Annotated in this window: 89 protein-coding genes, 6 tRNA genes, 3 rRNA genes and 9 pseudogenes (2 of these 107 cut by a window edge); 57 read left to right on the plus strand and 50 right to left on the minus strand. The window is 59.3% G+C overall.

Translation table 11 applies throughout. The annotated features are described in order from the left end of the window. From KUIN1_RS03510 to KUIN1_RS03520, 3 genes are all read left to right on the plus strand, one after another. Positions 1 to 1,182, plus strand: the 3' portion of a protein-coding gene (locus KUIN1_RS03510; RefSeq protein WP_152091830.1) for an acetyl-CoA C-acetyltransferase. 96 nt of this gene lie to the left of the window's left edge; the window shows 1,182 of its 1,278 coding nt (coding positions 97-1,278); the start codon falls outside the window, past its left edge; its stop codon occupies positions 1,180 to 1,182. 185 nt (positions 1,183 to 1,367) lie between these two features. Beyond that, positions 1,368 to 1,646: a hypothetical protein gene (locus tag KUIN1_RS03515; protein ID WP_011266537.1), complete on the plus strand. Its 279-nt coding sequence runs from the start codon at positions 1,368 to 1,370 to the stop codon at positions 1,644 to 1,646. A 32-nt stretch (positions 1,647 to 1,678) separates the two neighbouring features. Then, positions 1,679 to 3,076, plus strand: a complete 1,398-nt coding sequence (locus KUIN1_RS03520; protein ID WP_152091831.1) for a DUF726 domain-containing protein — start codon at positions 1,679 to 1,681, stop codon at positions 3,074 to 3,076. A 7-nt stretch (positions 3,077 to 3,083) separates the two neighbouring features. Here KUIN1_RS03520 and KUIN1_RS03525 read toward each other — a convergent pair whose 3' ends face one another. Next, positions 3,084 to 4,112 carry a bile acid:sodium symporter family protein gene (locus KUIN1_RS03525; RefSeq protein WP_152091832.1) on the minus strand — a complete coding sequence of 343 codons (1,029 nt, stop codon included), beginning with the start codon at positions 4,110 to 4,112 and terminating at the stop codon, positions 3,084 to 3,086. A gap of 84 nt (positions 4,113 to 4,196) precedes the next feature. On the opposite strand from KUIN1_RS03525, the gene KUIN1_RS03530 reads away from it, so the two are divergent. Continuing rightward, complete coding sequence (locus tag KUIN1_RS03530; RefSeq protein ID WP_011266540.1) at positions 4,197 to 5,000, plus strand: AraC family transcriptional regulator; 804 nt, start codon at positions 4,197 to 4,199, stop codon at positions 4,998 to 5,000. 244 nt (positions 5,001 to 5,244) lie between these two features. Then, on the plus strand, positions 5,245 to 6,141 hold the full coding sequence (locus KUIN1_RS03535; protein WP_003318655.1) for a PA4780 family RIO1-like protein kinase: 897 nt from the start codon (positions 5,245 to 5,247) through the stop codon (positions 6,139 to 6,141). A gap of 794 nt (positions 6,142 to 6,935) precedes the next feature. On the opposite strand, the gene cueR is transcribed toward KUIN1_RS03535, so the two are convergent. From cueR to KUIN1_RS03560, 3 genes are all read right to left on the minus strand, one after another. Beyond that, positions 6,936 to 7,334: a Cu(I)-responsive transcriptional regulator gene (gene cueR / locus KUIN1_RS03550; protein WP_024638250.1), complete on the minus strand. Its 399-nt coding sequence runs from the start codon at positions 7,332 to 7,334 to the stop codon at positions 6,936 to 6,938. Next, positions 7,331 to 9,529 (minus strand): heavy metal translocating P-type ATPase, encoded by a 2,199-nt coding sequence (locus KUIN1_RS03555; protein ID WP_152091834.1) that lies wholly within the window; start codon positions 9,527 to 9,529, stop codon positions 7,331 to 7,333. The genes cueR and KUIN1_RS03555 overlap by 4 nt, the downstream gene beginning before the upstream one ends. Positions 9,530 to 9,598: 69 nt before the next feature. Then, the gene (locus KUIN1_RS03560; RefSeq protein WP_003318651.1) at positions 9,599 to 9,979 is read right to left on the minus strand and encodes a hypothetical protein; all 381 of its coding nucleotides are present in this window, start codon (positions 9,977 to 9,979) and stop codon (positions 9,599 to 9,601) included. A 164-nt stretch (positions 9,980 to 10,143) separates the two neighbouring features. Between KUIN1_RS03560 and KUIN1_RS03565 the strand changes: the two genes are divergently transcribed. Together KUIN1_RS03565 and KUIN1_RS03570 are read left to right on the plus strand one after the other, a co-directional pair. Next, a complete protein-coding gene (locus tag KUIN1_RS03565; RefSeq protein WP_003366461.1) occupies positions 10,144 to 10,341 on the plus strand; it encodes a heavy-metal-associated domain-containing protein in 198 nt (65 codons plus the stop codon). Positions 10,342 to 10,478: 137 nt separating this feature from the next. Then, positions 10,479 to 11,675 (plus strand): multidrug effflux MFS transporter, encoded by a 1,197-nt coding sequence (locus KUIN1_RS03570; protein ID WP_011266545.1) that lies wholly within the window; start codon positions 10,479 to 10,481, stop codon positions 11,673 to 11,675. A 60-nt stretch (positions 11,676 to 11,735) separates the two neighbouring features. Here KUIN1_RS03570 and KUIN1_RS03575 read toward each other — a convergent pair whose 3' ends face one another. After that, positions 11,736 to 12,749, minus strand: coding sequence for a zinc-binding alcohol dehydrogenase family protein (locus KUIN1_RS03575; protein ID WP_003431856.1), 1,014 nt, complete (start codon positions 12,747 to 12,749; stop codon positions 11,736 to 11,738). 116 nt (positions 12,750 to 12,865) lie between these two features. Between KUIN1_RS03575 and KUIN1_RS03580 the strand changes: the two genes are divergently transcribed. Further along, entirely contained in the window at positions 12,866 to 13,789 is a 924-nt protein-coding gene (locus KUIN1_RS03580) for a LysR family transcriptional regulator (RefSeq protein ID WP_004407991.1), read from the plus strand. Positions 13,790 to 14,225: 436 nt separating this feature from the next. Then, a complete protein-coding gene (locus tag KUIN1_RS03585) occupies positions 14,226 to 14,918 on the plus strand; it encodes an ArsR/SmtB family transcription factor (RefSeq protein ID WP_116886417.1) in 693 nt (230 codons plus the stop codon). Positions 14,919 to 15,077: 159 nt separating this feature from the next. On the opposite strand, the gene KUIN1_RS03590 is transcribed toward KUIN1_RS03585, so the two are convergent. From KUIN1_RS03590 to KUIN1_RS03620, 7 genes are all read right to left on the minus strand, one after another. After that, complete coding sequence (locus KUIN1_RS03590) at positions 15,078 to 16,031, minus strand: adenosine deaminase (protein WP_116886416.1); 954 nt, start codon at positions 16,029 to 16,031, stop codon at positions 15,078 to 15,080. Between the two features lie 78 nt (positions 16,032 to 16,109). After that, positions 16,110 to 17,075 carry a 2-oxoglutarate and iron-dependent oxygenase domain-containing protein gene (locus KUIN1_RS03595; RefSeq protein ID WP_116886415.1) on the minus strand — a complete coding sequence of 322 codons (966 nt, stop codon included), beginning with the start codon at positions 17,073 to 17,075 and terminating at the stop codon, positions 16,110 to 16,112. A 77-nt stretch (positions 17,076 to 17,152) separates the two neighbouring features. Continuing rightward, positions 17,153 to 18,247, minus strand: a complete 1,095-nt coding sequence (locus KUIN1_RS03600) for a BMP family ABC transporter substrate-binding protein (protein WP_004407996.1) — start codon at positions 18,245 to 18,247, stop codon at positions 17,153 to 17,155. A 264-nt stretch (positions 18,248 to 18,511) separates the two neighbouring features. Then, entirely contained in the window at positions 18,512 to 19,303 is a 792-nt protein-coding gene (gene fecE / locus KUIN1_RS03605; protein WP_024652351.1) for a Fe(3+) dicitrate ABC transporter ATP-binding protein FecE, read from the minus strand. 4 nt (positions 19,304 to 19,307) lie between these two features. After that, the gene (locus KUIN1_RS03610; protein ID WP_096127005.1) at positions 19,308 to 20,276 is read right to left on the minus strand and encodes an iron chelate uptake ABC transporter family permease subunit; all 969 of its coding nucleotides are present in this window, start codon (positions 20,274 to 20,276) and stop codon (positions 19,308 to 19,310) included. Beyond that, a complete protein-coding gene (fecC, locus tag KUIN1_RS03615; protein WP_024652349.1) occupies positions 20,273 to 21,262 on the minus strand; it encodes an iron-dicitrate ABC transporter permease FecC in 990 nt (329 codons plus the stop codon). The genes KUIN1_RS03610 and fecC overlap by 4 nt, the downstream gene beginning before the upstream one ends. Then, on the minus strand, positions 21,263 to 22,183 hold the full coding sequence (locus KUIN1_RS03620) for a Fe(3+) dicitrate ABC transporter substrate-binding protein FecB (protein ID WP_152091835.1): 921 nt from the start codon (positions 22,181 to 22,183) through the stop codon (positions 21,263 to 21,265). A gap of 264 nt (positions 22,184 to 22,447) precedes the next feature. Between KUIN1_RS03620 and KUIN1_RS03625 the strand changes: the two genes are divergently transcribed. Next, positions 22,448 to 23,551: a calcium:proton antiporter gene (locus KUIN1_RS03625; protein ID WP_003414637.1), complete on the plus strand. Its 1,104-nt coding sequence runs from the start codon at positions 22,448 to 22,450 to the stop codon at positions 23,549 to 23,551. Positions 23,552 to 23,662: 111 nt separating this feature from the next. Here KUIN1_RS03625 and KUIN1_RS03630 read toward each other — a convergent pair whose 3' ends face one another. From KUIN1_RS03630 to KUIN1_RS03675, 9 genes are all read right to left on the minus strand, one after another. After that, complete coding sequence (locus tag KUIN1_RS03630) at positions 23,663 to 25,018, minus strand: 8-oxoguanine deaminase (RefSeq protein ID WP_024642390.1); 1,356 nt, start codon at positions 25,016 to 25,018, stop codon at positions 23,663 to 23,665. A gap of 123 nt (positions 25,019 to 25,141) precedes the next feature. Further along, positions 25,142 to 25,831: an SDR family oxidoreductase gene (locus KUIN1_RS03635; RefSeq protein WP_004408007.1), complete on the minus strand. Its 690-nt coding sequence runs from the start codon at positions 25,829 to 25,831 to the stop codon at positions 25,142 to 25,144. 321 nt (positions 25,832 to 26,152) lie between these two features. Further along, on the minus strand, positions 26,153 to 27,079 hold the full coding sequence (locus KUIN1_RS03645) for an ABC transporter permease (protein ID WP_003414641.1): 927 nt from the start codon (positions 27,077 to 27,079) through the stop codon (positions 26,153 to 26,155). Further along, complete coding sequence (locus tag KUIN1_RS03650; RefSeq protein WP_103378801.1) at positions 27,079 to 28,179, minus strand: ABC transporter permease; 1,101 nt, start codon at positions 28,177 to 28,179, stop codon at positions 27,079 to 27,081. The genes KUIN1_RS03645 and KUIN1_RS03650 overlap by 1 nt, the downstream gene beginning before the upstream one ends. An 11-nt stretch (positions 28,180 to 28,190) precedes the next feature. Next, positions 28,191 to 29,744: an ABC transporter ATP-binding protein gene (locus KUIN1_RS03655; protein WP_024659758.1), complete on the minus strand. Its 1,554-nt coding sequence runs from the start codon at positions 29,742 to 29,744 to the stop codon at positions 28,191 to 28,193. Positions 29,745 to 30,276: 532 nt separating this feature from the next. After that, positions 30,277 to 30,870: an IMPACT family protein gene (locus KUIN1_RS03660; protein WP_003422231.1), complete on the minus strand. Its 594-nt coding sequence runs from the start codon at positions 30,868 to 30,870 to the stop codon at positions 30,277 to 30,279. A 32-nt stretch (positions 30,871 to 30,902) separates the two neighbouring features. After that, positions 30,903 to 31,565 (minus strand): TetR/AcrR family transcriptional regulator, encoded by a 663-nt coding sequence (locus tag KUIN1_RS03665; RefSeq protein WP_003318629.1) that lies wholly within the window; start codon positions 31,563 to 31,565, stop codon positions 30,903 to 30,905. 94 nt (positions 31,566 to 31,659) lie between these two features. Then, on the minus strand, positions 31,660 to 33,057 hold the full coding sequence (locus tag KUIN1_RS03670; RefSeq protein ID WP_024650711.1) for a uracil-xanthine permease family protein: 1,398 nt from the start codon (positions 33,055 to 33,057) through the stop codon (positions 31,660 to 31,662). 186 nt (positions 33,058 to 33,243) lie between these two features. Then, a complete protein-coding gene (locus KUIN1_RS03675; RefSeq protein WP_024650710.1) occupies positions 33,244 to 34,164 on the minus strand; it encodes a LysR family transcriptional regulator in 921 nt (306 codons plus the stop codon). 111 nt (positions 34,165 to 34,275) lie between these two features. On the opposite strand from KUIN1_RS03675, the gene KUIN1_RS03680 reads away from it, so the two are divergent. From KUIN1_RS03680 to KUIN1_RS03735, 11 genes are all read left to right on the plus strand, one after another. Continuing rightward, positions 34,276 to 35,622: an aspartate aminotransferase family protein gene (locus tag KUIN1_RS03680; protein ID WP_024641336.1), complete on the plus strand. Its 1,347-nt coding sequence runs from the start codon at positions 34,276 to 34,278 to the stop codon at positions 35,620 to 35,622. A 90-nt stretch (positions 35,623 to 35,712) separates the two neighbouring features. Further along, positions 35,713 to 37,206 (plus strand): CoA-acylating methylmalonate-semialdehyde dehydrogenase, encoded by a 1,494-nt coding sequence (locus tag KUIN1_RS03685; RefSeq protein WP_152091836.1) that lies wholly within the window; start codon positions 35,713 to 35,715, stop codon positions 37,204 to 37,206. 592 nt (positions 37,207 to 37,798) lie between these two features. After that, positions 37,799 to 39,337, plus strand: a 16S ribosomal RNA gene (locus KUIN1_RS03695). A 123-nt stretch (positions 39,338 to 39,460) separates the two neighbouring features. After that, positions 39,461 to 39,537 (plus strand) — tRNA-Ile (locus KUIN1_RS03700). Between the two features lie 30 nt (positions 39,538 to 39,567). Next, positions 39,568 to 39,643 (plus strand) — tRNA-Ala (locus tag KUIN1_RS03705). A gap of 243 nt (positions 39,644 to 39,886) precedes the next feature. After that, positions 39,887 to 42,780, plus strand: a 23S ribosomal RNA gene (locus KUIN1_RS03710). 158 nt (positions 42,781 to 42,938) lie between these two features. Further along, positions 42,939 to 43,054: ribosomal RNA gene (gene rrf, locus KUIN1_RS03715) — 5S ribosomal RNA — on the plus strand. Together the 16S, 23S and 5S rRNA genes with 2 tRNA genes alongside form the textbook arrangement of a ribosomal RNA operon. A 194-nt stretch (positions 43,055 to 43,248) precedes the next feature. After that, a complete protein-coding gene (gene recC / locus KUIN1_RS03720) occupies positions 43,249 to 46,722 on the plus strand; it encodes an exodeoxyribonuclease V subunit gamma (RefSeq protein WP_103714270.1) in 3,474 nt (1,157 codons plus the stop codon). Further along, positions 46,719 to 50,411 (plus strand): exodeoxyribonuclease V subunit beta, encoded by a 3,693-nt coding sequence (gene recB, locus KUIN1_RS03725; protein WP_116886763.1) that lies wholly within the window; start codon positions 46,719 to 46,721, stop codon positions 50,409 to 50,411. The genes recC and recB overlap by 4 nt, the downstream gene beginning before the upstream one ends. Next, complete coding sequence (recD, locus tag KUIN1_RS03730) at positions 50,408 to 52,501, plus strand: exodeoxyribonuclease V subunit alpha (RefSeq protein WP_103754435.1); 2,094 nt, start codon at positions 50,408 to 50,410, stop codon at positions 52,499 to 52,501. Before recB ends, recD begins: the two co-directional genes overlap by 4 nt. Before the next feature lie 120 nt (positions 52,502 to 52,621). Then, on the plus strand, positions 52,622 to 53,026 hold the full coding sequence (locus KUIN1_RS03735; protein WP_003403563.1) for an NUDIX hydrolase: 405 nt from the start codon (positions 52,622 to 52,624) through the stop codon (positions 53,024 to 53,026). A 96-nt stretch (positions 53,027 to 53,122) separates the two neighbouring features. On the opposite strand, the gene KUIN1_RS03740 is transcribed toward KUIN1_RS03735, so the two are convergent. From KUIN1_RS03740 to KUIN1_RS03765, 6 genes and pseudogenes are all read right to left on the minus strand, one after another. Continuing rightward, on the minus strand, positions 53,123 to 53,542 hold the full coding sequence (locus tag KUIN1_RS03740) for a hypothetical protein (protein WP_003403562.1): 420 nt from the start codon (positions 53,540 to 53,542) through the stop codon (positions 53,123 to 53,125). After that, positions 53,529 to 53,633 (minus strand): annotated as a pseudogene (locus tag KUIN1_RS28465) (polymorphic toxin type 44 domain-containing protein); the annotation flags it as partial. The gene KUIN1_RS03740 and the pseudogene KUIN1_RS28465, both read right to left, overlap by 14 nt. Before the next feature lie 57 nt (positions 53,634 to 53,690). After that, positions 53,691 to 54,047 carry a hypothetical protein gene (locus tag KUIN1_RS27890; protein ID WP_024651282.1) on the minus strand — a complete coding sequence of 119 codons (357 nt, stop codon included), beginning with the start codon at positions 54,045 to 54,047 and terminating at the stop codon, positions 53,691 to 53,693. 46 nt (positions 54,048 to 54,093) lie between these two features. Beyond that, positions 54,094 to 54,846, minus strand: a pseudogene (locus KUIN1_RS03750) (polymorphic toxin type 44 domain-containing protein); the annotation flags it as partial. Positions 54,847 to 55,250: 404 nt separating this feature from the next. Beyond that, positions 55,251 to 56,411 (minus strand): polymorphic toxin type 44 domain-containing protein, encoded by a 1,161-nt coding sequence (locus KUIN1_RS03760; RefSeq protein ID WP_116886764.1) that lies wholly within the window; start codon positions 56,409 to 56,411, stop codon positions 55,251 to 55,253. 236 nt (positions 56,412 to 56,647) lie between these two features. Then, positions 56,648 to 57,595 carry a LysR family transcriptional regulator gene (locus tag KUIN1_RS03765; RefSeq protein WP_116886765.1) on the minus strand — a complete coding sequence of 316 codons (948 nt, stop codon included), beginning with the start codon at positions 57,593 to 57,595 and terminating at the stop codon, positions 56,648 to 56,650. A 158-nt stretch (positions 57,596 to 57,753) separates the two neighbouring features. Here KUIN1_RS03765 and KUIN1_RS03770 point away from each other — a divergent pair, with 158 nt between their 5' ends. The 3 genes from KUIN1_RS03770 to ggt all read left to right on the plus strand — a co-directional run bounded on the left by KUIN1_RS03770 (position 57,754) and on the right by ggt (position 62,133). Continuing rightward, positions 57,754 to 59,280: a CoA-acylating methylmalonate-semialdehyde dehydrogenase gene (locus tag KUIN1_RS03770; protein WP_103714261.1), complete on the plus strand. Its 1,527-nt coding sequence runs from the start codon at positions 57,754 to 57,756 to the stop codon at positions 59,278 to 59,280. A gap of 33 nt (positions 59,281 to 59,313) precedes the next feature. Continuing rightward, complete coding sequence (gene mmsB, locus KUIN1_RS03775) at positions 59,314 to 60,201, plus strand: 3-hydroxyisobutyrate dehydrogenase (RefSeq protein WP_003403556.1); 888 nt, start codon at positions 59,314 to 59,316, stop codon at positions 60,199 to 60,201. Between the two features lie 204 nt (positions 60,202 to 60,405). Continuing rightward, positions 60,406 to 62,133 (plus strand): gamma-glutamyltransferase, encoded by a 1,728-nt coding sequence (ggt, locus tag KUIN1_RS03780; protein WP_024651286.1) that lies wholly within the window; start codon positions 60,406 to 60,408, stop codon positions 62,131 to 62,133. A 67-nt stretch (positions 62,134 to 62,200) separates the two neighbouring features. Here ggt and phnE read toward each other — a convergent pair whose 3' ends face one another. The 4 genes from phnE to KUIN1_RS03800 are packed head-to-tail and all read right to left on the minus strand — an operon-like array spanning position 62,201 to position 65,431. Beyond that, positions 62,201 to 62,968, minus strand: coding sequence for a phosphonate ABC transporter, permease protein PhnE (phnE, locus tag KUIN1_RS03785; protein WP_116830677.1), 768 nt, complete (start codon positions 62,966 to 62,968; stop codon positions 62,201 to 62,203). Beyond that, positions 62,965 to 63,792, minus strand: coding sequence for a PhnE/PtxC family ABC transporter permease (locus tag KUIN1_RS03790; protein ID WP_096127241.1), 828 nt, complete (start codon positions 63,790 to 63,792; stop codon positions 62,965 to 62,967). Before KUIN1_RS03790 ends, phnE begins: the two co-directional genes overlap by 4 nt. Continuing rightward, positions 63,786 to 64,583 (minus strand): phosphonate ABC transporter ATP-binding protein, encoded by a 798-nt coding sequence (locus KUIN1_RS03795; RefSeq protein WP_116800309.1) that lies wholly within the window; start codon positions 64,581 to 64,583, stop codon positions 63,786 to 63,788. Before KUIN1_RS03795 ends, KUIN1_RS03790 begins: the two co-directional genes overlap by 7 nt. Next, positions 64,580 to 65,431, minus strand: coding sequence for a putative selenate ABC transporter substrate-binding protein (locus KUIN1_RS03800; RefSeq protein ID WP_003408408.1), 852 nt, complete (start codon positions 65,429 to 65,431; stop codon positions 64,580 to 64,582). The genes KUIN1_RS03795 and KUIN1_RS03800 overlap by 4 nt, the downstream gene beginning before the upstream one ends. Positions 65,432 to 65,666: 235 nt before the next feature. Here KUIN1_RS03800 and selD point away from each other — a divergent pair, with 235 nt between their 5' ends. Genes selD through KUIN1_RS03815 form a run of 3 tightly spaced genes read left to right on the plus strand, consistent with a single transcriptional unit; the run spans position 65,667 to position 68,599 of the window. Further along, on the plus strand, positions 65,667 to 66,701 hold the full coding sequence (selD, locus tag KUIN1_RS03805; RefSeq protein ID WP_003403546.1) for a selenide, water dikinase SelD: 1,035 nt from the start codon (positions 65,667 to 65,669) through the stop codon (positions 66,699 to 66,701). Further along, positions 66,701 to 67,801, plus strand: coding sequence for a tRNA 2-selenouridine(34) synthase MnmH (mnmH, locus tag KUIN1_RS03810; RefSeq protein ID WP_103378494.1), 1,101 nt, complete (start codon positions 66,701 to 66,703; stop codon positions 67,799 to 67,801). Before selD ends, mnmH begins: the two co-directional genes overlap by 1 nt. 33 nt (positions 67,802 to 67,834) lie before the next feature. Further along, a complete protein-coding gene (locus tag KUIN1_RS03815; RefSeq protein ID WP_024641665.1) occupies positions 67,835 to 68,599 on the plus strand; it encodes a sulfite exporter TauE/SafE family protein in 765 nt (254 codons plus the stop codon). Between the two features lie 146 nt (positions 68,600 to 68,745). Here KUIN1_RS03815 and KUIN1_RS03820 read toward each other — a convergent pair whose 3' ends face one another. Then, positions 68,746 to 69,714 carry a polyprenyl synthetase family protein gene (locus tag KUIN1_RS03820; protein WP_003344609.1) on the minus strand — a complete coding sequence of 323 codons (969 nt, stop codon included), beginning with the start codon at positions 69,712 to 69,714 and terminating at the stop codon, positions 68,746 to 68,748. Positions 69,715 to 69,953: 239 nt separating this feature from the next. Between KUIN1_RS03820 and rplU the strand changes: the two genes are divergently transcribed. The 6 genes from rplU to KUIN1_RS03850 all read left to right on the plus strand — a co-directional run bounded on the left by rplU (position 69,954) and on the right by KUIN1_RS03850 (position 75,259). Beyond that, the gene (rplU, locus tag KUIN1_RS03825) at positions 69,954 to 70,265 is read left to right on the plus strand and encodes a 50S ribosomal protein L21 (protein ID WP_002551971.1); all 312 of its coding nucleotides are present in this window, start codon (positions 69,954 to 69,956) and stop codon (positions 70,263 to 70,265) included. 32 nt (positions 70,266 to 70,297) lie between these two features. Next, the gene (gene rpmA, locus KUIN1_RS03830; RefSeq protein WP_002551972.1) at positions 70,298 to 70,573 is read left to right on the plus strand and encodes a 50S ribosomal protein L27; all 276 of its coding nucleotides are present in this window, start codon (positions 70,298 to 70,300) and stop codon (positions 70,571 to 70,573) included. A gap of 216 nt (positions 70,574 to 70,789) precedes the next feature. Further along, on the plus strand, positions 70,790 to 72,013 hold the full coding sequence (cgtA, locus tag KUIN1_RS03835) for an Obg family GTPase CgtA (RefSeq protein ID WP_002551973.1): 1,224 nt from the start codon (positions 70,790 to 70,792) through the stop codon (positions 72,011 to 72,013). Between the two features lie 89 nt (positions 72,014 to 72,102). Next, positions 72,103 to 73,221, plus strand: a complete 1,119-nt coding sequence (gene proB / locus KUIN1_RS03840; protein ID WP_003403542.1) for a glutamate 5-kinase — start codon at positions 72,103 to 72,105, stop codon at positions 73,219 to 73,221. 25 nt (positions 73,222 to 73,246) lie between these two features. Beyond that, positions 73,247 to 73,717: a CreA family protein gene (locus KUIN1_RS03845; RefSeq protein ID WP_103714249.1), complete on the plus strand. Its 471-nt coding sequence runs from the start codon at positions 73,247 to 73,249 to the stop codon at positions 73,715 to 73,717. Between the two features lie 480 nt (positions 73,718 to 74,197). Continuing rightward, positions 74,198 to 75,259 (plus strand): acyltransferase family protein, encoded by a 1,062-nt coding sequence (locus KUIN1_RS03850; RefSeq protein WP_003403540.1) that lies wholly within the window; start codon positions 74,198 to 74,200, stop codon positions 75,257 to 75,259. Between the two features lie 294 nt (positions 75,260 to 75,553). Here KUIN1_RS03850 and rpsT read toward each other — a convergent pair whose 3' ends face one another. Beyond that, the gene (gene rpsT, locus KUIN1_RS03855; protein WP_003344603.1) at positions 75,554 to 75,832 is read right to left on the minus strand and encodes a 30S ribosomal protein S20; all 279 of its coding nucleotides are present in this window, start codon (positions 75,830 to 75,832) and stop codon (positions 75,554 to 75,556) included. A gap of 250 nt (positions 75,833 to 76,082) precedes the next feature. Here rpsT and murJ point away from each other — a divergent pair, with 250 nt between their 5' ends. From murJ to ispH, 6 genes are all read left to right on the plus strand, one after another. Continuing rightward, positions 76,083 to 77,621, plus strand: a complete 1,539-nt coding sequence (gene murJ / locus KUIN1_RS03865; protein ID WP_003403539.1) for a murein biosynthesis integral membrane protein MurJ — start codon at positions 76,083 to 76,085, stop codon at positions 77,619 to 77,621. A gap of 132 nt (positions 77,622 to 77,753) precedes the next feature. Beyond that, complete coding sequence (gene ribF / locus KUIN1_RS03870) at positions 77,754 to 78,680, plus strand: bifunctional riboflavin kinase/FAD synthetase (protein WP_103714247.1); 927 nt, start codon at positions 77,754 to 77,756, stop codon at positions 78,678 to 78,680. A gap of 20 nt (positions 78,681 to 78,700) precedes the next feature. Next, positions 78,701 to 81,532, plus strand: coding sequence for an isoleucine--tRNA ligase (ileS, locus tag KUIN1_RS03875; RefSeq protein ID WP_024641661.1), 2,832 nt, complete (start codon positions 78,701 to 78,703; stop codon positions 81,530 to 81,532). Beyond that, a complete protein-coding gene (gene lspA / locus KUIN1_RS03880) occupies positions 81,525 to 82,031 on the plus strand; it encodes a signal peptidase II (protein WP_011266581.1) in 507 nt (168 codons plus the stop codon). The genes ileS and lspA overlap by 8 nt, the downstream gene beginning before the upstream one ends. Next, the gene (locus KUIN1_RS03885) at positions 82,024 to 82,500 is read left to right on the plus strand and encodes an FKBP-type peptidyl-prolyl cis-trans isomerase (RefSeq protein ID WP_003318786.1); all 477 of its coding nucleotides are present in this window, start codon (positions 82,024 to 82,026) and stop codon (positions 82,498 to 82,500) included. Before lspA ends, KUIN1_RS03885 begins: the two co-directional genes overlap by 8 nt. A 58-nt stretch (positions 82,501 to 82,558) precedes the next feature. After that, entirely contained in the window at positions 82,559 to 83,506 is a 948-nt protein-coding gene (gene ispH / locus KUIN1_RS03890) for a 4-hydroxy-3-methylbut-2-enyl diphosphate reductase (protein WP_003318785.1), read from the plus strand. A gap of 6 nt (positions 83,507 to 83,512) precedes the next feature. Here ispH and KUIN1_RS03895 read toward each other — a convergent pair whose 3' ends face one another. Further along, positions 83,513 to 84,013 carry a GspH/FimT family pseudopilin gene (locus KUIN1_RS03895; RefSeq protein ID WP_116886766.1) on the minus strand — a complete coding sequence of 167 codons (501 nt, stop codon included), beginning with the start codon at positions 84,011 to 84,013 and terminating at the stop codon, positions 83,513 to 83,515. 131 nt (positions 84,014 to 84,144) lie between these two features. Between KUIN1_RS03895 and KUIN1_RS03900 the strand changes: the two genes are divergently transcribed. Genes KUIN1_RS03900 through thiO form a run of 7 tightly spaced genes read left to right on the plus strand, consistent with a single transcriptional unit; the run spans position 84,145 to position 91,093 of the window. Continuing rightward, positions 84,145 to 84,618, plus strand: a complete 474-nt coding sequence (locus tag KUIN1_RS03900; protein ID WP_003403528.1) for a GspH/FimT family pseudopilin — start codon at positions 84,145 to 84,147, stop codon at positions 84,616 to 84,618. Beyond that, positions 84,618 to 85,133 carry a type IV pilus modification protein PilV gene (gene pilV / locus KUIN1_RS03905; protein ID WP_024651292.1) on the plus strand — a complete coding sequence of 172 codons (516 nt, stop codon included), beginning with the start codon at positions 84,618 to 84,620 and terminating at the stop codon, positions 85,131 to 85,133. Before KUIN1_RS03900 ends, pilV begins: the two co-directional genes overlap by 1 nt. After that, a complete protein-coding gene (locus KUIN1_RS03910; protein WP_011266584.1) occupies positions 85,130 to 85,837 on the plus strand; it encodes a PilW family protein in 708 nt (235 codons plus the stop codon). The genes pilV and KUIN1_RS03910 overlap by 4 nt, the downstream gene beginning before the upstream one ends. 11 nt (positions 85,838 to 85,848) lie before the next feature. Next, entirely contained in the window at positions 85,849 to 86,349 is a 501-nt protein-coding gene (locus KUIN1_RS03915) for a pilus assembly PilX family protein (RefSeq protein ID WP_003403523.1), read from the plus strand. Continuing rightward, positions 86,336 to 89,545 (plus strand): pilus assembly protein, encoded by a 3,210-nt coding sequence (locus KUIN1_RS03920; protein ID WP_152091838.1) that lies wholly within the window; start codon positions 86,336 to 86,338, stop codon positions 89,543 to 89,545. Before KUIN1_RS03915 ends, KUIN1_RS03920 begins: the two co-directional genes overlap by 14 nt. Positions 89,546 to 89,556: 11 nt before the next feature. Further along, on the plus strand, positions 89,557 to 89,964 hold the full coding sequence (locus KUIN1_RS03925) for a type IV pilin protein (protein ID WP_057456888.1): 408 nt from the start codon (positions 89,557 to 89,559) through the stop codon (positions 89,962 to 89,964). Positions 89,965 to 89,989: 25 nt separating this feature from the next. Beyond that, a complete protein-coding gene (gene thiO / locus KUIN1_RS03930) occupies positions 89,990 to 91,093 on the plus strand; it encodes a glycine oxidase ThiO (RefSeq protein ID WP_152091839.1) in 1,104 nt (367 codons plus the stop codon). A gap of 113 nt (positions 91,094 to 91,206) precedes the next feature. Here the strand turns inward: thiO and KUIN1_RS03940 are convergent, their stop codons facing one another. From KUIN1_RS03940 to KUIN1_RS03955, 4 genes are all read right to left on the minus strand, one after another. After that, positions 91,207 to 92,544: a sigma-54-dependent transcriptional regulator gene (locus tag KUIN1_RS03940; RefSeq protein ID WP_011266589.1), complete on the minus strand. Its 1,338-nt coding sequence runs from the start codon at positions 92,542 to 92,544 to the stop codon at positions 91,207 to 91,209. Positions 92,545 to 92,546: 2 nt separating this feature from the next. Beyond that, a complete protein-coding gene (locus KUIN1_RS03945; RefSeq protein WP_003403505.1) occupies positions 92,547 to 94,139 on the minus strand; it encodes a sensor histidine kinase in 1,593 nt (530 codons plus the stop codon). Beyond that, positions 94,129 to 94,368: a PP0621 family protein gene (locus tag KUIN1_RS03950; RefSeq protein WP_011266590.1), complete on the minus strand. Its 240-nt coding sequence runs from the start codon at positions 94,366 to 94,368 to the stop codon at positions 94,129 to 94,131. The genes KUIN1_RS03945 and KUIN1_RS03950 overlap by 11 nt, the downstream gene beginning before the upstream one ends. A gap of 119 nt (positions 94,369 to 94,487) precedes the next feature. Continuing rightward, positions 94,488 to 95,510 (minus strand): outer membrane protein assembly factor BamD, encoded by a 1,023-nt coding sequence (locus KUIN1_RS03955; protein WP_152091840.1) that lies wholly within the window; start codon positions 95,508 to 95,510, stop codon positions 94,488 to 94,490. A 149-nt stretch (positions 95,511 to 95,659) separates the two neighbouring features. Here KUIN1_RS03955 and rluD point away from each other — a divergent pair, with 149 nt between their 5' ends. The 7 genes from rluD (at position 95,660) to KUIN1_RS03990 (ending at position 100,812) form a co-directional block, all read left to right on the plus strand. After that, positions 95,660 to 96,622, plus strand: coding sequence for a 23S rRNA pseudouridine(1911/1915/1917) synthase RluD (rluD, locus tag KUIN1_RS03960; RefSeq protein WP_002551999.1), 963 nt, complete (start codon positions 95,660 to 95,662; stop codon positions 96,620 to 96,622). Beyond that, positions 96,619 to 97,347, plus strand: coding sequence for a peptidoglycan editing factor PgeF (gene pgeF / locus KUIN1_RS03965; protein WP_152091841.1), 729 nt, complete (start codon positions 96,619 to 96,621; stop codon positions 97,345 to 97,347). The genes rluD and pgeF overlap by 4 nt, the downstream gene beginning before the upstream one ends. Before the next feature lie 171 nt (positions 97,348 to 97,518). After that, positions 97,519 to 100,083 carry an ATP-dependent chaperone ClpB gene (gene clpB / locus KUIN1_RS03970; RefSeq protein ID WP_011266593.1) on the plus strand — a complete coding sequence of 855 codons (2,565 nt, stop codon included), beginning with the start codon at positions 97,519 to 97,521 and terminating at the stop codon, positions 100,081 to 100,083. 294 nt (positions 100,084 to 100,377) lie between these two features. Continuing rightward, positions 100,378 to 100,453: transfer RNA gene (locus KUIN1_RS03975), tRNA-Asn, on the plus strand. 29 nt (positions 100,454 to 100,482) lie between these two features. Further along, a tRNA-Pro gene (locus KUIN1_RS03980) sits at positions 100,483 to 100,559 on the plus strand. 5 nt (positions 100,560 to 100,564) lie between these two features. Then, positions 100,565 to 100,640 (plus strand) — tRNA-Lys (locus KUIN1_RS03985). A gap of 95 nt (positions 100,641 to 100,735) precedes the next feature. After that, positions 100,736 to 100,812, plus strand: a tRNA-Pro gene (locus KUIN1_RS03990). Between the two features lie 327 nt (positions 100,813 to 101,139). On the opposite strand, the pseudogene KUIN1_RS04000 reads toward KUIN1_RS03990, so the two are convergent. From KUIN1_RS04000 to KUIN1_RS04010, 3 genes and pseudogenes are all read right to left on the minus strand, one after another. Next, positions 101,140 to 102,397: pseudogene (locus KUIN1_RS04000) on the minus strand (site-specific integrase). Beyond that, positions 102,394 to 104,310 (minus strand): annotated as a pseudogene (mobH, locus tag KUIN1_RS04005) (MobH family relaxase). Before mobH ends, KUIN1_RS04000 begins: the two co-directional pseudogenes overlap by 4 nt. Positions 104,311 to 104,728: 418 nt before the next feature. Next, positions 104,729 to 105,352 (minus strand): SOS response-associated peptidase family protein, encoded by a 624-nt coding sequence (locus tag KUIN1_RS04010; RefSeq protein ID WP_116830988.1) that lies wholly within the window; start codon positions 105,350 to 105,352, stop codon positions 104,729 to 104,731. A gap of 249 nt (positions 105,353 to 105,601) precedes the next feature. On the opposite strand from KUIN1_RS04010, the gene KUIN1_RS04015 reads away from it, so the two are divergent. Beyond that, on the plus strand, positions 105,602 to 105,970 hold the full coding sequence (locus KUIN1_RS04015) for a LexA family protein (RefSeq protein ID WP_232060013.1): 369 nt from the start codon (positions 105,602 to 105,604) through the stop codon (positions 105,968 to 105,970). Beyond that, positions 105,957 to 106,199: pseudogene (locus KUIN1_RS04020) on the plus strand (Y-family DNA polymerase); the annotation flags it as partial. The gene KUIN1_RS04015 and the pseudogene KUIN1_RS04020, both read left to right, overlap by 14 nt. A gap of 216 nt (positions 106,200 to 106,415) precedes the next feature. Here KUIN1_RS04020 and KUIN1_RS04030 read toward each other — a convergent pair. Both KUIN1_RS04030 and KUIN1_RS27580 read right to left on the minus strand, forming a co-directional pair. Continuing rightward, complete coding sequence (locus KUIN1_RS04030) at positions 106,416 to 106,829, minus strand: DUF3757 domain-containing protein (RefSeq protein WP_003403416.1); 414 nt, start codon at positions 106,827 to 106,829, stop codon at positions 106,416 to 106,418. Between the two features lie 794 nt (positions 106,830 to 107,623). Then, positions 107,624 to 108,028 (minus strand): hypothetical protein, encoded by a 405-nt coding sequence (locus tag KUIN1_RS27580; protein WP_024638572.1) that lies wholly within the window; start codon positions 108,026 to 108,028, stop codon positions 107,624 to 107,626. A gap of 640 nt (positions 108,029 to 108,668) precedes the next feature. Here KUIN1_RS27580 and KUIN1_RS27900 point away from each other — a divergent pair. Then, positions 108,669 to 108,905: pseudogene (locus KUIN1_RS27900) on the plus strand (site-specific integrase); the annotation flags it as partial. Positions 108,906 to 109,154: 249 nt separating this feature from the next. Here the strand turns inward: KUIN1_RS27900 and KUIN1_RS04045 are convergent. Further along, positions 109,155 to 109,427: pseudogene (locus KUIN1_RS04045) on the minus strand (integrating conjugative element protein); the annotation flags it as partial. Positions 109,428 to 109,592: 165 nt separating this feature from the next. Between KUIN1_RS04045 and KUIN1_RS04050 the strand changes: the two are divergent. After that, positions 109,593 to 109,976, plus strand: a pseudogene (locus KUIN1_RS04050) (tyrosine-type recombinase/integrase); the annotation flags it as partial. 80 nt (positions 109,977 to 110,056) lie between these two features. Here the strand turns inward: KUIN1_RS04050 and KUIN1_RS04055 are convergent. The 6 genes and pseudogenes from KUIN1_RS04055 to KUIN1_RS04080 form a co-directional block, all read right to left on the minus strand. After that, the gene (locus tag KUIN1_RS04055; RefSeq protein ID WP_003403410.1) at positions 110,057 to 110,626 is read right to left on the minus strand and encodes a TetR/AcrR family transcriptional regulator; all 570 of its coding nucleotides are present in this window, start codon (positions 110,624 to 110,626) and stop codon (positions 110,057 to 110,059) included. Positions 110,627 to 110,744: 118 nt separating this feature from the next. Next, positions 110,745 to 111,578 carry an enoyl-CoA hydratase/isomerase family protein gene (locus tag KUIN1_RS04060; protein WP_003403407.1) on the minus strand — a complete coding sequence of 278 codons (834 nt, stop codon included), beginning with the start codon at positions 111,576 to 111,578 and terminating at the stop codon, positions 110,745 to 110,747. A 439-nt stretch (positions 111,579 to 112,017) separates the two neighbouring features. Beyond that, positions 112,018 to 113,618, minus strand: a pseudogene (gene tnpC, locus KUIN1_RS04065) (IS66 family transposase). 61 nt (positions 113,619 to 113,679) lie between these two features. Continuing rightward, positions 113,680 to 114,015 (minus strand): IS66 family insertion sequence element accessory protein TnpB, encoded by a 336-nt coding sequence (tnpB, locus tag KUIN1_RS27905; protein ID WP_053275766.1) that lies wholly within the window; start codon positions 114,013 to 114,015, stop codon positions 113,680 to 113,682. Positions 114,016 to 114,070: 55 nt separating this feature from the next. Further along, complete coding sequence (gene tnpA / locus KUIN1_RS28470; RefSeq protein WP_003403392.1) at positions 114,071 to 114,337, minus strand: IS66-like element accessory protein TnpA; 267 nt, start codon at positions 114,335 to 114,337, stop codon at positions 114,071 to 114,073. A 260-nt stretch (positions 114,338 to 114,597) separates the two neighbouring features. Then, positions 114,598 to 115,343, minus strand: partial view of an MFS transporter gene (locus tag KUIN1_RS04080; RefSeq protein ID WP_103360187.1) — the 3' portion only. It continues 697 nt past the right edge of the window; 746 of the gene's 1,443 nt are visible here — the last part of the coding sequence; its start codon lies off the right edge, out of view — the gene reads right to left on this strand; its stop codon occupies positions 114,598 to 114,600.

Consider the following 115,343-nt stretch of genomic DNA (forward strand, 5'->3'; position numbering starts at 1 on the left):
CTCACGGCTGCTCTGGAAGGGCTGATCGAGCGCTTCAATCTGCATGGGCTGCGCATGGGCGAGGTGGTGACGGGCGCGGTGCTCAAGCACTCCAGAGACTTCAACCTGACCCGCGAATGCGTGCTCGGCTCGCGGCTCTCGGCACAGACCCCGGCCTACGACATTCAGCAAGCGTGCGGTACGGGGCTGGAAGCGGCGTTGCTGGTGGCCAACAAGATCGCTCTGGGGCAGATCGAGTGCGGCATTGCCGGCGGCGTGGACACCACGTCCGATGCGCCGATCGGCGTCAACGAGGGGCTGCGCAAGATCCTGCTGCAGGTAAACCGCAGCAAGACGCCCGGTGACAAGCTCAAGGCCCTGATGCAGTTGCGTCCACACCACCTCAAACCGGAGCTGCCGCGTAACGGCGAGCCGCGTACGCGCTTGTCGATGGGCCAGCATTGCGAGCTGATGGCGCAGACCTGGGGCATAGAGCGCGGGCCGCAGGATCAACTGGCGCTCGAGAGCCATCTGAAAATGGCCGCGGCCTGTGCCGAGGGCTGGCAGGATGATTTGATGACGCCGTATCTGGGGCTGATCCGTGACAACAACCTGCGCCCGGACCTGACGCTTGAAAAACTGGCCAGCCTCAAGCCCGCGTTCGAGCGCAGCGCCAAGGGCACCTTGTCGGCGGGCAATTCGACACCGCTGACCGATGGCGCGTCGGTGGTGTTGCTGGCCAGCGAGGAGTGGGCTCGCGAGCGGGGCCTGCCGGTGCTGGCCTACTGGCGCGACGGCGAGGCCGCAGCGGTGGATTTCGTCAACGGTGCAGAAGGGCTGCTGATGGCGCCGGTCTACGCTGTTCCGCGTCTGCTGGCCCGCAATGGCCTGACCCTTCAGGACTTCGATTACTACGAAATCCATGAAGCCTTCGCCGCGCAGGTGCTGTGCACCCTCAAGGCCTGGGAAGACGCTGACTACTGCAAGACCCGTCTGGGGCTGGACGCGCCGCTGGGGTCGATTGATCGCAGCAGACTGAACGTCAAGGGCGGCTCACTGGCTGCCGGCCATCCGTTTGCGGCGACCGGAGGCCGCATCGTCGCCAATCTGGCCAAGCTGCTGGATGCGGCAGGCAGCGGACGTGGATTGATTTCCATCTGTGCCGCAGGCGGCCAAGGCGTGACGGCGATTCTGGAGCGTTAGGCAAATGCTGGGGTCATGGGCATAATCCACAACTGACTTACGCAGAGCATGGGCACTATCGCGGTCTACCTGACGACTATCGTTCCTCACGCTCCTGCGTGGGGATGCATGTCGTGGCGCTCCGTGTCACACCCGTGCGTGGGATGATCAATCAGCATTATTGGCCTGTAACGTTGAGGTAAGGCATGGGGTTCATTATTGGCGTATCGGTACTGCTGATTCTGATCGGCACCGTGTTCTATCTGTTCGACAAAGGCGCGCGTACTCGCTGGCTGAGGCCTTATATCGGGCTGATGCTGATCGGTTTGCTGATCGGCGGGATGGGCTTGCTGGTGGGGCTGGTCTCCGATGAAATAGAGGTTTATTTCCTGCTGGTGGCCAAATGGGTCATCGCGGTGACCGGTATCATGTTCTGCCTGCGACTGATCGTACTGATCGCCAAGCGCTTCATCGCCAGCAATTGAGCGTGCAATCCGCCCATGTGTGACAGGACAACGTGGAAAATCATTTCAAGTTTCTGACCCTGCCCAAGACCTCGGGCGAGGTCGCCAACGTCTTCATTCACGGCTACTCGTCAGGGCATGATCTGGATGACCGACGCCTGTTGGCCAACAGCATCCCCGGCGCCTTGCGCCAGAGTGTGAACATTCTGGCGTTCTGGCCATCCAGCCATTTCACCCAGATGGACAACCGTTCCCGTGGCCTGCTGATGGCGGCTGCCCGTGTGCACCCGCTCGCGGGCGCGGCGGCGCTGGCAGGGGACCGGGTCGTTCATTTTGCGCGTATCCGCAACCGTGCCCGCGACATGGGCAAGGTGCTGTTGGCGCAGCTGGATCGCTACCTGTTCGAACATCATCCCGACGTCAGGCAGGTCAATCTGATCGGCCATTCACTGGGCGGCCGGCTGCTGGTCAGCGCGCTCAAGGAGCTGCAGCAGACACCCGAACACGGGCTGGTGGTGGGCGACGTATTGCTGATGGCCGCTGCCGTACGCATTGATGCTGCCGAGGCCGAGCGGCTCAAGCAGAAAATCAGCGGACGGCTGATCAATGCGTACTCCACGGAAGATCATGTGCTGTTGCTGAATCTGGGCGAAAAGAGCCTGGGACGTACGCCGGTCGAACACTTCGAGAATGTGCGCATGCGAGGTTATCGCCATCACCATTACTGGCAGCGCTTGCAGGAAGTATTGATTGCCACTCGCTTCAGTGGCTGTGAAGGGCTGGAAACCGGCGTTGCGGTGCTACCGACAATGACTCGCGACCCGGTCCTGCAGGACGTCTGGCTGCACAGCGTTCTGGCCCGTTCGCCGGACTACGTGCTGGAGGCGGCCATCACGCATTTGCGTAGCAGCCGCTGGACGCGACTCAAGGCCACTGAAGCGGACCGCACTTACGCCTTCGTGCGCGAATTCCAGCTGGTCGCCGGGCACTTTCTGATCAATGCCGCCCGGCGTCGTGGCGTGCCCTATACGCGAGTGCTGGGCATGCTGGCGCGGCAATACGGTCTGGGCGATGCGCTGCACCAGTGCGCGACGGTGGTCGAAGTGGAAGAGCTGCTGCTCAGAACGTTCTTTCGCCATGCGTTCAACAGCGCGCACCCGCTGGTGCAGATGCCGCGTGCCAGTGTCCGCGCGATGAGCTGGGATATCTATGCCGCGCATGTCGATGCACTGGCCGAGCGCCTGACCGTGGCGGCGTTTTTCAAGACCGCGCAGCCCGACGAGGCGCCCGTCGCGGTCAAGGGCTTGCTCGGTGCAATTCGCCAGGCCCCGGTGCAACGCTTGTTGACGCACTTCGGCACTGCGCTGCGACCGGGTTATTCCGCACTGATCCCCACCGTGGCGATCGTCTTCTACGCGCGCGTCACGCTGGATGATGACGCGCTGATGTAAGCCGCAATCACGCGGCGCGAGCTTCTTCCAGGGCGGCGGCCGAAAGCTGCTGGCGATGACGACTGGCGTAGCTCTCGGCGATGATCGAGCACACGATCAGCTGCATCGGGTGGTAGATCATGATCGGCAACAGAATCAGGCCAAGCCCCGGATTGCTGCCGAAAATCAGCGCAGCCATCGGCGCGCCTGCAGCAAGGGACTTCTTGGTGGCGCAGAACACCGCCGCGACCTTGTCGGCATGATCGAACTTGAGCACCCGCGCCGTGCGGGTGGTCATCAACAGGATCACCGCCAGCAGCAGCGCGGTGCCGATGAACGCGGTCAGGATCACGCTGTTGCCCTGGCTTTGCCACATGCCGGAGATCATCGAGTTGCAGAACGCCGCATACACCAGCAGCAGAATCACCAGCTTGTCGATCAGGTTGGTGTATTTCTTGTGACGGGCGAAGAACTTGCCCAGCAGCGGCCGCATTAACTGGCCAAGCACCAGTGGCAGCAGGAGCATGGCGCACAGGTCGAGCAGCGTATCGCCCAGATCGATCCCGCCAGCGCCGGTGCCGACCACCAGGCTGACCAGCCACGGGGTGATGAAAATCCCGATGACACTGGACATGCTGGCATTGAGAATCGCTGCCGGGACATTGCCGCCTGCGCTGCCGGTCAGCGCCACAGAGGAGGAAATGGTCGAGGGCAGGGCGCACAGGTAGAGGAAGCCCAGCATCAGCGGCGCTGGCACCTGCGAGCCCAGCAGCTTGTTGCACGCCAGCCAGATCAGCGGGAACACCACGAAGGTGAAGACCTGGATCATCACGTGCAAGCGCCAGTTGGTCAGGCCTTTCTTGATCTGCTCGCTGGACAGATTCACGCCATGCAGAAAGAACACTACGAACACGCCGACCTTGATGACGTACTCAGCGTGCATGCTGCCGCCGGTAGCCCCGAAACGCGGGAAGAAATAGGCGAGTACCGTCGCCAGCACCATGCCCCAGAGGAACCAGTCGGTGGCGACGCGCTTGAAGTGTTTGAGTGATTGCATAGGGGGCCGGAGAATTTTTGTAAACAGAGAGGCGTGCAGGCTACTCTGTTGCTCCATAGCCGTCTTGCGACATAAGGCCATAAGATGCCGAGTAACGGACAGATCAATCAGCGACAGCTCACAGGCGAACGGCAGATACCGGCCTTGTCCGGCCTGCCGCGCCCGCTGTATGCCCGTGCCGAAAGCCTCAGCGCCGGTTCCTGGACGCCGCCCCATCGCCACGACTGGGTGCAGTTTTCCTACGCGATCAGCGGGGTTCTGGGTGTGCATACCGCCGAGGGCAGTTTCTTTGCGCCGCCGCAGTGGGGCGTCTGGGTGCCTGCCGGGCTCGAGCATGAGGTGGTGACCTCGATGCGCGCCGAAATGCGCAGCCTGTACATTCGCACGGCAGATTCGGGGTGGGCACCGCAGCGCTGCAGGGTACTGGAAGTCACGCCACTGGCCCGCGAGCTGATCAAGAGCTTCTGCCTGTTGCCCGTGGATTATCCCGAGCAGGACAGCCATGAGGCGCGGCTGGTGCAGGTGCTGCTGGATCAACTGGCGCAACTGCCCGAAGTGGGTTTTTCACTGCCGTTGCCACGTCATCCGCGTTTGCTGGGGCTGTGCAATGAGTTGATCGAAGAGCCGGGGCGCTTGATCACCCTGCACGACTGGGCCGCCCGCCTCGGGACCTCCGAGAAGACCCTGATGCGCCTGTTTCAGCGCGAAACCGGATTGAGCTTTCGTGGCTGGCGGCAGCGGGCACGGCTGCTGTCTTCGCTGTCTGCACTGGAAGAGGGCGCCAGTGTGACGCGGACCGCGCTGGCCTGCGGTTATGACTCGACGTCAGCGTTCATCGCAGCCTTCAAGGGTTTGTTCGGCCACACCCCCGGTGACTTGTTCAAGTAAGGCGTGGATGCCTTGTGCACTAACGAGTGCATCTAACGCTGTTTTTTCTGCTTTTACATGTTTTGTCCCGGAATATCTTTCACCGGCTGTACGGCACGAAAGGTGCTTTAAACCGGGGGATTGCGTGGTTTTTTCTTAAAAAACCTTTCAATCCACAGGGGGTTACCCCTACTCGCTGGCGGAGGATTGCCGTATAACGGCAACAATCGCGTATCTGGCAACAAAGGACCCACAATAAAAGCTGATGAAAACTCCTAAACGCATTGAACCCCTGATCGAAGACGGTCTGGTCGACGAGGTGCTGCGCCCGCTCATGAGTGGTAAAGAGGCAGCTGTTTATGTGGTGCGTTGCGGCAATGAGCTGCGGTGTGCCAAGGTTTACAAGGAGGCTAACAAACGCAGTTTCCGTCAGGCGGCCGAGTATCAGGAAGGTCGCAAGGTACGCAACAGCCGTCAGGCCCGCGCCATGGCCAAGGGCTCGAAGTTCGGGCGCAAGGAAACCGAAGACGCTTGGCAGAATGCCGAAGTGGCTGCGCTGTTTCGTCTGGCCGGCGCAGGTGTCCGGGTGCCCAAGCCGTACGACTTCCTGGAAGGCGTGCTGCTCATGGAACTGGTAGCTGACGAGTATGGCGATGCAGCGCCGCGTCTGAACGACGTCGTGCTGGAGCCGGATCAGGCGCGCGAGTATCACGCATTCCTGATCGAGCAGATCGTGCTGATGCTGTGTGCCGGTCTGGTGCACGGTGACCTGTCCGAGTTCAACGTGCTGCTGGCGCCGTCCGGCCCTGTCATCATCGACTTGCCGCAAGCGGTCGATGCCGCGGGCAATAACCACGCGTTCAGCATGCTGGAGCGCGACGTCGGCAACATGGCGCTGTACTTCGGCCGCTTCGCGCCGGAGCTCAGAAAGACCAAATACGCCAAGGAGATGTGGTCGTACTACGAGGCAGGCACCTTGTCGCCCGCCACGGTGCTGACCGGTGAATTCGATGAGCCTGAGGACGAAGCCGATGTGGGCGGCGTACTGCGCGAAATCGAAGCCGCCCGCCTCGACGAAGCCCGCCGCCAGGCAGCTCGTGCGGCAGACGACGCGCCACCGAGCAAATCCACCGAAGAGCCACCGCCGCCGTGGATGCAGTAAGGCCCTTTCGCGAGCAAGCTCGCTCCCACAGGGAGTGCGTGTGGCAGGCGCTCCGTCGAGTGATGCAGTAAGTAAGACCACTGTGGGAGCGAGCTTGCTCGCGAAGACGATTGATCAGGCGCGCTGTTTTCGAAGGCTGTACCGGCCCTTTCGCGAGCAAGCTCGCTCCCACAGGGAGTGCGTGTGGCAGGCGCTCCGTCGAGTGATGCAGTAAGTAAGACCACTGTAGGAGCGAGCTCGCTCGCGAAGGCGATTGATCAGGCGCGCTGTTTTCGAAGGCTGTACCGGCCCTTTCGCTAGCAAGCTCGCTCCCACAGTGAGTGCGTGTGGCAGGCGCTCCGCCGATTGCATGCAGTAAGCCCCTTGTGGGAGCTAGCTTGCTCGCGAAGGCGATGGATCAGGCGCGCTGTTTTCGGAGCCTGTACCGGCCCTTTCGCGAGCAAGCTCGCTCCCACAGGGAGTGCGTGTGGCAGGCGCTCCGTCGAGTGATGCAGTAAGTAAGACCACTGTGGGAGCGAGCTTGCTCGCGAAGACGATGTATCACGCGCGCTGTTTTCGGAGCCTGTACCGGCCCTTTCGCGAGCAAGCTCGCTCCCACAGGGAGTGCGTGTGGCAGGCGCTCCGCCGATTGAATGCAGTAAGACCCTTGTGGGAGCGAGCTTGCTCGCGAAGACGATGTATCAGGCGCACTGTTTTCGAAGGCTGTACCGGCCCTTTCGCTAGCAAGCTCGCTCCCACGGGAGTGCGTGCAGGCGCTCCATCGAGTGGATGCAGTGAGACCCTTGTGGAAGTGGCTAGCAACACCCGCCCGATGCCAGGTCCTTGAGGATCGGGCAGTCGGGGCGGTCGTCGCCGTGGCAGTGTTCCACCAGTTCCTGAAGCGTGTCGCGCAGGCTCGCCAGTTCGTCGATTTTGCGGTTCAGCTCGGCGATGTGCTGGCGGGCCAGTGCCTTGACGTCGGCGCTGGCTCGCTGGCGGTCCTGCCAGAGAGTCAGCAGTTTGCCGACCTCTTCCAGCGAAAACCCCAGGTCCCTTGAGCGCTTGATGAACGCCAGCGTGTGCAGATCGTCCGCGTTGTACAGGCGATAGCCGCTGTCGCTGCGATGGGCCGCTTGCAGCAAACCGATGGACTCGTAATAGCGGATCATCTTCGCGCTCAAGCCACTGCTTTTCGCCGCCTGACCGATATTCATGGTGCGTCCTCCAGGTCGCGGGGTTTCCAGGTTTTCAGCAGCAGCGCATTGCTCACTACGCTGACGCTCGACAGCGCCATCGCCGCGCCCGCCAATACCGGATTGAGATAGCCCAGTGCCGCGAGGGGAATGCCGATCAGGTTGTAGACGAACGCCCAGAACAGGTTCTGGCGGATTTTCGCGTAGGTCCTCCGGCTGATGTCCAGAGCCGCCGGAACCAGTCGCGGGTCGCCGCGCATCAGGGTGATGCCCGCTGCATGCATGGCGACATCGGTCCCGCCGCCCATCGCGATACCGACATCCGCTGCCGCCAGCGCCGGAGCATCGTTGATGCCGTCACCGACCATCGCCACCACATGGTAGCTTTTCAGTTGAGTGACGGTGGCTGCCTTGTCGGCAGGCAATACTTCGGCATGCACATCGTGTATGCCCAATGCCCTGGCAACCACCTGAGCACTGCCCCGGTTATCGCCGGTCAGCAGATGGCTGCTGATGCCGCGCGCATTCAGCGCTTTGATTGCCTGATCGGTTCCAGGCTTGAGCGTGTCACCGAAGGCGAACATACCGATCACTTTCGGCTCCGGAGCCTGCTCGATCAGCCAGGACAGCGTGCGCCCCTCGGCTTCCCAGATGCGTGCGGACTCGGCCAGATCGCCCATCGGCAGGCCGCTGTCCTCCAGCAAGCGTCGATTGCCCAGCGCCAGTTCACGGCCCTCAACGGTGCCGGCGATGCCCCGACCGCTCAGGACGCGGCTGTTTTGCGCGGCATCAGGTTTGAGTTGCCATTCCTGACAGACATCCAGCACCGCTCTGGCCAAGGGGTGTTCACTGCCGCGTTGCAGCGCGCCCGCCAGTTGCAGAAGGTGTTCTTCATTGCCCAGCACCGCGCTCATGTTAGTGATACGCGGCGTGCCCGAAGTCAGCGTGCCGGTCTTGTCGAACACCACGGCATCGACCTCGTGAGCCCGTTCCAGTGCCTCGGCGTCCTTGATCAGAATGCCGTAACGCGCTGCCACACCGGTCCCGGCCATGATCGCTGTCGGCGTCGCCAGGCCCAGGGAGCAAGGGCAGGCGATCACCAGTACGGCAACGGCATTGATCAGCGCGACTTCCAGCGAGGCACCGACCAGCAGCCAGCCGGCCAGTGTGAACAAGGCAATCACCAGCACGGTGGGCACGAACACCTGGCTGACTTTATCCACCAGCTTCTGGATCGGGGCTTTGCCTGCCTGAGCGTCTTCGACCAGACGAATGATGCGCGCCAGCACCGTTTCCGCGCCCAGCGCGGTGGTCCTGATCAACAATTGGCCTTCGCCATTGATTGCCCCGCCGGTGACCTTGTCGCCCGGTTGCTTGACCACCGGCAGGCTTTCACCGGTGATAAGCGCTTCGTCGGCATGGCTGCGGCCTTCGACCACTTCGCCGTCCACCGGGAAGCGCTCGCCGGGTTTGACCAGCACCCGATCATCGAGCTGCAGCGCGCTGATCGCGACGTCCTGTTCGAGGCCATCGACTACCCGCAGGGCGCGCTCCGGGCGCAGCGCTTCGAGGGCGCGGATGGCACTGGCGGTCTGGCGCTTGGCGCGGCTTTCCAGGTATTTGCCCAACAGCACCAGCGCGATCACCACCGCCGATGCTTCGAAATACAGGTGCGGCGTCGTTCCGGGCGCAGCGTGCAGCCATTGATAGACGCTCAGGCCGTAGCCGGCGCTGGTACCGATCGCGACCAGCAGGTCCATATTGCCGGCACCTGCGCGCACGGCTTTCCAGGCGGCTACGTAAAAACGTGCGCCAAGGATGAACTGCACCGGCGTCGCCAGCGCAAATTGCACCCACGCAGGCAGCATCCAGTGCACGCCCAGCGGTGTCAGCAGCATCGGCAGGATCAAAGGTAGCGCCAGCACGATGGCCAGCAGCAAGGCCCAGCGCTCGTGGTGCAGGTGACGGGCTTTCTGGTCGGCTTCGGCGTGACGATCCTGGTTCAGCGTGGCGCTATAACCGGCACGGCTGACGGCGTCGATCAGGGTTTGCGGATCGGTGTGCGCTGCGGTGTCTACATGGGCACGTTCATTGGCCAGGTTAACCGTCACGCTGTTGACCCCCGGCACTTTGGCCAGGGCACGCTCGACCCGACCTGCGCAACTGGCGCAGGTCATGCCGCTGATCGGCAGGTCGAAGGTGGTGGTGTCTTGCATGTGAATCACTCCCTGAGGCTGGCTACCTGCAAGGATCAACCTTGCCATACGGGCAAGGTCAAGCGCGAATCAATAGTTGAGGTCGGCTTTCTTGAGGTACATCCCGTTCAGGTCGGCGGCGATACGGTACTTGAGAATATCCCCCGCACGCAGCTGGATCTTGGTGCTGCGCGGCGCTTCCATGCCGGGCTCACAGCCCACGACATTGCCGCGCAGGGTGCTCAATCGCACCGACACTTCACCGGCAGGCAGGTTGAAGGACACCGAGTCTTCCTGATACAGCCTGCCGGCCAGACGGTCCTGTACGTAGATGCCGATCTCGCAGGAAGTCGCGACTTCCAGGCGCTCTCGAGAAATGATCAGGATGCCGTAGTCCTGAGCCGCCTGAGTGGCAGGTGTGATAGCCAGGAAACCGAGAATGCTGAAGAGGCTGACTGCTGACCAGCGCATCGCTGATACTCCTGATGTAAATGTGGCTGACGATAGAGGTGTCGATAACCCAGCTTGGCTCACGATTACGCCGAATGCCAGCCCGGCAGCAATGGCAGAAACTTGACCTTGCCATGATGACAAGGTTGAAGATGCTCGCTGTTCATCACTGAAGGAGTGACATCATGCAGTTATTCAACGTTCAAGGCATGACCTGCGGGCATTGTGTTCGCGCGGTGACCGAGGCCATCAAACATGACGACCCGAGTGCCGATGTTCAGGTCGAACTGGCCAGCAAGCAGGTCAAGGTGCAAAGCAGCCTGTCGCCCGAGCGGATTGTCAGTTTGATCAGCGAAGAGGGTTATCAGGCACAGCCGGCATGACCCTGCCCCGGGAGATCGATGCGGTCTCCCGGTCTGTAAACATTGAAAAGTTTTGAATTAATTCCCCCGTTCGTCGTTCTCTGCAAGGTAAGCCGGGTAAACTAGCCCGTTGCTCTGCATCTGTGAATGGACACCCGATGAATCTACGAACGATCCTTATCCTTGGCTCATTGAGCGCCTTCGGCCCTCTGGCCATCGACTTCTATCTTCCTGGCTTTCCGGCCATGGCCTCGTATTTCGGGACCGATGAAAAACACGTACAACTGACCCTGGCGGCCTACTTTCTGGGACTTTCCCTGGGGCAACTGGCCTATGGCCCGGTGGCAGACCGGTTCGGTCGGCGCATTCCGCTGCTGGTCGGCGTAACCCTGTTCATGCTTGCCTCGGTCGCCTGCGCCTTTGCGCCGAGTCTTGAATGGCTGATTGCCGCGCGCTTCGTGCAGGCGTTGGGCGGCTGTGCCGGGATGGTCTTGTCACGCGCCATCGTCAGCGACAAGTGCAACGCCGTCGAGTCGGCCAAGGTCTTCTCGCAACTGATGCTGGTCATGGGCCTGGCACCGATTCTGGCCCCGATGCTGGGTGGTGTGCTGGTCAGTACCTTTGGCTGGCAATCGATCTTCGTCAGCCTCGCCCTGTTCAGCGGTGCCTGCCTGGCGGCGGTTGCGCTGGGGTTGCCGGAAAGCATGCCGGCCACCACGCCGCGTCAGCCATTGAGCGGCGCGCTGGGCCAGTACCTCAATCTGTTCAAGGACGGTGTGTTCATCGGTCACGCGCTGACCGGCGGCATCGCCATGGCCGGGATGTTCGCCTACGTCGCAGGCTCGCCGTTTGTGTTCATCAAACTGTATGGCGTGCCTGCCGAGCACTACGGCTGGCTGTTCGGGATGAATGCGGCGGGCTTCATTCTGGTGGCGCAGATCAACGCGCGTATCTTGCGCAAGACCGGCCCGGCGTTTTTGCTGTCGCGCACGGTCTGGATTTATCTGGCTGCCGGGCTGGTGTTGCTGGCGATCAGCGGGCTGCGCACCGAGGCGCTGTGGCCACTGCTGGTGCCGCTGTTCATCTGCGTGGCAAGCCTGGGCTGCATCATCCCCAATGCGTCGGCCTGCGCCATGAATGGCCAATGGGCGCGCGCGGGCAGTGCCTCGGCGTTGCTGGGTTGTCTGCAATTCAGCGTTGCCGCCGTCGCTGCCAGTCTGGTGGGCGTGCTGCATGACGGCACGGCCACACCGATGGCGCTGGTCATCAGCCTGTGCGGCGTGCTGACCGTGGGCCTCTCGGTGCTGACGCGACGTGCGCAGGCCCGGCGCGACGCATCGCTCCAGACCGCCTGATCGCCAAAGCGGTGGTGTCAGTCGCGCCGGGCGTGACTGACACCCTCGACTTCAGACGGCTCAGAAACCTTCCAGTACGACCTTGCCCTTGGCCTTGCCGCTTTCCAGCAGGGCATGAGCGCGGCGCAGATTTTCGGCATTGATGGTGCCGAAGTGCTCGCCAAAGGTGGTTTTCAGCGTCCCGGCGTCGATCAGCTCGGCAACCCGGTTGAGCAGGTTGTGCTGCTCGATCATGTCCTCTGTTTCGAACATCGACCGCGTGTACATGAATTCCCAGTGCAGCGACAGGCTCTTGCGCTTGAGCTTCGACACGTCCAGCGACTTGGGATCGTCGATCAGCGCCAGTTTGCCTTGTGGCTTGAGCGCTTCGACGAGCTGATCCAGATGCTGTTCGGTCTGGGTCAGGCTGGCGACATGAGTCACGTGGTTCAGGCCGACGCGTTTGAGTTCTTCGCTCAGCGGCTTGCTGTGATCCAGCACATGGTGCGCGCCCAGTTCGCTGACCCAGCTTTCGGTCTCGGGCCGCGAGGCGGTGCCGATGACCTTCAGCGATGTCAGTTTGCGCGCCAGCTGGGTCAGGATCGAACCCACGCCACCGGCGGCGCCGACGATCAGCAGGCTGTGTGCGCCTTCACCTTTTTGCTGCGGGATCTGCAATCTCTCGAACAGCAGTTCCCAGGCGGTGATGGCTGTCAACGGCAGCGCTGCGGCATGGGCGAAGCTCAGGGTCTTCGGCATGTGGCCGACGATGCGTTCGTCCACCACGTGCAGCTCGCTGTTGGCACCTGGCCGGGTCAGGGAACCGGCATAGAACACTTTGTCGCCCGGTTTGAACAGTGTGACCTGGCTGCCGACGGCTTTCACCACACCCGCCACGTCCCAGCCGAGCACCTTGCCTGCACCGTCTTCAGGCTGGACGTTCTGGCGGATCTTGGTGTCCACCGGGTTTACAGAGATGGCCTTGACCTCGACCAGCAAATCGCGATCGCCAGCCACCGGCTCGGGCAGCTCGATATCCTGCAATGATTTCACGTCGCTGATGGGCAGGGACTGGTAGTACGCAATGGCTTTCATGTCAGGGCCTCTCCAAAGAAAAAAGTGATGAAGAGATCATTGGCTATTTCCAGTAAAGATAAAACCCGCTAAAACGGCAGGCTCTTTCAATTTTATTTTGATAATACGAGGGCATGATGCTGCGTTTTGATGACTTGCAGTTATTCGTACGTGCGGCGGATCTGGGCAGCCTTTCTGCCGCAGCGCGGGTCATGGACATGTCTGCGGCGGTTGCCAGCGCGGCGCTCAAGCGTATTGAACGGCAGTTGGGGACGCGCTTGCTGGCCCGTTCGACGCGCAGCCTGCGCCTGACCGCCGAAGGTGAGGGGTTTCTGGAATACGCCCGCGCTGCACTGGGCAGCCTCGAGGAGGGGCGGCGCTTGCTGGCCAGCAGCCAGGACCGTTGCGAGGGCGTGCTGCAACTCTCGGCGCCGTCGGACCTGGGGCGCAACGTGCTGTTGCCGTGGCTCGACGAATTTCAACAGCAGCATCCGCAACTGACCGTGCGTCTGCTGCTGGGTGATCGTATTGCCGATCTGTTCCGCCAGCCTGTCGACGTGGCGCTGCGCTACGGCGAGCCGGAAGATTCCAGCCTGGTCGCACTGCCAGTGTTGCCTGACAACCGCCGGGTATTGTGTGCGGCGCCGAGTTACCTGCAGCGTCATGGCGAGCCGCATCAGGTCGAGCAACTGGCGCAGCATAACTGCTTGCTGTTCATGCTCGGCGATCGCGTTCATGACCGTTGGACGCTGAACGACGGCAAGCGCGAAATCAGTCTGACGGTCAGCGGCAACCGGTTCAGCGACGATGCCGACGTCGTGCGCCGCTGGGCGGTTGCAGGTGAAGGTGTGGCGTACAAATCCTGGCTGGACGTGGCCGCAGATGTGCGGGCCGGGCACCTGAAAGTGTTGATGCCTGACCTGGTCGGGGAGCGGGCGCCGTTGAACCTGTTGTGCGCGCATCGGGCGCAACTCAGTAAGCCTGTCATTCTGTTACTGGAAATGCTCAGGTCACGGTGTAAGCAACATGCTGTAGGTCTGTCGTCCGCAAACTTGTTTTAATCGCCGCGTCCCGGTAGGAAATAGCCTTCGGAAGTGTCGGAAAATATAATTTTCAAAGGCATTTCAATAACGTGAAGTTTCACTGTCGGGACAAAGTTGAAACTGACTGTTGTTGAGTGGATTTGGCATTTTTGTCATAGCCATTACGCTTGTCTTTTTAATCCCCTTTTGAAGTGTCGCTGCAAACCCCTTGTATAGAGGGGTTGCGGCGTAGTCGCGGGTACAACTTGGTGTTGAAGGAGTGCGCCACAGTTGGGCGATTTTTTACGTCGTGGTGTGCCCGCAGTGTGTAGGAGGCGCTTTTCACCCAGCGGGGGCGCAGGGCATAGAGTTTATACTTGTCATTACATATAAGAGCCACGTTGAACTCTACCGAGGCGTGATTGCTTTCACCCAGTCATCACCATAGATGAATGTTTCAACAGGGAGTGAACACATGGAATACGGACCTTGCATCAGCCAGATCGCAACTTTGCTGGCCGACCCCAAGCGCAGCGCAATGATCTGGGCACTGATGGATGGTACTGCTCGCCCTGCCAACGAATTGGCAATCCTGGCGGGACTCTCGACTTCTTCTGCTGGCGCTCATCTGGCGCGGCTGACCAGCGGTGGTCTGTTGAAACAGGAGGTTCGCGGCCGCAAGCGTTTCTTTCGCCTCGCTGCGCCGGAAGTGGGGGCCGCGGTCGAGGCGCTGGCCTGTGCCTCGCTGGCCAGTACTGAACAGATCAATCGTCGCTTTGCCCAGCCTCGGCCGCCCTTGCCGCTGCGCCGTGCAAGAATCTGCTCCGATCATCTGGGTGGCGAAATGGCTGCCGAGCTTTATCAGCGCCTGCTGGAAGCCGGCTGGATAGAACAGCAGGAGAAGCGCGTCGAGGTCACCAGCAAGGGGGTGGCCAGATTTGCCGAACGCGGCATCTACATACCCGCACTGGCGCAACGCAAGCGTGAAACGGTGTGTGTCTGTCCGAAGTGGAACGATCGCAATCCGCATCTTGGCGGCGCGCTGGGGGCGGGGTTGTTGCAGCTGTTCATTCAGATGGGCTGGCTGCGCACCACTGAAGAGTCCAGCACCTTGCAGGTCTCATCCAGTGGGCAGCGGGAAATCAGCAAGATCGCAGCGGCGGCCTGACTGGAGCGGTGGGTGTTGCTCGCTCCACCAACATCGTGCCACCGCTCCGCGTAGGCATGCAGTTCCGGACGCTCCGCGTCCTCTTGCGACGCAGAGCGTCGCGAAAGGCATTGCCACGCGGAGCGTGAGGAACGATGGGGATAGCCGCTCAATCACTCTCTAGGGCTTGACCAGTCGTGCATCCAGGCTGTTTTGCGCCAGGCGTTTGGCCTGATCTTCGGTCATGCCCAGGTGGGTGTACAGCGCGTGGAAGTTCTCGGTCACGTAGCCACCGAAGTAGGCCGGGTCGTCCGAATTGACGGTGACCTTCACGCCGCGCTCGAGCATGTCGAGGATGTTGTGCTGGGCCATGTCGTCGAACACGCAAAGCTTGGTGTTGGACAGCGGGCAGACGGTCAGCGGGATCTGTTCGTCGATGATGCGCTGCATCAGCCGCTCGTCTTCGATGGCGCGAACACCGTGGTCGATGCGCTGGATCTTCAGCAGGTTCAGTGCTTCCCAGATGTATTCCGGCGGACCTTCTTCTCCGGCATGGGCCACGGTCAGGAAGCCCTCGTTGCGCGCGCGATCGAACACACGCTGGAACTTGCTTGGCGGGTGACCCATTTCCGAGCTGTCGAGGCCTACGGCGACGAACGCATCACGGAACGGCAGCGCCTGATCGAGGGTTTTTTCGGCCTCTTCCTGGGACAGGTGGCGCAGGAAGCTCAGGATCAGGCCGCTGTCGACGCCCAGCTTCGACTTGCCGTCTTTCAGCGCACCGGTAATCCCGGCCAGTACCACTTCAAACGGGATGCCACGGTCGGTATGGGTTTGCGGATCGAAGAACGGTTCGGTGTGGACAACGTTCTGTGCCTTGCAGCGCAGCAGGTAGGCCCAGGTCAGGTCGTAGAAGTCCTGCTCGGTGCGCAATACGTCCGCGCCCCGGTAATACAGGTCGAGGAATTCCTGCAGGTTGTTGAAGGCATATGCCTTGCGCAGGGTTTCGACGTCATCCCACGGCAGGGCAATCCTGTTGCGCTCGGCCAGGGCGAACAGCAACTCGGGTTCCAGCGAGCCTTCGAGGTGCAAGTGCAGTTCTGCCTTGGGCAGGGCGTTCAACCAGTCGTACATATTCTTTTCTCATCAGGTGCAGATCCCGGGCATTCTACAGATGCACGTCGCTGCGCAGGGTAAAACCTGACCGAACGTTCAACTTGCCTCCTGTTCGCGGCGATAAGCGTAGGTATCCGCGAAGCGCGACAGCAGAAATTCGGCGCAGGTGGTCACCGGATAGCGGGCCGGATGATCGTCGCTCTGGCAACCAGGCAGGCATTCGATGCGCGTGTCGGGGTGCGGTTCGGCAAAGAACGGCATGGAGTAGCGATCAACCCCGAGCGGGCTGATGACCCGGTGCGGCGTGGACAGATAACGATCGTTGCTCCAGCGCGCCATCATGTCGCCCAGATTGACCACGAAGGTGCCGTCAAGCGGTGGCGCGTCGATCCATTCGCCACGCACATCACGCACCTGCAAGCCGCCCGCCGTGTCCTGATACAGCAGGGTGATGCAGCCGTAATCGGTATGCGCGCCTGCGCCTTGTTGCTCGGCTGAGGTCGCCGTACTACGCGGCGGGTAATGAATCATGCGCAGTACGCTGACCGGGTCCTTGAAGCGCTGATCGAAGAAATCGCGCTCGATGCCCAGTGCCAGGGTCATGGCGCGCAGCAGGGTTTGCGCCAGCGCCTGCATGTCCAGATAGTGTTGCTCCATCAGGGTTTCCCAGCCGGGAATGTCCGGATGCCGGTTTGGCCCACGCAGCGGTTTACCCGCCAGCACGTCGGGATGACGGGCATCCAGGTGCAGGCCCATGTCGAAGGTTTCCTTGAGGTCGCTCGGCAGGCTGGGGTCCAGTTGTTCGGTGGCGATGGCGCCGTAGCCGCGATGGTGCGTGCTTTGGGTGATGTCGATCAGGAGCTTTTCAGCTGCCGGCCGGGCGAAGAAGTCCTTTGCCGCCGCTTGCACCTGTTCGATGCGTTGCGCGCTGATTGGGTGGCCCTTGATGTAAAAGAAGCCCCACGCCCGACAGGCACTGTCGATTTGCCGGGCGACATCCTGCCAGGCCTGAGTGTCCGTGCCGTAGAGCGGGGCGATGTCGATGACGGGAAGCTGGTCCATTAACCGGTCCTGAAAGGGAAGTGTCGATGATCGTGCCTGGCGCGGCAGGCACGATGGTCAGGCAGCTGACGGGCTGATTACTTCGGCAGCTCGGCCTTGATGCCTTCGACGTAGTAGTTCATCGACGCCAGCTCGGCGTTGGTCGCGACCACGCCGTCAGCAATTTTCACCGTGCCGTTCTGGTCCTTGATCGGGCCGGTGAACGGGTGGAATTCGCCGCTTTCGATGCTGGCGATGATCTTCTGCGCCTCGGCCTTCACGTCAGCAGGCACCACGTCGCTGATCGGCAATTCGACCGTTCCTTCCTTCAGGCCGCCCCAGTAATCCTGTGGTTTCCAGGTGCCCGCGATGGCGCCTTCGGCCGCCTGGATATAGTGCGGGCCCCAGTTGTTGACGATGGAGGTCAGCACTGCTTTTGGTCCGAAGTGAGCCATGTCCGAGGCATAACCGACGGCATACACGCCACGACGCTCGGCGGTCTGGATCGGCGCAGGACTATCAGTGTGCTGGAATACCACGTCCACGCCCTGATCGATCAACGCGTTGGCCGCATCGGCTTCCTTGCCCGGATCGAACCAGGAGTTGACCCACACCACCTTGATCTCGGTGCCCGGGTTGTATTTGTTCAGCGCCAGCTGGATGGCGTCGATGTCGCGTAGCACTTCAGGAATCGGGAACGAGGCGACATAACCGATCTTCTTGGTCTTGGTCATCTTCGCGGCGATGTAACCGCTCACGTAGCGACCTTCATAGGTGCGGGCCAGGTAAGTGCCCATGTTCTTGTCCTGCTTGTAGCCGGTCGCGTGCTCGAACTTCACCTTGGGGAATTGCTTGGCGACTTTCAGTGTGGGGTTCATGTAACCGAACGAGGTACTGAAGATCAGGTCGTAACCGCCCTTGGCCATATTGCGGATGACCCGCTCGGCGTCTGCACCTTCCGGCACGTTTTCCACGTAGCTGCTGGTGACCTTGTCACCCAGCGCCTTGACCATCGCCTGGCGCCCCTGCTCGTGCTGATAGGTCCAGCCGTGGTCGCCGATAGGGCCGATGTAGACGAAGCCGACTTTCAGCGGATCGGCTGCCGAGGCGAGCAGGCTGGAGCCGATGCCGACAACGGCGGCGACGGCGCACAGCAGTTTTTTCAGGGGACGACGTGGGTTGGTCAGGTGCATCGGGTCTAGCTCCTTGCGGTCTTGTTGGAATGCCTACCCGAGCAATGCAATTAACTGACCAACAGGACAACTTACGATGCGGGCTTGCTTCCCTGCGCAGCGCGCCTATTGTTGTACATAGGTTTCGATGAGCCTGGAATATGTGACTTTCAGGTTTCTGCCCGCAGGGTGTGGGAGCGACCGGGGCCTTCCGCCAGAATCTAAAACAGACTTGTGTGTAACGCGTAGTGCAGCGCGAAGGTGCAGGCGCTGTGGGCTGCGCCGCTAACTGGTGCAGCGCGTGCTGCGCTCGACGATGCACATCGGTGTGCCTGCCACGGGTTCGCGCATGATCTGCACTTGCACATCGAACACCTGGCAGACCAGCTCGGCCGTCAGCACATCGCCCGGTACGCCGCAGGTCACCAGACGCCCGGCCTGCATGACCGCCAGATGGTCTGCGTAGCGGCAGGCCTGATTGATGTCATGCAGCACGGTAATCACCGTCTTGCCTTCGGCGCTGAGTTCACGCATCAGGTCCAGCAGTTCGACCTGATGGCTGATGTCCAGATAGGTGGTCGGCTCGTCGAGCAGGACGATGGCCGCGTCCTGCGCAAGGATCATCGCCAGCCAGGCGCGTTGTCGTTGCCCGCCGGACAGGTCGGACAGTGGGCGCTCGGCCAGTGTGTCCAGCTCCATGCGCTGCAAGGCTTGATCGACACTGTGCTGATCGGCGCCACTCAGACGTCCCCACAGGCTGTTGTGCGGACTGCGGCCGTACGCCACCAGCTGGCGTACGCTGACGCCTTCCGGAATCGGCAGTACTTGCGGCAGAAAAGCCACCTTGCGCGCCAGCTCGTTGGCCGACAGCTTGCCGTAGGCGGTGCCATCCAGGCTGAGACTGCCCGCTTGCGGGGTGAGAATTCGGGCGAAGGCCTTGAGCAGAGTGGATTTGCCGCAACCATTGGGGCCGATCAGCGCAGTGACCTGCGCAGGCGGCGGGCTGAACGACAGGTCTTGCACGATGCGCGTTGCGCCGTAGCCGATGTCGAGTTGCTGCGCCTTCAGAATAGTCATGGGATCAACCTTTGAATCGGGCCAGCAGCCAGAGGAAATACGGAGCGCCGATCACCGCCGTGAGAATCCCGGCCGGAACTTCGCTGGGCGCGATCAGCGTGCGGCCTAGCGTATCGGCCAGCACCAGCAATAACGCACCCAGCACCATCGAGGCGGGCAGCAGGTACTGATGATGACCGCCGACCAGACGGCGGGCCATGTGTGGTGCGACCAGGCCGACGAAGCTCACCGGGCCGATAATGCCCACCCCCAGGCTGGTCAACAGCACGGCACTGCCCATCGCCAGCCAGCGCGTACGCGTGAGGCCGGTGCCCAGGCTCTGCGCGGCCTCATCGCCAAGGCCGATCAGGTTCAGCGGTTTGGCCATCAGCAGGCTGAGCGGGATCAGCAGCAGAAGCGGCAAAGCCAGCAAAACGTGGTGCCAGTTGCGGCTCCACAGGCTGCCGGTCAGCGCCAGCAGGGCGGTGTTGATATCCAGCGGGTTGGACAGGATCAGGAACTCGGTGATGCTCGACAACGTCACTGCAATCGCGACCCCGGACAACGCGAAACGCACGCCGGAAAACTGCACGCCGGTGTTGTACAACGCCAGCAGCAGCGCTCCCGCCGCACCGCCCAGACACGCCACAAACGGCAGCGCCGACACCGGTAACTGCGGCAGGCCGATAATCGCGATGGTCAGCGCCAGCCCGGCTCCCTGAGTGACGCCGAGGATTTCCGGCGAGGCCAGCGGGTTGCGAATCACGCCTTGCACGATGGCGCCAGCCAGGCCGAACGCGCAGCCGGTCATGATCGCGATCAGGCCGCGTGGCAGGCGGTGATTCCAGACCTCGAAGTCCTTGCTGTCGTGGGCGATCAGGTGATCGAGTACGGCGCCTGGTGTCAGCCACACGGTGCCAGCGCTGAGGCTCAGCAGCAGAGCGAGTGCCAGCAGGGTCATCAGCAGCAACAGCCGTGCGCGCGGGTGGTTCATAGCGCACGCCTCGCCAGAAACAGAAAGAACGGCGCGCCGATCAATGCCGTCACCACCCCGGCCGGTGTTTCCACCGGGAAGGCCACGGCGCGGCTGATCAGGTCCGAGGCCAGCACGATGGCCGCGCCCAGGCCGGCGCTGATCGGGATCAGCCAGCGGTAGTCATTGCCCAGCCATTGGCGAGCGATGTTCGGCGCGATCAGGCCGACAAAGCCGATCGGCCCGACTGCGCAGACACTGGCACCGACCAGCAGCAGGCTGACCACGAATACCCGCAGGCGCAACGCGCCGATACGCACTCCCAGCGAACGCGCGGCGTCTTCGCCGAGGTTGATCAGGTTAAGGCGTGGCGCACAGGCCACCGCCAGCACCACGCCGATCAGCGTGCACGGCCAGAGCAGTTGCAATTGTGCGGCACCGACATTGGCCAGCGACCCAGCCAGCCAGTTGAGCACGCTTTGCGCCTGCGCCTCGACGAGAATTACCGTGAGGCGGGTCAATGCGGCGCACAGGGCGGCTACCGCGACACCTGCCAGCACCAGTCGGCCTTGAGCCGTGGCGGGTGACCAGGCACCGCCAAGACTGAACACGGTGATCCACGCCAGCGCACCGCCAAGGCAGGTCATCAGCAGTGCGCCACCGGGGAAGGGCAGGGCGACCAGACCGGTGGAAAACAGCGCGAGCCCCAATGCGGCGCCTGCGGTAACGCCAAACAATGAAGGAGACGCCAGACGGTTGCGGGTGATGCCCTGCATCAACGCGCCGGCCACGCCCAGGCAGGCACCGACCAATGCCGCGCACAAGGCACGTGGCACGCGCAGTTGCGCGACGATGTAAGCGATATTGCCGCCCTCGCGGCCCTGTGTGATCAGTCCGTTCCAGGCATCCACCTGGCGAATGCTGAACGACGACAGGGCGAACAGCGACACCCAGAACAATCCCAGGCAGGCTGCGATGATCACGCCCGCCATCAGCCAGCGGCGCATTTACGGGTTCAGCACGGCCTTGCCGCCCTTGAGCACGGCAAGCGCATCGTCGGCGATCTGCTCGGAGGCCATGATCCCGCGATTGCGCGCCCAACTGTCGCCATCCACTTCGGCCACCTGCTTGTTACGCACCGCGCCCAGCACCTGCCACAGCGGCTGCTTGCTCCAGCTGTCGACGATGCTCGGGCGGCGGTAATGACCGACCAGCAACCAGCCCGGGTCCAGGGCCAGCAGTTGCTCCAGGCTGACGAATTCGGTTGGCGCGGCGTTTTTGCGTACTTCCGGGACCTTCAGACCAATCGCCTGCAACACGCTGCCGGCATAAGAGTGCGGGCCATGCACAGAGAAGCTGTCTTCGCGGGCGACGCCGAACAGCACGTTGCTGTTGGCCGGAATCTGCTCGGCGACGGTCTTCAGGTGCTGGCGGTTTTCCGCGATGCGCGCCTGCATCTGTGGCCCTTTGCCCAGCGCGACGCCGATCAGCTCGGCAGACTTCAGGCTGCCCTGATAATCCTCACCGCGTGACGGCAGCATCAGCGTCGGCGCCAGGCTGGCCAGGTCGTTGTACAGCGCCTGATGGCGGCCGAGGTCAGCGATGATCAGGTCCGGCTTGAGCCGCGCGATCACTTCTATATTGGGTTGCGAACGCAGACCTACAGACTGCCATTCGCCGACGGCCTTGCGCACCTTGGGCAGCACGCGGTTGGCATCGCCATCGTCCGCCGCGCCAACGGGTGTCACGCCGACCGAGGCCAGCCCGTCGAGAAACGAAAACTCCAGCACCACCACGCGCTTGGGGGGATCAGGCAGGTGGACTTTGTGTTGGCCGTCATCGATGTCGATAGGCGTGGCCTGGGCGACGCTCGCCATCAGGGTCAGCAGGCCGCAAGCCAGCAGATGCGGAAGTCGAAAAGCACGCATGGCAAAGGTCCTTTCTAACAAAGCGGAATCATGAAAAACAGGCGCGCCCTGAAGGCCGCGAAGAAAACGGCGGTCACTATGGTTGAAAACGGCGGGCACTATTTCACATCGCGGCGACGGGATCAAAAGTCATTTACGCGTGAGTGCCGTTCTCATTCGGGCTATTTTATGAAACCTTTTGTCACACACGCTACTCTGACAGCCTTCACTGTTGGCCACCTTCATGTACATCCGCGGCGATGTCGCAAGGTTTGGGGAATAAAAATGGGCGCATTGCTCAAGCAAGAAAAGTTTCTGTTGCTGGCAATCATTGCCATGTTCGTCGCTTATCCACTGGAGCATGTGCTGGTAGGCAATGGTCAGGTCGTTGCGCTGGTGTCGGGGCTGGCGCTGGTTGCGTTCATTATCTGCGCCTCGATGCGCGTTGCGCATCACGCCGAGATGCTCGCGGAAAAGGTCGGCGATCCTTACGGCACGATGATCCTCACGCTCTCGGCGGTAACGGTCGAAGTGGTGATCCTGGCGATCATGATGAGCAACGAGCCGTCGCCGACGCTGGTGCGCGATACGATTTATTCGGCGGTGATGCTCGACATCAACGGCATCCTCGGTCTTGCGGCGCTGATGGGCGGTATCAAGCACGGCGAGCAGTCGTACAACGACGATTCGGCGCGCACCTACAGCGTGATGATCCTCACCGCGATGGGTGTGTCGATGGTCGTACCCGAGTTCATTCCCAAGGGTGACTGGAAGATCTATTCGGCGTTTACCATTGGCGCGATGATCCTCCTCTACACCCTGTTCCTGCGCATGCAGGTCGGGCCGCACAGTTACTTTTTCAGCTACAGCTACCCGGAAAAGAAGAAGCGTCAGAGCCAGGGCTCCAATCCGGCTGAAGAGCATGCGGAACCGGTCAATCTGACCCGCTCAATTGCCACACTGGTTGTCGGCGTGGTGGTGATCGGTGCGCTGGCCGAAGTGATGTCGAAGACGGTTGACCTGGGCCTGGAAGGCACCGGTGCACCGCCGGTGATGACCGCCATCCTGGTAGCCGCCATCTCTGCCGCGCCCGAGATCCTCACGGCCCTGCGTGCCGCGTTGGCCAACCGCATGCAGTCGGTGGTCAACATCGCTCTGGGTGCGTCGCTGTCGACCGTGATCCTGACCGTTCCGGTGATGGAAGCCATGGCACTTTACAGCGGCCAGCCCTTCCAGATGGCCATGACTCCGGTGCAGACCGTGATGATCCTCATCACCCTGCTGGTGTCCGCCATCAACCTCAACGACGGCGAAACCAACGCCATCGAAGGCATGACCCACTTCGTGCTGTTCGCGACGTTCATCATGCTGTCGTGTCTGGGGCTGTAGCACTTATTGCCTATCGCTCATACGCTCTGCGTCGCAAGAGGACGCAGAGCGTCCTGAACGGCATGCCGACGCGGAGCGTCGCACGATAGTCGAGAGTATCGCTCCGCATGCTCAACCCTGAATCAATTCCCGCGCGGCCTGGCGGTGATCGGCAATCAGTTGCTTGATGTCCAGGCCTTCGACCTGGCCGTCGATCACTCGCCATTGCCCTGCAATCATCACCCGATCGGCACGGTCAGCGCCGCACAGCAGCAGCGCTGACAGCGGATCATGGCTGCCGGAAAAGCGCAGTTCGTCCAGCTTGAACAACGCCAGATCAGCCTGTTTGCCCACCGCCAGTTCGCCGAGATCAGTGCGTCCCAGCAACTGCGCCGAGCCTTTGGTGGCCCAGCCCAGCACCAGATGCGGGGTGATTTTTTCGGCGCCGTAGCGCAGGCGTTGCAGGTAAAGCGCCTGGCGGGTTTCGAGGATCATGTTCGATGCGTCGTTGGACGCCGAGCCATCGACCCCAAGCCCCACCGGCGCGCCAGCAGCGAGCAGATCCAGGGTTGGGCAGATGCCGGAGGCCAGGCGCATGTTCGAGCTCGGGCAGTGGCAGACACCCGTACCTGCTGCGCCGAGACGGGCGATTTCGTCGGGGTTGAAGTGGATGCCATGGGCCAGCCAGGTACGCGGTCCCAGCCAGCCTACACTGTCCAGATAATCCACGGTGCGCAGGCCGAAGCGTTGCAGGCAGAAGTCTTCTTCGTCGAGGGTTTCGGCCAGGTGGGTGTGCAGGCGCACGTCGAGTTTTTCGGCCATGGCCGCGCTCTCGGCCATGATCTGCGGCGTGACCGAAAACGGTGAGCAGGGCGCCAGGGCGATTTGAATCTGTGCGCCGTCGCCACGCTGATGGTAGGTCTCGATCAAGCGCTGGCTGTCGGCCAGAATCACCTCGCCCTGCTGCACGGTTTGCTGCGGCGGCAAGCCTCCATCCGCTTCGCCCAGGCTCATCGAACCGCGCGTCAGCATCGCGCGCATGCCCAGCTCCCGAACGCTCTGCACCTGAACATCGATAGCCTGTTCCAGCCCGTCGGGAAACAGATAGTGATGGTCGGCAGCGGTCGTGCACCCGGACAGCAACAACTCGGCCAGCGCCACCTTGCTGGCGACCGCGAGCTTCTCCGGCGTCAGGCGCGCCCATACGGGATATAGGGTTTTCAGCCAGGGGAACAACGGCTGATTGACCACCGGTGCCCAGGCCCGCGTGAGGGTTTGATAGAAGTGATGGTGCGTGTTGATCAGCCCCGGCAGCAACACATGCTCACGGGCATCGAATGTTTGATTGCAGGGCTTTGACGGGAGCTGCCCGGCGGCCAGCACTTCAGTGATGACGCCGCCTTCGATCACCAGACCGCCACGGGCGTCCAGGTCATTGGCAGTGAACACGGCAAGGGGATTTTTCAACCAGATACGGATCGCAGGCATGGGCCGGCTCCTCTGAAAGACAGGTTCAGGTTAGCCAGCTCAGTGTTGCCCTGTCTGCTGATCCAGGGGCGCCGGGGGCAGGTGCGCCCCGGCGAAGGACGGCGATTCTAGTCGAGCGGCCGGTTACCAGGCAATCGTCTTGCCCTGGTAATCGATGAAGTGATGGCCGCCTTTGCCAGCGTAGGCATTGAGCTGTTCGACCAGCCCGGTGGTGCTGGTCATGACGTCGATGGCAGCATTTTCGCCGCCCATGTCGGTCTTGACCCAGCCCGGATGCATCGACAGCACAGTGGGACGGTTTTCGCCCAGCTCGGTGACAAAGGTATTGGTCATCGAATTGAGCGCGGCCTTGCTGGCCTTGTACAGCGCAAGGTTTGCGCCATCCGGGCAAGTGACGCTGCCCAGCCACGAACTCATGAACGCCAGGACGCCCGTGCCGGGACGAAGTTGATCGACGAAGCGCTCGGCCAGACGAATCGGTGCCACCGCGTTGGTCAGGAACAACTGCCCCAGCTCGGCAGCGGTCGACTTCGCAGCGCTCTGGTGTTCCGCACCGGTGATGCCGGCATTGACGAACAGCACGTCGAACACCTCGCCGCGCAGCTTCTGAACCAGCACTTCAAGCGAGGCGGTTTCGTCCAGATCCACCGCTTCGATGCGCACACCCTCGACTGCTTTCAGGTTTTCGGCATTTTGCGGATCACGTACGGTGGCGGTGACGTGCCAGCCCTGTTCGGTCAAGCGCTGCACCAGCCCTAGCCCCAGGCCACGCGAAGCACCGATGATCAGAGCGGTTTTCTTGGTAGTGGTCATGAATGATTCCTTGGCAGATTGAGAGACAGACTCCATGGCAGTGCCAGCAAGGCCTCTCGAAAGTTTCGACCTTGCAGCGTACTCCTGCCCATGACCTGTTGGAATCTTCGCGAGCCGAAAACGTTCAAGGTAGATGCCTGACGCGGAGCATTGGCACGATAGTCGGGATTATCGTTCCTCACGCTCCAGTGGAATGCCGTTCGTGACGCTCTGCGTCACAGATCTGCGCCGCGCTGCGCATTCAGGGTCGGACGCAGAGCGTCCCGAACGGCATGCGACGCGGAGCGTCGCACGATAATCCATCAGGTATGTGTAAGCCCATCAATGCCCCGCCCGCCATGGCTGGCCCAGCGATACCGGCGCATACAGCCGGGTGCGCAGGGCGTCGCGGGAGAGCAGGACGAGGACGATGATGGTGGCCACATATGGCAGCATCGCCAGCAGGTTGGACGGGATCGCCAGGCCGATGCCCTGCGCGACCAGGTGCAGAATGCTGGCCAGACCGAATAGGTAGGCACCCAGCAGCAGGCGCCACACGCGCCAGCTGGCGAACACCACCAGTGCCAGGGCAATCCAGCCGCGTCCGGCGCTCATGTTTTCTGCCCACATCGGCGTGTAGGCCAGTGACAAATAAGCCCCGGCCAGCCCAGCCATTGCGCCGCCGAACAGCACCGCCAGGGTGCGCACGCGCAACACCGGCAAGCCCATGGCGCTGGCGGCATCTGGGTTTTCACCGACGGCCTGGATGATCAGCCCGACGCGGCTTTTCAGCAGCGCCCAGGCGACCAGCGCGAACAAGGCAAAGGACAGGTAGACCAGCAAGTCCTGGGCAAACAGCATGCGGCCGATCAGCGGAATGTCGCTGAGCAGCGGGATGGCGACAGGTTCGAAACCGCTCAACGGTTTGCCGACCCAGGCGGCCCCGACGAAGCTGGAAAGGCCGACGCCGAAGATGGTCAGCGCCAGCCCGGTCGCGACCTGATTGGCGTTGAACACCAGCGCCACCAGGGCAAACAATGCCGACAGCAGCATGCCTGCAAGCATCGCCAGCAGCACGCCCAGCCACAGGTTGCCGGTGTTCAGGGCGACGATGAAACCGATCACTGCGCCAAACAGCATCATGCCTTCCTGACCGAGGTTGATGACGCCGCTTTTTTCACAAATCAGCTCGCCCAGCGCTACCAGCAGCAAGGGTGTTCCGCAACGGACCATGGCGTAGAAAATGTTGCTCAGCAGGTCGATATCCATCATGCGGCTCCTGTGACAGGTGTCATCTGGCGCTTGGCCCAGTGCAGTTTCAGACGTGGGCGATAGAGAATCAGCACATCACAGGCGAGCAGGAAAAACAGCATCATCCCCTGAAACAACTGGGTGATTGCCAACGGCAGGTTCAAGGTCATTTGCGCGCTTTCCCCACCCAGATACAGCAGGGCGATCAACAGGCTGGAGAACAGAATACCGATGGGGTTGAGGCGGCCGAGAAAGGCCACGGTGATCGCGGCATAGCCATAACCGGGCGAGACCTGCGGCACCAGCTGGCCAATGGGGCCGGTCACTTCCGATACGCCGGCCAGCCCGGCCAGCGCGCCGCTGATCAACAGCGCCAGCCAGACCAGGCGTTTTTCGCGGAAGCCGACAAATCCGGCAGCACGCTTGTCCAGGCCCAGCACCTTGATCTGAAAGCCGACGAAACTGCGTTGCAGCAACACCCACACCGCGACCAGCGCCAACAGGGCGAAATACACGCCGATGTGCGCGCGGCCATCCTCCATCAGCAGCGGCAGACGGCTGGCGTCGCCGAAGGTCGCTGACTCCGGGAAGTTCATGCCGGCCGGATCCTTGAGCGGCCCGTGGACGAAGTACAGCAGCAAGTTGAGGGCGATGTAGTTGAGCATGATGCTGGTGAGGATTTCATTGGCGTTGAAGTGCGTGCGCAGCCAGGCGGTCACGCCCGCCCAGGCCGCGCCGGCGAGGGTGCCGGCGAGCAGCACCATGACCAGCGCCCAACGACTCTCCATCTCGATGATGTTCACCGCCACGGCACTGCCGGCCAATGCGCCGAGCAGCAACTGGCCTTCCGCGCCGATGTTCCAGATACGCGCCTGATAGGCGACCGCCAGACCCAGCGCGCAGAGCAGAATCGGCAGGGTCTTGACCATCAATTCCGACAGGCCGTACCAGTCGCTGACCGGTGCGATCAGCAAGGTGTGCAGCGTCACCCAGGGGTTCAGGCCCAGACCCATGAACAGCAGCGAGCCGCAGACCAGGGTCAGCACCGCAGCCAGCAAAGGGGAGCACCACAACATCGCGCGCGATTGCTGGCCGCGCGGTTCCAGAGAAAGCAGCATGTTTTGCTCCGTTAACCAGGCACGTGGGCCTGGGTTTGAGAATGATCGAACTGTCCGGCCATCCAGCCGCCGATTTGCACGGTGCTGGTCTGTTCAGTGGGGATCAGCTCGGAAAGCTGACCGCCGCTCAGGGCGGCGAGTCGGTCGCTGATCTGGAACAATTCGTCCAGGTCTTCGGAGATCACCAGAATCGCGGCCCCCGCATCGCGTAAGGCAATCAGCGCCCGATGGATCGCCGCCGCCGCGCCGACATCCACGCCCCAGGTGGGATGCGCGGCAATCAACAGTTTCGGCTTTTGCAGGATTTCCCGACCAAGAATGAATTTCTGCAGGTTGCCGCCCGACAGACTGCGCGCCGGGGCCTGTGCATCCGGCGTCTTGACTGCAAAGCGCCGAATGATTTCGTCGGCCAGTGCGCGCACCTTGCTGCGCTGGATCAGGCCATTGCTCACCAGCCCTTGCTGGAAGGCGGTAAGCAGCGCGTTGTCGGCGAGACTGAGTTCCGGCACTGCGCCATGTCCCAGACGCTCGGCCGGGACGAATGCCAGGCCACGCTTGCGCCGCGCATCGGGGCGCAGGTTGCCGACCGGGGCATCCTCAAAACGCAGGGTCGCCGCCTGGGCGTGCGGCAAGGTCTGTTCGCCGCTGAGCAGCGCCAGCAATTCATCCTGACCATTACCGGCCACGCCTGCGATACCGACGATTTCGCCGCTGCGTACTTCCAGGCTGAGGTCTTTGAGTGAGCAGCCGAACGGGTCCGGGTTGTGCCAGGACAGCTTGTCGATGCGCAAAAAGGCTGTGCTGCCGCTGACTTTTTCATAGTGCGCGGTCAGCCCTTCGGCATCGCCGACCATCAAGCGCGCCAGTTCCAGATCGGAGCAGTCAGCGGGAATGCAGTGCCCGGAGACCTTGCCGTTGCGCAGCACGGTTGCGCTGTGACACAGCGCGCGCACCTCACCCAGCTTGTGACTGATAAACAGAATGCTGCAGCCTTCCCGGGCCAGATGCCGCAGGGTCACGAACAGCTCCTCGGCTTCCTGGGGCGTCAACACCGACGTCGGTTCGTCGAGGATCAACAGGCGAATGTCCTGCATCAGGCAGCGAATGATCTCGACTTTCTGCCGCTCGCCAATCGACAGGCTGTGCACCAGTCGTTGGGGTTCCAGCGCCATGCCGTAGCGTTGTGAGACCTCGCGGATGCGCGGCTCCAGTTGTTTGGGCGTGCCTGCTGCTGCGCCCATCGCCAGCGCGATGTTTTGCGCGACGCTGAGGGTTTCGAACAGCGAAAAATGCTGGAACACCATGCCGATGCCCAGGCTTCTGGCCTGTGCCGGATTGCGCATGGTCTGCGCCTGGCCTTGCCAGATGATCGTCCCGGCGTCGGGCTGCGTCACGCCGTAGATGATCTTCATCAGCGTGCTTTTGCCCGCACCGTTTTCACCCAGCAGGGCGTGAATCTCTCCGGGCTGAATCGTCAGGTCGACAGCGTCGTTGGCCAGGCAGCCGGGATACCGTTTGGTGATATGGCGCAGTTGCAGGCGCGCAGGTATCGCGTGGTTTGACATGAAAGGCTCTGAGGCAGAAGTGGGTCGCGTGTGGATAAAGCAAAATCCTGGCCAAGGAGTCAGGATTCGCGTCCGGTGCGCTGAATCAAGGCTGGGCACGGAGTTTTCGGCTTTGTCGCCGGCCTTCTTCCATCGCACGCACGCGTTTCAGCACCAGTTCGGGGCGTGCTGACCGGGCGCGGGCCAATGTGGCCCTTTGATTTGAACAAAAAATGTACAGCGGACGTGGAGGGCGGCGCACTGAACCAATGCGCGACCCTTGCACCTGTTATCCACAGGTTCTTCCACAGATACTGTGCGCAAGCGGGTTGAGTGAGAATAATGCGGCGGCGGTTAACATCCAAAGGCACTAAGAAGCGCTAACAGGCTGTTTTTGCGCTCTTTATGGATCCACGAACGGCAATTGCTCAAAAAACGATCATTCGCCTGAAACGCAAGCCCGGCAAGGCTCGTGGTGGAGTGTGCTCAGCTTATCCACAGCCGGATGCACAGTAGATGTGGGCAATTGTTACATGTGCCGCAGAGGCTGCGGCTATTGCTCCGGCGCTGCGTGCAGAAGGATTCTGCCGCGACTCAGATCGGCCAGTTGGCGCTGCAGGGTATCGGTGTGTTCGGGGCCGATGGCGATGGACATCTGCACACCGTTGGCCATGAAGTTTTCGCTTTCCACCAGCCCGTTCAATTCGCCGAGACGCAGCTTGACCAGCGCCAGCTCACTGAAGCTGCACTCAAGGTGGAACGAGGCGCGCTGGATCAGCGGCAGACGCTCGGCCTGCTGCAGACATTTGTTGGCACCGCCGCCATAGGCGCGGGCCAGGCCGCCGGTACCCAGTTGAATGCCGCCGTACCAGCGGATCACCAGCACCACGACCTGATCGAACGCCTGCGCTTCGATGGCGGCCAGAATCGGCCTGCCTGCGGTGCCGCCCGGTTCGCCGTCATCGTTGCTGCGATACTGCCCGCCGAGCTTCCAGGCCCAGCAATTGTGGGTGGCGTTGAGGTCACTGTGCTGCTCGATGAACGCCTGTGCGTCGGCCGGGCTGGCGATGGGGGCGGCGAGGGTGATGAAGCGGCTCTTGCGGATTTCTTCACGAAACTCGCAAGGGCCGACCAGGGTAAAAGGCATGCGTGTGTCCAGCTGACGTCAAGGCGACGATTCTACAAGGCTGGCGGCGTGAGCCCACAACCTTTGAGGATGATTCGAATGAGATTGTTGCTGGCCTGATCCATGTCCTGGCGCGTCAGTCGAGAGCGACCGGTGACGCGACAGATCTGCGAGGCGAAGTCAGCATAGTGCTGGGTGCTGCCCCATAGCAGGAAGATCAGGTGCACCGGGTCGACGGGGTCCATCTTGCCGGCGTCGATCCAGGCTTGAAAGACCGCGGCCCGGCCCTGAAACCACAGGCGGTAATCCTGACTGAAATACTCACTCATGCATTCGCCGCCGCTGATGATCTCCATGGCGAAGATCCGCGAGGCCTGTGGCTGGCGGCGCGAGAACTCCATCTTGGCGCGAATGTAGCGGGCCAGCGCCTCTGCGGGATCGTCTTCGACGCTGAGGTGGTTGAAGGTGCTGTCCCACAAATCGATGATGTTGCTGAGCACCGCGACATACAGGCCGAGTTTATTGGTGAAGTAGTAATGCAGATTGGCCTTTGGCAGCCCGGCCTTGATCGCGATGGTGTTCATGCTGGTGCCCTTGAAACCGTGGCGGGCGAATTCATCTTCGGCTGCCTGGATGATCGCTTCTTCGTTCTTCTGACGAATACGGCTTGCAGGCTTGGTGACGTGAGCGCTGTGTGCGGGGACTTCAAGGGTCATGGGCAATTCCGGACAGGTCGTAGGGCGCGACGGATGAACAGATAGCGCACCGGCGAGCATCTCGCAAGCGTCGGTGCGGGCGCGGCATGCAAAGTTATCGTGGTTGCTCCACAGGTTCGGGTTCCGTTACGGCGTCGGTCGTAGCGGCGGTGACTTTGCCTTCCGGAATCAGCAGGCACATGACAATGGCCGTGATGCCGCCGCTGGTGATGGCCGAATCGAACAGGTTCTGCACCAGTTTCGGCAATTGGTGCAGCAGCGCAGGCTGCGCCGCAATGCCCAGACCGACACCCAAGGACGTCGCAATGATCAGCATGCTGCGTCGGTCCAGCGGTGACTGGGCCAGAATGCGCACCCCGGCGGCGGCGACGCTGCCGAACATGACCAGCGTTGCACCGCCGAGCACCGGCTTGGGGATCTGCTGGACGATGGCGCCGATGTGCGGAAACAGCCCGAGTACGAACAGCACCGCGCCGATGTACAGCCCGACGTAGCGACTGGCAACGCCGGTCAATTGGATCACGCCGTTGTTTTGCGCAAAGGTGGTATTGGGAAATGCGCTGAAGGTCGCGGCGATCATGCAGCTCACGCCATCGCCGAGCACGCCGCCCTTGAGGCGTGCCAGGTAGCTCGGGCCGCTGATGGGCTGGCGCGCGAGCATGCAATTGGCGGTCAGGTCGCCGACCGTCTCGATGCTGCTGATCAGATAAATCAGCGCGACCGGCAGGAAAGCGCTCCAGTCGAAATTGAAGCCGAAGCGGAAGGGCACCGGTACGCTGATCAACGGCAGGTCGTGAAGGGCTTGCGGCACCAGTTTGCCGCTGAACCAGGCGGCCAGACTGCCGACCGCCAGGCCGATGATGATGGCTGACAAACGTACCCAGGGCGTATTCGAGCGATTGAGCACAATGATCACGGCCAGAACGAACGCGCCCAGCGCCAGGTTCACCGGGGCGCCGAAGTCCGGCGCATTGAAACCGCCGCCCAGGTCTGTCACGCCCACCTTGATCAGGCTAACACCAATCAGCGTGATGACAATGCCGGTCACCAGCGGCGTGATGACCCTTCGCAACTGGCCAATGCAGCGACTCAGCGCGATCTGCACCAGCGCACCGAAAAAGCACACGCCGAAGATCATCGCCATGATGTCCTCCGGGCTGCCGCCGCGCTGCTTGACCAGAAAGCCTGCGGACAACACTGCGCCCAGGAATGCGAAGCTGGTGCCTTGCAGGCAGATCATGCCCGCGCCGACACCGAACGGGCGGCGCGCCTGGATGAACGTGCCGGTGCCCGAGACCATCAAGGCCATGCTGATCAGGTACGGCATGTATTGGGTCAGGCCGAGGGTCGAGCCGATGATCAGGGGCGGGGTGATGATCCCGACGAAGCTGGCGAGCACGTGCTGGAACGCAGCCAATATGGCCGTCCAGGGTTTGGGGCGGTCGTTCAGGCCGTAGATCAGGTCATCGTTGTCGAGTGTTTCAGGCTGCATGGCAAGTTCTCGGACGGGGAAATGCCATGTGCTGGCGTGTCGTTGTCCGGGACTACTGCAAAAAACTGTCCAGTTGCTCAGGTTATTTTTATTTGAGCCCAGTTATTTCAATAAATATCAGCCTCATAGCGCTTTCAAGGCGCGCTGCAGCGTCGGCGAACCGGCCAGGTGTCGGACAGAAATGTGTCATCGGGTAGCGGCAAGTGTTTCCAGAAAGCTCTCCAGCACCAAATGGGGGCGCCGGCCTTTGCGGGTGACGGTCACCAGATTGAGGTCGTAAAACTTCGAATCCGGTTTCAATGCGCGCAGCCTGCCTTCCTGCACCCAGGTGTTGGCGTAATGATCGGGCAAGTAGCCTATGTAGCGGCCGGTCAGAATCAGGAAGGCGATGCCCTCCCGGTCCGACGCGCTGGCCGTGCAGGTCAGCGCCTGATAGTGGTCCTGAACATCGTTGGGCAGGCGAAAGGTCGGAGCGATGGCTTCCTGTTGTGCGAGGCGTGCGTCATCCAGCGTGGCATTGTCGGCGTAAAACAGGGGATGCCCGACCGCGCAATAGAGCAGCGAACGCTCGCTGTACAACGAATGATACTCAAGCCCCGGCAAGGCACTGGCCTGTGGCACGACACCGACATGCAGACCGCCGTCGAGTACACCGCGCTCGACTTCGGCGGGGGCGATCATGCGGATGTTGATGTGCACGCCCGGCCCGCGCTCTTTCAGCCGGGCCAGGGCATGGGTGATGCGCATATGGGGGAGGGTGACCAGATTGTCGGTCAGACCGATGTTCAGCTCGCCGCGCAGGTTCTGGTGCAGGCCGTTGACCTCTGTCCTGAAACTTTCCAGCGCGCTGAGCAGTTGCAACGAAGACTGATAGACCTCGCGCCCTTCGTTGGTCAGTGAAAAACCGGCTCGGCCTCGCTGGCACAGACGCAGGCCGAGGCGTTGTTCCAGATCACTCATCTGCTGGCTGATCGCTGATCGGCCAATGCCGAGCACGCTTTCAGCCGCAGAAAAGCCACCCGCCTCGACAACGCTTTTGAATAGGCGCAGCAAGCGGATATCAAAATCACTGACCTGCGACACCGGGTCGGAACGACGGATATTCATTGTTTAGTGATTACCAAACCAAAGATCGTAAAAGGCGAGTTTTATGAACTTTAGCCGCGTGGCACCTTGGCTGCAATGACCGTTCGTTTAGCGCCTGCGAGGCTTGCTCCCATGAATATGTTCGAAGTGTCCGATGTGCCTGTCACCCGTCAGTTGAAGCTCGATGCTCACTGGATGCCCTACACCGCGAACCGAAATTTCCAGCGCGACCCGCGCATGGTCGTGGCCGCGCATGGCAGCTATCTGACAGACGACAAGGGGCGCAAGATCTACGATGCACTCTCAGGTCTATGGACATGCGGGGCCGGGCACACTCGCAAGGAAATTCAGGAAGCCGTGTCCCGGCAATTGGGCGTGCTGGATTACTCACCGGGCTTTCAGTTCGGGCACCCCCTGTCGTTCCAGCTGGCAGAACAGATTACCGACCTGACGCCGGGCACTCTCAACCACGTCTTCTATACCAACTCGGGCTCCGAGTGCGCGGATACGGCAGTGAAGATGGTGCGCGCCTACTGGCGGCTGAAAGGCCAGGCGACCAAGACCAAGATGATCGGCCGGGCACGCGGCTACCACGGCGTGAATGTGGCCGGCACCAGCCTGGGCGGAGTGAATGGCAACCGCAAGATGTTCGGCCAGTTGATGGACGTCGACCACTTGCCGCACACCCTGCTGGCCAGCAATGCGTACTCGAAGGGCATGCCCGAGGCGGGCGGTATCGCACTGGCTGACGAGATGCTCAAGCTGATCGAGTTGCATGATGCATCGAACATCGCTGCAGTGATCGTCGAACCCATGTCGGGCTCGGCGGGTGTGATCGTTCCGCCGCAAGGCTATCTCAAGCGCCTGCGGGAGATTTGTGATCAGCACAATATCCTGCTGATCTTCGATGAAGTCATCACCGGCTTCGGCCGTACGGGCTCGATGTTTGGCGCGGACAGTTTCGGTGTCACGCCTGACCTGATGTGCATCGCCAAGCAGATCACCAATGGCGCTATCCCCATGGGCGCGGTAATCGCCAGCAGCGAGATCTATCACACGTTCATGAACCAGCCAACGCCGGAGTACGCCGTCGAGTTCCCTCACGGCTATACCTATTCCGCTCACCCCGTAGCGTGTGCGGCCGGGCTGGCGGCGCTTGAACTGCTGCAACGGGAGAATCTGGTGCAGCAGGCCGCCGCAGTCGCACCGCATTTTGAACGTGCGCTGCACGGTATCGAGGGCGCGAAAAACGTGGTCGATATCCGCAATTACGGTCTGGCGGGTGCCATCCAGCTCGCACCGCGTGACGGGGATGCCATCGTGCGGCCCTTCGAGGCGGGCATGAAGCTGTGGAAAGCCGGTTTCTACGTGCGCTTTGGCGGTGACACCCTGCAATTCGGGCCGACCTTCAACAGCCAGGCGCAGGATCTGGATCGATTGTTCGATGCCGTCGGCGAAACCCTGAATCTGATCGACTGACCGCGCTGGCAGTCTCTCTTCTTATATACGTGCCTTTATCGCATCGGGTGTGAGCTGACTCACGCCCGTTGCCTTTATCCGGAGTTTTCCATGAGCAGCATTCAACACCTGATCCACGGCGAGTTCGTTTCTGCTGAAGGTCGTAGCGCCAATGTGTTCAACCCGTCGACCGGGCAGGTTATCCACACCGTAGCGCTGGCCGATCACGAAACAGTCCAGAAGGCAATCGACTCGGCCAAGGCTGCCTTTCCGGCGTGGCGCAATACGCCGCCGGCCAAGCGTGCTCAGGTGATGTTCCGTTTCAAGCAGCTGCTTGAGCAGAACGAGGCACGCATAGCCCAATTGATCAGTGAAGAACACGGCAAGACCCTGGAAGATGCGGCGGGCGAGCTGAAACGCGGCATCGAAAACGTGGAGTACGCCTGCGCCGCGCCTGAAGTGCTCAAGGGTGAATACAGCCGCAACGTCGGGCCGAACATCGATGCGTGGTCTGACTTTCAGCCGCTGGGTATTGTTGCCGGTATTACCCCGTTCAACTTCCCGGCCATGGTGCCGCTGTGGATGTACCCGCTGGCCATTGCGTGCGGTAACTGCTTCATCCTCAAGCCATCGGAACGCGATCCCAGCTCCACATTGTTGATTGCCGAGCTGCTGCATGAAGCGGGGCTGCCGAAGGGTGTGCTCAATGTGGTTCACGGTGACAAGGTCGCTGTCGATGCGCTGATCGAAGCGCCGGAGGTCAAGGCGCTGAGCTTCGTCGGTTCTACACCGATTGCCGAGTACATCTATAAGGAAGGCGCAGCGCGGGGCAAGCGCGTTCAAGCGCTCGGTGGCGCCAAGAATCATGCGGTGTTGATGCCGGATGCCGATCTGGACAATGCCGTGAGTGCCTTGATGGGCGCTGCCTACGGATCCTGCGGCGAGCGTTGCATGGCGATCTCGGTCGCGGTGTGCGTCGGCGATCAGATCGCTGATGCATTGGTGGCCAAACTGGTTCCGCAAATCCAGAGCCTGAAGATCGGTGCGGGTACGACCTGTGGCCTGGACATGGGGCCACTGGTCACCGGGCAGCATCGCGACAAGGTCAGCGGCTATATAGAGGACGGTGTGCAGGCGGGCGCGACCCTGGTGGTCGACGGGCGCAATCTTCAGGTTGCCGGGCACGAACGGGGCTTCTTCATGGGTGGCTGCCTGTTCGATCGCGTGACGCCAGAGATGCGTATCTATAAAGAAGAGATTTTCGGGCCGGTGCTGTGCATCGTGCGTGTGGACAGCCTTGAGCAGGCCATGCAACTGATCAACGATCACGAATATGGCAACGGCACCTGCATCTTTACCCGCGATGGCGAAGCGGCGCGTCTGTTCTGTGACGAGATTGAAGTGGGGATGGTCGGGGTCAACGTTCCTTTGCCAGTGCCGGTCGCCTATCACAGCTTTGGTGGCTGGAAGCGTTCCCTGTTCGGCGACCTGCATGCGTACGGTCCCGATGGCGTGCGCTTCTATACCCGTCGCAAGGCCATTACCCAGCGCTGGCCGCAACGTGCTAGCCACGAAGCGTCGCAATTTGCCTTTCCCAGTCTGTAAATTCTGCGGGAGGGAGATCGTCTTTAAAGAGGATCTCCCGTGTTTACGGGGGAGTCGCAAAGCAGGGCGAAGATTTTTGAAATTAACGGTTGACGCCCTCGGTGAGGTGTCTATAATTCGCCCCACTTCCGGCGCAGACGGAAACGAAAAAGCCTTGTAGATCAATAGTTTGCAAGGTTTTAGAGTGAAGAGTCAGCGAGGAAGGAGGTCGGGTCTGGAGTGATCGGCAGCGGTGAGAAAAAAGAGTTTGACACGCGGTTGTAACGCTGTAGAATTCGCCTCCCGCTGATGAGCAACTCAAGAGTTGGTCGCAGCGCAAGTGGTTGAAGTTGCAAAGGAAACTTTGAAAACTTCTTGAAATAACCGCTTGACAGATACAGAGGACGCTGTAGAATGCGCGCCTCGGTTGAGACGAAAGATCTTAACCCACCGCTCTTTAACAACTGAATCAAGCAATTCGTGTGGGTGCTTGTGGTGTCAGACTGAAGTCAACAGATTATCAGCAACCCAAGTTACTCCGCGAGAAATCAAAGATGTAACCAACGATTGCTGAGCCAAGTTTAGGGTTTTCTCAAAACCCAGTTAGATGTTTGAACTGAAGAGTTTGATCATGGCTCAGATTGAACGCTGGCGGCAGGCCTAACACATGCAAGTCGAGCGGCAGCACGGGTACTTGTACCTGGTGGCGAGCGGCGGACGGGTGAGTAATGCCTAGGAATCTGCCTGGTAGTGGGGGATAACGCTCGGAAACGGACGCTAATACCGCATACGTCCTACGGGAGAAAGCAGGGGACCTTCGGGCCTTGCGCTATCAGATGAGCCTAGGTCGGATTAGCTAGTTGGTGAGGTAATGGCTCACCAAGGCGACGATCCGTAACTGGTCTGAGAGGATGATCAGTCACACTGGAACTGAGACACGGTCCAGACTCCTACGGGAGGCAGCAGTGGGGAATATTGGACAATGGGCGAAAGCCTGATCCAGCCATGCCGCGTGTGTGAAGAAGGTCTTCGGATTGTAAAGCACTTTAAGTTGGGAGGAAGGGCAGTTACCTAATACGTGATTGTTTTGACGTTACCGACAGAATAAGCACCGGCTAACTCTGTGCCAGCAGCCGCGGTAATACAGAGGGTGCAAGCGTTAATCGGAATTACTGGGCGTAAAGCGCGCGTAGGTGGTTTGTTAAGTTGAATGTGAAATCCCCGGGCTCAACCTGGGAACTGCATCCAAAACTGGCAAGCTAGAGTATGGTAGAGGGTGGTGGAATTTCCTGTGTAGCGGTGAAATGCGTAGATATAGGAAGGAACACCAGTGGCGAAGGCGACCACCTGGACTGATACTGACACTGAGGTGCGAAAGCGTGGGGAGCAAACAGGATTAGATACCCTGGTAGTCCACGCCGTAAACGATGTCAACTAGCCGTTGGGAGCCTTGAGCTCTTAGTGGCGCAGCTAACGCATTAAGTTGACCGCCTGGGGAGTACGGCCGCAAGGTTAAAACTCAAATGAATTGACGGGGGCCCGCACAAGCGGTGGAGCATGTGGTTTAATTCGAAGCAACGCGAAGAACCTTACCAGGCCTTGACATCCAATGAACTTTCCAGAGATGGATTGGTGCCTTCGGGAACATTGAGACAGGTGCTGCATGGCTGTCGTCAGCTCGTGTCGTGAGATGTTGGGTTAAGTCCCGTAACGAGCGCAACCCTTGTCCTTAGTTACCAGCACGTCATGGTGGGCACTCTAAGGAGACTGCCGGTGACAAACCGGAGGAAGGTGGGGATGACGTCAAGTCATCATGGCCCTTACGGCCTGGGCTACACACGTGCTACAATGGTCGGTACAGAGGGTTGCCAAGCCGCGAGGTGGAGCTAATCTCACAAAACCGATCGTAGTCCGGATCGCAGTCTGCAACTCGACTGCGTGAAGTCGGAATCGCTAGTAATCGCGAATCAGAATGTCGCGGTGAATACGTTCCCGGGCCTTGTACACACCGCCCGTCACACCATGGGAGTGGGTTGCACCAGAAGTAGCTAGTCTAACCTTCGGGAGGACGGTTACCACGGTGTGATTCATGACTGGGGTGAAGTCGTAACAAGGTAGCCGTAGGGGAACCTGCGGCTGGATCACCTCCTTAATCGACGACTCAGCTGCACCATAAGCACCCACACGAATTGCTTGATTCATTGAAGAAGACGATTAGAAGCAGCTTTAAGCTCCAAGCTGATAGCTCAACGCTAGCGGCTACAAGCTCGAAATTGGGTCTGTAGCTCAGTTGGTTAGAGCGCACCCCTGATAAGGGTGAGGTCGGCAGTTCGAATCTGCCCAGACCCACCAATTTTGTGTGGGAAACGCCTGTAGAAATACGGGGCCATAGCTCAGCTGGGAGAGCGCCTGCCTTGCACGCAGGAGGTCAGCGGTTCGATCCCGCTTGGCTCCACCACTTACTGCTTCTGTTTTGAAAGCTTAGAAATGAGCATTCCATTGATCCTGATGATCAGTGCCTGAATGTTGATTTCTAGTCTTTGATTAGATCGTTCTTTAAAAATTTGGGTATGTGATAGAAAGAAATATAGACCGGGCACCTCTTTCACTGGTGCGTGTCCGGGCTAAGGTAAAGTTTGTGAAATGCAAACTTTCGGCGAATGTCGTCTTCACAGTATAACCAGATTGCTTGGGGTTATATGGTCAAGTGAAGAAGCGCATACGGTGGATGCCTTGGCAGTCAGAGGCGATGAAAGACGTGGTAGCCTGCGAAAAGCTTCGGGGAGTCGGCAAACAGACTGTGATCCGGAGATGTCTGAATGGGGGAACCCAGCCATCATAAGATGGTTATCTTGTACTGAATACATAGGTGCAAGAGGCGAACCAGGGGAACTGAAACATCTAAGTACCCTGAGGAAAAGAAATCAACCGAGATTCCCTTAGTAGTGGCGAGCGAACGGGGACCAGCCCTTAAGTTGTATTGAGATTAGCGGAACGTTCTGGAAAGGACGGCCATAGTGGGTGATAGCCCTGTACGCGAAAATCCCTTTGCAATGAAATCGAGTAGGACGGGGCACGAGAAACCTTGTCTGAATATGGGGGGACCATCCTCCAAGGCTAAATACTACTGACTGACCGATAGTGAACCAGTACCGTGAGGGAAAGGCGAAAAGAACCGCGGAGAGCGGAGTGAAATAGATCCTGAAACCGTATGCGTACAAGCAGTGGGAGCCCACTTTGTTGGGTGACTGCGTACCTTTTGTATAATGGGTCAGCGACTTATTTTCAGTGGCGAGCTTAACCGAATAGGGGAGGCGTAGCGAAAGCGAGTCTTAATAGGGCGTCTAGTCGCTGGGAATAGACCCGAAACCGGGCGATCTATCCATGGGCAGGTTGAAGGTTGGGTAACACTAACTGGAGGACCGAACCGACTACCGTTGAAAAGTTAGCGGATGACCTGTGGATCGGAGTGAAAGGCTAATCAAGCTCGGAGATAGCTGGTTCTCCTCGAAAGCTATTTAGGTAGCGCCTCATGTATCACTGTAGGGGGTAGAGCACTGTTTCGGCTAGGGGGTCATCCCGACTTACCAAACCGATGCAAACTCCGAATACCTACAAGTGCCGAGCATGGGAGACACACGGCGGGTGCTAACGTCCGTCGTGAAAAGGGAAACAACCCAGACCGTCAGCTAAGGTCCCAAAGTCATGGTTAAGTGGGAAACGATGTGGGAAGGCTTAGACAGCTAGGAGGTTGGCTTAGAAGCAGCCACCCTTTAAAGAAAGCGTAATAGCTCACTAGTCGAGTCGGCCTGCGCGGAAGATGTAACGGGGCTCAAACCATGCACCGAAGCTACGGGTATCATCTTTTGATGATGCGGTAGAGGAGCGTTCTGTAAGCCTGTGAAGGTGAGTTGAGAAGCTTGCTGGAGGTATCAGAAGTGCGAATGCTGACATGAGTAACGACAATGGGTGTGAAAAACACCCACGCCGAAAGACCAAGGTTTCCTGCGCAACGTTAATCGACGCAGGGTTAGTCGGTCCCTAAGGCGAGGCTGAAAAGCGTAGTCGATGGAAAACAGGTTAATATTCCTGTACTTCTGGTTATTGCGATGGAGGGACGGAGAAGGCTAGGCCAGCCTGGCGTTGGTTGTCCAGGTTTAAGGTGGTAGGCTGAGATCTTAGGTAAATCCGGGATCTTAAGGCCGAGAGCTGATGACGAGTGTTCTTTTAGAACACGAAGTGGTTGATGCCATGCTTCCAAGAAAAGCTTCTAAGCTTCAGGTAACCAGGAACCGTACCCCAAACCGACACAGGTGGTTGGGTAGAGAATACCAAGGCGCTTGAGAGAACTCGGGTGAAGGAACTAGGCAAAATGGCACCGTAACTTCGGGAGAAGGTGCGCCGGTGGAGGTGAAGCATTTACTGCGTAAGCCCCTGCCGGTCGAAGATACCAGGCCGCTGCGACTGTTTATTAAAAACACAGCACTCTGCAAACACGAAAGTGGACGTATAGGGTGTGACGCCTGCCCGGTGCCGGAAGGTTAATTGATGGGGTTAGCGCAAGCGAAGCTCTTGATCGAAGCCCCGGTAAACGGCGGCCGTAACTATAACGGTCCTAAGGTAGCGAAATTCCTTGTCGGGTAAGTTCCGACCTGCACGAATGGCGTAACGATGGCGGCGCTGTCTCCACCCGAGACTCAGTGAAATTGAAATCGCTGTGAAGATGCAGTGTATCCGCGGCTAGACGGAAAGACCCCGTGAACCTTTACTATAGCTTTGCACTGGACTTTGAATTTGCTTGTGTAGGATAGGTGGGAGGCTTTGAAGCGTGGACGCCAGTCTGCGTGGAGCCAACCTTGAAATACCACCCTGGCAACTTTGAGGTTCTAACTCAGGTCCGTTATCCGGATCGAGGACAGTGTATGGTGGGTAGTTTGACTGGGGCGGTCTCCTCCTAAAGAGTAACGGAGGAGTACGAAGGTGCGCTCAGACCGGTCGGAAATCGGTCGTAGAGTATAAAGGCAAAAGCGCGCTTGACTGCGAGACAGACACGTCGAGCAGGTACGAAAGTAGGTCTTAGTGATCCGGTGGTTCTGTATGGAAGGGCCATCGCTCAACGGATAAAAGGTACTCCGGGGATAACAGGCTGATACCGCCCAAGAGTTCATATCGACGGCGGTGTTTGGCACCTCGATGTCGGCTCATCACATCCTGGGGCTGAAGCCGGTCCCAAGGGTATGGCTGTTCGCCATTTAAAGTGGTACGCGAGCTGGGTTTAGAACGTCGTGAGACAGTTCGGTCCCTATCTGCCGTGGACGTTTGAGATTTGAGAGGGGCTGCTCCTAGTACGAGAGGACCGGAGTGGACGAACCTCTGGTGTTCCGGTTGTCACGCCAGTGGCATTGCCGGGTAGCTATGTTCGGAAAAGATAACCGCTGAAAGCATCTAAGCGGGAAACTTGCCTCAAGATGAGATCTCACTGGAACCTTGAGTTCCCTGAAGGGCCGTCGAAGACTACGACGTTGATAGGTTGGGTGTGTAAGCGCTGTGAGGCGTTGAGCTAACCAATACTAATTGCCCGTGAGGCTTGACCATATAACACCCAAGCAATTTGCGTCGAATGACCAGATTGCGGTGACTGTGAAGATGACACGAACCGAAAGTTTGCGTCACGAATGACACCTGAAACAGCTTGATATCACATACCCGATTTGCTGAAGCGCGCCGCAGGGCACGATTCGGTACCCGAATTTCTTGACGACCATAGAGCATTGGAACCACCTGATCCCATCCCGAACTCAGTAGTGAAACGATGTATCGCCGATGGTAGTGTGGGGTTTCCCCATGTGAGAGTAGGTCATCGTCAAGATTGAATTCCAGAAACCCTCTTCGCTTACGCGTTGAGGGTTTTTGTTTGTCTGGGGTTCCAGAAACCTCTGTCTTCTCCTGAACTCATAACTCCACCTCTCCGGCAGTCATCCAGACCCACGTGCTTATGGCAATCCGGCGCGCTTGCCCTTATGGTTCGGCATCAGGTTCCACGCACCCGTCAAGGAAGCAAGCATGTCCGTTACAACCTCTCTGAGTGCAGGCTTCATGGTGGTTCAAGGCAACCGCCCGGATGAACTGCGCAGTCTGGTTGTGTCCTGGATGCGGCGATATCCATTGGCGCCCCTGGAAAACGAGATTGCTCTGGTGCAGAGCAACGGCATTGCACAGTGGCTGAAGCTGGCCTTGGCCGAAGATGCTCAGGATGAAGATAACGGTGGCTGTGGTATCGCTGCCGCCATAGACGTCCAGTTGCCCGGCAGTTTCATGTGGACGCTGTATCGCATGGTGCTGGGTGCGGACGAGATCCCCCAGACGTCCTTGCTCGACAAGACCCCTTTGACCTGGCGCTTGATGCGCTTGCTGCCGTCGCTGATCAATCAGCCGCACTTCGAACCGCTGCAGCGCTTCCTGACCGACGACACTGATCTGCGCAAGCGCTATCAATTGTCCGAACGCCTGTCCGATCTGTTCGACCAATATCAGGTTTACCGCGCTGACTGGCTGCAAGACTGGGCCGCTGGCCGCCATCAATTGCGCGACGTACGAGGTCAGTCCAGGCCATTGTCAGCCGCCAATTGCTGGCAAGCCGAACTGTGGCGCGCGCTGCTGGACGATGTCGGGGCTGAAGGGATGTCGCAGAGCCGTGCAGGCGTGCATCAGCGCTTCATCGAGCGCATCGGCAACATGACCGAAGCGCCACCGGGCCTGCCGGCACGGGTCATCGTTTTCGGCATTTCGTCACTGCCGGCACAAGCGCTCGAGGCGTTGGCAGGGCTGGCCAGGTTCAGTCAGGTTCTGCTCTGTGTGCACAATCCGTGTCGTCACCACTGGACCGATATCGTCGCTGACAAGGACCTGTTGCGTCACCAGTACAAGCGTCAGGCGCGCAAGAGCGGCATGCCGATGGTCCTCGACCCGCAAGCGCTGCATCAGCATGCTCATCCGTTGCTCGCGGCTTGGGGCAAGCAGGGACGTGATTACATCAACCTGCTGGACAGCCACGACGACCCACGCAGCTACCGTTCCTCGTTCAAGGACGAGCGGATTGACCTGTTCAGTGAGTCAGAGCCCACCAACCTCCTGAACCAACTGCAGGACGATATCCTCGAGCTGCGTCCGCTGGATGAAACCCGTGAGCTGTGGCCGGCAGTCAATCCTTCTGAGGACCGCTCGATCCGCTTCCATGTGGCTCACAGCGCGCAGCGCGAAGTAGAGGTGCTGCATGACCAGCTACTGGCGAGATTCAGCAAAGACCCTGGCCTGCGCCCGCGTGACGTGATTGTCATGGTCCCGGATATCGACAGCTATGCCCCGCACATACGAGCAGTATTCGGGCAGATCGAGCGCGAAGATCGTCGCTTCATCCCCTTTACGCTGGCTGACCAGGGCCAGCGCGGCCGCGAGCCGTTGCTGATTGCTGTCGAGCACCTGCTCAAACTCCCGGACAGCCGTTTCCCGGTCAGCGAGATTCTCGACCTGCTGGACGTTCCAGCCTTGCGCGCACGCTTCAGGATTCAGGAGCGTGACCTGCCAACACTGCATCGCTGGATAGAAGGCGCAGGTATTCGTTGGGGCCTCAATGCTCAACAGCGTGCCGGTCTGGGGCTGCCGGATGCCCTTGAGCAGAACAGCTGGCATTTCGGCCTGCGTCGCATGTTGCTGGGTTACGCGGTGGGTGCCGGCGCGGCTTACGACGGCATCGAACCCTACGATGAGATCGGCGGGCTTGATGCGGCGTTGATCGGTCCGCTGGTCGCGTTGATTGACGCCCTTCAGGTTGCCCACACAGAGTTGTCGACACCCACCACTCCGGAAGCGTGGGGTGCCCGCCTGCAATCGCTGCTGCAGTTGTTCTTTCTCGCCGACAGCGAGCATGACGACTACCTGCTTGCCCAGCTGGAAACACTGCGCGAGAACTGGCTGGAAACCTGTGCAACGGTAAGACTGACCGATGAGCTGCCGCTGACCGTTGTGCGTGAGGCCTGGCTGGCCGGGCTCGATCAAGGGCGCCTGTCCCAGCGTTTTCTGGCGGGCTCGGTCAACTTCTGCACGCTGATGCCCATGCGCGCCATCCCGTTCAAAGTGGTCTGCCTGTTAGGCATGAACGACGGCGATTACCCGCGTGCGCAACCGCCGCTGGATTTCGATCTGATGGGCAGCGATTACCGACCCGGCGACCGCTCCCGGCGTGAAGACGATCGCTATCTGTTGCTGGAAGCATTGCTCTCGGCCAGAGACCAGCTGTACGTCAGTTGGGTTGGCCATAGCATTCGTGACAACAGCGAGCGTCCAGCTTCGGTGCTCATCGGTCAGCTGCGCGATCACCTCGCCAGTGGCTGGAAGCTGGCCGGCGAGACCGATCCGGACGGTAAACACGATGATCAGCGCTTGCTGAAAGCCCTGACTGTGAATCACCCGTTGCAACCCTTCAGCGCCAATTACTTCCACGTCGGCACAGGTTATTTCAGCTTCGCCCGCGAGTGGCGCCTGCTGCATGAAACCGACCTTCAGGTGCCCGTGCCTCAAGCGCTGCCGGCTCATGAACAGGAAGAACCGCTGTCCATTGCGCAGTTACAGGATTTCCTGAGAAACCCGGTAAAGCACTTTTTCAGTCAGCGCCTGAAGATCTATTTCGAGGTGGCTGAAGCGCCGCTCGCCGATGAGGAACCGTTCGTGCTCGATGCCCTTGAGCGTTACGGCCTCAGTGAAAGCCTGCTCAGCGCAGCGATGGTTTCCCCTGACGGTATGGATGCCGCCCTGAAAACCCAGGCGCTGAAACTGCAAGCCAGTGGACTGCTGCCGCTCGCGGGCTTCGGCACCTTGATGCAGAGCGAACTGATCGAACCGCTGCCAGACGTACTCAGGCGCTACCACGATCTGTTGACCCTCTGGCCCGAGACCCTGAGCAGCGCTTTACCGATCGGCTTCAGCCATGCGGGTGTGAGCATCGACGGCTGGCTGGGCGGGCTGCACCGTAACGCCCGCGGCGAGCTATTGCTGGTCACCGCCATTCCCAACAGCATCGGCTCGAAAAAGACCCGCAAGTGGCACCGGCTGATTCGGCCGTGGGTCAATCACCTGGTGGCGTGCGCCTGCGACCTGCCGTTGAGCACGGCACTGGTCGCCAGCGATGAAACCCTGATGCTGGAGCCGCTGGACAAGGCGAGTGCCGTCACCACGCTCAATCACTTGCTGACGGCCTGGCTGCACGGCATGCAGGAACCCCTTCCGGTCGCGGTCAAAACTGCCTTCGCCTGGTTGGGCCAGCCTGCCGACAAAGCCGAAGCGGCTGCCCGCAAAGCCTACGAAGGTGACGGACAGACCAGCGATGGCGAGCGTCGCGAAAGTACGGCACTGACTCGGCAGTTCCCGGACTTTGACGCACTGATCGACAGTGAAGAATTTGCAGGCTGGTGCGAGACGCTCTACAAACCGATTTACGACGCGCCCTGGCAATCGTTGTCCGGCGGGGAGGGCGGCGCATGAGTAAGCAATCCCTTCCTCTGGCGCTGCGCTTCCCACTGCGCGGCAGCCAGTTGATCGAGGCCAGCGCCGGGACCGGCAAGACCTTCACCATCTCCGCCTTGTACTTGCGTCTGGTGCTCGGCCACGGTACCGAGCAGTGCGGCTTTGGTCGTGAACTGCTGCCGCCGCAGATCCTTGTGGTGACCTTTACCGACGCCGCGACCAAGGAACTGCGTGACAGAATTCGTACCCGGCTGGCGGAGGCTGCACGCTTCTTTCGTGACGAGATCCCTTCCCCCGATGGCCTGATTGCCGAGCTGCGTGAACAGTTTGAAGCGTCGCTATGGCCTGCCTGTGCCAGCCGTCTGGACATCGCCGCGCAGTGGATGGACGAGGCCGCGGTCTCGACCATCCACAGTTGGTGCCAGCGCATGTTGCGCGAGCACGCATTCGACAGCGGCAGTCTGTTCACCCAGACGCTGGAAACCGACCACAGCGATTTGCTCGGCGAAGTCCTGCGTGATTACTGGCGCCGCTTCTGTTACCCCATGAGCGGCGACGCGTTGACCTGGGTGCGGGAAAACCTCAGCGGCCCCGCGGCGTTGCTGCCGCGTGTGCGAGGTCTGTTCGGACGCGAGCGCAGCCCACTCACCCAGGAACCGGCCGAACTGATCGCGGCGTCATTGCAAGAGCGCCGGGCAGCGCTTGCCGCGCTGAAAGCGCCGTGGGCCGTTTGGTCCGACGAGTTGTATGCGCTGTGTCAGGACGCGGTCGCTCGCAAGGCAGTCGATGGCCGCAAAATGCAGGAGCGCTATTTCAAACCCTGGTTCGAAAAGCTTGCCGCCTGGGCCGCTGACGACACACAGGAAGCGCTGGATCTGGGCACCGGTTTCACTCGTCTGACCCCCGACGGCATTGCCGAAGCCTGGAAGGGCGATCCACCTGCGCACCCGGCCTTCGAGGCCATGGCACAGCTGAAGGCGGCGCTCGATGGCTTGCCCAAACCGGACGCTGCCGTGTTGCAGCATGCGGCGCAGTGGGTCAGTGTCCGCTTTGAAGAAGAGAAGCGTCGCCGCGCCGAGATGGGCTTTGATGACATGCTGCTCAGGCTCGACGCGGCCCTGCATGCCGCTGGCGGCGAGCGTCTGGCCACCCTGATTCGCGAGCAGTTTCCGGTGGCGTTGATCGACGAATTCCAGGACACCGACCCGGTCCAGTACCGGATCTTCGACAGCATCTATCGTCTCGAGGCCAACGATGAGCAGACCGGGCTGTTCCTGATCGGTGACCCGAAACAGGCGATCTATGCCTTTCGCGGCGCCGATATCTACACCTACCTGCGTGCCCGGCAGGCTACCGATGGCCGTTGGCATACGCTGGACACCAACTACCGCTCCAGTCATGCGATGGTCGAGTCGGTCAACCACGTCTTCACGCGGGCAGAGCAACGTGAGCAAGGTCGCGGTGCGTTCCTGTTTCGTGATGAGCACGGCAATCAGGTGCCGTTCTCCGATGCGCTGGCCCAAGGCCGCAAAGAGACGCTGCACGTCGACGGTGCACCCCTGACGGCGCTGACGGTCTGGCACCTGCAAAGTGACCAGCCGGTATCCGGCGTGGTTTATCGTCAACAGTTGGCAGCCAGTTGCGCGAGCGAGATCGTGCGTCTGCTCAATGCCGGTCAGCAGGGTAGTGCCGGTTTCGTCACGCCCGACAGCACACTGCGCGGGCTGCGTCCGGCCGACATTGCGATTCTGGTCCGCGACGGCAAGGAAGCGCAGGCGGTGCGTCAGCAACTGACCGCGCGGGGTGTGCGCAGCGTGTACCTGTCCGACAAGGATTCCGTGTTTGCCGCTCAGGAAGCCCACGACCTGCTGTCCTGGCTCAAGGCCTGTGCCGAGCCGGACTCCGAGCGCACGCTGCGTGCCGCGCTGGCGTGTATCACGCTGGACCTGCCGCTGGCCGAGCTGGAACGCCTGAATCAGGACGAGCTGGCATGGGAGCGGCGCGTCATGCAGTTTCGTGGCTATCGCGCCATATGGCGCAGCCAGGGCGTGCTGCCGATGCTGCGTCGTCTGCTGCACGACTTTGCCCTGCCACAGACCTTGATGACCCGCAGCGACGGCGAGCGAGTACTCACCAACCTGCTGCACCTGTCTGAGCTGCTGCAGCAGGCCGCCGCCGAACTGGATGGCGAACAGGCGCTGATCCGTCATCTGGGCGACCACTTGGCACTCTCCGGTCAGGCCGGGGAAGAGCAGATCCTGCGCCTGGAAAGCGACGAGCAACTGGTCAAGGTGGTTACTATTCACAAGTCCAAGGGCTTGCAGTATCCGCTGGTGTTCCTGCCGTTCATTTGCTCGTCGAAACCGGTGGACGGCAGTCGCTTGCCGCTGCAGTTTCATGACGCCGACGGCAAGTCGCAGATCAGCCTGCAGCCTACCGAGGCGCTGATTCAGCAAGCTGATGACGAACGTCTGGCCGAAGACCTGCGTTTGCTCTACGTCGCACTGACCCGATCGGAACATGCCTGCTGGCTGGGCGTCGCCGACCTCAAGCGCGGCAATGCCAACACCTCCATGCTGCACCGTTCCGCACTGGGTTACCTGCTGGGCGGTGGCGCAGCGCTGGCCGAGTCGGCGGAGTTGAACATCTGGTTGCGTGATCTGGCCCAGGGGTGTGGCGCAATTGCCTTGCAGCCTGTTCCGGAGCCCACCGACGAGCGCTTCAGTGCGCCGCGCAACGCAGCGGCGCTGGTCAAGCTGCTGGTGCCCAAACGCCGCGCTGCCGAGAACTGGTGGATCGCGTCCTACAGTGCCCTGCGTATCGGCGACACGGTGACGGCCGGTGCCGATGAATCGCCTGACAGCCCGCAGGCACAGAAACTGTTCGACGACGAGCGTCTGGACCCCGAAGCCCCGCGCGACATCCTGACCAGCGGTGGCGATATCCATCGTTTTCCGCGTGGCCCCAATCCCGGCACCTTTCTGCACGGGTTGCTCGAGTGGGCTGGCAACGAAGGTTTTGCAAATACCGCGCACGTGCCGGACAAACTGCAGGACGCCGTCGCCCGTCGCTGTAATCGGCGCGGTTGGGCGGGCTGGATCAATACCCTGAGCGATTGGCTGCAGCACCTGCTGAACATGCCGCTGCGCCTGTCGCCTGATGCCGCACCGGTGGCCTTGGGCGAGCTGGATCAGCCCAATCAGTACCGTGTGGAAATGGAATTCTGGTTCGCCAGCAATAACGTCAACGTCGCGCAAATGGACGCCCTCGTGCGCCGCTTCACCCACGACAACGCGCCGCGTGCTGCGACCGAGACGGTCTCGCTCAACGGCATGTTCAAGGGCTTTATCGACCTGACGTTCGAACACGAAGGCCGGTATTACGTGGCGGACTACAAGTCCAACTGGCTGGGCAGCGACGACAGTGCTTACACCCCGCTGGCCATGGAAACCGCCATTCTAGACAACCGCTACGACCTGCAATACGTCCTGTACCTGCTGGCTCTGCACCGCCAGCTCAAGACGCGGATGGCCGACTACGATTACGACCAGCACATGGGCGGCGCGCTGTACCTGTTCCTGCGCGGTAGTCGCTCAGCCTCTCAGGGCGCGTATTTCGCCCGTCCGCCACGTGAGCTGATCGAAAGTCTGGACCTGCTGTTTCAGGGCAAACCGATAGCGCATGACCTGCCGGGAGCATTGGCATGAGCCGCTCGTTCGATGATCTGTTGCCTACTGCGCTGGACGACATCAGCCTCGCTGAGTTGAGCCCGCTGGTGCGTGTCGGCGATCTGCTGATCCTGCTCGAACGTTGGGTCGAGCGCGGCTGGTTGCGTGCTCTGGACAAGGCGTTCGTCGCGTTCCTCAGTGACCTCGATCCGCAGGCCGATCCGTTGGTGCTGGTGGCAGCGGCGCTTACCAGTCATCAGCTCGGCCACGGCCACGTCTGCCTTGATCTGTACGAGACCCTCAAAGAACCGGACTTCGCCCTGTCACTGCCACCTGAAGGCGATCAGCAGAGCGCGCCGATGCTGCTGCCCTCACAACTTCTGGCAGCACTGGATGGCGCCGCCTGGTGCCAGGCGCTGGCAGGCAGCATGCTGGTCGCCGAGGTGGGCGATTCAAGTGCCGAAGCGCGACAAAAACCGCTGGTGCTTGCCGAGCGACGTCTGTACCTGCGTCGCTACTGGACTTACGAACGGCGTATCGCTGCCGCCTTGCGTCAGCGCCTGGCCCAGCGTGAAACGCCGCCGGAGGGGCTGCCGCAGCAGCTCGACGCGTTGTTCGGCCCGGCCGATTCTTCGCCACAAGCCGTTATCGACTGGCAGAAACTTGCCTGCGCACTGGCGACCCGCAAGGGCTTCAGCATCATCACCGGCGGCCCCGGCACCGGCAAAACCACCACGGTGGTACGCCTGCTGGCCTTGTTGCAGGCCCCGGCGGTACAGAGTGGCCAACCGCTGCGCATCCGGCTCGCGGCGCCCACCGGCAAGGCGGCGGCACGTCTGACCGAGTCCATCAGTCAACAGGTGCAGAGCCTGGATGTCAGTGACGACGTACGCCAGAAAATCCCCAGCGAGGTGACCACCGTCCACCGCCTGCTGGGCAGTCGCCCCGGTACCCGGCACTTCCGCCACCACGCGGGCAATTTACTGCCGATCGACGTGCTGGTGGTTGATGAAGCCTCCATGATCGACCTGGAAATGATGGCTAACCTGCTCGACGCACTGCCGCCGCATGCACGCATGGTTCTGCTGGGTGACAAGGACCAGCTGGCATCCGTTGAGGCGGGGGCGGTACTCGGGGATTTGTGCCGCGACGCCGAAGAAGGTTTCTACAGCCCCGACACCCAGGCCTGGCTGGAAGCCGTCAGCGGCGAAGACCTCGGCAAGGGCGGTTTGCGCCAGGGCGATGCGCAGCAGCATCCGTTGGCCCAGCAAGTGGTGATGCTGCGCCACTCACGTCGCTTCGGCCAAGGCAGTGGGATCGGCCAGTTGGCCCGGCTGGTCAACCAGCAACAGGACCAACAGGCCCGCGCGCTGCTGTCGGCGGGCAGTCATGACGACCTGTTCGCCTTGGCTCTCAAGGGCGAGCAGGACCTCAAGTTCGAACGCCTGGTGCTCGACGGTCTTGGCAGGGGCGAGCAAGGTCCGCAGGGTTACCGGCATTACCTGAACGTACTCGCCGCCGAGCGGCCCGCCGACGATTCGGCACTGGACGACGCGTGCTGGACCCGCTGGGCGCGCTCGGTACTCAGCGCCTTCGACGCTTTTCAACTGCTGTGTGCCGTGCGCAAAGGCCCGTGGGGCGTGGAAGGCTTGAACCAGCGCATCACGCACGCGCTGTTCAGCGCGAAGCTGATCGAAAGCGAACAGCAATGGTACGAAGGTCGCCCGGTGCTGATGACCCACAACGACTACGGCCTCGGCCTGATGAACGGCGACATCGGCATCACTTTGCGCCTGCCTGAGCGCGACGGCGAGGGCAAACAGGTGTTGCGCGTCGCCTTCCCCCGCAACGACGGCAGCGAAGGCGTACGCTTCGTCCTGCCCAGCCGCCTCAACGAGGTCGAAACCGTGTACGCCATGACCGTACACAAATCCCAGGGCTCGGAATTCGCCCACACCGCCCTGATCCTGCCCGAAGCGCTCAACCCGGTACTGACCAAGGAGCTCATCTACACCGGCATCACCCGCGCCAAGCACTGGTTCAGCCTCATCGAACCGCGCCAGGGCATCTTCGAAGAAGCCCTGCGCCGCAAGGTCAAACGCCTGAGTGGGTTGATGCTGGGGCTTTGATCATGTCCGTGCTGTCTGGCGATTCGTTACCGTGCATTGCAGGTACGAAGTCGAGCGCCATAATCCCTATGCGCTTCAACCGGGTTCAAGGGTCAATTGAAAAGGCCAGGGTGTAACTGCATGACGGCGGATAAAGCGTGTGCTGTGGTTCTGCGAGACCGGGGAGTGCTGGAGATTCTGGCATTCGAGCATCCGTTGGCGGGCCTGCAATTGGTGAAGGGCAGTGTGGAACCAGGCGAGTCAACTTGCGCGGCTGCTGTGCGGGAGTTAATGGAGGAGGCCGGGATTCAAGCGACAGCAAAGCGAAACCTGGGTGAGTGGCACTCCACCATAACGGGACATATCTGGGCATTTCATGAATGTCAGGTGGCTCAAGACCTTCCCGATAGCTGGGTGCATTTTGCAGAGGATGATGGAGGACACGATTTCAGATTCTTCTGGCATCCGCTGATGAGTGAGCCGTCTGACAGATGGCATCATATTTTCAAGGATGCCTTGAGCTTTCTCAGGGAGACCGTTACTTGAGTCTGGGTATGGGTCAGCTCTTCTTTAGATGCCGGGAGTGTTTTCTGTGTTTACTCATTGGCTGTGCCGAGTTTGACGTGGCGCGGGTAGCACGCCTCAGGGCTGGAAGGGGTCTGGTCGCCCCGGACACTGTTTCAGACGAGCAATGACGTCAGGCGCCGTTTTTGCTGTGTCGATCCTGCCGATATCATCAAGATAGATGTCTATCGTACTTCCCCATTTAGGCGTGATGTCGATGCACCGCTTGAAACCCTTATCGGTCCACCAATCGAACATCATGAAGAAGTCCTTATCAGGGAATATGTAGCTGAACTCAACGGCTGAGCCGCCGTGCCTGATATCGCCCCTGTGGATTCTGTCCTGAATGTTCCACACGTATCGAAACTCCTCCTTGCTATTCGGAGAAAAATTGACCGCTACGACCGGCGAGGAAAAATACCAAAAAGCCACAGGAAGGATGCCGAGTAGAAGAAACATCCAGCGGCCAAATCGGATCTTGGGTTTATGGACAGGCATGTATCTGGACCCCTTTACCCCATGCCTGGGGCGGTACTGCAAGCACTTCGTCCATGATCATTTTGGCAGTGACGCTTCCTTTAGGATGTCGTCCGCGTTCTGCTTGGGTGCTGTGATGGGTGTACGTTGGTGGTGCTGGTAGGGCACCTTAGGACCGAAAAGGGTCAGGTTCCCCAGCACACTGTTTTAAACGAGCGATAACATCATGGTCAGTCGCAGCAGTGTCGATTCGACCTTTATCATCAAGGTAAATGTCTATCATTCGCCCCCATTTCGGCGTTACGTAGAAACACCTCTGAAATCCCTTGTCGGTCCACCAGTCGAACCTCATGAAGAAGTCTTTATCAGGGAAGATTTGGCCCCACTCGACCGCTGAGCCGCCACCTGCGGGCATGTCACCTTTATAAATTTGATGCTGAGTGTTCCAGATGTATCGAAACTCGTCCTTTCCTTCGTGAGAAAAATTTACTGCTACGACTGGAGACGCTAAGTACCAAAAGGCCATAGGGCCGACCAATAGGCCAACAAGCAGCCAACGGCCATACCCGGTTTTAGTTTTGCTTGCATTTGTGTTCACGGATGCCTTTTCCCCATGCTCCAGGTGCTACTGCAAGAACTTCCTTCATTACCATTTGTGCCGTAATTCCACCGGTGGGGTTTTGGCTGAACAGCTTGATCCCAATGCTAATCGAAATCCGGTCTGGGGCGTCGTCCCATGCACGGAGTCCATCAATGTCGGCCGAGCGATTAGGCCCCGGAAGTTTTCTTTCCTCTTTCGGTTTCTGTAGGACCTCGACTGCTTTCCTGAGTGTGTCTGAAACGATCTGCTCAGCACCTGCGCCATCCAAAAGGATGCTTTCGGAAAGCCCACCAACTCGCCCGACGTATCCATAGTGAATGTTCGACCAGATGTCATAGAAGTAATCGTAATCGCCCTGTTTGTGGTAGACGACGCCATCGTATTTCGCGGCGAGTATCGGCTTGTGGTCCCACGGGCGATTCTGACCAACACGTTCTGCCCAGATGGCAAAAGCCTTTGCTTGCATACCGGCCGCCATGCTGTAGAAATCGGGGCCGGGACCAAGGCGCAAGTAAAATGGAAGCGTCTCATACTCCTTCATCTTTGCCGCCGCATCGAAGCTATTGAGGTCTCTCATCTGTCGAACTGCGGGACTATTGATGTTGGCGTTCATCTCTCCAGCAATATAAGTCGCCAGCTCTTCCATCCTGTCAGGGTGTTTGCAAACAACAGGTTCCGCTTTTGGCTAAGGCTTCGCCTCTGACTCCCTAGCGGCAGCCTTAGGTTCTAAGGGCACCTTAGTGCCGGAAAGGATCAGGTTCGCCCTCACATTTTTTCAAGCGTTCAATAATGGCGGGAGATGTTTTGTTAATGTCGACTCTACCCGATTCCGTTAGGTATATATCTAACGTAGCCCAGCGCTTGGGCGTTATGTCGATACATCTCATATGGCCCTTGATGGGGCCCCAAAAGAAAACCATAAAAAAGTCTTCATCGGGGAATAGATGACCAACATCAGATGACGCTTCTCCCGGAAGCATCCTCTCTCTATGAATTTGGTGTTGCGTATCCCATACTAAACGAAGTTCATCGGTAGCTTCTTTGGAGTAATGAATAACTACGCTGGGGGTAGCAGCATACCAAGCCGTTAGCAGAGCTATAAACGCGAACAAAACTGCATGACGCAACTTAAGTTTTCTCACATTGATGATCAATGACACCTGCTCCCCATGCTTGTGGTGCAACCGAAAGAACCTCTTTCATTATCATTTTCGCTGTTATGCCACCATGAGGATGCAGGTTAAAGAGTTTAATCCCGATCCCGACAGATATTCGGTCGGGATCGTCGTCCCAAGCGCGGAGTCCCTCTACGTTCTCGGCACGTTGAGGCCCCCGGTGTTTTCTGCTTACCGGTGGTTTGGTTATGTCACTGATCGCCCCGACAGAGTCTGAGACTATCTGCTCTAACCCCGCACCGTCGGCAAGCACGCTTTCTGAAAGACCGCCTGCGCGGCCAACATAACCGTAGTGGATGTTAGACCAAATATCATAAAAATACTCGTACTCTCCTTGCTTGTGGTAATACCCACCGAACTTCTTATGGATTTTCGGCTTGTGGTCCCAATCCCTATACTGCCCTACACGCTCAGTCCAAATCACCAACGCAGCAGCGCCATTTGCTGCGCCAATAGTTTGGGGGTTCGTCGCGCCAACTTGAGCATACCAAGGCAGGTCCATTTGCTTGCGAGTCTCTTCGGCAACGTCATAACTGAGCAGTTTTTTCATTTTCAAAACAGAAGGGTGATGAATATTGCGATTCATCTCGTCCGCAATGTATGTCGCCAGCTCTTCCATCCTGTCAGGGTGTTTGCAAACAACAGATTCCGCCCTTGGCTCAGGCTGCGCATCTGACTTCTTACCGGCTGCCTCAGGGCCTACCAAAGCGTTCGCCGCCAAGGCTTTCTCCGTGAGCTTCGGGTCAGCCAGCAAGGTCGCCATCTTCTCGTCGTCCACGGAACCGTCTGGCCGGAAGGCCCCCAGCGCCATGAAATTGATAATGGTCGCGCCACCAGCGTCACCCATGACGAAGCCGCCACCAACATTGCTTGAGCCGGTGATGATTGTCCCGCCGTGACTGGTGGGGCTTCCCAGGTGGGCCATGGGACGGCCATTCACCAGAATGGAAGGAAAGCCTGCAGTGATGACCGCGCCACACCCGCAGGTATCCCCCACACGTGCCGCGCCCATGCCGTTGATGTTGACGTCACCGGATGCAGAAGCGATAGGCGTTGTACCGTGCCCCGGCAATGGGCAGGCGTGCTTGTCGCCCAATCGGGCTGAAGAAATCATTGCATGCCGTCCCTGCGTTTTTGATCCGTAGACAACCAGCGTTTAGTTGACGCGTGGGAGGCTACCGGAAGCGCAAAAAGCGGTATGTAGGGGAAATCTTAGTTTTGCGAAGGACCTTGAGAATCTGATCGAAAAGTCGGGGTCACCTCAATGGGAGCGAACCAGCATCCGTGTGACAAACCGCCAACTCCGGTCTGCCCCGCTACGAAACGGCCACCTGATCCCTTGAAAATCGGTCACGACACAAAGCGAATAGCGCAGTTTTCCCCTAACAAAAACCCCTTATTCAACTCCGTCACCTCCCGAATGTAATCCCACAGCAACGTGATCCGCTTCAACTTGCGCAGGTCCTCCCGGCAGTACATCCAGAATTGACGAGTGATGTTCACTTCCTCCCTCAGCACCGGCAGCAGCCGTGGGTCTTGGGCGGCGAGGAAGCATGGCAGGATGGCCAGTGCGCGGCCCTGCAGGGCGGCGGTGTATTGGGCGATGACGCTGGTGCTGCGCAGTTGTGCCTGGGCGTTGGGGAGCAGGTTGCTCATGTATAGCAGCTCGGAGCTGAACGCCAGGTCATCGACGTAGCTGATGAAGACGTGCTCGCTCAGGTCCGCCTTGTGTTCGATGGGCGAGTGGTTGTCGAGGTAGGCCTGGGTCGCGTACAGACCCAGGCTGTAATCGCAGAGCTTGCAACACACGTAGGGGCCGTGCTCGGGGCGCTCCAGGGCGATGACGATATCCGCCTCGCGTTTCGACAGGCTGATGAAGTGCGGCAGCGGCAGGATGTCCAGCGAAATGCTCGGGTAGCTGTCGAGAAAGTGGCTCAGTTGCGGGGTGATGAAGAAGCTGCCGAAGCCTTCGGTGCAGCCCATACGCACATGCCCGGACAGCGCGACGCTGGACCCGGAAACCTGCTCGCAGGCCATGTGCAGTGTGCTTTCGATGGACTCGGCATAACCCAGCAGGCGCTGACCTTCGGCGGTCATGATGAAGCCGTTGTTGCGCGATTTCTCGAACAGCAGTGTGCCCAGCGAGGTTTCCAGCGAGTTGATGCGCCGCGACACGGTGGTGTAGTCGACGCCCAAGCGGCGGGCCGCGCTGCTGACTTTTCGGGTGCGTGCCACCTCGAGGAAAAACTTCAGGTCATCCCAGTTCAACAGCCCCAGGGAGGTGATGTTTTTTTGCATGTTGACCCTGCTTTTATCTGCGTTCTTGTTAGAAGTTTGCACATCTATACTCCAAAGCACGCCCCCTGACCAATTCAAAAACAAGACTGCCGGGAGGCCACGATCATCCTTCTGCACAGGCTGTGGATGCGTGGTTTGCTGAAGGGAGAATCGCTGAAATGAATGCTTCACTGAACCACACGACGACCTCGATTGCTCGCGTGAAACTGCTGATCAACGGCGAGTGGACTGACTCGCAAAGCAGCGAATGGCAAGACATCGTCAATCCCGCCACTCAGGAAATCCTCGCCCAGGTGCCATTCGCCACGGCCAGTGAAGTGGACGCCGCCGTCGCTGCCGCTCACGTGGCCTATCGAACCTGGCGGGAAACACCCATCGGTGTGCGTATGCGCATCATGCTCAAGTTGCAGGCGCTGATCCGCGAGCACTCCAAGCGCATCGCGGCGGTACTCAGTGCCGAGCAGGGCAAGACGCTGGCCGATGCCGAGGGCGATATCTTTCGGGGACTGGAAGTGGTCGAGCACGCCTGTTCGATCGGCACGCTGCAAATGGGCGAGTTTGCCGAGAACGTCGCCAGCGGCGTTGACACCTATACGCTGCGCCAGCCGATCGGTGTGTGCGCCGGGATCACGCCGTTCAACTTCCCGGCGATGATTCCGCTGTGGATGTTTCCGATGGCGATCGCCTGCGGCAATACATTCGTGCTCAAGCCTTCCGAGCAGGATCCGCTGTCGACCCTGTTGCTGGTCGAGCTGGCGATCGAGGCGGGGGTGCCGCCCGGTGTGCTCAATGTGGTGCATGGTGGCAAGGAGGTGGTGGACGCGATCTGCACGCACAAGGACATCAAGGCTGTTTCCTTCGTCGGTTCGACGGCGGTCGGCACGCATGTCTACGATCTGGCCGGTCGGCATGGCAAGCGGGTGCAGGCAATGATGGGGGCGAAGAATCATGCCGTCGTGCTACCTGATGCCAACCGTGAGCAAACGCTGAATGCGCTGGTAGGCGCAGGTTTTGGTGCGGCGGGTCAGCGGTGCATGGCCACCTCTGTGGTGGTGCTGGTCGGCGCGTCGAAACAGTGGCTGCCCGACCTTAAGGCGCGGGCGCAGAAACTCAAGGTCAATGCCGGCCAGGAACCGGGCACCGACATCGGGCCGGTGATTTCACGACGGGCCAAACAACGCATTCTGGATCTGATCGAGAGCGGTGTGCGTGAAGGCGCGACGCTGGAACTGGATGGTCGGGAGGTTTCGGTGCCGGGTTACGAGGGCGGCAACTTCGTGGGGCCGACCTTGTTCTCGGGCGTCACCACCGACATGCAGATCTACACCCAGGAGATTTTCGGGCCAGTGCTGGTGGTGCTGGAAGTCGACACCCTCGATGAGGCTATCGCGCTGGTCAACGCCAACCCGTTCGGCAACGGCACCGGGCTGTTCACCCAGAGCGGCGCGGCGGCGCGCAAGTTCCAAAGCGAGATCGATGTCGGGCAGGTCGGGATCAATATTCCAATTCCCGTGCCGGTGCCGTTTTTCAGTTTTACCGGCTCGCGGGGTTCCAAACTGGGCGATCTGGGCCCGTACGGCAAACAGGTGGTGCAGTTCTACACTCAGACCAAGACCGTCACCAGCCGCTGGTTCGATGACGACAGCGTCAACGATGGCGTGAACACCACGATCAATCTGCGCTGAGCGCTGGCGGTCAATTCGCCCGGGAGAACAACCATGAACATCGCATTTATCGGTCTGGGCAATATGGGCGCGCCCATGGCCCGCAACCTGATCAGAGCCGGTCACGCCTTGCAGGTGTTCGACCTCAACAAGAGCGTACTGGCTGAATTCGCCGAGCTGGGCGCACAGGTCAGCGATTCACCCGCACAGGCGGCCCAAGGCACTGAACTGGTCATCACCATGCTGCCCGCCGCGGCGCACGTGCGCAGCGTGTACCTGAATGACGACGGCGTTTTGAAGGGGATCTCGCCCGGAGTTCCGGCGGTTGATTGCAGCACCATCGACCCGCAGACCATTCGCGACATCGCCGCGGTCGCTGCGCAGCAAGGCGTGGTGTTGGGCGATGCGCCGGTGTCGGGCGGCACCGGTGGGGCGCAGGCCGGTACGTTGACCTTCATGGTCGGAGGCTCTGCCGGTCATTTCGCTGTGCTCAAACCAGTGCTGGAACAGATGGGCCGCAACATCGTGCATTGTGGTGACGTGGGCACCGGCCAGATCGCCAAGATCTGCAACAACATGCTGCTGGCGATTTCCATGATCGGCGTGGCTGAGTCCATGGCGCTGGGCAATGCACTGGGTATCGACACCGAAGTGCTGGCCGGCATCATCAACACCTCGACGGGCCGTTGCTGGAGTTCGGAGGCCTACAACCCGTGGCCCGGCATCGTCGAAAGCGCGCCCGCGTCACGCGGTTACAGCGGTGGCTTTGGCGCCGAGCTGATGCTCAAGGATCTGGGGCTGGCAACCGAGGCCGCGCGCTCGGCGCATCAACCGGTCATCCTCGGCGCAGTGGCGCAACAGCTGTATCAGGCCATGAGCCTGCGTGGCGATGGCGGCAAGGATTTCTCGGCGATCATTGAGGGGTATCGCCCGAAAGCGTAGGTGTCGCACGTGTCGGGGATAAGCGGGGCGTTAATGTGTATCCGGTTTTTACAGTAGGAAAACGTGGCAGAACCGGATACTTTGGACTTCGTCAGACCCGCGCAGGGATGCTCGGTACGCTTCGACGAGAAGTGCCGCATCCCTCGTCTAGAGGCTGGCGCTTCACATCAAACGTCCCTGACCCAGAAAAAGAAGAGATCGACCATGAAGTTCGAACCCCTCGCCAGATCGTTGATCGCGACGGCATTGATTGTCGCGTATTCCCCCACATTCGCCGCGTCACAAGCCCCGGTCGCCGCCGAAAACGGCATGGTCGTCACGGCTCAGCACCTGGCTACCCACGTGGGTGTCGATGTACTCAAGGCTGGTGGTAATGCGGTCGATGCGGCCGTAGCGGTTGGCTACGCGCTGGCGGTGGTCTATCCCGCTGCCGGCAACCTCGGCGGTGGTGGTTTCATGACCATTCAACTGGCCGACGGGCGCAAGACCTTCCTCGACTTCCGTGAAAAGGCACCATTGGCGGCCACCGCCGATATGTACCTGGACAAGGACGGCAAGGTCATCCCTGATCTGAGTGCCAAGGGCCATCTGGCCGTCGGTGTTCCGGGCACTGTCTCCGGTATGGAAATGGCCCTGAGCAAGTACGGCACCCGCAAGCGTGAAGAGGTCATCGCCCCGGCGATCAAGCTCGCCGAGGAAGGTTTTGTGCTGGGCCAGGGCGATGTCGACATGCTGTCGAGCGCCACGGATGTGTTCAAGGCGGACATGGCCGATTCCGGTTCGATCTTCCTCGACAAGGGCGAGCCGATGCAGGTCGGTCAGAAGCTGGTGCAGAAAGACCTGGCCAAGACCCTCAAGGAAGTGTCCGAGAAGGGCAGCGACGGTTTCTACAAGGGCTGGGTTGCCAAGGCACTGGTCGATTCCAGCCAGGCCGGCAAGGGCATCATCACCCAGGCTGACCTCGACCATTACAAGACCCGCGAGCTGGCTCCGGTCGAATGTGACTACCGTGGCTACCACGTGGTCTCGGCACCGCCTCCGAGCTCCGGTGGTGTGGTCATCTGCCAGATTCTGAACATCCTCGAAGGCTACCCGATGAAAGAGCTGGGCTTCCGCTCGGCGCAGGGCATGCATTATCAGATCGAGGCCATGCGTCACGCCTACGCAGACCGCAACAGCTACCTGGGCGACCCGGACTTCGTCAAGAACCCGGTCGAGCACCTGCTGGACGTCAAGTATGCCGCCAAGCTGCGCGCTGCCATCGATCCGCAAAAGGCCGGTGACTCGAACAAGATCAAACCCGGCGTCGCGCCCCATGAAGGCAGCAACACCACTCACTATTCGATTGTCGATAAATGGGGCAATGCGGTTTCGGTGACCTATACCCTGAACAACTGGTTCGGCGCGGGCGTCATGGCCAGCAAGACCGGCGTGATCCTCAACGACGAAATGGATGACTTCACCGTCAAGGTCGGCGTGCCCAACATGTACGGACTGGTGCAGGGCGAAGCCAACGCCATCGCGCCGGGCAAGACGCCGCTGTCGTCGATGAGCCCGACCATTGTCACCAAGGACGGCAAGGCGGTGATGGTCGTCGGCACGCCGGGCGGCAGCCGCATCATTACCGCCACGCTGCTGACCATGCTCAATGTCATCGACTACGGCATGAACATTCAGGAAGCGGTGGACGCGCCGCGTTTCCACCAGCAATGGCAGCCTGAGGAAACCAACATCGATACCTTCGCGGTCAGCCCTGACACGCTGAAGATTCTCCAGAGCTGGGGTCAAAAGTTCGCAGGTCCGCAGCCGCTCAATCATGTGGCGGCGATTCTGGTGGGCGCGCCTTCGCTGGGTGGCAAACCGGTCGGTAACAACCGCTTCTACGGCGCCAACGACCCGCGTCGCAACACTGGGTTGTCGCTCGGCTATTGAGTCACGCTGCCAGTCACGCCACGGCCCTAAGCTTCAGGGTCGTGGCGTTTTGCGTTCTGAGGTCTGCTCAGTTACGCACCCAGCGCTGCCTGCTCCAGCCGCTCAACGCGTCGACGGCGAATACCAGTATCAGCATGGCCAGAATCACGGTGCTGGCCTGCGCTTCCTGAAACAGGCTGAGGCTGACATACAGCATCTGCCCCAGACCGCCCGCGCCGACAAAACCCAGTACGCTGGCCATGCGAATGTTGTTCTCCCAGCGATACAGCGTATACGCCAGCAGTTGTGGCCAGAGGTTGGGCAGGGTGCCGTAGCTGAACGCCTGCCAGGCGCTGCCGCCCTGCAGACGAATCGCTGCCGCGGGTTGCGGCGCGGTATTTTCCAGCGCCTCGGCAAACAGACGGCCCAGAACGCCGGTGGTGTGCAGCGCCAATGCCAGCGTGCCGGCATTGGGGCCGAGCCCGGCAGCCAGCACCATCAACACGGCCCACACCAGTTCCGGAATGGCGCGCAGCGCATTGAGCAGCAGGCGACTCAGGCTGCGCAGGAACCAACCGAAGCGTCCGGCAGCGGGCAGGGCCAGGAGCAAACCTGCAATGGCGGCCAGCAAGGTGCCAAGCGCAGACATGGCCAGGGTTTCCAGGGCACCCTGGCCGATTGCCTGCAGATGAGGGCCGCTCAGGTCCGGGCTCATGAAGCGCAACGCGTAACGGCCCATCTGCGTCAGGTTGTCGTGGCTGCCCAGGGTGAACAGGTCGAGGCCGAGGTACACAAACGATGCGGCCACGGCCGCAATCATCGTCAGCACCAGCAGCAGATTGCCAGCGCGCTTCATGTGAACTGTCTGCGTAGCAAACGGCTGAGCTGGTCGGCGAGCAGCACCAGCAGCAGGAAGGTCAGCAGCATGCTCGCCACTTCGCCACCGGCGAACATGCGCATCGACAGGTCGATCTGCTGACCCAGTCCGCCTGCGCCGACGAAGCCCATGACCACCGAAGCGCGCACGGCGCACTCCCAGCGGTACACGGTGTAGGAGGTCAGTTCGGCTGCTGCATTGGGCAGGATGCCGTAAGCCAGTGCGGCCAGGCGACCACTGCCTGCCTGAAGCAGCGCGTGGGCCGGGCGTTGGTCCACCGATTCGAAAATCTCCGCGTACACCTTGCCGAGCATGCCTGCATAGGTGATGGCGATGGCCAGCACGCCCGCCGTCGGGCCCAGGCCGACCGCGCGCACGAACAACAGCGCCCAGACGATTTCCGGCACGCTGCGCAGAAAGATCAACACCCCGCGTGCAGGCCAGCGCAGGCACTGGCCGGGCCAGCCGGGGCGGCCGCCGCGTGAGGCGGCCGACAGCGACAATGCCTGGCTGGCGAGCAGGCTTGCCGGAACGGCCAGCAGCAGCGCAAGGGCTATGCCAGCTGTGGCGATCGCCAGGGTTTGCAGCGTCGCATCCAGCAGCAGCCCGAGGAATTCCGCAGAGTGCGCCACCGGCCAGAACCCGGCGAGAAAGCTGCCCATCGTCCGCGCATTATCGGCTTGCAGCAGTACCAGCGGATTCAGTTCGGCCAGACGAATGCCCGGCCAGAGCAGGGCGACCGCCAGCAACGTCAGCAACAGGCGCGGCGTTGCCGCCGGGTCGCGCTGATCCCGACTCAGCATCGCGGCGTCCAGCGTGTTTCAGCCGCATCCGAAACCGGCTGAGGGCTGAGTTGTTCATTGGCATACAGCGTGTCGAGATGCTCCCGGCCGACCTCGCTGGCGGCGAGGTCGAAGTGAATGCGCCCGTCGCGCACCCCGATGATTCGCGGAAAATGCGCCAGCGCCAGTTCCACCGCATGCAGGCTGGCGACCAGCGTCACGTTGTGCTCGATGGCGTGCTGACCCAGCAGCGCCAGGGTGTGATCGGCGAGGCGCGGGTCCATCGCCGAAACCGGCTCGTCGGCCAGCAGCAGTTCGGGTTGCTGATACAAGGCGCGGGCAATGCCGACACGTTGCAGCTGTCCGCCGGACAACTGCTGGCAACGTTCGAACAGTTTGTCCGCCAGGTCCAGACGTGCCAGCACCTCACGGGCGCCGCTGATGTCGAGTGGATGCAGCAGGTTCAGCAGGCTTTTGCCCAGCCCCCATTGACCAAGCCTGCCCGCCGACACCGCAGTCACCACCCGCTGGCGCGCCGGCAACGGCGGTGCCTGATGAATCAGCGCAATGCGGCTGCGCAGGCGCTGGCGTCGTGTGCTGGAGAGCTGCCAGGGATCAGTCCCCAGCACCTGCAGTTGCCCGGCACTGGGCGGCAGAGCGCTGGCCAGCAGGTTGAGCAGCGTGGTCTTGCCCGCACCGGACGGCCCGATGATCGCTACCCGTTCGCCACGAGCGATGCTCAGGTCCAGGCCGCGCAACGCCAGTGTGCCGTCGCTGTGGCGCAGCTCGATGGCGGACAGACGCAGGGTCATTTCAGCAGGTCGGCAGCGCGTGCGGCTTCTTCGATGCCTTTGTAGTTCTCTGGCTTGGTTTCGATGAAGCGGCTGGCGGCCTGAAGATCGAGGATCGCCTTCTGCTCCGGGTTGGCCGGGTCGAGGTCGAGGAAAGCCTGTTTGATCTTCGCTGCCAGTGCCGGGTCGAGGCTGCCGCGTACGGTCCAGTTGTAGTCGAAATAAGCCGGTGTGGTCTGGAAGACATGAACCTTGTTGGTGTCGACCTTGCCGCTGGCGACCAGCTTGTCCCACACGCTGGCATTGAGCACGCCTGCATCGACCTTGCCCGCCTGAACCCACGCGGCGGTTGCGTCATGCGCGCCGGAATAGGCGACGCGGCTGAAGAACGTTTCCGGCTTGATGTTTTCCTTGAGCATGAAATAGCGCGGCATCAGGCTGCCGGATGTCGACGACACCGAGCCGAAGGCAAAGGTCTTGCCCTTGAGGTCTGCCAGGGTTTTCACGTTCGGATCGGAGGTGATGAATTTGCTGGTGAACTTGGCGTCCTGCTCACGCTGTACCAGTGGCACCGCATTACCGGTCTTGAGGTTGACCTGAACGAAGGTGAAACCGCCCAGCCAGGCCATGTCGAGCCGGTCAGTGGCCAGCGCTTCGACCACTGCCGGGTAATCCGCGACCGGAACGAACTCGACCTTCATGCCCAGCCGTTGCTCCAGATAAGCTCCCAGCGGCTTGAACTTGCGCAGCAGTTCGGTGGGCGCTTCGTCGGGAATGGCCGAGACGCGCAGGGTGTCGGCAGCGTGGCTGGTCAGGGCGGAGAAGGACAGGGCAAGGCCGGCGGCGAGCGCCAGGGTACGCTTGAGCATGGGGGTTCTCCGGTTCAATAGCGGAAAAAGGATAGCCTGAAGCCCGCGTGCACGAGCAGGCGGCGCTTCACAGGATTCGGTGATGATGCGCGGGGATTATAAGAGGCATGGCGAGAAAGGCCAGTTCGGCAGATTCATCGCCCGAATGCGCGACCGGCGCACGACGCGGTTTGCGCTGATAAGGGAACAGCCCCTAGACTCCACAGCCTGTTTCCCGGTAACCGAGAGTGTCGCGATGAATGAGCCAATCCGCCTGACCCAGTACAGTCACGGAGCAGGGTGTGGCTGCAAGATTTCCCCCAAGGTGCTGGACGTGATCCTCGCTGGTAGCGGCGCTCAGAACCTTGACCCCAGACTCTGGGTTGGCAATGCCTCGCGTGATGACGCGGCGGTCTATGCGCTGGATGACGAGCGCGGCGTGGTCTCGACCACGGACTTCTTCATGCCCATCGTCGATGACCCGTTCGACTTCGGCCGTATCGCCGCGACCAATGCCATCAGCGACATCTATGCGATGGGCGGCGACCCGCTGATGGCCATCGCCATTCTCGGCTGGCCGGTCAACATCCTGCCGCCAGAGGTCGCACGTGAAGTCATTCGCGGTGGTCGTGCCGTCTGCGATGCTGCCGGTATTCCGCTGGCGGGCGGGCATTCCATCGATGCGCCGGAGCCGATCTTCGGTCTGGCGGTGACCGGCGTGGTGCAGAAAAAGCACATGAAGCGCAACGACACTGCCCTGGCGGGGAGCACCTTGTACCTGACCAAGCCTCTGGGCATCGGCATCCTCACCACGGCCGAGAAAAAATCGAAGTTGCGCGATGAGGACATCGGTCTGGCGCGTGACTGGATGTGTACCCTGAACAAGCCGGGCAGCCGGTTCGGCAAGCTCGACGGGGTGCAGGCAATGACCGATGTCACCGGCTTCGGTCTGCTCGGGCATCTGGTTGAAATGGCTGACGGCGCAGGTCTGACCGCACGTCTGGACTATGCTGCTGTACCGCGTCTGCCCGGCGTCGAGCATTACATTGCCGAGGGCTGTGTGCCGGGCGGCACATTGCGCAATTTTGAAAGTTACGGCGACAGGATCGGCGCACTGAGCGATGCCCAGCGTGACCTGTTGTGCGACCCGCAGACCAGCGGCGGCCTGCTGGTCGCGGTCAGCCATGAAGGTGAAGCCGAGTTTCTGATCGTGGCCGCCGAACTGGGGCTGCTGCTCACCCCTATCGGCACCCTGCTCGAGCGACAGACCCACGCCGTCGAGGTGTTCTGATGGCCGACAACAGCAGCGACTACCGCGCACTGTTTCTCAACGACGTGCCGATGATGGACGCTCGGGCTCCGGTGGAGTTTTCCAAGGGGGCTTTCCCTGGCGTGATCAACCTGCCGCTGATGAATGACATCGAGCGGCAAAAGGTCGGCACCTGCTACAAGCAACACGGTCAGGACGCCGCTATCCAGCTCGGGCATCAATTGGTCTGCGGTCAGGTCAAGGATGAACGCGTCAGCGCGTGGATCGAGTTCGCCAAAGCCAATCCGGATGGCTACCTGTACTGCTTTCGCGGCGGGCTGCGCTCGCAGACCGTGCAGCGCTGGCTGAAGGATGCCGGGGTCGACTACCCGCGGGTTCTTGGCGGCTACAAGGCGATGCGCACGTTCCTGCTGGATACCCTGCACGAGGCGGTGAGCGAATGCAGTATTGTCGTGCTCGGCGGAATGACCGGCACGGGCAAGACCGAAGTATTGACGCAACTGCGCAACAGCGTGGATCTGGAAGGCATCGCCAATCACCGCGGCTCCAGCTTCGGCAAGCGTGCCACCGGGCAACCGGCGCAGATCGACTTCGAGAACCGCCTGGCCATCGACCTGCTCAAGAAGCGCGCAGCCGGTATCGAGCAATTCGTTGTGGAAGATGAAAGCCGTCTGGTCGGCAGTTGCAACGTGCCGCTGGAACTGCACCAGGCGATGCAGGGCTGCCCGATGGTCTGGCTGGAAGACAGCTTCGAGAACCGCGTCGAGCGCATTCTCGAGGACTACGTGATCAACCTCTGCGCAGAGTTCATCACCGTCAAGGGCGAAGAGCAGGGCTTTGGCCTGTTCGCCGAGCGTTTGTTGCAAAGCCTGAACAATATTCACAAACGTCTGGGCGGCGAGCGTCATCAGCGCCTGTCGGACCTGATGCAGGCGGCGCTGGAAGAACAGCAGCGTAGCGGTGCGGTTGACCTGCACCGAGGCTGGATCGAAGGGTTGCTCGGCGAATATTACGACCCGATGTACGCTTACCAGCGCGAACACAAAGCGGCGCGTATCGAATTCGCAGGTGATCAAACGCAAGTGCTGGCCTATCTGCGCGAGCGCTCTGAGCAACGTTAAGCCTCGACCTCTATCCATCTGGCAAGGGACGCCATGCACTCGATTCTCGACTTCTATCAAACCCTGGGCTGGGGCCTTTCGGCGCTGGTGATCGGCACCTTTCTGCTGGCCGGAACGGTCAAGGGTGTCATCGGTCTGGGCTTGCCCACGGTGGCAATGGGGTTGCTGGGGCTGGCCATGCTGCCGGCGCAGGCTGCGGCGTTGCTGATCATCCCGTCGACATTCACCAACGTCTGGCAACTGGCGACGGGTGGGAGCCTGCGGCCTTTGCTGAAGCGGCTATGGCCGATGCTGAGCATGATTTTCATCGGCACGCTGGCCGGGGCGTTCTGGCTGGGCATGAGTGGCGGTCATTCAATGACCCGCGCGTTGGGTGGCGCGTTGTTTCTCTACGCACTGAGCGGGTTATTCCTGCCGACCTTCAGGGTTGCCGCCGCTGCCGAGCGCTGGCTGGGCCCGCTGTGCGGCTTGATTACCGGGGTGATCGCGTCGGCCACCGGGGTGTTCGTGATTCCCGTGGTGCCTTATTTGCAGGCGCTGGGCCTTGAGCGCGACCAACTGGTCCAGGCGCTGGGGTTGTCCTTCACCGTCTCGACGCTGGCGCTGGCGGCGGGGTTGTCGTGGAACGGCGCGCTGAGCGGCGCAGAGCTGGGCGCCTCCACGCTGGCGCTGATTCCGGCCCTGTTGGGCATGCTGCTGGGGCAATGGCTGCGCCAGCGAATCAGCGCGTTGCTGTTCAAGCGTGTGTTCTTTATCGGCATGGGCCTGTTGGGGCTGCACCTGCTCATAAAAGGCTGATCAGTCATGCGTTGTATCGCGGGCATGCGCGACTTGCACTGAGGATTCAGTGTTTTCCGGGTTTCATGCAGGAGAAGATGAAGGCTTACGCGCTGACTGCCATTTGCCGAGCCCGTCGCTGGACGGGCTTTTGACTGCTGCGAATGTCAGTGCGTGCGGGCGACCGCAAACTCGCTCAGTTCGACCAGTGCGTCGCGGTACTCGCTGGGCGGCAGCGCGTCCAGGCAGGCAATGGCGCGGGCCGCGTAGTCGCGGGCCAGCTGTGCGGTGTAATCGAGGGCACCGGCGCTTTCCACTGCATTGCGGATGCTTTCCAGATCTTCCAGACCACCTTTCTGGATCGCCTGGCGAACCAGTGCGGCCTGTTCCGGGCTGCCTTCGCGCATGGTGTAGATCAGCGGCAGGGTCGGCTTGCCTTCGGCGAGGTCGTCACCGACGTTCTTGCCCAGTGTCTCGGCATCGCCACGGTAGTCGAGCAGGTCATCCACCAGCTGGAAGGCCACACCCAGGTGGTCGCCGAACGTGCGCAGTGCTTCGCTCTGTTCCTGGGGGGCGTTGCACAGGGCAGCGGCGCTGTGCGTCGAGGCTTCGAACAGCATGGCTGTCTTGCCACGAATCACTTCCATGTAGGTTTCTTCGGTGGTGCTGGCGTCACGAATCTTCGAGAGCTGCAACACTTCGCCTTCGGCGATGATGCGGGTTGCCTTGGACAGAATCTTCATGACTTCCATCGAGCCCAGCTCGACCATCATTTCGAACGAGCGCGAATAAAGGAAGTCGCCCACCAATACGCTGGGCGCATTGCCCCAGAGCGCGTTGGCGGTGGAGCGACCACGACGCATGCCGGACATGTCGACCACGTCGTCATGCAGCAGGGTCGCGGTGTGCAGGAATTCAATGGTGGCTGCGAGCAGGCGAACATCATCGCCTTCGCGACCCAGTGCCTTGCCACACAGCAGCACCAGCAACGGGCGCAGGCGCTTGCCACCTGCCGACGTGATGTAATCACCGATTTTCGAGACCAGCGGTACGCGCGACGTCAGTTGCTTTTTGATGATAAGGTCAACGGCACTAAAGTCGTCCGCCACCGCGCGGTAGAAGGCTTGGGGTTGCATCAGCGACAGGTGCTCCGGATAGGTTGCGCCGCATGCTAGGTCGCGGGGTAGAGCGTGTCAAGGTATGACGAGCCGCCTCTTGCAACACGCGAATGCCTTGCGTACAATCGCGCACCCTAACTTTCCTGGGCAGCACCTGCCTTACGCAATGCAGACGGGCCGTTCCAGCCCCATGCAGCCATGCCAGCCGATACTCTTCTTATAAAGAGCTGGGTGAGCAGGATTTTCGGAGAAATACCATGTACGCAGTAATTGTTACCGGTGGCAAGCAGTACAAAGTCGCCCCAGGTGAATACCTGAAAATTGAAAAACTGGAAATCGCTACTGGCGAATCCGTCACGTTTGACCGCGTTCTGCTGGTTGGCAATGGCGACGACGTCAATATCGGTGCTCCCGTTGTTGCTGGCGCTACCGTTGTGGCTGAAGTGGTTTCGCAAGGTCGTCACGATAAGGTTCGTATCATCAAGTTCCGTCGTCGTAAGCACCACATGAAGCGTATGGGCCACCGCCAGTGGTACACCGAGATCAAAATTACAGGTATTCAGGCTTAATTCAGCCTAATCCTCAACTGGAGAATTGACTCATGGCTCACAAAAAAGCTGGTGGTAGTACCCGTAACGGGCGCGACTCAGAAGCCAAACGCCTTGGCGTGAAGATGTATGGCGGCCAGGCTATCATCCCTGGCAACATCATCGTGCGTCAGCGCGGCACCCAATTCCACGCTGGCTACGGCGTTGGCATGGGTAAAGATCACACCCTGTTCGCGAAAGTGGAAGGCGTGATCAAGTTTCAGGTCAAGGGCGCCTTCGGTCGCCGCTACGTGAGCATCGTTCCGAAGACTGAAGTCTCGGCAGCGTAATCACGCAGTAGCTTAAGAGCCCTGTCTTGCGACGGGGCTTTTTTGTTTGTAGAGGTAGAGAGGCAGGTGAGTCTCTTGCAAAACTGTTTGTGCGGGCTGTTGTGATGTTGACCCATGGGGTCGCTGGTTTCTGATCGGTATCGCAACGCTCATTTTTGCAAGAGTCTTATGTAATTTATGTGGTTCTGCTCGTCCCTGTGGCGGGAGGCGTGCGTTATGAAATTTGTAGATGAAGTATCCATTCGAGTAAAAGCCGGTGATGGCGGCAACGGTTGCATGAGCTTCCGTCGCGAAAAATTCATTGAAAACGGTGGTCCCAACGGCGGTGATGGTGGTGATGGCGGCTCGATCTTCATGGTCGCCGACGTCAACCTGAACACGCTGGTCGACTACCGTTACACCCGCCACTTCGACGCCGAGCGCGGCTCCAACGGTGGCAGCGCCGACTGCACCGGTCGCAAGGGTGAAGAGCTGGTGCTGCGCGTGCCGGTCGGGACCACCATCATTGACGCCACTACTCAGGAAATCATCGGTGACCTGACCAAGGACGGTCAGCGCCTGATGGTTGCGCAGGGCGGCTGGCACGGTCTGGGTAACACCCGATTCAAGTCCAGTACCAACCGCGCTCCGCGCCAGACCACACCGGGCAAGCCGGGTGATCAGCGTGATCTCAAGCTCGAGCTGAAAGTGCTGGCCGACGTCGGCCTGCTCGGTCTGCCAAATGCGGGCAAGAGTACCTTCATCCGTTCGGTGTCTGCGGCCAAGCCGAAGGTTGCCGACTATCCGTTCACCACGCTGGTGCCGAACCTGGGCGTGGTCAGTGTCGATCGCTGGAAAAGCTTTGTGGTTGCCGACATTCCAGGTCTGATCGAGGGTGCATCCGACGGCGCAGGCCTGGGGATTCGCTTCCTCAAGCACCTGGCGCGTACCCGTCTGTTGCTGCACCTCGTCGATATGGCGCCACTGGATGAAAGCAGTGCTCCGGATGCGGCTGAAGTGATCGTCAACGAGCTGGAGAAATTCAGCCCGTCGCTGGCCGAGCGTGATCGCTGGCTGGTGCTGAACAAGTGCGATCAGATTCTCGAAGAGGAGCAGGAAGCGCGCAAGCAGGAGATCGTCGATCGTCTGGAGTGGACCGGCCCGGTTTACGTGATCTCCGCAATTGCCAAAGAAGGCACCGAGCAGCTGACCCGCGACATCATGCGTTACCTTGAAGAGCGCAGCCAGCGTATCGCCGAAGAGCCTGGTTACGCCGAAGAGCTGGCCGAGCTCGATCAGCGCATCGAAGATGAAGCCCGTGCCCAATTGCAGGCACTGGACGATCAGCGTGCCCTGCGTCGCAGCGGCGTGAAGAGCGTGCATGACATCGGTGACGATGACTGGGATGAAGAAGACGTGGACGATGAAGATGGTCCGGAAATCATTTACGTCCGTGACTGATCGCTTGAAGTAAACTTGAACGCCGCTACGATTGTTAGCGGCGTTTTTGTATCCCGAATTTGAAAATCTCTGGCTAGGGTTGGAAGAAGATGCGCAGCAAAGTGACGGGCGCCCAGCGCTGGGTTGTGAAGATTGGCAGTGCCTTGCTGACGGCGGATGGCAAGGGTCTGGATCGCAACGCCATGGGTGTTTGGGTGGAGCAGATGGTGGCGCTGCACGAGGCGGGTGTCGAGCTGGTACTGGTGTCTTCCGGGGCGGTGGCTGCCGGCATGAGCCGTCTTGGCTGGACGGCCCGACCCAGCGCCATGCATGAGCTTCAGGCTGCTGCGGCGATTGGTCAGATGGGCTTGGTGCAGGCGTGGGAATCGAGCTTCGCCGAGCATGGCCGACATACCGCGCAGATCCTTCTGACTCACGATGACCTGTCGGACCGCAAGCGCTACCTGAATGCCCGTAGCACCCTGCGCACGCTGGTCGAGCTTGGGGTTGTGCCGGTCATCAATGAAAACGACACAGTGGTCACCGACGAAATCCGTTTTGGCGATAACGACACGCTGGCGGCGCTGGTTGCCAATCTGGTCGAAGCTGATCTGCTGGTCATCCTGACCGACCGTGACGGCATGTTCGACGCCGATCCGCGCAACAACCCGGAGGCGCAGCTGATTTACGAAGCGCGTGCCGATGATCCGGCGCTGGATGCAGTGGCCGGTGGTACCGGCGGTGCGCTGGGTCGCGGCGGCATGCAGACCAAGTTGCGTGCAGCGCGACTGGCGGCGCGTTCCGGTGCGCATACCGTCATCGTCGGCGGGCGCATCGAGCGCGTTCTGGCGCGGCTCAAGGGAGGGGAGCGGTTGGGTACGCTGCTGTCCCCGGAGCGCGGCATGCTCGCAGCACGCAAGCAGTGGCTGGCAGGTCATCTGCAGACCCGCGGTACGCTGGTGCTGGATGATGGCGCTGTTGCGGCGCTGGCCAGGGATCAGAAAAGCCTGCTGCCGGTGGGCGTCAAACTGGTCCAGGGCAGCTTCCGGCGCGGCGAGATGGTGGTATGCGTCGCCCAGGACGGTCGCGAGATCGCTCGTGGGCTGAGTAACTACAGTGCCATCGAAGCCCAGAAAATCATTGGTCACTCTTCCGAATCCATCGTGCGCGAGCTGGGCTATATGGCCGAGCCCGAGCTGATTCATCGGGATAACCTGATCCTCGTCTGACTCAAGGCTGCAAAAGGAATCGTTGATGCGCTTCATGAAAGGTTTATTGGCGGCCGCGTTGCTGGTGCCGGTGCTGGTCTCGGCCGAAGAGATCGGTCAGGTGTCGACCGTGTTCAAGATGGTCGGGCCCAACGATCGAATCGTGGTCGAGGCGTTTGATGATCCCAAGGTGGATGGGGTGACGTGCTACCTGTCACGCGCCAAGACGGGCGGCGTGAGGGGTGGTCTGGGATTGGCCGAAGACCGCGCCGAGGCGTCCATCGCCTGTCGCCAGGTCGGGCCGATCCGCTTCAGGGAAACCCTCAAGGACGGCGACGAGGTGTTCAAGGAGCGTACTTCGCTGGTCTTCAAGACTATGCAGGTGGTGCGTTTCTTCGACAAGAAGCGCAATGCACTGGTGTACCTGGTCTACAGCGACCGGGTCATCGAAGGCAGCCCGCAGAATGCCGTGACCGCCATTCCGATTTTGCCATGGACAGCCGCGCCAGCGCCTTGATCCTCCTCCATGCTGAGGTCCACGCTGAGGGGAGCTGCCATGTCAGGGCGTTGTGGTGGCGCTCTGCATCGGTTGTTCGCAGTTCTGTGCGGTAAAGAGTGCATCCCGGGTTGGGCTTATGCGTTTTGGCAGTGCGCTACTGCCACTGCTGATGCCCGATCCATCAGGATGCACTTCTTTTTCGTCTCAAAAAAGCACCCATGCGCATGTCGTCTTACTTCCAGCCTCTTGCCTCTGATTCCGAAGCTCGTGCGGACGGCTGAATCATGTCGTCTGGCAAATAACATCGGCCTTGCGGCCGCGGATTGAAAAAACGGCCTACCTGTTATTTCTGTCAGTAGACGGGTTGATGAACGAAGTGGTTTGATGTGGCCAGTTCGTAATAGCCGGCTGGTGGGGGTAAGCACGCTATTACGTAATGATCACGCTGAATAAAATTTACTCATTGGAGGCTTCGGCGTATCAAGAGGGTAGGCACTCATGAGAATGATCTCATTGCAGTACTTGCGTGGATTCGCTGCATTACTTGTTGTCGTTGGGCATAATTCGTTTTTTTTGGGCGGCGACTGGATAGATCATATACCTGCCTTGCTGGGCGTGGATATTTTTTTTATTGTGAGTGGCTTCATTATGACGTTGATCACTTATCAGTCCCCTGAAAGGCCGATATCATTTGTGATCAGGCGCCTCTTTCGTATATGGCCGGCTTTCTTTGTGGTGTGGCTGCTTTCCTACCTGTTTGTTTACCCTGAAAAACCCCTCGATCAGATGATATGCAGTCTCTATTTTTGTCTGCAGGACTATAGTCTCGTGGCGCCGTCGTTTGGATTCAGCGCGCTCGGACCGCCCTGGACCCTCACCTATGAGGTTGTGTTCTACCTTGTATTCACTATTTCAATGAGCATCAGCTATCGCTACCGCAGCTACGTCTGCGCGCTGGTTTTTCTGGTGTCTTCGGTAGGATTTCAGCTGTATTACAATGGTCATTTTGATTTTTCATCACAGGCCTCGCCCGATATTGTTGTGGTGCACGTATGGCAGGCCTGGATTAAGATTATTAGCAATACCATCACTTTCGAATTCATCGCCGGCATGATGCTGGCTGAGTTAATGCTCGCGAACAGGTTGCCCGACCTGTCGCTGTCGGGGCGAAGGCTTATGCAGTTGGCTCTTCTGTTGGCGATAATAAGTGCCTGCCTTTTGGGGTGGCAAGACTTCGGTCTCCGTGGCGGTTTTTGGCTGGCATTAATTATTGTGTCGTCGGTTGTGATGCTCGGTTATCGCGCTGAAGTGAAGGGTAACAGGCTATTGATTTTTCTCGGTGATATCTCCTATTCGCTTTATCTTGTTCATTATTCCCTGATGATGTTCCTGATTAAAATCATTCCTGGCAATGCACCGATGGTTGAAAAGGCAGGGGTGTTCATTCTGTCGATCGCTGCAAGCATCGTGTTGGCGTTTTTCATGTTTGAGTGGGTTGAAAAGCCCTTCATCAGGGTGGGTAAAAAAGTTGCCAGTGTTTTATCTGCTGGGCAGAAATGACCGATGCGCTAAAACTCAGGCAGTGGGTATGTTTATTGTAGTGAGCTCAGAAGGCGGGATTGGAGCAATCTTGTGTCCGCTGTCGGTGCAACTGTTACGGTCTGCCCATCGGCACATGGGTGCTCTGCGCAGTCTTGCTCAAGGCATTGAAGCCGTTGTCGCCATACCCTACCCGCTGTTTGGCGGGCCAGTCGGCTTGACCGGCAATGATCTGTGAGATGCCTGGGCCGAGGCGGCTTTCAAGCAGGCAATAAAAAACCGACCCTGAGGTCGGTTTTTTAACCAGCGTGTCGCTTAGGCTGCAGCAGCAAGGCTCAGAGCCTTGATGTGACCGTTCAGACGACCTTTGTGGCGAGCAGCCTTGTTCTTGTGGATGATGCCTTTATCGGCCATACGGTCGATAACAGGAACAGCCAGAACATAAGCGGCTTGCGCTTTTTCTGCGTCTTTTGCGTCAATGGCTTTCACTACATTCTTGATGTAGGTACGAACCATGGAACGCAGGCTGGCGTTGTGGCTGCGACGCTTCTCAGCCTGTTTTGCACGTTTTTTGGCGGAAGGTGTGTTGGCCACCGTCGAGCTCCTCGAAAGACTTTGTGAAATAGCAAACAAAATAGGCCGCGAATCATGCCGATGAGTTGAAGTCTTGTCAAGGGCAGTTAAGGTGTTCCGCTGAGTGGTTGCTACATTTGACTGGAGGATTTATTTCCGGCCTGTGACCTGTAAACTCGCGGCCTTTGCTTCGGGCGTTTTTGCGGCGCGAAGTATCGCATAAATGACTGGCTTAATCGCCCATCCTTTGCCAAGGCGCACAACTCTTTCAATGAATCTACTCAAGTCACTCGCCGCCGTCAGCTCTATCACCATGGTTTCCAGGGTTCTGGGCTTTGTCCGCGACACCATCATCGCGCGCACTTTCGGTGCCGGAATGGCCACGGATGCGTTCTTCATCGCCTTCAAGCTGCCCAATCTGCTGCGCCGTATTTTCGCCGAGGGTGCCTTTTCCCAGGCATTCGTGCCGATCCTGGCCGAGTACAAGAGCCAGCAGGGGGAGGAGGCGACGCGTACCTTCATTTCGTATGTCACCGGGCTGCTGACCCTTGCGCTGGCGCTGGTGACACTGCTCGGAGTGATATTTGCGCCCTGGGTGATCTGGGCCACCGCGCCCGGCTTTGTCGACACCCCGGAGAAGTTCGCCCTCACCTCGGACCTGCTGCGGGTGACCTTTCCTTATATATTGCTGATCTCCCTGTCCTCGATGGCCGGGGCGATCCTCAATACCTGGAACCGTTTCTCGGTGCCGGCGTTCGTGCCTACGCTGCTCAACGTCAGCATGATTTTCTTCGCGCTGTTCCTGACGCCGTATTTCGATCCGCCGGTCATGGCGCTGGGCTGGGCGGTTCTGGTGGGCGGCCTGCTGCAGCTGCTTTACCAACTGCCGCACCTGAAAAAGATCGGCATGCTGGTGCTGCCGCGCCTGAATCTGCGCGACACCGGGGTCTGGCGGGTAATGAAGCAGATGCTGCCCGCCATCCTTGGCGTTTCTGTCAGTCAGATTTCTCTGATCATCAACACGATCTTTGCCTCGTTCCTCGTCGCCGGTTCGGTGTCATGGATGTACTACGCCGACCGTTTGATGGAGCTGCCCTCCGGTGTGCTGGGTGTGGCGCTGGGTACGATTCTGCTGCCGATACTGTCCAAAACCTACGCGCAACGGGATCGCCAGGAATATTCGCGGATTCTCGACTGGGGTCTGCGGCTGTGTTTCGTGCTGGTCCTGCCTTGCACCCTGGCGCTGGGGCTGCTCGCCGAACCATTGACCGTTTCGTTGTTTCAGTATGGTAAATTCGACGCGCTCGACGCGGCTATGACCCAGCGTGCGCTGGTCGCCTATTCGGTCGGTTTGCTGGGGATCATCCTGATCAAGGTGCTGGCCCCCGGTTTTTATGCTCAACAAAATATCCGCACCCCGGTGAAAATCGCGATCTTCACCCTCATAGTGACTCAACTGCTCAACCTGGCCTTCATCGTGCCCTTGCAGCATGCCGGTCTGGCGCTGGCGATCAGTGTGGGGGCGTGCATCAATGCCGGGTTGTTGTTCTGGCAGTTGCGCAAGCAGGATCTGTTTCAGCCGCAGCCAGGCTGGACGAAGTTCCTGTTCAAGCTGGTGATTGCCGTCGCGGTGATGTCGGCGGTGCTGCTGGGGCTCATGCATGTCATGCCGGCGTGGGACGAAGGTCACATGCTGGAGCGTTTTCTGCGTCTGGGTGCGCTGGTTGCAGCCGGCGTCGTGACCTATTTCGCCATGCTTCTTTTATTAGGCTTCCGCCTCCGGGATTTCGCCCGCAAAGCCATTATGTAGGGCGCGTTGCAGGGGTTGACCTTCGGTTTTTGTCGCCACACGCCGAGAACCTTCATCCGGTCTTGGTGTGTTGCCTGTCGTCCACGGCCGTGTGTGGTTATAATCGGCCACTTTATGAGCAAGAAGTGCGTTATGCAGCTGGTTAGAGGCCTTCACAACCTGCGCCCCGAACATCGGGGCTGCGTCGCCACGATTGGCAATTTCGACGGCGTTCATCGCGGCCACCAGGCTATCCTGGCGCGTCTGCGCGAGCGTGCCGTCGAATTGAGTGTGCCCAGTTGTGTGGTGATCTTCGAGCCGCAGCCGCGTGAGTTCTTTGCGCCCGAGACGGCGCCGGCACGTCTGGCCCGTCTGCGTGACAAGCTCGAACTGCTGAGTGCCGAAGGCGTTGACCGGGTACTGTGCCTGTCCTTCAATCAGCGTCTGTGCAAGCTCAGCGCGGCAAGTTTTGTCGAGACCGTGCTGATCGACGGCCTCGGTGTCCAGCACCTCGAAGTGGGCGACGATTTTCGTTTCGGCTTCGACCGGGTCGGTGACTTCGACTTCCTGCAACAGGCCGGCACATCGTATGGTTTTACCGTAGAAGCGGCGCAGACCGTTGAAATAGATGGCATCCGGGTCAGCAGCACCAAGGTGCGCAAGGCTCTGGCTGCGTCAGACTTTGCCCTGGCCGAGCGTATGCTCGGTCGTCCGTTCCAGATAGCCGGGCGGGTATTGCACGGCCAGAAGCTGGCGCGCCAGCTGGGTACGCCCACCGCCAACGTACAACTCAAGCGTCGTCGTGTACCGCTGAGCGGGGTCTATCTGGTCAGCACGGACATCGATGGCAAAACCTGGCCGGGGGTCGCCAACATCGGTGTGCGCCCGACGGTCACCGGTGATGGCAGTGCCCACCTTGAAGTGCATCTTCTGGATTTTGCCGGCGATCTTTATGACCGGCGTTTGACGGTGGCTTTCCACCACAAGCTGCGTGATGAGCAGCGTTTCGCCTCACTGGAGGCGCTCAAGACGGCGATCAATGCGGACGTCGCCGCCGCCCGTGCCCATTGGCATGGCTAACCGCTAAACAAGAGCCTGAAATGACTGACTATAAAGCCACGCTAAACCTTCCGGACACCGCCTTCCCTATGAAGGCCGGCCTGCCCCAGCGCGAGCCGCAAACTCTGCAGCGCTGGGACAGCATTGGCCTGTACCAGAAGCTGCGCGAGATTGGCAAGGATCGTCCCAAGTTCGTTCTGCACGACGGTCCTCCGTACGCCAACGGCAATATTCACATCGGTCATGCGGTCAACAAGATTCTCAAGGACATGATCCTGCGTTCCAAGACCCTGGCGGGCTTCGATGCCCCGTATGTGCCGGGCTGGGACTGCCATGGTCTGCCGATCGAACACAAGGTCGAAGTGACCCACGGCAAGAACCTCTCTGCCGACCGTACGCGTGAGCTGTGCCGCGCCTATGCGTCCGAGCAGATCGAAGGCCAGAAGTCCGAATTCATCCGTCTCGGCGTGCTGGGCGACTGGAGCAATCCGTACCTGACCATGAACTTTGCCAACGAAGCCGGGGAAATCCGCGCGCTGGCCGAGATGGTCAAGGGCGGTTTCGTCTTCAAGGGCCTCAAGCCGGTCAACTGGTGTTTCGATTGCGGTTCGGCACTGGCTGAAGCCGAAGTCGAGTATCAGGACAAGAAGTCCTCGACCATCGACGTCGCGTTCCCGATCGCCGACGAAGCGAAACTGGCAGCTGCGTTCGGCGTGCCGTCGCTGGGCAAGCCTGCGTCCATCGTGATCTGGACCACCACACCGTGGACCATCCCCGCCAACCAGGCACTGAACGTCCACCCGGAATTCGAATACGCGCTGGTCGATGTCGGCGACAAGCTGCTGGTACTGGCCGCCGAACTGGTCGAAAGCTGTCTGGCCCGTTACAAGCTGGAAGGCACCGTCATCGCGACCACCACCGGTCAGGCGCTTGAGCTGATCAACTTCCGCCATCCGTTCTACGACCGCCTGTCGCCAGTCTATCTGGCTGACTACGTCGAGCTGGGTGCGGGCACGGGTATCGTTCACTGCTCGCCTGCCTATGGCGTAGACGACTTCACTATCTGCAAACAGTATGGCCTGAGCAACGACGACATCATCAGCCCGGTGCAGAGCAACGGTGTGTATGTCGAGTCGCTGGAGTTCTTCGGTGGCCAGTTCATCTTCAAGGCCAACCAGAACATCATCGACAAGCTGGTCGAAGTCGGCAGCCTGATGGACACCGAAACCATCAGCCACAGCTACATGCACTGCTGGCGCCACAAGTCGCCCTTGATCTACCGCGCCACCGCGCAGTGGTTCGTCGGCATGGACAAGCAGCCTGAAAGCGGCGAGACCCTGCGCAAGCGTGCGGTCAAGGCCATCGAAGACACTGAATTCGTTCCGGCATGGGGGCAGGCGCGCCTGCACTCGATGATCGCCAACCGTCCTGACTGGTGCATCTCGCGTCAGCGCAACTGGGGCGTGCCGATTCCGTTCTTCCTGCACAAGGAAAGCGGCGACCTGCACCCACGTACCGTCGAGCTGATGGAAGAAGTGGCGCAGCGTGTCGAGAAAGAAGGCATCGAGGCCTGGTTCAAGCTCGATGCCAGCGAGTTGCTCGGTGACGAAGCCGGCAAGTACGACAAGATCTCCGACACCCTGGACGTCTGGTTCGACTCGGGCACCACGCACTGGCATGTGCTGCGCGGTTCGCACCCGATGGGCCACGAAAGCGGTCCGCGTGCCGACCTGTACCTGGAAGGCTCGGACCAGCATCGCGGCTGGTTCCACTCCTCACTGCTGACCGGCTGCATGCTGGACGATCACGCACCGTATCGCGAGCTGCTGACCCACGGGTTCGTGGTCGACGAGAACGGCCGCAAGATGTCCAAATCGCTGAACAACGTGGTAGCGCCACAGAAGGTCAATGATTCGCTGGGTGCCGACATCATGCGTCTGTGGGTATCGGCGACCGATTATTCCGGCGAGATGGCGGTTTCCGACCAGATCCTGCAGCGCAGCGCCGACGCTTATCGTCGTATCCGCAACACTGCACGCTTCCTGCTTTCCAACCTGACGGGCTTCAACCCGGCGACCGACATCCTGCCCGCCGAGGAAATGCTCGCGCTGGACCGTTGGGCCGTGGATCGCACGCTGCTGCTGCAACGCGAGCTGCAAGAGCATTACGGCGAATACCGCTTCTGGAACGTCTACTCGAAGATCCACAACTTCTGCGTGCAGGAGCTGGGTGGTTTCTACCTCGACATCATCAAGGATCGTCAGTACACCACGGCGGCCAACAGCACCGCGCGTCGTTCGTGCCAGACGGCACTGTTCCACATCTCCGAAGCGCTGGTGCGCTGGATCGCGCCGATCCTGGCGTTCACCGCCGACGAGCTGTGGCAGTTCCTGCCCGGCGAGCGCAACGAGTCGGTGATGCTCAACACCTGGTACGAAGGCCTGACTGAAATGCCGGCCGACTTCGACATGGACCGCGCCTACTGGGAGCGGATCATGGCGGTGAAGACCTCGGTCAACAAGGAAATGGAAAACCTGCGCGCTGCCAAGGCCATTGGCGGCAACCTGCAGGCTGAAGTGACCCTGTATGCCGAGGAGTCGCTGGTGGCTGACCTGTCGAAGCTGAGCAACGAGCTGCGCTTCGTGCTGATCACCTCGACAGCCAGTGCGGCGCCGCTCGCGTCCGCGCCAGCCGATGCCGTGGTCACCGAAGTCGCCGGTCTGAAGCTGAAAGTGCTCAAGTCCAGTCATGCCAAGTGCGCCCGTTGCTGGCATCACCGCGAGGATGTGGGGGTCAACCCCGAGCATCCGGAAATCTGCGGTCGTTGCGTAGACAACATCAGCGGTGCAGGCGAGGTCCGTCACTATGCCTAACGCCTCGTTTGGCCGTCTGGCCTGGCTGTGGTTGAGCGTGCTGGTTCTGGTCATTGACCAGGCCAGCAAGTATTACTTCGAGAACGCGTTGAGCCTGTATCAGCAGATCATCGTGATTCCCGACCTGTTCAGCTGGACCCTGGCCTATAACACCGGTGCCGCCTTCAGTTTTCTGGCCGACGGTGCCGGCTGGCAGCGCTGGCTGTTCGCCCTGATCGCGGTGGTGGTCAGCGCCGTGCTGGTCGTCTGGCTCAAACGCCTGGGTCGTGACGACACGTGGCTGGCCGTTGCACTGGCGCTGGTACTGGGCGGCGCACTGGGCAACCTCTACGACCGTATCGTGCTGGGCCACGTGATCGACTTCATCCTGGTTCACTGGCAGAACCGCTGGTACTTCCCTGCATTCAACGTCGCGGACAGTGCGATCAGCGTCGGCGCAGTCATGCTGGCGCTGGACATGTTCAAGAGCAAGAAAACCGGAGAGACCGTCAATGACTGAGCAATCTTCGACTCAAGGCTCGTCTGACGAGCTGCGCATCGGTCAGAACACGCAGGTCACTCTGCACTTCGCCCTGCGTCTGGAAAACGGCGATACCGTCGACAGCACCTTCGAAAAGGCCCCGGCCACGTTCAAGGTCGGTGACGGCAACCTGCTGCCCGGCTTCGAAATGGCGATTTTCGGTTTCAAGGCGGGCGATAAAAAGACCGTCGAGATTCTGCCGGAGAACGCCTTTGGTCAGCCCAACCCACAAAACGTGCAGATCATGCCACGCTCGCAGTTCGTGGGCATGGAACTGTCCGAAGGGTTGCTGGTGATCTTCAACGACGCCGCCAATACCGAGTTGCCCGGCGTGGTGAAAGCGTTCGATGACGAGCAGGTCACCATCGACTTCAATCACCCGCTGGCAGGCAAGACTCTGAGCTTTGAAGTGGAAATCTTCGAAGTGAAGGCGATTCTGGCTTCCTGATATTCGCCGTCAAGCCCGGCCAAGGCCGGGCTACCCCGTACCAACCATGAGGCACCGCATGCAAATCAAACTCGCCAACCCCCGCGGCTTTTGTGCCGGAGTGGACCGCGCGATCGAAATCGTCAATCGCGCTCTGGAAGTGTTTGGTCCGCCGATTTATGTGCGCCATGAAGTCGTTCACAACAAATTTGTCGTCGAGGACCTGCGCTCTCGCGGTGCGATCTTCGTTGAAGAGCTGGATCAGGTGCCGGATGACGTCATCGTTATCTTCAGTGCCCACGGTGTCTCCCAGGCTGTGCGTACCGAGGCGGCAGGCCGTGGCTTGAAAGTCTTCGATGCTACCTGTCCGCTGGTGACCAAGGTGCATATCGAGGTCGCCCGTTACAGCCGTGACGGCCGCGAGTGCATCCTGATCGGCCACGCCGGTCACCCGGAAGTCGAAGGCACCATGGGCCAGTACGACGCCGCCAACGGCGGTGCGATCTATCTGGTCGAGGACGAAGAGGATGTTGCCAGCCTGCAAGTGCGCAACCCTGAAGCCCTGGCCTTCGTGACCCAGACCACCTTGTCCATGGATGACACCAGCCGGGTGATCGATGCCTTGCGCAAGCGTTTCCCGGCCATTGGCGGGCCGCGCAAGGACGACATCTGCTACGCCACGCAAAACCGTCAGGACGCAGTCAAGCAACTGGCCGATGAATGCGATGTGGTGTTGGTGGTGGGCAGTCCGAACAGCTCCAACTCCAATCGCCTGCGTGAGCTGGCCGAGCGCATGGCGACTCCGGCCTACCTCATCGACGGCGCCGAAGACATGCAACAAGGCTGGTTCGACGGGGTGGAGCGTATTGGTATCACTGCGGGCGCTTCGGCCCCCGAAGTGCTGGTGCGCGGCGTGATCCAGCAATTGCAGGCCTGGGGCGCGACCGGTGCGGATGAGCTTGCCGGCCGCGAGGAGAACATCACCTTCTCGATGCCCAAGGAATTGCGCGTCAAGTCGCTGCTCTGAGGCTATTCAGCCACACAGCGCTGCATCGATTTTCGTGTCCTCGACCCTCACGCGCCCGGCCGGTGCGACTATCACTCGATAGTTGCTCACCGGCTGGTCTGCGGCACATACGTGCAACGTCCTGGCGGTCCTGCGCCGCAACGTCCCCAAATCATTGAAACTGATTTCCTCTACACGCTTGCGGTTATCGACCACTCGCGCCGTGCTGCTATTGGCGCGTTCTATCAGCACCGGATCGTTTTCGTCGGGACCTTTGCCATCCGCGTCGAGTATGATCCGCCAGCCGTTGCTCCAGTCGTTCTCGATGGCATGAAGCGTAACGATCTGATTGCGTGTGACTGCGGCCGCTCTCGCCGAGCGAATGCCGCTGGCCAGCTCCCGGGCGGTTGCAAGCCCGCGGCTGGAATCGATGAGTTCCTTGAAAGACGGGGTTGCGACGTTGGCGAGGATGGCCACCAGTGCAACGACGATCAATAATTCGATCAGTGTGAATCCTGCATGCTTCATATGCCTTCCTCCCTGGAAACCGCCGTTTCAACGCACTGCGGGCGTTCGTCGTGGCAAAACAACCGTACGTCCCGCTATGGATTTTCCCGCGGCGTTGCGGCCTTATAGTCGTAACGTCTAGGAGACACTCAATGCGTCATATAGCCAAGGGATTCAGCCTCATCGAATTGTTAGTCACTGTGTCCCTGGTGGGCATCCTGGCGGCTATCGCTATCCCGAATTTCACCAGCTCCATCCAGAGCAACAAGGCCGATACCGAGCTCAGCGATTTGCAGCGGGCGCTCAACTATGCGCGACTTGAGGCGATAAACAGGGGAGTGGCAGTGCGTATTGCGCCGACCAGCGGTACGGCGTGGACCAGCGAATTGCAGGTGTATCTGGTTTCCGATACTCAGACGACGCCTACGGCGCTGCGAAAAGTGGCGGCCATGAGCAGCGGTGCCACGCTGGTGGCTGATAACAATGCCACGGCAATTGATTTCAACAACCTGGGTGCGCTCATTGCCCCGGCTGCGGCGGTGACCATGACTTACACCCGAGGCACCATTAGCAAGACCATAAAGGTCTGTCTGACCGGTCGGATCACCCTGGGTGGAGGCTGCTGATGGCTGGTGAAACCCGATATCGCCAGACCGGCATGACCCTGATCGAGGTGCTGGTCTCGGTATTGATTCTGGCCATCGGCCTGCTGGGCGCGGCGGCCATCCAGCTCAACGCGCTCAAATACACCGACAGCTCGGCCATGACCAGTCAGGCAAGCTTCATTGCCTACGACATGATGGATCGTATCCGCGCCAATGTTGATGGTAATGCCAGTGCCAATGGGGCGACCAATGTGCTGGCGACTTATGCCTTGGCGAATCTGGATGCGGCACCTGCGGCCAACCCGAACGATGCCAGAGCGCAGGATCTGTCTGATTTCAGAAGCAACATCATCAACTTTGCAGGCCAGAGCGGCACGGGCAGCATCACTGTCAGTAATGCTCCGGAAGTGACCATCATCATTGGCTGGAGCGATAACCGCGCTGCGGGTGCGAGTAATCAGGCAACAGGAAGCCCTGCGGCAACTCCGGTACCTCGGAGCTTTCAACTGGTCTCCCGGATCGGGGTCAACCCATGAGAAAGCTTTCCAGAGGCTTCGGCCTGGTCGAAATCATGGTGGCGCTGGTCCTGGGACTGGTGGTCAGTCTCGGTATCGTGCAGATATTCACGGCTGCCAGAGGCACCTACCAGAGCCAGAATGCCGCAGCGCGGATGCAGGAGGATGCGCGTTTCCTGCTGAGCAAGCTGATGCAGGAAATCAGGATGACCGGCATGTATGGCTGCCTGAGCTTCAGTAACTACACGCCTGTATCTCCTGCTATCCCGTGGCCGATCGCACTGGATACTCCAATTCTCTGGGATAATCCGAGCAGGACGCTGACGCTGGTGACCGCCGACGTGGGGACCACAGGCAGTACGCCCACCTGGACCATTGTTTCAGACTGTCAGTCTACGACACAGCTCTACGCCAGTAAGCGTGCGCCTGCTGCGGGGGAGACGGCCTTTCCGTTGCGGCAGTTGGTCTACACGCTGACGGGAACAAACCTGACCATCCAGTACGGCACGGGGGGCGATGTGCAACCACTTTTACAGAACGTCGCAGACTTCAGTGTTTCCTTCGGCATGGCGGGTAACCCGATGTCCTATACCACGGCCGTTACCAAAGCCAATGCCGACGCTGTACGCAGTGTCCGCATCAGCCTGACGCTGCAGGATGGACAGAACGGCATCGTCAAGTCTCAGCAGTACAACGTTGTTGCTTATCTGCGTAACCGCTTTTGAACGGGCCAGGCATGAACAAGATCGTGCGATTCAATTCGATACCGACCTTCCCAGCGCGACAGCGCGGCATGGTGTTGCTGGTCAGTCTGGTATTTCTGCTGCTGCTGACGCTGCTGGGCATTTCTTCCATGCAGAACGCCACGCTGCAGGAAAAGATGGCGGGCAGTGTCGTGGTTCGTAATGTGTCGTTTCAGGCAGCCGAGGCACAGTTGCGTCTGGGCGAGTCCTCGATCATGGCGTCCGGGTTTTCAATGGCTCCCTGTAAGTCACCGGCTGCCTGCGTCCCGCCGTCGGATTCGACCACCGTAGTCAGGCCGGGATTGGGCACTTCCGGAGTGACCTGGGTCGGGACTGCCAATGCGTTGTTCGGCATCCAGAATCTGGGTACAACGCCTACGCCCATAAAACGTCCTGCAAATTGCACGGGCTCGGTAACGATGTATCGGGTAACAGCCATCGCCATTCAAGGCACCTCACGAACAGTGCTGGAGAGTATTTATGCCAACTGCTAAGGCGCTTCGTGGTGGCTTGAAATACCTCTATGGCGCGCTGTTGGCGTTGTATCTGGCAAGCCCTGTTTATGCCTTCACGCCAGCGCAAGTGCCCTTGTTGAGCTCTCCGGCGGTGCCACCGAACCTTATGCTGCTCGTCGATAACTCGGGCAGTATGTACAACATCATCTGGGATTCGGGATTTGATGCCTCGGTCAATCGTCCTAACATCAGCTACTACTCGACTCAGTGTCTCAGTGGCGTGATCACTGTTGTATGTCCGTTCATAACGACACTTTCGGATGACGATACCCTGTCGGTGGGTGATATCAATGCCTACAGTATTTTCACCCTGTCACTGATGTGTCCATTTGGCGGGCGTCCGGTTTTTCGCAATAACGCTCAGTATTGCCTTAACCTGCCCGATCCGGCCGGGAACGGGCTGACGCGATATACCGCTGATTACCTGTCCTACCTCATTGATCTGGTCCGTCCCAATTTCTTTGGTGTACGCGACTACACTAATGGCGTGATCCCCAACGATTACCGAATGAACGTCGCGAAAACCGTGGCGACCAATCTGGTGACCAACAACACGTCGCTCAGAATCGGTCTTGCCACGTTCAATGATCCAAACAATTTTGATTTAGGGCCCGGAGGCAAGATAGCCAGGGTTGTTTCGGACCTGTCGCCGGTAGCGATCAGTACCTATCAAACCACGGGTGTCTCTCAACAGAAGGCTACTCAAAATATCACTGACCTCAAAACGGCTATCAGCAACCTGACGCCGTCAGCCAATACCCCGCTGGCGGAAACCTACTATGAGATCACCCGCTATTTTCGGGGCATGACGCCGTTCTATCAAAGCGGATCGACCTATGTGAGCCCGATCCAGTACCGCTGCCAGAAAAACTACGGTGTCGTTATAACCGATGGCTTGCCGACCTATGACCGGACGTTCCCGACCAACGACCCTGACGATGTTCTGGACACCACTCGCTCGCTACCCAACTGGGATTTGAACGCAGCCAATGACGGTGTCAACCTGTCTGGCGATGGTGAGGGCGATACGCTGTATCTGGACGATCTTGCCAAGTTCGCCTATGACATTGACCTGCGTCGGGATGCTGTGACAACGGGCGGGGATCTGACCGGCAAAAGTTGGGACACTGCCGGCTTCGTAAAACAGGATCTCAGTACTTACACCATCGGCTTTACGGCCTCGAACCAGATGTTGATCGATGCGGCGGATGATAATCATGGTCACGGCAAATACTTTCAGGCCAACGACAGTTCGGGGCTCAGCTCGGCGCTAGATCTCGCATTAAGCGACATCTACGCCAAAGTCGGCTCTGGCGCAGGGGGCGCGGCAAACTCATCGACGTTTCAGACAGGTACTCAGTTCTATCAGGCGCTTTACGATCCAAGCGATTGGCACGGCACTATCAAAGCCTTCAATCTGGATCAGATAACAGGTGCCTTGAGCGCGCCTGTCTGGACGACTGACACGGCTATTGTCACTGGCTCGACGCCGCCGGTATTCGAGTCGTGGAGCACGCTTGCCACTCCGACGAAGATTCCCTTGGAGTATGCCAGTTTCAGCCCTGCTCAACAGGCTGCGCTGAATGCGACGTTGCCAACCAATGCCACCGGAGCAGAGCTTATTGCCTGGGTCAAGGGCACCGCCAATGCGAAGTTCCGGACACGTACCCGGCTGCTGGGCGATATCGTCAACTCTTCGCTCGGTATTGCACTCCCTTCACAGAAGACCGCCTCTGACCTGACCGGTGACACCACCTACACCACGTATCTGGCCACCAAGGCAAACAGCATGACCCCCAGCATTCTGGCCAATGCCAATGACGGCTTTTTCAACGTCATCAATACCAGTGATGGTTCAAGACGATATGCATACATGCCATCCACTGCGCTGACTTCGCTGGCTACCATTGCTTCGACCAATTATGGATCCGGCGTACACAAGTTCACCGTGGATGGGCAGATTGCGGTGTTCGATACACAGCTGTCAGCCGGCTCATCGTGGCGCACCGTTGCTTATGGCGGTACCGGAGCGGGCGGCAAGGCATTCTTCGCCATCAAGCTATTCGAGGGCACGAGTAACACCGTCAGCGCGTTATGGGAGGTCAAGGCACCTGACACGTCCGACACCAATAACAAATTCAACAACCTTGGATACGCCTATTCCAAACCGGATGTTGCGCGGATGGCGGATGGCACCGGGATTGTGGTGGTCGGGAACGGTTACGGCAGTTTCACCGGCAGAGCGTCGCTCTATGTACTGAATGCCAATACCGGGGCGTTCATTGCCGAGATCCAGACGCCGGTGCTTAACAACGAAACCGATAACGGGCTTTCTTCGGTCAAATTGCGTGTCAACGCTCAGAACGTGGTTCAGGCTGCCTACGCTGGCGACCTGAAAGGTCGGCTCTGGAAGTTCGACATGAGCGGCGCCACCGCCGCCAGCTGGAAGGTGGCTTTTGGCGGCGCGCCGTTGTTCACGGCACCGCGCGGCGCCAACCAACCGATAACGGTTCAGCCCTTCGTGCTCGATCATCCACTTAACGGCAAGCTCGTTTATTTCGGGACGGGCAAGTTCATCGAAGTCGCAGACAAGCAGACCACCGCTCTTCAGGATTTTTACGCGATATGGGATGCCGACTCCGGGACGGGCAGTACCGTCGAGGCGAACCTTCAGGCGCAGGCGGTCAATGGCAGCGTTGTCAGCAACGGAACCACCTATTTCACGTCGACAACCAACGATGTGGACTGGTCAGTCAAGAAAGGCTGGTACATGCCCCTCTCGGCCGTGACGCCCTACCTGGGCGAGCGGATCATTTACCCCGCGCAGACCAGCCGGGGGCGGATCATCTTCTCGACGGCCTCCGTGAACTCCGCCGACCCTTGTGAGAGCACCGGCACCGGTCGTGTATTCGAGCTCAATGCTGCGACTGGCAGCATGCTTAACTATCAGGTGCTCGATACCAGCGGCGATAACGCTATCAACAGTTCAGACCTGCTTGTCGCGGGACTCGGATACACCGGCATCCCGGTCGTCTCGGCTATTGTCGCGGGTACGGGGGACGGCAACGAGGTGAAGATCGTCAATAACTCCACCGGCAACACGCCTGATCGCCTGAAGGAAAAGGGCGGGAGTGGTAACGTTTACCAACGCATCATGTGGCGACAAATCCAATAGGGAAACGAATCATGCGAGCGACATCCAGGGGCTTTACGTTGATCGAACTCATGATCGTCGTGGCGATTGTCGGTATTCTGGCCGCCATCGCGTACCCCAGTTACAACGAGTACGTGAGGCGTACCCAGCGGTCGGCGATTGCCAGTCTGCTGTCCGAGCAAACCCAGGCGCTGGAGCGGTTTTACTCACGAGCGACCCCCCAGCCCACTTACATGGGGGCCAACGTGAGCTTAGGCAATACGTACTACAAGATAACGGCGACCCTTAACGCTACCGACTTCACCCTGACAGCTGACCCTATCGGAGGCACGCTGATGGCTGGCGACAAGTGTGGCAGTTTCGTGATCACTAGCACCGGGGCGCGTACCAACACTGGCGCAACCAGCGGTGTCACTGTCAAAGACTGCTGGGGCCGCTAAACCGTTTCCTTGTCACGAGACCAAGATGTCCAAGCAAAAAATAGTCATTGTCGGCGGTGGCGTCATAGGTCTGTTGACCGCCTTCAATCTGGCGTCCGAGCAGGTCAGCGTCGTGCTGCTGGACCGTTCGGGCGTTGGTCAGGAGTCTTCCTGGGCGGGCGGCGGGATTGTTTCGCCGCTTTACCCATGGCGTTACAGCCCTGCAGTCACCGCGCTGGCGCACTGGTCGCAGGATTTCTACCCGCACCTCGCCGAGCGTTTGCTCGCACAGACCGGTATCGACCCTGAAGTGCACAGGACCGGCCTGTACTGGCTCGACCTTGATGACGAGCAGTTTGCGCTTGAATGGGCTGCCCGCGAAAAACGTTCGTTGAAGCGCGTGGATATCTCGGCGGTGAATGATGCTGTGCCGGTGCTGGGTGAGGGTTATTCGCGGGCGATCTACATGGCCGATGTGGCCAATGTACGTAATCCCCGCCTGGTCAAATCGCTCAAGGCGGCCTTGCTGGCAATGCCCAATGTCGAGATTCGCGAGCAGTGTGAAGTCAGCGGCTTTACCCGTGAAGGCAGCAGGATTTCGGGTGTGCAGACACCTGCAGGGGATATCACCGGTGATCGGGTGATTCTGGCGGCGGGTGCGTGGAGCGGCGAGTTGCTCAAGACCCTGGGGCTGGAGCTGCCGGTCGAGCCGGTAAAGGGCCAGATGATTCTCTACAAGTGCGCATCGGACTTTCTGTCGAGCATGGTGCTGGCGAAAGGGCGCTACGCGATCCCGCGCCGTGACGGGCATATCCTGATCGGCAGCACCCTGGAGCACGAAGGTTTCGACAAAACCACCACGCAGGCCGCATTGGAAAGTTTGAAGGCATCGGCCGTCGAATTGCTTCCGCCATTGGCCCATGCCGAGCCCGTCTCCCAGTGGGCAGGCCTGCGCCCTGGCTCGCCTGAGGGCATCCCGTTCATTGGACCGCTGGACGGTTTTGACGGCCTGTGGCTCAACTGCGGGCATTACCGCAACGGCCTGGTGCTGGCTCCGGCGTCCTGCCAGTTGATCACTGACCTGCTGCTGGAGCGCGAGCCGATCATCGATCCGGCACCCTACGCGCCGGCGGGGCGCCTCGCCGGCTAGTCATCCTCTCGGGCACGAGGGTGTTCTCACGGGCACCTATCGTTCCGCACGCTCCAGCGTGGGAACGCCTTTCGTGACACTCTGCGTCACATAGTTGCTGCCGCTTAACGCATTCAATCCAGGCCCAGCTTCTTCAGGCGATAGCGCAGTGACCTGAACGACAAACTGAGTCTTTCTGCTGCAGCGGTGCGGTTCCAGCGGGTTTCTTCCAGCGCCTGCAGAATGAGCTGGCGTTCGACGCTTTCCAGGTAGTCTTCAAGGTTGTCGATATCGGCCAGGCTCGGGCCGTCGTTCTCCTGAGGGCTGGCAGACTCTGTCAGGCGCAGGTCGCTGGCGTGGATTTCGTCGTTCTCGCACAGCGTGTAAGCGCGCTCCAGCATGTTTTCCAGTTCGCGCACGTTACCGGGGAAGCGGTAGCTCTTCAGCGTTTCCAGCGCCTGCGCGTTCAGGCGCGCGACGGGCTGTGCGCCGTTCCCGGCAAGGCGCTTGAGCACGCTGGCTGCCAGTTGGTCGATATCCTCACGCCGCTCGCGCAACGAGGGCACGCGCACTTCGATCACGTTCAATCGGTAATACAGATCCTGACGGAACCGACCGGCCGCGACCTCTGCATTCAGGTTCTTGTGGGTGGCGCACAGAATGCGCACGTCGACGATCTGCTCTTGCTGGCCGCCGACGCTGCGGATGGATTTTTCCTGAATGGCGCGCAGCAGTTTGACCTGCATGGCCAGCGGCAGGTCTGCGACTTCATCGAGAAACAGCGTCCCGGTGTGCGCCGCCTGAAACAGACCAGGCTTGTCTTCGTGGGCACCGCTAAAGCTGCCTTTGCGATGACCGAAGAATTCGCTTTCCATGAGTTCGGAAGGAATGGCGCCGCAGTTCACCGGTATGAAAGGTTTGTCGATGCGCGGACCCTGCTCGTGGATCAGCCTCGCTACAAGCTCCTTGCCGCTGCCCGACTCACCGCTGATGTAGATCGGCGCCTGGCTGCGGGCCAGCTTGCCGATCTGACTGCGCAAGGTACGCATTGCCAGCGAGTCGCCCAGCAGGCGGTTGTCGATGCTGCGCGTGGGTTGCGCGCCGGGCAGGCTCAGCGCGCTATTGACCAGCTCGCGCAACCTGCCCAGGTCGACCGGCTTGGTCACAAAGTCGAAAGCTCCGGCCTTCAGCGCGTGGATCGCGGTGTCCAGGTTGCCGTGGGCAGTGATCATCGCCACCGGCACGTGGGGGTAGCCGTGCTGTATGTGTTGCACCAGCTCAAGGCCATTGCCGTCCGGCAGACGCATGTCGGTCAGGCACATGTCGAACGGTTCGCGGGCCAGCCAGTCGTGGGCTTCGGCAACGTTACGCGCACTACGGGTGTCGAGTTTCATGCGTCCCAGCGTGATCTCCAGGAGTTCGCGAATATCCGGCTCATCATCGACTATCAGGATTTTTTGCCGTTGGCTCATGCTCAGCTCGTCTTGAACGGGTGGGCGAAGGTAATGCGCAGGCAACTGCCACCCGTGGGGCGGGGCGCGTATTCCAAATGCGCCTGATTGCTTTCACACAGTTCACGTGACAGATATAGACCAAGGCCGGTGCCTTTGCTTTCTGTGGTGAAAAACGGTTCGAACATTTTGCTCAGGTGTTGCTCGCTGACCCCCGGCCCGTCGTCCAGCACTTCCAGTGTGGGCAGGTCGCTCTTCTGGTCATTGTGTAGTTTCAGCCAGACCTGCGCTGACGGATGATTCTTGCCGCTGTAGCGCAGGCCGTTCTGCACCAGGTTGGTCATGATTTGCGTCAGTTGTCCGGAATCCATGCGGGTTGTCAGCGTGCCAGGGCTGATGTCGACATGAATCTTCTGATTGGGCGCAGCGGAACTGCGAAATTCAGCGACAAAGTGTTCCAGCCAGGTTTTCAGATCGAGCAGTTCGGGTTGCGCCTCGCGTCTGCGCGACAACTGCAGGACATTTTCGATGACCCTATCAATGCGTCCCGACTGCTCATGAATGATCTGCCCCAGGCGTCGATCCGCCGCACTGAGCTCTTCCGATTCATTAAGCAACTGCGCCGCATGGCTGACGGCGCCCAGCGGGTTGCGTATCTCATGGGCAATCCCGGCGGTCAGGCGCCCCAGTGCGGCAAGCTTGAGCTGCTGCGCCTGATGGGCGATCTGCGACAGGTCTTCGAGAAAAACCAGCGTCTGACGCTGATCGCCACGGTTGAGTGTGGCAAAACTCGGTTGCAGTACCAGCCCGACGGGGGCGGTGGTGATGCTGCGCGGCACCATGATCGGGTTGACGAGCCACTGGCGCAGGCGTTCAACCAGTTGTGGCGAGCAGGTGTCGATGATCTGGCCGACCAGTTGCTCCTGACCCAGCAGGTGTAAGGCACCCTGATTGGCCAGCAGCACCTGGTGATTGGCATCCAGCACCAGAATGCCGGTACGCATGCGTTGCAGAATGAGTGCGTTGAGTGCTTCGAGGCTGTCGACATCCGCCGCGCGCTGTTCGGCCAGTACCTCGCTGACCTGCATGCGCGCTGTCAGCGCCTGCACCAGCAGGGCGGCGGCGAAGCACAAGGCGCCCAGCGAGCCAGCCTGCACGTAGTCGTTGGAAACCGAGGGTGTGCCGAAGCTGATGTAGAACGTCAGGTAGATGATGCCGATGGCCGAAACCGCAGCGATCAACAAGCCGATACGGCCGCGCAGCAGCACGTTGCTGATCGCCACCGAGGCAATCAACAGGTTGCCGATACCGCTGGAAGGCCCGCCGGCTGCGTAGAATAGCGCGGAGAGCATGATCGCGTCGGTCATCGCCAGGCCGAAAAACTGTGCCTGACGGCTGGGCCGTTCCAGCAACACGACGACCAGAATGTTGAACACCAGATACAACCAGCAGCCCGAGCGGAACAGGTTCGGGTTGGCCAGTTGCAGCAGCTCGGTTTCCAGGCTGCTGGAAATCAACAGAACCAGTACAACGCCGATGGTCAGTCGGTAGAGGTGGTACAGCCGTAGAATCCGCTGTGCCTGCGGGCTGACAAGGGACGGTGAGTCAGCGGTCACGTGCCGCGGGGCCTTGCAGTCGGTGTGCTTCGCTGCAATACCATTGCTGTGCCTGGCTCAGCGCACGATCCTGCGGCAGATGAACGCCACACTGTGCGCATCGCACCATGGGGGTAGACGCCAGTTCAGGCGGCTCGGCGCGGGGTTTCGGCTTGGGGGGATTGATCAGACGCTTGACGAACCAGACCACCGCCGCGATCAACGCGACCCACATAAGTAAGCGAATCATGACTACCAGCTTAGTGATTGACGATGGCGCAGTGTAGCCAAGCCGCGAGCGGGCGCACAGTGGCAAAATTGATGCACAAAAAAAGAGACCCGAAGGCCTCTTTTTTCATGCGCTGAGGATCAGTCGAACAGACCCAGGGTCATGTAGCTGAACCACGAACGGCTCTTGGAGCCTTTCGCTTCGGCGTCTTTTTCCGCCTGTTCGTCCAGCTCTGCCTGATTCTCCGGCAGCAGCTCTTTCGGAATGGAGTCCTTGGCGTCCTGGTACTGCTTCTTCATGTCCTGATCGGCACGGGTCTGGCCCGGTGGCAGCGGTGCGCTACCGTCGATCAGGCCAAGGGTCGCTTTCGACAGCCATGAGCGGTTATCGGCCTCGGCTTCACGCGGGGTGAATTTGCCGTCAGCCAGTTGCGGGTGGTTCGGGTAGTTGGTCTTCAGCACTTCCAGGCTGGTGGCAGCCAGGTCGTCAAGGTGCAGACGCTGATAGGACTCGACCATCACTGCCAGACCGTCGCCGACCGAAGGCGTCTCCTGGAAGTTTTCCACTACGTAACGGCCACGGTTGGCGGCGGCGACGTAGGCCTGACGGGTCAGGTAATAGTCGGCTACGTGGATTTCGTAGGACGCCAGCAGGTTGCGCAGGTAAATCATGCGCTGCTTGGCGTCAGGCGCATAGCGACTGTTCGGAAAGCGGCTGGTCAACTGGGCGAACTCGTTGAACGAGTCGCGGGCAGCGCCCGGGTCACGTTTAGTCTGGTCCAGCGGCAGGAAGCGCGCCAGAAGGCCCACGTCCTGGTCGAAGGAGGTCAGGCCCTTCATGTAATACGCGTAGTCGACGTTCGGGTGCTGCGGATGCAGGCGGATGAAACGCTCGGCAGCGGATTTGGCTGCTTCGGGTTCACCGTTTTTGTAGTTCGAGTAGATCAACTCGAGCTGGGCCTGATCGGCGTAGCGACCGAACGGATAGCGAGATTCCAGCGCCTTGAGCTTCTCAGTGGCACTGTTATAGCTGTTATTTCCCAGGTCGGCCTGCGCCTGCTGGTACAGCTCGACTTCGCTGAGGTTTTCGTCGATGACTTCCTTCGACGAACAGGCCGCAGTCAATGCGAGGATGGCGATCAGCAGCAGGTGTTTCACTTGCATGGCGGCTTGCGTCCCTATAACGGCCTGCTGTCTTGGGCGGGGCCGTCCTGTTATGATGAGCGCCCCGCGATACCGGCGGGACAAAAGACGCCGTATTTAACCACAAGCGCGCTGCCGAAACCAAAGGCTAGCCGCCACCTAGTCTGGTCATGTCCGAAAATATAGAACTTCGCGCAGAGGTGCCGTCCGAATTGGGCGGTCAACGCCTCGATCAAGTCGCCGCACAATTATTCGCTGAGCACTCGCGCTCGCGCCTTTCCGCCTGGATCAAGGACGGCCGCCTGACTGTGGACGGAGGCGTTCTGCGCCCTCGCGACATCGTGCACGGTGGCGCTGTTCTCGAGCTGATTGCCGAGCAGGAGGCCCAGGGTGAATGGGTCGCTCAGGACATCGAGCTCGACATCATCTATGAAGACGACCAGATACTCGTCATCAACAAGCCTGCCGGGCTGGTGGTGCATCCGGCTGCCGGTCATGCCGATGGCACGCTGCTCAACGCCCTGCTGCACCATGTGCCGGACATCATCAATGTTCCGCGTGCCGGCATCGTGCATCGTCTGGACAAGGACACCACCGGTCTGATGGTGGTCGCCAAGACCATTCAGGCACAGACCCAACTGGTTACTCAGTTGCAGAGTCGCAGTGTCAGCCGCATCTACGAGTGCATCGTGATCGGCGTGGTGACCGCAGGCGGCAAGATCGACGCACCGATCGGCCGTCACGGCCAGCAGCGTCAGCGCATGGCGGTGATGGAAGGCGGCAAGCAGGCGGTCAGTCATTACCGCGTGCTGGAGCGCTTCCGTTCGCACACCCATGTACGGGTCAAGCTGGAAACCGGGCGCACCCACCAGATTCGCGTACACATGGCGCACATCAACTACCCGTTGGTCGGCGACCCGGCCTATGGCGGTCGTTTCCGTATCCCGCCAGCGGCCAGCCTGACCATGGTCGATTCGCTCAAGACCTTCCCGCGGCAGGCGTTGCATGCCCGCTTCCTGGAGCTGGATCATCCGACCACCGGTAAGCGCATGAGCTGGGAATCGCCATTGCCGGACGATTTCGTCTGGTTGCTGTCCTTGCTCAAGCAGGATCGCGAGGCGTTCATCGGGTGAATGACTGGCTGATACCTGACTGGCCTGCGCCAGCACAGATCAAGTCCTGCGTTACCACTCGCTCGGGTGGGGTCAGCCTGGCCCCATTCGACAGCTTCAATCTGGGCGATCACGTCGATGACAGCCCAGAGGCCGTGGCGAGCAATCGCCAGCGCCTGAGCTCCAGCCTCAAGGCTCAGCCCGCCTGGTTGAAGCAGGTGCACGGCGTCGACGTCGTGCCTGCCGATCCATCCCGCGTCGTTGAAGCCGATGCCAGCTGGACGAGCACGCCTGGCGTGGCTTGCACCATCATGACCGCCGATTGCCTGCCCGCGCTGTTCTGTCGTCGTGACGGTACGCGTGTGGCTGCCGCGCATGCCGGCTGGCGCGGGCTGGCGGCCGGGGTGCTGGAAGCGACGGCCGACAGCCTGCAGAGTGCTCCCGAAGACATCATGGTCTGGTTAGGACCGGCCATCGGCCAGCCGTCGTTCGAAGTCGGCCCCGAGGTGCGCGAGGCCTTTACCGCCAGCCACCCGCAGACAGCCGCTGCGTTTGTCGCCAGTTCGAATCCTGATCGTTTCATGGCCGACATCTACTCGCTCGCCCGGTTACGACTGGCAGCCCAAGGTATCTCTGCCGTGTACGGCGGCGGGCTGGACACCTTCACCGACCCGCGCTTCTTTTCCTACCGCCGCGCCGCGCGCACTGGCCGCTTCGCTTCGCTGATCTGGATCGAACACGCCTGATTGCCGGGCTGTTTTGCACAAGCCAGCTAGGCTTGCCTGAACACTTGTCTGATCTGTATCAACCCCGGCCCGCTTGAAACGCGCAGAATCGTCCGCATCTAACTGGCTATTCAGCAGGTTTTCTTTATAGGTGTGTTCATTGCTCCGGCCTGCATTAAAGGAAGGTGACAAATGCGTATCGACAGATTGACCAGTAAATTACAGTTAGCGTTATCCGATTCCCAGTCGCTGGCCGTTGGCCTCGACCATCCCGCCATCGAACCTGCGCACTTGATGCAGGCGCTGCTTGAGCAGCAGGGCGGTTCCATCAAGCCTCTGCTGTTGCAGGTAGGCTTCGACATCAACAGCCTGCGCAAGGAACTGAGCGCAGAGCTGGACCGCCTGCCAAAAATCCAGAACCCGACCGGCGACGTCAACATGTCGCAGGATCTGGCGCGCCTGCTCAACCAGGCTGACCGTCTGGCGCAGCAGAAAGGCGACCAGTTCATTTCCAGCGAGCTGGTGCTGCTCGCGGCAATGGACGAGAACAGCAAGCTCGGCAAATTGTTGCTGGGGCAGGGCGTCAGCAAGAAGGCCCTGGAAAACGCCATCAACAACCTGCGCGGCGAAGGTGCCGTGAATGACCCGAACGTCGAAGAGTCGCGTCAGGCGCTGGACAAATACACCGTCGACCTGACCAAGCGTGCCGAAGAGGGCAAACTCGACCCGGTGATCGGACGTGATGACGAGATTCGTCGCACCATTCAGGTCCTGCAGCGGCGCACCAAGAACAACCCGGTGTTGATCGGCGAACCTGGTGTGGGCAAGACCGCCATTGCCGAGGGCCTGGCGCAGCGCATCATCAATGGCGAAGTGCCGGATGGCCTGCGCGGCAAGCGCTTGCTGTCGCTGGACATGGGCGCGTTGATTGCCGGTGCCAAGTACCGTGGCGAGTTCGAAGAGCGCCTCAAGTCGCTGCTCAACGAGCTGTCCAAGCAGGAAGGCCAGATCATTCTGTTCATCGACGAGTTGCACACCATGGTCGGCGCCGGCAAAGGCGAAGGCTCGATGGACGCTGGCAACATGCTCAAACCTGCGCTGGCGCGTGGCGAGCTGCATTGTGTCGGCGCCACCACGCTCAACGAGTACCGCCAATATATAGAGAAGGATGCGGCGCTGGAGCGTCGATTCCAGAAAGTCCTGGTCGACGAGCCTAGCGAAGAAGATACCATCGCCATTCTGCGTGGCCTCAAAGAGCGCTACGAAGTGCACCACAAGGTTGCCATCACCGACGGCGCGATCATCGCGGCGGCCAAGCTGAGCCATCGCTATATCACCGACCGCCAGTTGCCGGACAAGGCCATCGACCTGATCGACGAAGCGGCCAGCCGTATTCGCATGGAGATCGACTCCAAGCCTGAAGTGCTCGACCGCCTTGAACGTCGCCTGATCCAGCTGAAAGTAGAAGCTCAGGCGCTCAAGAAGGAAAAGGACGAGGCGGCGATCAAGCGTCTGGAAAAACTCCAGGGTGAAATCGAGCGTCTTGAGCTTGAGTACGCGGATCTTGAAGAGATCTGGACCTCGGAAAAAGCCGAGGTCACCGGCTCGGCACAGATCCAGCAGAAAATCGAACAGTCTCGTCAGGAGCTGGAAGCCGCTCGCCGCCGTGGCGATCTGAACCGCATGGCGGAGTTGCAGTACGGGATCATTCCCGACCTGGAACGCAGCCTGCAAATGGTCGACCAGCACGGCAAGCCGGAAAACCAGTTGCTGCGCAGCAAGGTGACCGAGGAAGAAATTGCCGAGGTCGTGTCGAAGTGGACCGGTATCCCGGTGTCGAAGATGCTCGAAGGCGAGCGCGACAAGCTGTTGCGCATGGAAACCCTGCTGCACAACCGGGTGATCGGCCAGGAAGAAGCGGTGGTCGCGGTCTCCAATGCCGTGCGTCGTTCGCGTGCCGGGCTTTCCGACCCTAATCGTCCGAGCGGATCGTTCATGTTCCTCGGCCCGACCGGCGTGGGCAAGACCGAGCTGTGCAAGGCGCTGGCCGAGTTCCTGTTCGACACCGAAGAGGCGATGGTGCGTATCGACATGTCCGAGTTCATGGAGAAACATTCCGTGGCTCGCCTGATCGGTGCGCCGCCAGGCTACGTTGGTTACGAAGAGGGCGGCTACCTGACCGAAGCCGTACGTCGCAAGCCGTATTCGCTGATTCTGCTCGACGAGGTCGAGAAGGCGCATTCCGATGTGTTCAACATCCTCTTGCAGGTGCTTGAAGACGGACGCCTGACTGACAGCCACGGGCGTACGGTGGACTTCCGCAATACCGTGATCGTCATGACCTCCAACCTCGGCTCGGCGCAGATCCAGGAACTGGTCGGTGATCGTGAGGCGCAGCGTGCTGCGGTAATGGATGCGGTCGGTACGCACTTCCGTCCGGAGTTCGTTAACCGGATCGACGAAGTGGTGATCTTCGAACCGCTGGCGCGTGACCAGATTGCCGGTATCACCGACATCCAGCTGGGCCGCCTGCGCAAGCGTCTGGCCGAGCGCGAGCTGTCGATGACCCTGAGCCCCGAAGCGCTGGACAAGCTGATCGCGGTTGGTTACGACCCGGTCTATGGCGCACGGCCGCTGAAGCGGGCGATTCAGCGCTGGATCGAGAACCCGCTGGCGCAGATGATCCTCTCGGGCAGCTTCATGCCCGGCACGACCATTACCGGCAAGGTGGTCGACGACGAGATCACGTTTGTCTGACAGCGCTCGTCAACGCTCTATAGAAGGGCCCTCGAACCGAGGGCCTTTTTTTGAGGCGTGGTCAGCAGTAGAATCAGGCCCGAGAGGCGATCTGAAAAAAAATCGCAAATCATTGTCTTAAAAAGCAATTTATAGGGTTGACAGGTGTTTTTAAAATTGTAGAATAGCGCGCCTCAGAGACGTGAACGCAACGATACAAACGAAGCGCAAAGGTCGATGAGATTGAAATCAACGAGTTAACAGCAAGCTGGTTTCAAGGCAACAGGTTGTAAAGTTGAATCTGAAATCGATAGTTCCGCGATAGCTCAGTTGGTAGAGCAAGTGACTGTTAATCACTGGGTCCCTGGTTCGAGTCCAGGTCGTGGAGCCAGATTTCGCAAGGTTCAATGCAGTTTAAGTCGGGGTATAGCGCAGTCCGGTAGCGCGCCTGCTTTGGGAGCAGGATGTCAGGAGTTCGAATCCCCTTACCCCGACCATATTTGGGTCGTTAGCTCAGTTGGTAGAGCAGTTGGCTTTTAACCAATTGGTCGTAGGTTCGAATCCCACACGACCCACCATTTTTGGCTTCAAGGTTCACCTTGGAGCCGAATCTTAAAGATCTGATGCCACTCGTATCAGGTCGCAGGCAGCTGGTTGAGGTGCCTTGATTTACCGGGGTATAGCGCAGTCCGGTAGCGCGCCTGCTTTGGGAGCAGGATGTCAGGAGTTCGAATCCCCTTACCCCGACCAAACACTGTTGTGGCTGTATCTTTAGGACCTTGATGGGTGTTCATGTCTCAGTTTGAGGCAGGCTTTACCGTATGAGGGGTCTTATACCCAAACAAGCAGCCGTCTGTCGCGAAACATAGCGCCAGCAAGCTGTGATGTCAAATTGGAGCGCCCCGTACCGAGCGAAAGCTTGTGTACGGGGCGTTTTTTTTGGCAAAAAATGCTGTGCTGCGCGTGTATCGGCCCATATGAAGCAGTCATTAGGCCTGATAACTAAATAATCGGCATCGCGATGCATCTGCTGATAATGGCAGATTGAGTATTTTTACAAATATCCAACGCAAGGGATCAGCCTGACCTGCCGATCCATCCGGCCAGTTCCAGCATTTCCGGGCGTAGATGCCGAGCATCCTGGCTTGGGACAGGTCTTTCCTCGATCACTGGTTCAGCACTAGCTCCTCCGCCGGCTATGTTGTTCTGTACCCACCTGGTGAGTTCCCCCAAGCTTCTCAACAGATCTTCTGGACTGGAGCAGCCTAACGGTAGCTGGCTGACTGCGGTGTCGCGGTCACTAGCGGGTGAGGGCGTTTCGTCGCGGTTCACTATCCTGGTATCTGGAGCAGTTGACGGGCTCATGGTCGAGACCGGTGTAGGCAATGCGCGGGGCCTGGCCAAGGCCCGGCCAGCTGAGCTTTCGGCTTCTGCAGTTGTTTCGCGAGTCGTAGTCGACAGAGTCAAGTCCTTAACTGGAGCAGATATTGATCGGTGTCTATCAGCACGCAGCGTCGCATCCGGTTTTGCCATGTAGCTAATTTTGGCCGGCCGCTTTCCTCGTTCATTCATCACCTCCCGCATCATGTCGTAGTCGGGTTCGATGTAATCCATCGTGGTAGCTATATTCGAGTGGTTCAGCAATTTCTTGGTCAGATAGATATTGCGCTCCGGTAGCGTCATCAGCTCACTGGCGATCGTGTGTCGGAAGCGGTGAGGCGTCATCCGTATACCGGTCATTGCAGTGAGTTTTTTATACATCGCCTCGACTTGGTTGGAGTTCATCTCATGGCGGCGGTAGTGGCCTGAAAATCTGTTTACGTTGAATAACTGGTCACCAGGCTGGAACCTCAAGGCCTTCGCTGCGTGCATAAGCGTTTCTAGCTGAGCCATCAGGCCGTCCGGGATAGGAATCAGGAACTCACGATGAGTCTTCTCCGTTTCGCCTCTAACTCTGATCAGCCGGTCGCGCAGGTATACATCCGCATATCTCAGGCATAGCAGCGCGTTGAGCCTGATCCCCGTGTAGTAGAACGTTTCGAACACGCTCAGCCAGAACCAGGCAGGTGTAATTTCTGTCCGTTTTGCGGTGTCACGCTCCTCTGCGGTCAGCATCCTCAACCAGTTCGAGCGCGGACGCTTGCGTCGTTCGCAACTGTCTTTTTTGGGCGCTTGGGCGGCATCACACGCGTGTTTTAAGTGGGTTAACAACCAGATCCAGCAGACCGTGCTCGATTGCATAGCCGTATATGGTGCGCAAATGGCTGGAGTCGGGCCTAAGGTCATGAGTGAGTATGTATTCCTGGGGCAGTTCCGGAAGCGTCATCGGTTTCATTCAGATGTGTCCTTGTCTACCAATTCTGCCAAGCTGATGACCGGGTTGTCATAGGGCACCTCGCTGAAAACGTCGGTAGGTTCTATGAGCAGATAACCCCGCAGTTGCTTGCTTTTTCGTGGTCCTTTGACCAGGCATGTCCAGATGTTCAAGCCTGCGCCAGTCTTGCGATGTTTTTTCAGCTTCTCAAAAGAACGCTGAACGACCTGCCAAGCTTCCAGATCTCGCTCTTTAGCCTCACGCTCTATGTCTGGGTGCTCAAGTGCGTAACGTTTGAATAAGTCCGGGCTCACCAGGAACGCAGTGCCATCCACGGTATGCACACGTGCCTTGGCGTCATTGATGATGATCCTGTGGGAGATCACGCCCCCCTTCAGCCAGGTGAGGAAGTTCGAGCCGTGGCTTGAGCTACCTTCCGGCGAGACTTTTGCTGGCTCTTCGACTGGGGCTGTGTGGTTTTCTGCCTTGTTACCCACAAGCTGCCGAGGTTGGCTAAGACGGGTAGCTGCCGGAGGAGGGGGCAAAAACGGAATCTGGTCATCATCGCCTACCGGCTCGGGTGCTGGTTGAGTCGATGCTGTCGCTACCGGGTCCGGGAACAGATCGAGCAGCTCGTCCAGCGCATCAAAATCTTTTGCTGCAGCAGGTGCTTGCTTAGCTGCAGGGCGCGCTGCTGATGCTGATGCTGCAGGCGTATTTTTGCTGTTCACCGGTTGAGATTCGTCGCCTCCAGCAGGAACTTGCTCGTTGCCATCCGCCATTGGCGCAGATTCCACGGTCAGCGTGCCGGTATACGTCTCAGGTCTATCAGTGGTGTTTGGTCAGATCAGTGCCGGCGCTATTTTCAGCACTGTGAACGTGTTCTTCCAGCCGCGACCATTATCGATGCTGGCCTTCCAAATGGCTTTTCCCTCTCCGTTGGGCTGAATGATCGCTTGATCCTGGAGCAGATTAAACATTGGGGCGTTGGAGGTGGGGATGTGTTCGATACCCTGAGACAATAGAAGAGCTCTGAGCTGATCTACGGCTGGCTTGCTGACAAGCCACAAGCCTTCCTGAGTCAGCCATCCGTCCGAGGGGCCGTCGGGCTGGTTCAACTTGAATTTATCCGCCACGAGCATCCTCAAGCCTTCAGCCAACTGCCGTTGGATAGACTGTTTGGGCGCTGACATAGCCCTACCAGGATTGCCTCCGAGTTCCTGTGCCACGGAAGCCTGGTCTGCTTGAGAGACAATTTCACCAAGGATATCGGCATGCTCATACTGACCTGCGAACGCGAACACGAGTTGAGACCAGAGCTCGGGAAACCCGCTGAGCCAGTCCAGTGCCTTTGCCGGAATTACATTGGAGTAGATCAGCGACGAAGCGGCTCCATGTAACCGATAGTCTCGACCTTTCACGTACCTGAATCGGTATGGCTGATCCAGAGGCCCATGCCATGGATGCCAGATAGTGCCATCTGCGAGCTCAACCTTGACGTCTACTGCAATCTTGCCCAGGTCGTGGACGAGCGCACCGTAGGCCGATGCTGCAGACCATGCTTCCGACTGGGCCGCCTGCGACTCGGGCGGTGCTCCGATGGGAAGCAAATACATTTGCCGTATCTTCAATGCGTAGGCGACGATTTCGAGACCGTGATCCAGCATGCCACCATGATATGCATGGTGGTGATTCTCAGAGGCAGGGAGATGCTGCACCAAGGCTGCATAGCCCTTGAATGCCTGCATGTAAAGGGTCTCGAACTGCTCACGCGGCAGAGAGGTCCGCTGCCAGATATTTTCAATCAACTGGCGCCGTCGGGAAGTCGACAGCAACGCGTCGGGAGATTCTGGTTTGAAAAAGCCTGCAGCAGCATTGGACGATATCGGAGACGCTTTTCTTCGCGTGAAGAAACTGAGCATATAGGCACCCATGATGAAGTCATTGGTGGGCCTTTTGCTCTATATGGCTCAGCGTGACAAGTCGAAACCTATATCCGTCCTGGAAAGGTTATATGCATAAGACGCCACCTGATTGGGCGGGATCCAAGCAGTGTCAGTAATCGGATGTTGCCACGCTTGCGTGGAAAAATGTAGCCTCCAAGTATCTGTTAAGTAACATCTTTTATAAAATTCATTTTTATGGAGGCCGCCTCTCGTACCCTTTTGGCATCCATTTCCGGTGGACTCGCCGGCCTTTTCGGGTAAGGCACTTACCCTTATTCCCCCATTCCATTCAAACCCTTCGCTTTGCCATTTGCTTCAGCCCATTTCGCCCCTTTCGGTGCGGACGACGTGCGGCAGACGAAGACGGACAGCCCCTGGTCGAGTCGAAGTCAAAGGCATGGGGCAGTCAAAGCCCGACAGGCTGGATGAGCTCCGGTCCTTGATTCCGCACGTTCCCCACTGCGCGATCAACCGGGAACCATTCAAAATCGTCAACAATCCTGCAGTGCTCTTTTGCCAACGCTTCGGCTTTCTGCGGTGCTGTTTCGGAATCAAGCCATGCCCGCGCACCTTCTGATGTCAGTACCACCGGGCGGCGATCATGAATATCCACCATTCCCGAGTCGCTTGCCGACGTGATGATGACGAACCCGTCACCATCATGCGGTTCAAGCCATCTGTGCACCTGGGCCAACGCCGCGAAGAACATGGGCTTTTTACTCTTAAGGCGGATGAAGTAGGGCTGCTTTTTCTTGGGGTCATCCGGGTCCTTCACCCATTCAAACCAATCGTTCGCTGGGGCAACTGCACGTCCGTTAGGCCATAGCCCCTTGAAGAATTTTCCCGTCATCACGGTTTCGACTCGCGCGTTGATTGGTGCTGGTCGTTTGCCTTTTTGCCCAGAAAGGCTCCCACCCCCACCGAACCTTGTCACACTCAGGCCCTCCTCGGTGGGACGGATGATCTCAACCCGGGAACTAGGGGCCACGTTGTAGCGCTCTATGGGCCTTAGGTCGTACCCATTGATCACGAGCTGCTCTGGGGCAAGCTCCTTGAGTTAGTGGTCCATGGATTCGTAGATCGAGTAGCGTCCGCACATGATGTCACCCCTAATCTCACTCGTCGAAAATGCCTTTCAGTACGATTGACCGCGCGCGGGCCAAAGAGTTAACTGTATATATATACACACCTAACTTATCGAAAGGTCTTCATCATGAGCGTAGTCATTCTTGGTCCGTTGTCTGAAGGGGGTATCAAGCTACCGCTCTAGTCATTTCAGGTGCCAGCTGGGTTTGCTTCTCCCGCTGTCGATTACATCGAGAAGCACGTGTCTCTGGACGAACTGGCCGAGGTACGGGCACCGCATGTCTACCTGGCGAAAATTCTCGGAGACAGCATGATTGGGGCAGGTATTTTTGATAAGGATCTGATCGTCGTTGATCGCAGTCGCACTGCCGAGCATGGAGAGATCGTTGTGGCAGTGCTTAATAATTCGGAACCGATTTGCAAGCGGCTCTTCATGATGGGTGGGGGTGTCAAACTTCAATCCGAAGATAGTGCCTACCCGTCCAAGCACATCCTGGAGGGTGACAACCTCGTCATCTGGGGCGTAGTGAACTACAGCATGCGCCGTCATGGAAAAGCATGAGGCTGTCTTCGCGCTTATCGATTGCAATTGCTTCTATGCCAGCTGCGAGCGTGTTTTTCGTCCAGATCTGGAGAAAACGCCCATCGTGGTACTCAGCAATAACGACGGTTGCGTCATCGCCCGTAGCTACGACGCCAAGCCATTTGTGAAAATGGGCGCTCCCTATTTTCAGATCAAAGAGGTGTTGCGCGGCAACGGCATCAAGGTGTTCAGCAGCAACTATGCGCTCTAGTAAGTTAGGTGGAATGCTTCTGAGCTACCCTGATTCTGACGACGTTGACCTGTGGGGCTGGGGACGTCTTACGTTCAGGGCCTGCAGAACGCCCAGTCCAATCGAGGGGAAAAAGCCGATAGTCGTGGGCGCCGTGATCTGGTTTTGTAGTTTTACGAAAAGTTACCTGGCTTAAGCTGAATAACTATTTGTAAAATTTATATTATAAAAATATCAATACTCAAACGTGCAGGCAGAGGGGTTACTTTCACTGCAGCTGAGTCCGTTCCAAGCTTTCCCCACAGGTGTTGCTACCTTGAGTGTTTCAAGACTCATCCTGATCCCTGCGCTGCTATTACCCTCATAGTCGCACGCCACAAATGCATTACCTGTGATCGCGCTTCTGTTGCGTATATTGGCACTTTTGAATGCAATGCTATTTATGTCCTTTGCATCGCCTCGCGGGTTTTCGCCTCTCCATTGTTGGTTGTTTGGGGCTGGCGCCGTATACACAAAACCTTGCCCTTCCTGATGTTGTTTGATGACGCTGACATCCGGGCACGCGGCAGGAGTAGGAGCGGCATACACCTTGCCCATTAAAAGTGCCAAAGCAACAATGCCTACTGATTTCTTTGAGCGAGCTTTCATTTTACTTTCTCCATCGTGGATCTACGTTGATTTTATTTTTTACAGTGGGTGAGCGAGTTGCTTGCCATACTTTTAACCGACAGATCACCACCACCGGCTTATCTATTCGCTTTTACTTTTGCATGTGCCGCGCATGAGTGGTCAACAGTGTCCATCGAGTTCCATTATGCTTTCAAAATATTTTAAATGGTCGACAGCGCCTCAATGCCAACGCTGCGATCAGCGTCAAAAGGTAGGTTCTCTTATCCTGTAGCGATTGATCAATCTGAGCACACCCACCGCATTCGTCACGACACCCACCAGGCTGTGCACCGCGCGGCTCAGGTATCGGCGGAGGTTACCTGCTTCAAGACGCGCCTCGGTAGTGTGGCCGTAGTGATCTCGTCAAGGAATGGAAGACGGAGAGAGTAATTTTCCTTTCCACATAAAGTAAGTTAGGTGGAATGCTTCTGAGCTACGATGATTGTGTCGCCGTTCTGGGCGATTGCCCATGGCCTCTACCGTATCGTGTGAGCTGGTGCCCCACCGCTACCCTAGTGTTCAAGTCTTGGGTGTGTTAGCCAAGAATACGGCGCACGGGTTGATGCTTTTTATGCTATCTGATCCTTGAAGGGTACCTTGGTAATTGCTGCCGACCCTGGAGTTGCCTAGCAGCAGCTTAAGGGTCGACAGCAAAGGACTGCTCAGGGTAATTACTCGACTCATTCAGCAGTACTGATTGAAACTTCGATTATGCTGGCCCGAAGAGTTCGGTTTTTTCAGACGAATTCTTGAAGACCTTTATCTCCATCCGATTATCCAGTAAAGCGGCTCATGATAAAGTCATCGGGGTCAGGGAAGTTGTCATCGTCTGAATCAGACTGGACTTCTCTGAGCAGTTCGCCGGCTTGCTTTGTCGACACATTGTGTCCTGCCGCACGCATTTCATCCCTGAAGACTTTCGCATTTTCTCCAGGAGCACTGCTTTTTGATCCGAGCACAAATTTGCGCGGAATCGATTGATCTGTCATGAGTGCGGTGCCGCCGGTCCTGGGGTCGGTTATCAGGCTTAAGTTGTTTCTGACGCCGATAGTGCGTACCAGTGTGGGATTACTCGTGTCAGCAAACATGGCAAAGTCCTTGGCTTCTTTTTGGGATGAAGACAAATAATGATGTCGTCTGGCTTCAGACTGAGCCTCCCTACTCAAGTTCATAAACATATTTGCGTTGCCACCTGCAGTAGCGCCGCCAGTTTTTCTACCTGCATCGAACCCTTTGCTTCTCAAGTCTATTTTTGATTGCATGGATGTACCGTGCCACAAAACAGATTCGCTATACACGCTCCTCGCATTGGGTATCAAGTTGCCACTGGATGGCTCTGAATCAGTTTCGTAGCCGCGATCATCGCTGTTCGTCGGTCTGCTTGCCGCCCTGGGTTCCTCATGGCTTTCGTAACCGGAATAATATCCAGTGCTTCTTGACGTACTCGATACACAGCCCATAAAAGACCTTTTGCTTGAAGGTATGGAACTGATCTGTGGCATTCGAGAGCTAATGAGTTCCCTGTCAGAGTCGACCCATTGCGCTGGAAGCGATTGACTGCGCATTCGCCTGTACGCTTTACAAATCTACAGGTCTGGACACGCTCAGGCTGAAGCAGAAAAAGCTTAACGCAGGATTTTCTCTGGGGGCTGTAGGCTTCCTTCACAAATCATGCCGGAATGCATTTGAAGCATCATGCCTCTTGCCACGCTTCGCTTTCTCATCGGGCCTTGCGCTGATTTTCCATTCTACATAAAGTAAGTTAGGTGGAATGCTTCTGAGCTACGATGATTGTGTCGCCGTTCTGGGCGATTGCCCATGGCCTCTACTGTCTCTTATGAGCACGTGCTTCACCGTTACCTCAGCGTTCAAGAATGGCTGACACTGCTCGATAACCTGGGAAGAGCGCCGGCTACCTTGGATGCGTACGGCAGGGGATTGGCGCATTACTTGCTACACTGCGAAGCCTCCGGTCTGGAGGCTGAATCCATCACATTTGAGCAAGTAACGCTCTACATTCGTCGGCTACTGCCCGGGCAAGAAAACGCGGTGGCGAATTCGACCTTGCACCAGCGCCTCGCCGCGATCCGCATGTGGTACGACCACTTGGTGTTTCAGGGGCGTTGCGCACAGAATCCGGTACCTCGTGGCCAGCACGGCCGCCTGTGTCAGGTCCCTGGACATTCAGGCTTTGTGAGAGGGCTGGTGCCTCGCCTGCTAAAGCTGCCCGACATCCCCACGGATGAGCAGTGGCGTTACTTTCTCAGCATCGCGGCCAGATCGTCCAGCCGCGTCGTGTGCTACAGCGACATCGAGCATTTTGTCAGCAATGTCGCGGCAGGTGCCTTTGGAGCGGTCGAAGTCAAGACGACCCTGCAGGATGCCGTTGGTGAGCAGGTTGTACAAAGCCGGGTTGGCACGCTGAATAATCAACCCTGGCAGTGATGAAACGGCGCTGGTGGCGTTAGAGATCATCGACCCCATGATCGTCTGAAATCCGGAAGTTGCTCCATTCAACTGATTTTGAAGCGTGTTGTTCATGCTCATGTTTCCGCAGACCAGATTGAGGTGGTTACCGTGGTGGATGACACGCTGTTGCCGCTCATGAGGGATTAACCCGCGTGCCGGCGAGTCGCTGCTCCACGTCATCCGACTTAAAAGCCAGCGCTTTTAACCGTTTGCGTAGTCACAGCTTGGGTAAGTGAAACTTCAGCACTTGTGGCACTCCTCCATCAGCGGCCACAACGTCGAGGCATAAAGCATCTTCGGGTGCATGGGAAGGGGAGCAAGATCCGCTTTTTACCGCTCCGTCCGGTAGCAGCTGAGCGAATTTATGCGTACCTGGAACGGGATGTATGTCGAGACGCAGCGCCGGGTCCGCTGTTTCGCTCGATGCGGGGCACCACCAGTGCCGGCGTCACTGCGAATGGTCTTTACACAATTGTTGCGCAGTGGGCACGCGTGGCAGGCATCGAGGTCGAGCGGTTGGGTGTTCACGGACTGCGGGCCACTGCGGCGACCAACGCACTTGAGCATGACGCAGACATTGCGAAGGTGCAGGTCTGGCTGGGCCAAGCAAACATAAGCACGACCCGTCTTTATGATCGGCGCGGCCAACGGCCCTAGGATTCACCGACTTTCAAAGTTAAGTATTGACCTAGCCAAACTCCAGATGAGAGCTGGAAAGCCTGTGTTGTAAATCCCGCCTAGAGCTCCTTCAGAGCCGTCGCGGTCTCTGAGAGGATTTCGTCGGACAAGCCCCCCTCGCCGATTGCTCGTGCCATGGCAAGGGCACCAACCATTGCACTGAGTAGCAAGCATGAGCGACGTCGATCACCATAGGCGTCCGTAGTCGGCGTCAATCCGGCAAGAAGTTCGAGATACAGCTCGACTTGGCGTGCGTAGGCCGAGCGGGTTCGATCATTCGTGCGCGAAATATCCTCGGCCAGCCCGGCCACTGCACATCCGCCCTCAGGAAGCGCGCGATGTGCCGGACTCAGGTAGTCGTCTATGATCGCTTCGAGCGCTCGTCTGCCACCCTGACCGCACGTAGCCACGGTCCGCGCGCTTCCTTGGGCCAAAGCGCGTTCCACTGCGGCGGTGACCAGTTCATCTCGAGATTCGAAATGACGGTAGAAGCCGCCGTGGGTCAGACCGGCTTCCTGCATCAGATCCGCCACGCCGATACCGTTTATGCCACTGCGGCGAATTTGAGCTGCAGCGACATTGATGATTCGATCGTGGCTTGTTGCCTTGTCTGCTTTCGAGCTACCCATGAATGGGTCTCCAGTACCAATGGGATACCAGTTTATCCCAAAGAGTGTGAGTGCGACCCAGTTCATTCGAAGTACGCCAAGGCTTCGGACGCACCAAAGACGATTGCTATTCGTGCTGTTAGGTATTGGTTCTGAGATTGCCGAGGTGATAGCCCATCCGGGCCTCGAAGTCAGCCCCCACTTCGTCGCGCTTTTGCGCTATGCGGGCTCCCCGCTCATGAACCGTCGGCCAAGAGAACGCATTAAGGAAAACTTCCTGTGTTTGCATAAGATCCTCAGCGGATGGCAGGGTTCTGCGGTTAATCAGCCCTTTGGCCTCGGCCAGCGCAGGCTTGTCGAACGACGCGATGCGTCGAGCGAGATTGTCGACAAATGCGTCGAGTTCATTATCGGGGAGGGCGCGGTTCACCCACCCGTAAAGCGCTGCAGTGGCTGCGTCGAAATCATCACTGCCTAGGACGATTTCGAGTGCCCTTGCCCGCCCGACGAGGAGTGGTAGTCGCTCCGTTGCGCCACCGCCTGGGAACACGCCTGCTCCGACCTCGATCTGGGCAAAGATCGCACGCTCAAGGCTTGCAAATCGCATATCACATGCCAGAGCAATCTCAGAACCCCCGCCACGCGTGCGACCCCGAATTGAGGCGATGGTCACAACAGGTGAGGTGGTCAACCGTGTGGTGGCATCGATGAACGTTGGCAGTCCAGTAGGTCCAGGCTGCAGGGGAAAATCGGCGACCCGGGATACATCATAGTGATTGACAAAAAAATCCTGGTCATCGCTATCGAATACGACCACCCGCAACGCGTCATCGGATTCGATAAGAGTGGCGATCTGCTGCAACTCGATGAGGGTGTCCGGATCGCAAAAGTTGAGGGGCGGATTGTTGAAAGTCACTCGCCAGTATCCCGGCGCTACATCGGTGATCGTGAACTGGGTCAGTAGAGATCTCATTCAGGATATTCCTTATAGGATGCTGAGTATTGGACGTATCGAGAATGCAGGCATCTCTCGCTGTATAGCATCAGGATGACGACCGTAATCAGGATGTCAGATATAATCCTCATCGTCAAAGACGTTTTGTATCCGAGCCTCTTTGCACAGCAGCTTCAGACAAAACAGGTTTGTGATCGCCGAAGCTCTGATCGCAGCGAGCATCCTTGCTACCCATCGAACCTTATATTAATGCCCCGATAGGTAATCTCTCAGGCGCATGATAGGGCGCGCTTGGCGCGCTTTCGAAGCCGTGACCATGACAACCGATCGCGGGCCGAACTTGCGATGGCTAGTGCTCGTCATAGCCGAACGCGCCAGCAACCTGACGCTGCTGGAAGCCTCTAGCCAAGTGAATCGAGATATGGACGGTTCGGCGCCTCCTGCTGATCAAGGTGGCTCAGACGGATCCTATGACACTCATGTAAGCGCCGGTCTTGACGGTCTTGGCACGTTGTGCTTTGGCGCGCACAGCGATAACGAAACCCCGGACATGAGCTCTTTGCCAATCGCGACCAGACGGGCTGTGATTTTCATGAGCCGTTATTGAAGAAGAATGTGTGCATGGGGCACCGGCTTGGATCTTTGAATGCGACGTCAAACCTGCAAAGAGCCAGTTCTTGCGTCCCAAAGCCCAAGGTCGGATCTGGTTCTCGCACCAGTTATTATCAATGGGTACGGCCCCGTCATCGAGGTAGCGCGACAGCGCTGCCCAGCGTTTCAGGCTGTAATCCAGTGCTCTGCTGATAGCCGAACCTTCGGGCACGAGATCGCGCTGGGCGATCATCCAGGCATGCAGCCTATCCATCACCGGTACGGCTTTTTCTTGCCGTATTCGGCGCCGTAAATCCGGCTCCAGGTCGCGCACTTCACTCTCGATTTCTTAAAGCAACTGGATGTAGCGCAGGGCCTGTTCGGCGAGCGTGCTCTTGTTGGTCGCGTGCAGTTCGAAGAACTTGCGCCGCGCATGGGCCATGCAACCGATCTCGGTCACGCCGAGTGCGAAGCTGGCCTTGTAGCCGCCAAAATCATCACAGACCAGTTTACCCTTCCGGTCTTGCAGGAAGTTGCGAGCATGTTCACCAGCGCGGCTGGGACTGAAGTCATAAACAACAGCTGCTGTTTCGCAGAACTGACTGGTGGCGTATGCCCAAACATAGGAGCGGTGGGTTTTCTTTGAGCCCGGCACGAGCATCTGCACGGGTGTTTCATCGGCATGAACAACCTGTTGCCCAAGCACTACGTCGCGCAGTGCATCGACCAGAGGTTGCAGCTGCACCCCAGTCACACCAACCCATTGAGCCAACGTTGAACGTGGAATCGCCAAGCCGGCACGACCGAAGATCGATTCCTGACGATAAAGAGGCAGATGGTCAGCAAACTTCGCGATCATGACGTGGGCCAGTAACCCGGCAGTCGGGATTCCCTTATCAATGATCTGCGCCGGAACCGGCGCCTGGATCAGCGTTTCGCAGTCATCACAGACCCACTTGCCACGGACATGGCGCTCAACGGTAAATACGCCGGGCGTGTAGTCCAGCTTTTCGCTGACGTCCTCACCGATACGTTGAGTGCGCAGCCACATAGGCAGTGAGTGTTGTCCGGCTCGTGATGGATTAGCGTGCGTGGAAACTCTGCCGGCAAAGCAGTGCGTTTGGGCTTTTGCTTTTTCTCGGTCGGAGCCAGCACTGCTTGCAAGGCTTGAGGCTCTGCTTCAATCGCCGCGATATCGGTATCGATCAGGTCATCGAGCAAGCTGGCCTGCTCAGGATTCATCTGCTCGCTGCGCTTGGCAAACTTCAAACGCTTGAGTTGTGCGATCTCGTGGGTGAGCTTCTCGATAACCGTTTGATCGCGTTTGATCTTCTTGCCCATCGTCTCGACCGTCTTACCCAGTGTGTCGACTTGATGGTCGAGCGTCTCGACACGCTGTATCAACTGCGCCGCCAAAGCGCGCAGCTGTTCAGGGGTAAGATGGTCGAGATTGGGGAGCGAAGTCATGGTGCCGATTTTGCCACAGCAAGCAGTTCGCGGCGATAGACCGATAGGCTAATGGCAGCCGTTAAAGCAGTGTGATCGAGCCGCCGGAACCTACGCGTTGCCATGGCAAGCCCAGTACTAAAGCCTGAAGTTGCTCGGGAGCCAACTCCAGTTCAGAGCCTTGGCGAATACCTGGCCAGTGGAACTTGCCTTGGTTCAATCGGCGAGCCGCCAGCCAGATACCGAAGCCGTCATGCACCAAAACTTTCATGCGTTTGGCGCGGCGATTGGCGAACAGATAAGCGCAGTGCGGCTTCGCCGCACCGAACACCGCGATCACCCTGGCCAATGCCGTCTCGGTACCGGCGCGCATGTCCATCGGCTCGGTGGCGAGCCAGATCGCATCGATGCGGATCAAAGGACAAGCCCTCGGACAAAGCGGGCGCATCCGTCAGGGTCGGAAGTTGGCCATTTTACGATGAGCGATTGCTCGCCACGCGGCAGCTCAATGATCGCTGACGCTTCGGTCTTATGTTTGGTTCAACCGGCGCGACTTTCAAAGGAATGAAAGCTGGCAGCGCGACTGCCTGCTGATCACGGTAAAGCGGTATCCACCGGCGAACGACATTGGCATTAATCCCGTGACTCATCGCAATAGCTGCCACGGAAACACCGAGCTGCTCGCACTCTTGAACGACTTGGGTCTTGAAGGATTTCGGGTATGACTTACGTTGGCGCATGACGATCCTGGCATTAAGGGTAATTGCGTCCGCATAAAAATACGCGGACACAATCGCCCTTATTGCTCGAGCTAGGAAGGCGTGTTCCCCGGCCCCTTACGTATTTTCAGTAGTAGTGTCAATTCTGCATCAGCAGCAATAATTAGGTGAATGCCAGTCGTCTCTAAGCCCCACAAAAGGAGTCAGTCGCTGTCCGTTAGAGAGCCAGTCATGCTGGACTCGTTTTCGCCTTTGCCTGGTTTTATTATTTAGCGGTTTGACTAGTGTTCGGCGGTGCTGGCGGCTTCTCGTGAGATTGAGATACGGATTAACAAAAGTGCCAGCAGTTGACATACCAGAATCAGCGAAGTGGCGGCCACCAATGCATCGGACAGCCCGATTATGCCGGGAATAGCGTTTTTAACTCCGAAGAACACCCCGCCAACGCTGGCCACAAAAAACGCTGAACTGCATTGTAGGACGGTATTGATAAGCCCGGAACTCATGCCTGGATGATGGCGATTAAGGGTGTCACTGACTACCCCTACCATGGCCGGCAATGCGAAACCTTGTCCTGCGCCAAGCAAGATCAAGGGCAGGTAAAGCAGATCCGGGCGCCCGCCGCAAATGCACATTACCACACTAAGCATGCTCGCCGCCTGAAGGCTCAAACCCAACATTGCCCCGCGCTTACCCTGGCGCTGACCAAGAAAAGCACTGCTCAATGCTGCAATGAAAAAGCCAATACCGAAAGGCAGGATCCTAGCGCCTACCGCCGCCGGACTAAGTTGGAAACCCGACTGTAGGAAGTCGGCATAAATCAGAAAGAATGGCGAAATGGCATAGAAGCAGAACAGCGCTAGAACGCCGGGTAACAACGGCGGTAAGTTAAAGATCGCCAGATCGACAAAGGGTGCTCTTCCTCCACGTTTGAGTTGGTTTTCCCAAGTAACAAATAGCTTGAGGCAGAAGGCGCTTAGGGTAAGTGCAAGCCACGACCACCAAGGCCAGCCTCTAGGCGCAGCCT

The sequence above is a fragment of the Pseudomonas sp. KUIN-1 genome (assembly GCF_009176725.1).
In the GTDB taxonomy this organism is placed as follows: domain Bacteria; phylum Pseudomonadota; class Gammaproteobacteria; order Pseudomonadales; family Pseudomonadaceae; genus Aquipseudomonas; species Aquipseudomonas fragariae.

Coding starts and splice junctions, on each gene's coding strand:
- KUIN1_RS03515 (WP_011266537.1), top strand. CDS start 1,368: ATGGGGTTCATTATTGGCGTATCGGTACTGCTGATTCTGATCGGCACC.
- KUIN1_RS03525 (WP_152091832.1), bottom strand. CDS start 4,112: ATGCAATCACTCAAACACTTCAAGCGCGTCGCCACCGACTGGTTCCTC.
- KUIN1_RS03530 (WP_011266540.1), top strand. CDS start 4,197: ATGCCGAGTAACGGACAGATCAATCAGCGACAGCTCACAGGCGAACGG.
- KUIN1_RS03535 (WP_003318655.1), top strand. CDS start 5,245: ATGAAAACTCCTAAACGCATTGAACCCCTGATCGAAGACGGTCTGGTC.
- cueR (WP_024638250.1), bottom strand. CDS start 7,334: ATGAATATCGGTCAGGCGGCGAAAAGCAGTGGCTTGAGCGCGAAGATG.
- KUIN1_RS03555 (WP_152091834.1), bottom strand. CDS start 9,529: ATGCAAGACACCACCACCTTCGACCTGCCGATCAGCGGCATGACCTGC.
- KUIN1_RS03560 (WP_003318651.1), bottom strand. CDS start 9,979: ATGCGCTGGTCAGCAGTCAGCCTCTTCAGCATTCTCGGTTTCCTGGCT.
- KUIN1_RS03565 (WP_003366461.1), top strand. CDS start 10,144: ATGCAGTTATTCAACGTTCAAGGCATGACCTGCGGGCATTGTGTTCGC.
- KUIN1_RS03570 (WP_011266545.1), top strand. CDS start 10,479: ATGAATCTACGAACGATCCTTATCCTTGGCTCATTGAGCGCCTTCGGC.
- KUIN1_RS03575 (WP_003431856.1), bottom strand. CDS start 12,749: ATGAAAGCCATTGCGTACTACCAGTCCCTGCCCATCAGCGACGTGAAA.
- KUIN1_RS03580 (WP_004407991.1), top strand. CDS start 12,866: ATGCTGCGTTTTGATGACTTGCAGTTATTCGTACGTGCGGCGGATCTG.
- KUIN1_RS03585 (WP_116886417.1), top strand. CDS start 14,226: ATGGAATACGGACCTTGCATCAGCCAGATCGCAACTTTGCTGGCCGAC.
- KUIN1_RS03590 (WP_116886416.1), bottom strand. CDS start 16,031: ATGTACGACTGGTTGAACGCCCTGCCCAAGGCAGAACTGCACTTGCAC.
- KUIN1_RS03595 (WP_116886415.1), bottom strand. CDS start 17,075: ATGGACCAGCTTCCCGTCATCGACATCGCCCCGCTCTACGGCACGGAC.
- KUIN1_RS03600 (WP_004407996.1), bottom strand. CDS start 18,247: ATGCACCTGACCAACCCACGTCGTCCCCTGAAAAAACTGCTGTGCGCC.
- fecE (WP_024652351.1), bottom strand. CDS start 19,303: ATGACTATTCTGAAGGCGCAGCAACTCGACATCGGCTACGGCGCAACG.
- KUIN1_RS03610 (WP_096127005.1), bottom strand. CDS start 20,276: ATGAACCACCCGCGCGCACGGCTGTTGCTGCTGATGACCCTGCTGGCA.
- fecC (WP_024652349.1), bottom strand. CDS start 21,262: ATGCGCCGCTGGCTGATGGCGGGCGTGATCATCGCAGCCTGCCTGGGA.
- KUIN1_RS03620 (WP_152091835.1), bottom strand. CDS start 22,183: ATGCGTGCTTTTCGACTTCCGCATCTGCTGGCTTGCGGCCTGCTGACC.
- KUIN1_RS03625 (WP_003414637.1), top strand. CDS start 22,448: ATGGGCGCATTGCTCAAGCAAGAAAAGTTTCTGTTGCTGGCAATCATT.
- KUIN1_RS03630 (WP_024642390.1), bottom strand. CDS start 25,018: ATGCCTGCGATCCGTATCTGGTTGAAAAATCCCCTTGCCGTGTTCACT.
- KUIN1_RS03635 (WP_004408007.1), bottom strand. CDS start 25,831: ATGACCACTACCAAGAAAACCGCTCTGATCATCGGTGCTTCGCGTGGC.
- KUIN1_RS03645 (WP_003414641.1), bottom strand. CDS start 27,079: ATGGATATCGACCTGCTGAGCAACATTTTCTACGCCATGGTCCGTTGC.
- KUIN1_RS03650 (WP_103378801.1), bottom strand. CDS start 28,179: ATGCTGCTTTCTCTGGAACCGCGCGGCCAGCAATCGCGCGCGATGTTG.
- KUIN1_RS03655 (WP_024659758.1), bottom strand. CDS start 29,744: ATGTCAAACCACGCGATACCTGCGCGCCTGCAACTGCGCCATATCACC.
- KUIN1_RS03660 (WP_003422231.1), bottom strand. CDS start 30,870: ATGCCTTTTACCCTGGTCGGCCCTTGCGAGTTTCGTGAAGAAATCCGC.
- KUIN1_RS03665 (WP_003318629.1), bottom strand. CDS start 31,565: ATGACCCTTGAAGTCCCCGCACACAGCGCTCACGTCACCAAGCCTGCA.
- KUIN1_RS03670 (WP_024650711.1), bottom strand. CDS start 33,057: ATGCAGCCTGAAACACTCGACAACGATGACCTGATCTACGGCCTGAAC.
- KUIN1_RS03675 (WP_024650710.1), bottom strand. CDS start 34,164: ATGAATATCCGTCGTTCCGACCCGGTGTCGCAGGTCAGTGATTTTGAT.
- KUIN1_RS03680 (WP_024641336.1), top strand. CDS start 34,276: ATGAATATGTTCGAAGTGTCCGATGTGCCTGTCACCCGTCAGTTGAAG.
- KUIN1_RS03685 (WP_152091836.1), top strand. CDS start 35,713: ATGAGCAGCATTCAACACCTGATCCACGGCGAGTTCGTTTCTGCTGAA.
- recC (WP_103714270.1), top strand. CDS start 43,249: ATGTCCGTTACAACCTCTCTGAGTGCAGGCTTCATGGTGGTTCAAGGC.
- recB (WP_116886763.1), top strand. CDS start 46,719: ATGAGTAAGCAATCCCTTCCTCTGGCGCTGCGCTTCCCACTGCGCGGC.
- recD (WP_103754435.1), top strand. CDS start 50,408: ATGAGCCGCTCGTTCGATGATCTGTTGCCTACTGCGCTGGACGACATC.
- KUIN1_RS03735 (WP_003403563.1), top strand. CDS start 52,622: ATGACGGCGGATAAAGCGTGTGCTGTGGTTCTGCGAGACCGGGGAGTG.
- KUIN1_RS03740 (WP_003403562.1), bottom strand. CDS start 53,542: ATGCCTGTCCATAAACCCAAGATCCGATTTGGCCGCTGGATGTTTCTT.
- KUIN1_RS27890 (WP_024651282.1), bottom strand. CDS start 54,047: ATGGCCTTTTGGTACTTAGCGTCTCCAGTCGTAGCAGTAAATTTTTCT.
- KUIN1_RS03760 (WP_116886764.1), bottom strand. CDS start 56,411: ATGATTTCTTCAGCCCGATTGGGCGACAAGCACGCCTGCCCATTGCCG.
- KUIN1_RS03765 (WP_116886765.1), bottom strand. CDS start 57,595: ATGCAAAAAAACATCACCTCCCTGGGGCTGTTGAACTGGGATGACCTG.
- KUIN1_RS03770 (WP_103714261.1), top strand. CDS start 57,754: ATGAATGCTTCACTGAACCACACGACGACCTCGATTGCTCGCGTGAAA.
- mmsB (WP_003403556.1), top strand. CDS start 59,314: ATGAACATCGCATTTATCGGTCTGGGCAATATGGGCGCGCCCATGGCC.
- ggt (WP_024651286.1), top strand. CDS start 60,406: ATGAAGTTCGAACCCCTCGCCAGATCGTTGATCGCGACGGCATTGATT.
- phnE (WP_116830677.1), bottom strand. CDS start 62,968: ATGAAGCGCGCTGGCAATCTGCTGCTGGTGCTGACGATGATTGCGGCC.
- KUIN1_RS03790 (WP_096127241.1), bottom strand. CDS start 63,792: ATGCTGAGTCGGGATCAGCGCGACCCGGCGGCAACGCCGCGCCTGTTG.
- KUIN1_RS03795 (WP_116800309.1), bottom strand. CDS start 64,583: ATGACCCTGCGTCTGTCCGCCATCGAGCTGCGCCACAGCGACGGCACA.
- KUIN1_RS03800 (WP_003408408.1), bottom strand. CDS start 65,431: ATGCTCAAGCGTACCCTGGCGCTCGCCGCCGGCCTTGCCCTGTCCTTC.
- selD (WP_003403546.1), top strand. CDS start 65,667: ATGAATGAGCCAATCCGCCTGACCCAGTACAGTCACGGAGCAGGGTGT.
- mnmH (WP_103378494.1), top strand. CDS start 66,701: ATGGCCGACAACAGCAGCGACTACCGCGCACTGTTTCTCAACGACGTG.
- KUIN1_RS03815 (WP_024641665.1), top strand. CDS start 67,835: ATGCACTCGATTCTCGACTTCTATCAAACCCTGGGCTGGGGCCTTTCG.
- KUIN1_RS03820 (WP_003344609.1), bottom strand. CDS start 69,714: ATGCAACCCCAAGCCTTCTACCGCGCGGTGGCGGACGACTTTAGTGCC.
- rplU (WP_002551971.1), top strand. CDS start 69,954: ATGTACGCAGTAATTGTTACCGGTGGCAAGCAGTACAAAGTCGCCCCA.
- rpmA (WP_002551972.1), top strand. CDS start 70,298: ATGGCTCACAAAAAAGCTGGTGGTAGTACCCGTAACGGGCGCGACTCA.
- cgtA (WP_002551973.1), top strand. CDS start 70,790: ATGAAATTTGTAGATGAAGTATCCATTCGAGTAAAAGCCGGTGATGGC.
- proB (WP_003403542.1), top strand. CDS start 72,103: ATGCGCAGCAAAGTGACGGGCGCCCAGCGCTGGGTTGTGAAGATTGGC.
- KUIN1_RS03845 (WP_103714249.1), top strand. CDS start 73,247: ATGCGCTTCATGAAAGGTTTATTGGCGGCCGCGTTGCTGGTGCCGGTG.
- KUIN1_RS03850 (WP_003403540.1), top strand. CDS start 74,198: ATGAGAATGATCTCATTGCAGTACTTGCGTGGATTCGCTGCATTACTT.
- murJ (WP_003403539.1), top strand. CDS start 76,083: ATGAATCTACTCAAGTCACTCGCCGCCGTCAGCTCTATCACCATGGTT.
- ribF (WP_103714247.1), top strand. CDS start 77,754: ATGCAGCTGGTTAGAGGCCTTCACAACCTGCGCCCCGAACATCGGGGC.
- ileS (WP_024641661.1), top strand. CDS start 78,701: ATGACTGACTATAAAGCCACGCTAAACCTTCCGGACACCGCCTTCCCT.
- lspA (WP_011266581.1), top strand. CDS start 81,525: ATGCCTAACGCCTCGTTTGGCCGTCTGGCCTGGCTGTGGTTGAGCGTG.
- KUIN1_RS03885 (WP_003318786.1), top strand. CDS start 82,024: ATGACTGAGCAATCTTCGACTCAAGGCTCGTCTGACGAGCTGCGCATC.
- ispH (WP_003318785.1), top strand. CDS start 82,559: ATGCAAATCAAACTCGCCAACCCCCGCGGCTTTTGTGCCGGAGTGGAC.
- KUIN1_RS03895 (WP_116886766.1), bottom strand. CDS start 84,013: ATGAAGCATGCAGGATTCACACTGATCGAATTATTGATCGTCGTTGCA.
- KUIN1_RS03900 (WP_003403528.1), top strand. CDS start 84,145: ATGCGTCATATAGCCAAGGGATTCAGCCTCATCGAATTGTTAGTCACT.
- pilV (WP_024651292.1), top strand. CDS start 84,618: ATGGCTGGTGAAACCCGATATCGCCAGACCGGCATGACCCTGATCGAG.
- KUIN1_RS03910 (WP_011266584.1), top strand. CDS start 85,130: ATGAGAAAGCTTTCCAGAGGCTTCGGCCTGGTCGAAATCATGGTGGCG.
- KUIN1_RS03915 (WP_003403523.1), top strand. CDS start 85,849: ATGAACAAGATCGTGCGATTCAATTCGATACCGACCTTCCCAGCGCGA.
- KUIN1_RS03920 (WP_152091838.1), top strand. CDS start 86,336: ATGCCAACTGCTAAGGCGCTTCGTGGTGGCTTGAAATACCTCTATGGC.
- KUIN1_RS03925 (WP_057456888.1), top strand. CDS start 89,557: ATGCGAGCGACATCCAGGGGCTTTACGTTGATCGAACTCATGATCGTC.
- thiO (WP_152091839.1), top strand. CDS start 89,990: ATGTCCAAGCAAAAAATAGTCATTGTCGGCGGTGGCGTCATAGGTCTG.
- KUIN1_RS03940 (WP_011266589.1), bottom strand. CDS start 92,544: ATGAGCCAACGGCAAAAAATCCTGATAGTCGATGATGAGCCGGATATT.
- KUIN1_RS03950 (WP_011266590.1), bottom strand. CDS start 94,368: ATGATTCGCTTACTTATGTGGGTCGCGTTGATCGCGGCGGTGGTCTGG.
- KUIN1_RS03955 (WP_152091840.1), bottom strand. CDS start 95,510: ATGCAAGTGAAACACCTGCTGCTGATCGCCATCCTCGCATTGACTGCG.
- rluD (WP_002551999.1), top strand. CDS start 95,660: ATGTCCGAAAATATAGAACTTCGCGCAGAGGTGCCGTCCGAATTGGGC.
- clpB (WP_011266593.1), top strand. CDS start 97,519: ATGCGTATCGACAGATTGACCAGTAAATTACAGTTAGCGTTATCCGAT.
- KUIN1_RS04030 (WP_003403416.1), bottom strand. CDS start 106,829: ATGAAAGCTCGCTCAAAGAAATCAGTAGGCATTGTTGCTTTGGCACTT.
- KUIN1_RS27580 (WP_024638572.1), bottom strand. CDS start 108,028: ATGTTTATGAACTTGAGTAGGGAGGCTCAGTCTGAAGCCAGACGACAT.
- KUIN1_RS04055 (WP_003403410.1), bottom strand. CDS start 110,626: ATGGGTAGCTCGAAAGCAGACAAGGCAACAAGCCACGATCGAATCATC.
- KUIN1_RS04060 (WP_003403407.1), bottom strand. CDS start 111,578: ATGAGATCTCTACTGACCCAGTTCACGATCACCGATGTAGCGCCGGGA.
- tnpA (WP_003403392.1), bottom strand. CDS start 114,337: ATGCGCCAACGTAAGTCATACCCGAAATCCTTCAAGACCCAAGTCGTT.